This is a genomic window from Rhodococcus qingshengii JCM 15477, assembly GCF_023221595.1.
Taxonomy (GTDB): Bacteria; Actinomycetota; Actinomycetes; order Mycobacteriales; family Mycobacteriaceae; genus Rhodococcus_F; species Rhodococcus_F qingshengii.
Genome location: NZ_CP096563.1, coordinates 3,885,867 through 4,000,263, shown reverse-complemented (window position 1 = coordinate 4,000,263; position 114,397 = coordinate 3,885,867). Strand labels below are relative to the sequence as shown.

Genomic DNA, 114,397 nt, shown 5'->3' with positions numbered 1-114,397 from the left:
CGCGTGCGGGTGTTCGCGTTCATCGACACGACCGACGAGGTCACGCGGTTCTTCGACTCGAACGCAGACCTCGGATCAGCGATGTCACGGATGGTGCGTGAGGCCGAACTGATCACCTACGACGGCCACTCAGACTACGGACACGCCTTCGGAGTGTTCCAGGAGAAGTTCGCGCAGTCGATCACCAGTCGCACGTCGCTACTGGTACTCGGCGACGGTCGCAACAACTACCGCGATCCCAACCTTCAGTCGCTGTCGCAGATGGTGGCAGTAGCCAAGCACGCGCACTGGCTCAACCCCGAGCCGAAGGGGCAATGGGGAACGGGTGACTCCGCGGCGAAGGTCTACAACGAGGTCATCAGCATGCACGAGTGCCGCTCGGCCCAGCAGCTTGCCGACGTCGTGTCCCGTCTGCTGCCGGTCTGACCCGTAAGCTCGACACTCGTGCAGAAGGGACTATCGGTGGAACGTGCTCGACGCCTAGGAGTGATGGGTGGCACCTTCGACCCCATTCACCATGGCCACCTCGTTGCGGCCAGTGAGGTCGCCGACCGGTTCGGACTCGACGAAGTGATCTTCGTCCCCACCGGGCGGCCTTGGCAGAAGCAGGGGAAGGGCGTCAGTCCTGCCGAGGACCGGTACCTCATGACGGTCATCGCCACCGCCTCCAACCCGCGGTTTTCCGTCTCTCGGGTCGACGTCGACCGTGAAAAAGTGACGTACACCGTGGACACGCTGCGAGACCTCCGGGCCTACCACCCTGACGCCGAACTCTTCTTCATCACCGGTGCCGATGCGCTGGCCAGCATCCTTTCCTGGCAAGATTGGGAAGAGTTGTTCGCATTGGCGAAGTTCGTCGGGGTATCGCGACCGGGTTTCGATCTCAATGCAGAGCACCTGGCCGGTCACCTCGACACCATGCCCGCCGACGCGGTCACGTTGATAGAGATTCCGGCACTTGCCATTTCGTCGACCGAATGTCGGCGTCGGGCAAGTGAAGACCGCCCCGTCTGGTACCTGGTGCCGGACGGAGTGGTGCAGTACATCTCGAAGCGGAACCTGTATCGACCTGTCGACGCGGAGCGCCGCGACGGAGCTACAACGATGTCGGAGCCCGCACCGGGGAAGTCGGAAGCCGTCCCGGGCGCCGAATCGAGCTAGCCGAGCACAACAAGTACTTTCTGAAGACGAAACTGGAGAACATCGAGTGAGCGCAAACACCGAAGCCATCGACATGGCACGCATCGCGGCCTTGGCAGCCGACGAGAAGCTGGCCACCGAAGTGGTGGTGCTCGATGTGTCCGAACAGCTGGTCATCACGGACTGCTTCGTCATCGCATCTGCGACGAACGAGCGTCAGGTCAACTCGATTGTCGAGAACATCGAAGACCGTCTCCGCGAAGCGGGACACAAGCCGGTCCGCCGGGAAGGCACCCGCGAGGGCCGCTGGGCACTGCTCGACTACGCCGACATCGTCATCCACGTCCAGCATGACGAGGAGCGCAACTTCTACGCTCTCGATCGTCTGTGGAAGGACTGCCCGACGGTCGAGGTCGAAGGCCTCGGACAGAACCGTCCCGGCCCCGCCGACGCCAACACGGTGTTCGAGACCGACACGGTTTCCGAGCCGGACGCGCAGGATCCCTCGCTGTGACTTCGTCGGCGCCCAGTGCGGCGTCGAACCCTGTCCGCCGGCTCATCCTGCTGCGTCACGGACAGACCGAATACAACGCCGACTCTCGGATGCAGGGGCAACTCGACACCGACCTGTCGGAGTTGGGACGCACGCAGGCCAAGAGTGCAGGTCCGGTGATCGCCGATCGCAGGCCGTTGACGATCGTGTCCTCGGATCTGCGTCGGGCGTACTTCACGGCCGTCGCAGTCGGTGATGCCGCCGGACTTCCGGTCCTCACCGACACGCGTCTGCGCGAGACACACCTGGGGGAATGGCAGGGCCTGACTCATCATGACGTCGACGAGCGCACTCCCGGTGTGCGATCTGCGTGGCGAGCGGATGCCACGTTGGCGCCGCCCGGCGGCGAAAGCCGAATCGACGTCGCGAATCGCAGCCTCCCCGTAGTTCACGAATTGCTCGACACGCACCCGGACTGGGCCGAGCGGCCCGTGGTTCTGGTGGCGCACGGAGGCTTGATCGCGGCACTGACAGCGGCATTGCTCGACCTACCCATCGATCGCTGGGCCGTCCTCGGCGGATTGGGAAACACCAGTTGGGTGCAACTCAGTGGACATGGTGACGTCAAGTCGATCGAGTGGCGACTCGACGTATGGAATGCTTCTGCGAGTGTCGCAAATGACGTCCTCTGAAAGTGCCGACGGGCAGCGCCCCGTCCTCCTCGTACTCGCGGATTCGCTGTCGTATTTCGGCCCCAAAGGCGGCCTCGCGGCAGATCATCCACGCATCTGGCCCAACATCGTGGCCGACGAACTCGGCTGGGACGTCGAGTTGGTCGCCCGTATCGGATGGACGTGTCGCGACGCGTGGTGGGCACTGACTCAGGATCCTCGTGTGTGGGCGGCGGTGCCGCGGGCCGGCGCCGTCGTGTTCGCGGTCGGCGGGATGGACTCGCTGCCGTCCCCATTGCCTACCGCGCTCCGCGAGACCATCCGCTACGTTCGGCCACCCGCGCTTCGACGCGTGGTGCGCGAGGGTTATCAGTGGCTGCAGCCGCGGCTTGCACCTCTGGGCCGCCCGGTCGCACTTCCGCCCAAGCTGAGCGTCGAGTATCTGGAAAGCTCGCGAAATGCGTTGGAGTACATGCGACCCGAACTGCCGATGATCGCGACCCTGCCGTCGGTGCACCGCAGTGATGCCTACGCCAGCGTGCATGCCGGACGACCTGCCGCGGTGTCCGCGATCACCGAGTGGGCTACGGAGAAAGACGTTCCCGTAGTCGACCTTGCAGATGCAGTGCGTGACAACGTCTTTTCCGAGAACGGCAATCCTGACGGCATTCACTGGGGTTGGGACGGTCACCTCGGCGTAGCCCGCGCGATGATCGCTGCGATTCGCGGGGTCGAGGCGCAGAAAGTGGTTTCGCCGGAACTGGTAGCACCGCCGAGCGAAGTCGGGTAGCAGAATGCCGGTCGTCGTCGTCACGGATTCCTCCGCCTGCATCCCGCAGGAGTCGGCCGACGCATGTGGCATTCAGGTTGTTCCGCTCCACGTGCTCCGTGACGGCTGCGACTTGCGAGAGGGCGTCGACGCAATGCCGAGCGACCTGTCGGGAGTGACAACGGCCGGAGCGTCGCCCTCCGAGTTGTCCGAAGCGTATGCACGCGCCCTGGACATGAGCGACGGTGACGGCGTTCTCGCCGTTCACATTTCACGCCAACTGTCGGGAACGTGGGAAGCCGGACGAGTCGCGGCCCAGGAGTTCGGTGGCGCCGTCCGCATCGTCGATTCACAGTCCGCCGGTATGGGTTTGGGATATCCCGTCCTCGAAGCTGCACGCTTGGCCGAGAAGGGCGCTTCACTCGAAGAGGCGTACGGCCGGGCGGTCGACGTAGCGAGCCGTGGGCGCTGCTACATCGTCGTCGACAAACTTGATCAATTGCGTAGGGGGGGACGAATCGGAACCGCGGCCGCACTGCTGGGCACTGCATTGGCGATGAAACCGATTCTGCATCTGGTGGACGGCAAGCTCGTGCTCGGCGAGAAGACACGTACCACCACCAAAGCTCTTGCAAGGTTGGTGGATTCGGCAGTCGAACGCGCCGGTCTCGGTCGTGTGGCGATAGCCGTGCATCACATGCGCGCGCGAGAGCGTGCGGACGGGATAGCCGAACAGTTGGCCGAGCGCATTCCCGATGTAGCGGAATCCGTCGTCACCGACTTCAGTGCGGTTATCGGAGCGCACGTCGGTGTCGGCGCGATCGGTGTTGTGGTGTGCCCGTTGCCGGAGATCGACACGAGCGCCTGATCGCTTCTCCACAATCCGCGAGTTCTCCACAGATATAAATTGTTCGTCGTTGGCGGCGAGGTCTCTCGTTAGCGTCCAGTCATGAGGATCAGCGAGGAGCGCGAGCGGGCGCGTGATCGCCTCGCGGCGATGGACGGCAACTACCGGCGGCGACACGAGGACGTCGACGAATTCGAGGATTCAGGGTCTTTCGAGAGGTCCCCCGAGTGGCTTCGGGACTTCGACGAGGACGACTACGAAGCTCAGCCCGACTCGTCACGGTTCGACCGATTGCCCGAACATTGGCGCGGTACACGTTGGCGCCCGAGTCGGTCGGCGACCTGGGTGTTGGCGATCGTTGCAGTTCTGGCCACGGGAATCGGCTTGTTCGCCGTGTGGTGGGATTCTCCGAGCATGCAGGCGGTCCCACCGTTGCCCTCGCCCCAGAATGTCACGGAGAAGAATGTGACTGCCGGCGATGGTGAATCAGCCAGTCCTGTACCGACCGGCGTCGTGGCAGAGCATCCGCCCGAGGCTGTGGTGGTCAGTGTCGTCGGGCTCGTGCGCACGCCTGGGCTTGTCAATCTTCATTCGGGCTCGCGCATCGCCGACGCGCTTGCTGCGGCAGGTGGCGTGCTCGACGGAGCGGAGACGGTGGGCCTGAATCTGGCTCAGAAACTTGTCGACGGCGATCAGATCGTGGTTGGTGCGGCCGATCAGTCCGGTGGTGTTTCTTCGAGTACCACTGCAGGAGGGACCAGCCCCGCAGCTACGGGGGAATCCGGCGGGGCTGGGCTGGTGAACCTCAATACCGCCACCGAGGCCGAACTGGACGAGCTTCCCGGGGTAGGGCCGGTAACGGCTGCGGCGATCATCTCCTGGCGCACCTCCAACGGAAGATTCACGGACATAGAACAATTGGGGGAAGTCGACGGGATCGGCCCGGCAAGGTTGGCCAAATTGCGAGTGCTGGTGTCGGTGTGAACGAACCGGAAGCCTCGCCGGTCCTCGACGCTCGACTGCTTCTGTCGGCGGTCGCGGTGTGGGGGAGCAGTGCGGTGGGGATCCTGTTCGGCCCGGTCGCCGCGTGGGTACTGGCGGTGGCGTGTGCGGTTCCAGCGGCACTCCTCACTTACGTGGTTGTGCGCCGGACATCAGCGGGGTGGGTACGAATCATGTTGGTTGCATTGCTGTTCGGTGCCGGGTGTAGTGCCGCCGGCGGGTGGCGGGCGTCCGAGGCGGAGAGGCACCCACTGACCCGGGCTTCTCTCGAGGGAGCTTGGGTGAGTGTCGAAGTGGAACCCTCGGAGGATCCGCACGCGGTCTCCGGCGCGGTGGGTCAAGGTCAGGTCGTCTTCAGGGCAACCGTCAATTCGGTGACTGCCCAGAACCGCAGGTACTCCGGAGGCGGCTTGGTCACCATCCGGGCGCCCAGTTCGTCGTGGCTCGAAGTTGTTCCAGGGCAGAGCCTCACGGTTCGTGGCCGGGCGAGTCAGCCATGGCGTAGCGATTCCACGCTCGCCGTGATCACGTCCGAAGGGCCTCCCGTCGCGGTGGGAGAAGTGCCCTGGTATCAGCGATGGGCAAGTGTGGTGCGCATTCGTTTCGCCGCTGCGTGCTCGGCTGCACTCCCGCCGGATCAGGCGGGTCTGCTGCCTGGCCTCGTCGTCGGAGACACGTCGGCGTTGTCGCCGGTGGTGAAGGACAACTTCACCGTTGCCGGACTTTCCCATCTCACCGCGGTGTCCGGCGCCAACATCAGCATTCTGCTCGGGGCCGTTCTGCTGTTGGTCAGAGCCGCGGCGCTCAGTCCACGGGTCGGCGCCGCTTTGGCGGTGGTAGCCCTCGTTGCCTTTGTTGTCGTCGCGAGGCCGTCGCCGAGTGTTCTACGCGCGTCGGTGATGGGCCTGATCGGCCTGCTCAGTCTGGTCACCGGTCGTCGCAAACAGGCACTGCCTGCTCTTGCTGCCGCCGTCATCGTTCTGGTTGTCGTGATGCCCGAGCTGGCCGTCGACTGGGGGTTTGCGCTGTCGACTACTGCCACGGGCGCGCTGGTGATCATTGCTCCGGTGTGGGTGGACGTGCTTCGCCGAAGAGGCTGGCCCCGTTGGTTTTCGGAGATGACAGCTGTCTCGGGTGCTGCGTTTGTCGTGACTGCACCGTTGGTGGGCGCCATGGCGGGAACCTTCAGCGTGGTCACGATTGCCGCGAACATGGCGGTGGCGCCCGTGATCGGAATCATCACGGTGTTCGGTGCGGTGATTGCCTTGTGTGCGCTGATCTGTCCACCGATCGCGGTGTTCGTCGCGCCATTGGTGCGGCCGCCGATGGGGTGGCTGCTGTGCGTGTCCGAGCGGGCGGCGGCGCTTCCCGGAGCGTCGGTGGTAGTGCCGTCAGGACTCATCGGTGCCCTCGTCGTCGTGGGAGTCCTACTGGCCGCGGCCCTGACGCTGTGGAATCGGATTTCGAGATGGGTGCTCGGCGTTCTTGTTCTGGGAGTTGTTCTGGCCCTGATCTTTCAACACGTGTTCGGGGGTGGCCGTATTGCTCCGGGGTGGGCACTGGTGATGTGCGACGTCGGTCAGGGGGACGGTCTTGTGCTCTCGACTGGAGACGGCAGGGTGATCGTCATCGATGTCGGTCCTGATCCCACGTCGATGGATCGTTGTCTGAACATGTTGGACGTCAACGACATCGCGTTGCTGATGATCAGTCATTTTCATGCCGATCACATCGGTGGATTGGAAGCAGTCCTGAGTGGGCGTTCGGTCGCTGCGGTCGGAGTCGGGTCGATGTTGTTGCCGGAGTCAGGTTTTCGGACGGTAAAGGATGCCGCCGAGTCGCACGCCGTTCCGGTTGTCTCGTTGCGGGCAGGTATGGAGTTGACGTTGGGATCGGTGAACGTGGGGGTTCTCGGACCGTTGCTTCCGGCTCCCCGCGATACGGGGGACGGCGCGGACGCCGCGAACGATCAGTCGCTGGTGGTGATGGCGCACACGGGCGCGGGTCGAATTCTGTTGACGGGCGACGCCGAAGTTGCGGGGGAGGAGGCCATCCTCCGATCGGGTACGGATGTGAAGGCCGATGTGTTGAAGCTGCCCCATCACGGTTCTCGGACCACGTCGTCGGCATTTCTGGAAGCGGTGCGTCCGAGGTTGACGATGATCAGCGTCGGCGTCGGCAACAGTTTCGGGCACCCGAATGCGGAGGTTCTCGATGAACTGGCTTCATTGGGCGGGGCGGTGGTTCGGACCGACGTCGACGGCACCGTCGCTGTGTACGGCGGGGGCGGCGGGTCTGTGTCCATCGTGTCGGTTCCTCGTGGGACCATCTTCGGGTGAGTAATCCGTCTGGAGTCGATCCGCTGCATCTTGTTCTCGGGGACGACGAGTTCCTGATCGACCGCACGGTATCGCAGCTCATCAGAGCTGTCCGCGGTGACCGCGGCCAGGGTATTTCGGATCTCCCGGTGACCAAGATGCGTGCGGGCGACACCAATGCTCCCGAGTTGGCCGAGTTGCTCAGCCCTTCTCTTTTTGCCGAAGACCGTGTGATCGTCTTGGAATCGGCTGCAGAAGCAGGCAAAGATGCCGTAGCGCTTGTCCTGGAGGCTGCACGCGAGCCGGCAGAAGGTGTGGTTCTGATCGTCGTGCACTCGGGCGGCGGTCGCGCGAAAGCGTTGGCGCCGGCCCTCGAGAAGCTCGGCGCGACGGTTCACAACTGCGGAAAACTGAACAAGAGTCAGCTTGTCGACTTCGTCCGGGGTGAGTTTCGGACCGCAGACGTCAGGGTTGCGCCAGATGCGATCGCTGCGATGATCGAAAGCGTCGGCTCCAACCTCCGCGAACTAGCGTCGGCCTGCTCGCAATTGGCGGCAGATACGGGCGGCAAGATCGACGTCGATGCGGTCCACAAGTATTACTCGGGCAAGGCCGAGGTTTCCGGATTCGACGTGGCCGACAAAGTCATCGTCGGCGATACCCGGGGTGCGCTCGAGGCGCTCCGATGGGCAGATCAGATCGGAACAGCCCATGTTCTGCTCGCGGACGCCCTCGCTGACGCAGTCCACACCATCGCGAAGGTCGGCCCGTTTGCACGGGGCGGTGACCCGTTCCGGTTGGCGTCGGATCTCGGAATGCCGCCGTGGAAGGTCAAGAAGGCGATCAAGGAGGTCGGCGGCTGGGATCCCACGTCGATCGGCGCTGCGATGCAGATCGTCGCCGCCCTCAATGCCGACGTGAAGGGTGCCGCAGTCGACTCGTCCTTCGCCCTGGAGATGGCAGTGCGGAAAGTGTGCGCGTTGCGGAAGAACTGAGTACAACGTGGCCTACTGCGCGTCCGGCCAGAAGTAGTCCGACGACAGTGGCGGCCGTGGCCTCACCCGCCCGGTAGTCGAGGCGTTTCACGCAGGCTTGCTCCAACTGAGTATGCGGAATGGCCTGAGGCCGTGTCGTTGGTTCACCTGTTCTGATGTCGGTCACCCGTAGTGAGTCGTGCGACACCGGATTCACCACACTGCCGCAGACAATGGTTTCTTGGCCGATGCTGTCCACCGGCACCTTCACGGTGGTGAGTAGCGCTCGTCCAACGGCGAGAAACGCCAGAATCGCAACGAGTGAACACATCACGCCGAAGAAGATCCGGAATTCGCTACGTTGCCTGCGCTTACACCATCCGTAGCTTGCGGCACCTCCGACGACTGCAACCGTCAATGATTCCCACCAACGAGGGATTCCCAGGGCGGCCACTACGCCGAAAGCGACGACCGCCCAGAAGACAGTCGTGAACAACCAGCTGCGAGGGCGCTTCCCGTGCCCGTTGATCGCCATCATCAGATGGTTGCAGCCCGCTCCACATATTCGCTGCAAGACATGGATGGCGGGTCTTCGCACTGACCCGATTGAATACGCAAAATAGCCGCCTGGTCTTTCGACCTGGCGGCTATCGAGACGAACCAGTGTGACGGCGAACCGTCACAGTGGAAACGTCAGAGCTTGTTGGCAGCCTGCGAGAGTGCAGACTTCTTGTTGGCAGCCTGGTTGGCGTGAATGACGCCCTTGCTGGCTGCCTTGTCGAGCTTGCGGCTGGTGGAGACGAGGAGCTCGTTGGCCTTGTCCTTGTCACCGGCTGCCGCAGCCTCGCGGAATGAACGGATCGCGGTACGCAGCGAGGACTTCACCGACTGGTTACGGAGTCGGGCCGCCTCGTTGGTACGGATTCGCTTCACCTGGGACTTGATGTTGGCCACGCGTAAAATCCTTGTCGTCTTTAGCTGGTTACGGTCGAGAAAGCTGTGGGCGCACTGATGCACCGACTGGCAAGATTACCAGCCGAGGGCCCAAGAACCCAAACCGTCGCACGTTGCGTCTGTCGAGAAGGGTACACCGAGCGCCCGATTTCTCGCCGCGCTGCCGAATAGCCCCACTTGTAGCAGCATGTTGCCCTATGACGCCGCCGCCTTCGAAAAGTTCGAGTAAAACAGGTTCGACCACCACCCGAGCGCGTCCTGCCGCAGTGTTCGACGGATATTCAGACATCGGTCGCTACGAGTTGGCTTTCGACGAGATGTTCGAGCCCGACGGCTCGGTGCGTGGTCCGTACAAGGGTGTGTACAAAGCCCTGGCGCCGACGAGCAGCGCCGACCTCGCCGCGCGTGCCGACGCACTCGGACGCGCATTCATCGACCAGGGTGTGACGTTTTCGCTGTCCGGGCAGGAACGACCCTTCCCGTTGGATCTGGTGCCACGCGTCATCGCCGCCCAGGAGTGGTCGCGGCTGGAAAAGGGCATCAAACAGCGGGTGAAGGCGCTCGAGTTGTTTCTCGCGGACATCTACGGCGAGCAGCGAATCCTGCGCGATCACGTGTTGCCGCGCCGCCTGGTCACCTCGTGTGAGCACTTCCACCGTGAAGCGGCCGGCATCGTGCCGCCCAACGGTGTGCGAATTCACGTCGCGGGTATCGACCTGGTCCGAGACGAGGCGGGAGAGTTCCGAGTTCTCGAGGACAATCTGCGATCTCCGTCCGGTGTCTCCTATGTGATGGAAAACCGTCGCACCATGACTCGGGTGTTCCCGGATCTGTTCATGTCCCACAAGGTGCGGGCGGTCGGTGATTACGCAACACACCTGCTGAGGGCGCTGCGTGCGGGTGCTGCACTCAACGAAGCGGACCCGACAGTGGTTGTTCTCACACCGGGTATCGCCAATTCCGCCTATTTCGAGCATTCGTTGCTCGCTCGTCAGATGGGTGTGGAACTCGTCGAAGGTCGCGACCTGTTCTGCCGCGACAACATGGTGTACATGCGCACTACGGAAGGCGAGCGCCAGGTCGACGTCATCTATCGCCGCATCGACGACGAGTATCTCGACCCGATGCACTTCCGTCCGGATTCGATTCTCGGCGTCGCAGGCCTACTGAATGCGGCGCGGGCGGGCAACGTGGTGATCTCGAGCGCCGTCGGCAACGGAGTCGGTGACGACAAACTCGTCTATACCTACGTTCCGCAGATCATCGACTACTACCTCGGTGAGAAGCCGCTCTTGCAGAACGTCGACACGTTCCGCTGTTGGTTGGACGAGGAGTGCGAGCAAGTCCTCGACCGCGTCGCCGAACTGGTCATCAAGCCGGTGGAAGGTTCCGGCGGCTACGGAATCGTCTTCGGACCCGACGCGAGCCCCAAGGAACTGGCCGCGATCACCCGCAAGATCAAGGCAGACCCGCGCGGGTGGATTGCGCAGCCACTCGTGCAGTTGTCCACGGTGCCGACCAAGATCGACGATGTTCTCTCGCCGCGCCACGTGGACTTGCGGCCCTTTGCCGTCAACGACGGTGAGGACGTGTGGGTGTTGCCCGGCGGCCTGACCCGGGTGGCACTTCCGGAAGGTTCGCTGGTGGTCAACTCCAGCCAGGGCGGCGGAAGCAAGGACACGTGGGTGCTTGCGAGTCGCACCTCTGACGAAGACCCAGAGTTGTCAGGCGAGGAACTGGTGTCCGAGCCCCCGGAATCCGCGGAGCCGGTGCAGGGTCCCGAACTGAGCACCTCGCAGCAACAACAGCAGCAGCAACAGTGAACACCTCGGAAGTGCCCAGCTACCAAGAACTATCAGTGAACGGAGCGTGGTGACCGATGCTTGCTCGCAACGCAGAGTCCCTCTACTGGATCGGCCGCTACGTCGAGCGCGCCGACGACACTGCTCGGATCCTCGACGTCGCCGTCCATCAATTGCTCGACGACGCCACCGTCGACCCGGACCGAACGTCGCGTCTGCTCCTGCGTGTCCTCGGCATCGAGGCGCCGGAGGGCAAGCTCGACGTGCGCTCGCTCACCGATCTGGTTGCGTTCAGCCGCAACCAGGTTGGTTCGATCGTGGACTCGCTGGCAAGTGCTCGTGAGAATGCTCGCGGGGCGCGTGAGGTCACGTCGAGTGAGATGTGGGAGTGCCTGAACACCACGTACAACGGACTGGCCGAGCGTGAACGTGCCTCACGCAGGCTGGGGCCACACGAGTTCTTCCGCTATGTGGAGGAACGCGCAGCGATGTTCGCGGGCCTGGCGGATTCCACGCTCAGTCGCGACGACGGCTATCGGTTCCTTCTGCTGGGCAGGTCGATCGAACGTGTCGACATGATCGTGCGGATGCTTCTGGCGCGCGCCGGTGACCGCCCGTCGTCGCCGGCATGGGTCAGCGTTCTTCGCTCGGCGGGCGCACATGACACGTATCTGCGTACGTATCGCGGAGCACTCGACGCCAATCGCGTCGTCGAGTTCATCTTGTTGGACAGGCTCTTTCCGCGCTCGGTGTTCCACTCGATCAGGCAGGCCGAGAAGTGCCTGCAGGAGCTCGACCCGCAGCCGGGCAGTCGCGTCGGAATCCGGGCGGAGGCGCCGCGGCTTCTGGGCCGCGCACGCAGCGAACTCGAGTTCCTGCCGCAGGGCGTGTTGCTCGAAGATCTGCAAGGACGGTTGCTCGGTTGGCAGGAGACCTGTCGCGAACTGGGTGAGGCGATTGCATTGCAGTACTTCCACGCTGCGCCGTGGGTCGCGTGGACGGATGCCGGCGCCGCGTATGCGGAGTCGACGGTGGAGGGAGAGCTGTGAGCTGGCGAATGAGGGTCGTGCACACCACGGGATATGCGTACGACGCCCCGGTGACGTCGTCGTACAACGAAGCGCGATTGACACCTCGCGGCGACACCAGGCAGACGGTGATACTCACGCGCGTCGAAACCCAGCCGGCAACGCGTTCCTACCGATACACCGATTACTGGGGCACCGCGGTGACCGCCTTCGACTTGCACGCCCCGCATACGGAACTCGAAGTGACCGGACTGTCGGTGGTGGAGACCGAACCGTTCGTTCAGCCCGAGGAAACCGTCGACTGGGATGAATTGTCGGGAAACGCGATTAAAGATCGATTCAACGAACAACTGAGTTTCACGAGATATGTTCCGCGTGATCGTAAGCTGGCGACAATTGCCAAGGAATTGCGCAAAGATAAATCACCTGAAGATGCAGTAGTGGCTGCGTCGCAATGGGTTTACGGCGAAATGTCATATGTTCCCGGTACGACCGGAGTGCATACGTCGGCGGTGGAGGCCTGGTCGGCCAGGAAAGGTGTCTGCCAGGACTATGCGCATCTGACCTTGGTGTTGCTTCGAACGATGGGAATACCGTGTCGATACGTTTCCGGCTATCTCCACCCGAAACGTGATGCGGCAGTCGGGGACACGGTGGTCGGGGAATCGCACGCGTGGATCGAAGCGTGGACCGGCGCGTGGTGGGGATACGACCCGACCAATGCGATAGCTGTGAATGAACAGCATGTCTCGGTCGGAATAGGAAGGGACTATTCGGATGTGCCGCCTTTGAAGGGAATCTTTTCCGGTGGACGCTCCACAGATCTCGAAGTTGTTGTGGAGATCACCAGGCTTGCGTAAAGTCCGGCAAATCTAGGCGCGTGAGCATTACTACCGTTCGATGAGAAGAAGGTGGGAATATGTCTCCAACTGCACAGGAATTGACTGAGATCGAACCGATCTCGGATGTGAAGAAGTATGCGGCCGAAGCGGTGGGAACATTTGTGCTCGTGTTCTCCGCAGTCGGAACTGCCGTCTTTGCAGGTGCGAAAGTCGGCAATCTCGGAGTTGCCTTCGCATTCGGCCTGACCCTGCTGTTCCTCGTATATGCGATCGGACCGATTTCCGGTTGCCACGTCAACCCAGCCGTGACTCTCGGCCAATTCGTGATCGGGCGAATCTCAGCCGTCAATGCGGCGATTTACGTTGTCGCGCAAGTGATCGGCGGCTTGGTCGCAGGCGTCGTGATCTACACGGTGGCCAACAGTCTCCCGGCTTACAACCGTGCTGCTGACGGTTTGGGCGCAAACGGTTGGGGCGCACACAGTCCGTCTGCCGAGAAGAATCTTCTCGGAAACGTGGTTTCCGACGGCTACGGCATCGGTGCCGCCATGATCATCGAGATCCTGCTGACAGCACTGCTGGTATTCGTCGTTCTCGCGTCGACCGACCAGATCTCCGACGTGCCGCTCGCCGGGGTGTCCATCGGCTTCACCCTGGCCGTCATTCACCTGATCTCGATCCCGATCGACAACACCTCCGTCAACCCCGCTCGAAGCCTCGCTGTCGCACCGTTCCAGGACGGTGCACTCGGTCAGGTGTGGTTGTTCATCGTGTTCCCGCTCATCGGCGGTGCGCTCGGTGCACTCATCTATCGAGCACTCTTCGGACGGTTCAACCGTATGGACAGCTGATCGACACTGTTTCCATCGTCCGGGTCGGCTTCAGCTCCAGCTGAAGTCGGCCCGAAGTTTTGCCGCGACCGCGTCGAACTTCTTGTGATCCATGACGGCGCCCTCGCGCCGGATCCCGCTCTCGGGAACGTCGAGCACCCGGTCGAGCCGGACCCAGCTGGGCCTTCCCTCGCCGTCCCATGGACCCGAACCGATTGCGAGCCAATCGTGCTCACCCTCGCGTTTACTCTGCGAAGACAACATCAGGCCGAGCAGCGTGTCGCCGTCGCGGCCGACAACCAGCACCGGGCGGTCTTTGCCCTGGGTCGGATCCTCCTCGTAGGCAACCCAGGTCCAGACGATTTCGCCCGGATCGGCCTTGCCGTCGAGGTCGGGGGAGTACTCGACCTTGCGGGCGCGATGTGCGGTCGGAGACGTTCGCGCGGCGATCGGGCGGCCGGACGGACCCGGCTTCGAGGCAGACGACTGGGACGTGGACGACTGCAACTGGCGCAGCAACGCGGGCCCCTTCTCCACCGCGAGGGCGCCGAGGGTTCTGCCGATCTGCTTCCACATGCTTGCCATAGCGTTCGAGCATAATCACCCGCCCGTGGGAACCCCTGGTACGGCGGCGCCGAGACTTGGATATCCTGAGGGTTGACAGTGGCCCGGATCCGGGCCGGTGCCGGTCCGACTAAGGGGTCTCCCATCAGCAGCTTCGCCGACAAGACGTTCACGGATCCTGCGCAGATCCGGAACTTCTGCATCATCGCGCACATCGACCACGGTAAGTCGACGCTGGCAGATCGCATGCTTCAGCTCACCGGTGTGGTCGAAGAGCGGGCGATGCGTGCGCAGTACCTGGACCGCATGGACATCGAGCGTGAACGCGGCATCACCATCAAGGCTCAGAACGTTCGTCTGCCCTGGACCGTCGACGGCGAAGAGTTCGTCCTCCACCTCATCGACACTCCCGGCCACGTCGACTTCACGTACGAGGTCTCCCGTGCGCTCGAAGCATGCGAGGGCGCAATTCTGCTGGTCGATGCTGCTCAGGGCATCGAAGCTCAGACGCTGGCGAACCTCTACCTGGCGATGGAGAAGGATCTCAAGATCATTCCCGTCCTCAACAAGATCGACCTCCCGGCCGCGGATCCCGACCGCTATGCCGAAGAGATCGCGCACATCACGGGCTGCGAGCCCGGTGATGTCCTGCGCGTCTCGGGTAAGACCGGTATGGGCGTCAAGGAACTGCTCGACGAGGTGATCAAGCAGGTACCTGCGCCTGTCGGCGATGCTGACGGTCCCGCCCGCGCGATGATCTTCGACTCCGTCTACGACGCCTACCGCGGCGTGGTCACTTACGTGCGTGTGGTCGACGGTCGGATCCGTCCCCGCGAGAAGATCACGATGATGTCCACGGGCACTACACACGAACTGCTCGAGGTCGGCATCATTTCCCCCGAGCCGAAGGCCAGTATCGGTCTGGGCGTCGGCGAGGTGGGCTACCTCATCACCGGTGTGAAGGATGTCCGTCAGTCGCGCGTCGGTGACACCGTCACCACCACCCGCAACGGCGCGACCGAACCGCTGGTCGGCTACCGCGATCCCAAGCCGATGGTCTACTCGGGCCTCTACCCGATGGACGGCTCGGACTACCCCGTGCTGCGCGATGCCCTCGACAAGCTCCGTCTCAACGACGCGGCCCTGGCGTATGAACCCGAGACGTCGGTTGCCCTCGGATTCGGCTTCCGCTGCGGCTTCCTCGGCCTGCTCCACATGGAGATCACCCGCGACCGCCTCGAGCGTGAGTTCGGCCTCGAACTGATTTCCACCGCGCCCAACGTCGTCTACCGCGTCGTGATGGAGGACGGGGCCGAGGTCATCGTCACCAACCCGTCGTACTGGCCGGAAGGCAAGGTTCGCGAGGTCTACGAGCCCGTCGCCAAGTGCACCGTCATCGCCCCGAGTGAATACGTCGGCGCCATCATGGAGCTGTGCCAGTCCCGTCGCGGTGAGCTCGGCGGCATGGACTACCTCTCCGAGACTCGCGTCGAACTCCGCTACGAACTGCCTATGGGCGAGATCATGTTCGACTTCTTCGACGCCCTCAAGTCCCGCACCAAGGGTTATGCCAGCCTCGATTACGAGGAGGCAGGTGAGCAGCAGGCCGACCTGGTGAAGGTCGACATCCTGCTGCAGGGCGAGGCCGTCGACGCGTTCTCCTCGATCGTGCACCGTTCCAACGCCGGCGCTTACGGCGGACGCATGACGTCGAAGCTTCGTGAGCTGATTCCTCGCCAGCAGTTCGAGGTTCCGATCCAGGCCGCGATCGGCGCGAAGATCATCTCGCGCGAGAACATTCGCGCAATCCGCAAGGACGTTCTTGCCAAGTGCTACGGCGGCGACATCAGCCGTAAGCGCAAGCTGCTCGAGAAGCAGAAGGAAGGCAAGAAGCGCATGAAGACCATCGGTCGCGTCGAGGTGCCGCAGGAAGCATTCGTGGCGGCCCTGACGTCGGAATCGGTCGGCGAGAAGCCCAAGAAGTAGGAGCGCATGGTCACCACCTGGTTGTCCCGAGAGTTCGGAGTCGAAATCCCGGTTCTCGGGGCGCCCATGGGTGGTCGCGCGGGCGGCGCGCTCGCCGGAGCTGTATCGGCGGCCGGCGGGTTGGGTCTGCTTGGCGCGGCCCGGTACAACACACCGGAGTGGATCGAGGCCGAAGCCGAGGTGGCCCGCTCGATCGGCGGAAAGTTCGGCGTCGGCCTGATGACGTGGTCGCTGCCCGAGAACGAGTTGATGCTCGACGCCGCGATTGCCGTCGAGCCGACCATGATCACCTTGTCGTTCGGTGATCCCGCCTCGTATGTCGGACGAATCCACGATGCGGGCATTCCCGTTGTGTCACAGATCAATACGCTCGAAGACCTTCGCATTGTCGAGGCCGCGGGTGTCGACGGCGTGATCGCGCAAGGCGGTGAGGCAGGCGGTCACACGGGCCGAATCGGAACCTTGCCGCTGCTGCAGGAGATCCTCGAAACGACATCACTTCCAGTACTGGCGGCCGGCGGAATCGGGACCGGCCGCGGTTTGGCCGCAGTCCTGGCAGCCGGCGGGGAAGGCGTGATGATCGGAACGGCGCTGCTCGCCAGCCCGGAGACGGTCGGGCCGGACTATGCCCGCGACCGCGTCGTCGAAGCCGGAAGTGCCGACACGATTTACACCTCGGTGTTCGACCGAGCGCGCAGTCAACCGTGGCCGCAGCGGTGGGGTGGCCGCGCGGTGGCCAACGAGTTCACTGCCGCCTGGCACGGAGTCGACGCCGATGAGGAAATGCTGGCAAAGGCGTACGACCCGTCGGATCCCCACAGCGGAGTCGTCTACGCCGGAGAAGCTGTCGGACTCGTACACGGAACCCATCCGGCCGGCGACGTGGTTCGACGCATCGGCGCCGATGCGGAGCGTCTGCTCTCTCGTTTCGCCTGAAAGCAAGGTCGGACACAGCCGGATCCCATATGAGAAGGTAAGCCTCTGCTAACTAGTGGAGGAGTATTTTCGTGCGTGCGATGAAGTTTTCGGCGGTGGCTCTCTTGGGAGCGCTGGTCGTAGGTATCAGCGGATGTTCGTCCTCGGACGCCGACGAGATCGCGGGCGGTCGGGTCACCACGATCGACCACAAGTTCGGCGCCACCACGATCACCGGGACGCCGACGCGCATCGTCGCGGCCGACACCCAGTGGCTCGACGCTCTGCTCGAACTCGGAATCCAGCCGGTGGGGTACCTGGCTGCCGGCCCGATGGGCGACGAGCGTGGTCTGTTCCCGTGGGAGAGTGGCGTGGACGCGTCGGCGAAGGAACTCGATCGCTCGGCGATCCAGCAGTTCGGTGTCCCGCTCAAAGCTGAAGAAATTGCAGCCTTGGATCCCGATCTGATTCTCGGCGGGTTCTCCGTCGCCGATCAGGACGATTTCGACCAGTTGAGCAAGATCGCTCCGACAATTGCCGGTCTGTCCGACGTCCAGGTCGATCCGTGGCAGGACCAGGTGGAGATTCTCGGCCGGGTTCTCGACAAGGAGTCGCGAGCCGACGAGATCGTCGAGGCGACAAACGGGCAGATCGATGCGCTCGCACAGCGGTTGCCGGGGCTGAAGGGTAAGACCGCTCTTTTGTCGCAGTACGTCTTCCCGACGTCGCAGTTGGTGATCGTCGCTGATCCCAAGGACGGTGCTTCGGGACTGTTCACGCGTCTGGGAATGTCGTTGCCGCCCAAGCTGGTCGACGAGGCCGGTGTGACCGGTGGCCGGCTGATACTCAGCCCGGAACGGGTCGACGCTCTCAGCGCCGACGTCGTGGTGCTGCTGCCCAACGGCGGGTCGCTCGACGACATGATGAAGCTGCCGGGGTTTGCCGACCTGCCTGCAGTCAAGGGTGGCGGATTGGCCATCGTCGACTATCCGACTGTTGCCGGCCTGAACACTCCGTCGTCGCTGTCGCTGAAGTACTCGCTCGAATCGATCACGCCGCAGCTCGAAGCGGTGGCCGGCTAGACCTGCTGTGCGCCTTTATTAACCGCGGGCGGTTAATAAAGGCGCACAGCAGGGGGTCTAGGTCGCGTTGTGCGCGGGCTGGAAAGCTCCGGCTTCGGCAGCTTCCTCGGCGCGGATCACGTGGACCACGGCGTTGATCAGCGCCAGGTGTGTGAACGCCTGCGGGAAGTTACCCAGATGGCGACCGGTGTGCGCGTCGATCTCCTCCGCGTACAGCTTGAGCGGGCTCGCGAACCCGAGCAGACGCTCGCAGAGATGCTTTGCCCGATCCAGTTCGCCGATCTCGACGAGGGCGGAGACGAGCCAGAAGGAGCAGATGGTGAACGTGCCCTCTTCTCCGCTCAATCCGTCGTCGGTGGTGTCGACGCGATAGCGCAGGACCAACCCCTCTTCGGTGAGCTCGTCGGCGATCGCCAGCACCGTCGCCCGGATGCGCGGATCGTCGGCCGGCAGGAAGCGCAGCAGCGGTGCCAACAAGAGCGACGCGTCGAGTGAATCGTGGCCGTACCGCTGCGTCAGAACTCCGCGCGAGTCGACACCGTGCGCGAGGATGTCGGCCTTGATCTCGTCCGCGATGGCTGTCCATTGCTGTGCAAAGCTCTTCTCGCCCTGCATCTCTGCCAGCTTGGCGCCGCGATCGAGAGCGACCCAGCACATGATCTTCGACGACGTGAAGTGCTGCGGTTCACCGCGCACCTCCCAGATCCCGCGGTCGGGCTGGCGCCAATGCTTGATCGCTTCCTCGACCTGCTTCTTGAGCAGCGGCCACAACGCCTCGGGGACGCGCTCGCGGGTACGGATGTGGAGGTACACCGAGTCGAGCATGGTGCCCCAGATGTCGTGCTGCTGTTGATCGAACGCCCCGTTGCCGATACGCACCGGACGGGCGCCGTCGTAGCCGGACAGATGGTTGAGTTCGGATTCCTCGAGCGTGCGCTCGCCGCCGATGCCGTACATCACCTGCAAAGGATGCGGCTGACCGTTGTCCGAACTCGACACGTCGTAGATGAAGTTGAAGAAGTCGTTGGCCTCACGGTCCAACCCGAGCGTGTAGAGGCCCCACAGCGCGAAGGTGGAATCGCGAACCCACGCGTAGCGATAGTCCCAGTTGCGTTCTCCGCCTGGTGTTTCCGGTAGCGAGGTCGTCGAAGCCGCGAGTAGGGCTCCGGTCGGTGCGTAGGTGAGCCCCTTGAGTGTGAGCGCACTGCGCTGTAGGTATCCGCGCCACGGGTGATCGGGGAACTTGCCGATCGTCACCCACTCACGCCAGGACTTGGACGTCTGCCACATCTTGTCGGCGGCCTCGTCGAACGTCTGCGGCGCGGGAAGATCCGACCACGAGAGCGCGACGTACACGTTGTCGCCTTCGACCAGTCGCGTCCGCGCTCGTGCTTCACGACCTTCCAGACCCAGTCGTAGGTCGGTGGTCAAGCGCAGAGTGGGATGGTCTCCGGGCTTGGCGGAGCGACACGTTGCCGTTGCTTCCTCGTAGACCTTTCCGGTGTACTCCCAATTCGCCGTGCCACGGTGATAGTCGAACGCGGGCTCACAGCTCATCTCGAGTTCGACGGTGCCGCTGACGCATTTGACCGTACGGAGAAGGGTGTGTTCGGCATCCCAGTCGGTCGGTGTGCGCTTGTGCGTGTTCGATCGCTTGTCGACGTTGTGCCAGGGACCGAGAACCAGGGCGTCGCGGACGACGAGCCAGCCGGTCTCGGTCTGCCAGGTGGTCTCGAGAATGAGTCCACCCGGCAGATAGCGCCGAGCGGCCGGCACGTTCTGGCCGTAGGGGCCGATACGGAAATGGCCTGCGCTGCGGTCGAGGATGGCACCGAACACGCTGGGGGAGTCCGGGCGGGGAACGCACATCCACTCGACAGATCCGTTACGGGCAATCAGGCACGAGGTTTCGCAATCGGAAAGAAACGCATAGTCGTCGATCGGGGGAAAGTTGCTTCGATGGTGACCCGTGGAGGCGGGAGGAATCGTCTGCACCACTTCGTCGTCAGCACTCATTCGGCCATCATCCGGCCAGAATCGGCACACGTCCAATCCACACGCTGTCGGGACCGTATCGTCCGAAGGATAGGGTGTTGGCGTGGATCGGATTGCGGATTGGTGGGACAGCTTCGAGCTGTGGATGGCGGGGCTCCCGTTCATCCCGCAGGTCGCGTTGGTCCTGATCGTCGTCGTTCCGCTGTGCCGCCTGGTGGCCATCGGTCTGGATCGCGTGTTGGCCGCCGTTCTCGCTCTGCCGCTCTTCGGCTGGTTGCGTAGGAATTCTCGAGAAGTAGAGGAAAGCTGATGCCCCGCTCACGGGTCACTCTCGCCCTGATAGCCCTGATTCTCCTCGTGATCGTCGCGTGGCTTCTCACCCGTTAGTTCTCCCGATTAGAGCGGGCGCCGGTGCTCTGCTAAAGTCCACCGCGTGTCCGAAGCAACAGCTCCCGTAATCCGCCACCAGTTGGCGTTGATTGCTGTCGGCATGCTCGACGTCGCTGACGTCGCCTGTTGTTGATTTCCTGAGTTCGACCTCTCCGGTGGTGCTGCGCACCCCACTCGAACTTCTCTGCGCGTAACTCGCGCCCCCGATTCAGGGCTCATCGCCCGTCGGCTCTCCATGTCTGAACATCCCGATGGAATCAGCCCCAGAGGTCTCGGACTTGTCGTTTGACCAACCCTCGTTTGTCAGTCCTTTCAGGAAGGTATCTGCAATGAAACGCCGTTCCCGCACACTTCTCACTGCTATCGCGACCATGGGGGCCGTGGTACTCACAGCGTGCAGTGGTGGCTCGAGCGACACCGTGGGTGGTGACAGCGCCGCCAGCGACGGTAGCGCCGGCACGATCAACCTGTTCGCCTACGCCGTGCCGAAGCCTGGCTTCGACAAGCTCACCGCAGCCTTCCAGGCGACCGACGAGGGCAAGAACGTCAACTTCAATCCTTCCTACGGCGCCTCGGGCGACCAGTCGCGCAAGGTGAAGGACGGTGCCGAGGCAGACTTCGTCAACTTCTCCGTCGAGCCCGACATCACCCGTCTGGTCGATGCCGGTCTGGTAGATCAGAACTGGAACCAGGACGCCTACAACGGAATTCCGTTCGGATCGGTAGTCACCATCGTGACGCGTCCGGGCAACCCGAAGGGCATCAAGGACTGGGACGACCTGCTTCAGCCCGGCCTCGAGGTCGTCACGCCGAACCCGTTCAGCTCCGGCTCGGCCAAGTGGAACCTCTTGGCGCCGTACGCCGCCAAGAGCGACGGTGGCAAGAACCCGCAGGCGGGTCTCGACTACGTCACCGCCTTGGTCAACGACCACGTCAAGATCCAGCCCAAGTCGGGACGCGAGGCTTCGGAAGCCTTCCTGCAGGGTAGCGGTGACGTTCTGATCAGTTACGAGAACGAGGCACTGTTCATCGAAGGCAACGGCGACCCGGTCGAGCACGTCACCCCGCCCACGACCTTCAAGATCGAGAACCCCGTTGCCGTGATCTCGAACAGCAAGGTCCTCGACAAGGCGACCGCGTTCAAGGACTACCTGTACACGACCGAGGGTCAGACGCTCTGGGCCGAAGCAGGATTCCGTCCCGTGGATCCCGCCGTCGCTGCCAAGTTCACCGACAAGTTCCCCGAGCCGACCAAGCTGTGGACCATTGCAGACCTCGGCGGCTGGAAGGCCGTGGACAGTGCTCTGTTCACCAAGGACACCGGTTCGATCGCAGTGATCTACGACAACGCGACCAAGTAAGACTGACGTGACTGACACTATTGACCCCACCCCCGTGGCTCGTCGGCGAAAACTCGCGCGGGTCACGGGGAGTGTGGGGCCGCTCGGAATCGGAGTGGCCACCCTGTGGCTCTCCGTCATCGTTCTGCTTCCGCTCGCCGCGTTGACCGCCACCGCGTTCGACGAGGGGATCTCCGGATTCTGGGACGCCGTCACCGCACCCGTCGCCTTGGCGTCGTTGCGCGTGACGTTGTTGGTCTCGGTGATCGTGGCATTGATCAACGTCGTGATGGGCACGATCATCGCGTGGGTGCTGGTCCGGGACGACTTCCCGGGCAAGCGCATCGTCAACTCGATGATCGATCTGCCGTTCGCGCTACCGACCATCGTGGCATCGATCGTGCTGCTGTCCCTCTACGGCCCGCAGTCACCGATCGACATCCATCTCAATGCAACTCAGCCCGGACTGATCGTGGCATTGGCCTTCGTGACCTTGCCGTTCGTCGTCCGTTCCGTGCAGCCGGTGCTGATGGAGGTCGACCGCGAAGTCGAGGAAGCCGCTGCGTCGTTGGGAGCTTCCAACTGGACGATCTTTCGCTCGGTTGTTCTCCCGACGTTGGCGCCTGCCGTCATCTCCGGTGCGGGCCTCGCGTTCGCCAGAGCGATCGGTGAATACGGCTCGGTCGTTCTGATCGGCGGCAACATCCCACGCGTGACACAGATGACGTCGCAGTACATTCAGCAGCAGATCGAGATCGATCGTCCGACCAACGCCGCTGCCGTCTCGGTAGCGTTGCTGGCCATCGCATTCGTGACGCTGTTCGTCCTGCGAATCTTCGCCTCGCGGGGACAGCGACGTGAGGAGAGTTCCCGATGAACGTGTCCAGAGGATCGAAGATCGGTCTGCGGACCATCGCTCTCGTCTACCTGTTCGTGTTGCTGGTCGTGCCGATCGGTGTGATCCTGACGCGAACGTTCGAGAACGGAATCGGCCCGTTTCTCGAATCGATCACGACACCGGCAGCGATTTCCGCGCTGAATCTTTCGCTGATCATCGTGGCGATCGTGGTTCCGATCAACGTGGTGTTCGGTGTCGTCACGGCTCTGGCACTCGTGCGTGGGCGTTTCCCGGGCCGCGGAGTTCTGCAGTCGGTGGTCGACCTGCCCTTCGCGGTCTCGCCCGTCGTCGTCGGTGTGTCGTTGATTCTCCTGTGGGGTGCCAACGGTTGGTTCGGCGGCATCGAATCGTTGGGGTTCAAAGTCATCTTCGGGTTGCCAGGCATGGTGATCGCGACGATTTTCGTGACGCTGCCCTTCGTCGTCCGGGAAGTCGAACCCGTACTTCACGAGATCGGCGACGAGCAGGAACAAGCAGCCGCGACGCTCGGTGCCTCGGGCTGGCAGACGTTCTGGCGGATCACCTTGCCCGCGATCCGTTGGGGCCTGACGTACGGAATCGTGTTGACGGTGGCGCGTTCGCTCGGTGAATTCGGCGCAGTCATCATGGTCTCTTCCGGCTTCCCGGGGGTATCCCAGACACTGACATTGCTGGTGCACTCGCGATACATCGACGACCACAACACCTTTGGTGCGTATTCGGCGGCAACGCTGCTGATGGGCATCGCCATCATTGTCCTGTTGCTGATGACGCTGCTGGACCGTAAGAGGAGCACCACATGATCACAGTGACCGGGGCCCGCAAGAACTACGGTGATTTCGCGGCGCTCGACGACGTGACGGTCAACATTCCCTCGGGTTCGTTGACGGCATTGCTCGGGCCCAGTGGCTCGGGAAAGTCGACGTTGCTGCGTTCGATCGCAGGGCTCGAAGAACTCGATTCGGGAACCATCACCATCGCAGGCAAGGACGTCACCGGCGTCTCGCCGCAGAAGCGTGACATCGGTTTCGTGTTCCAGCACTACGCGGCGTTCAAGCACATGACCGTGCGGGACAACGTGGCGTTCGGGCTCAAGATCCGCAAGCGCCCGAAGCCGGAGATCGAGAAGAAGGTCAACGAACTACTGGGGATCGTCGGTCTCGACGGGTTTCAGCATCGGTACCCCGCGCAGCTCTCCGGCGGTCAGCGTCAGCGCATGGCGTTGGCGCGCGCTCTGGCTGTGGATCCACAGGTGCTCCTGCTCGACGAGCCCTTCGGCGCGCTCGACGCGAAGGTGCGTGCCGACCTGCGCACGTGGTTGCGTCGCCTGCACGACGAGGTGCACGTCACCACCGTCCTGGTCACCCACGACCAGGAAGAGGCTCTCGACGTCGCCGACCGCATCGCGGTGCTGAACAAGGGGCGGATCGAGCAGATCGGTGAACCTGCCGACCTGTACGACCGCCCGTCCAACGACTTCGTGATGTCCTTCCTCGGATCCGTCGCGAAGCTCAACGGGCAGTTGGTCCGTCCGCACGACATCCGCCTCGGCCGCGATCCGAGCATGGCTCTCGCGCAGGAATCCGGAACGGCCGAGTCGCTCGGCGTCACACGCGCAACAGTCGAGCGCGTCGTGTACCTCGGCTTCGAGGTTCGAGTGGACCTGCGCAACGAGGCAACCGGCGAGCTCTTCTCGGCTCAGGTCACGCGCGGTGACAGTGCAGCGCTGCACCTCGAGGCGGGGGAGACGGTGTACGCGCGTGCTACCCGGGTGCCGGATCTGCCGGAGACCCCGGTGTCGACGCCGGTGCAGGAGCCGGTCACGGTGAGCGTGGTCGGCCAGGTATGACCCGCTCGCCCTGTTCGACCTGTTGTACCCCCACTCCTGTTTGAGCGAACGGCACTTTCGGACTCCTGATGGCGCCGAAAGTGCCGTTCGCTCAGAGGTGGGGGTCGGGCAACAGCGAGACGAGTTCAGCCCTCTCGGCAGACGAGGACCGGGCACTGGGCGTGGTGGATGAGGCTCTGACTGGTCGATCCGACTATCGACGCCATGAACGGGCTGCGGCCGTGGCTACCGACGACTACGAGTTGCGCTTCCGCCGAGTGCTCGAGCAGTGCCTTCATCGGTCCGCTGCGCTGGACACTGCGGGTGACTTCGACATCGGGGTACTTCTCCGTCCAGCCGGCGAGGCACTCGGACAGCAGTGCATGCTCATGCTGTTCGTACGGTCCCCAGTCGACGAAGCGCCTGGCTTCGGAATACCCGCCCAGCGAGGCGTGCTCGTTCCACGTGTGGACCGCAACCAAAGGTGCGCCGAGGAACGCGGCAAATTCGAAGGCATGCGCGACGGCGAGTTCGCTGAGCTTGCTCCCGTCGACGCCGACGACGATGGGCCTGGTGTCGGCCATCGCGTGATCACCCGTACCGCGGAATACGGCCACGGGACAGTGCGCGCGGTTGACCACCCGAATGGTGTCGGATCCGAGAAACACGGACTGCATTTCGCTGGTGCCGGCCTGACCCAGTGCAACGATGCGAGCCGACTTCGAGAGTTCGACGAGTGTGGTTGCGGGAGTACCGGTCACGAGGCCACGTTCGACGGTGACGTCGGTGTGATCATCGCGGATGGCGTCCTCAGCCTCGTCGAGCAGTTTTGCACCCTCGACGCGAAGGTGGTGGTCGAACATCTCTTCGTCGGTGACGTTGGTACCGCCACCGGACTCGGGTTGTCCTGGCAGCACGTGGGTCAGGCGAAGTGGTTCGTCGAATCTCTTTGCAGCCGAAGCTGCCCACCTCGCGGCGTTGACCGCGCTTGCCGAGCCGTCGATACCGGCCACGATTCCGTGTCGAACAGATGCACTGGTCATGGAAGTCTCCTCGCGTCGCCTCCTTACCAGTGTGTCCCTGCTCACCCCCGGTTCGCTACAAACCGGTCAGCTCCCGTGGTGCGAGAACGTCGGTGGGCACTGCCGCGCGAGATCGACGCGGGCGCAACGACAACAGAGCGGTGATGAATCCGTTACCGGGCAGTGTCAGTTCCACGTTCTTCAACACGGTTCGGCGCATCAACGCGAGCAGGGCCGCGACGCCGGTGACGGCCATCCACATAGGCAGCGGGTACAGCGTCAGGCGTTCACCAAGGCCGAAGGTCAGGGTTCGTCCGAGAAGCAGTACGGCGCCGACGATTCCGGTGGCCGCGCACAGCCCTGACCACACTGCGATCCATTTGCTGTGCTTCCAGAATTGAATTGCCATGAGGACGAGAACGGCATGACGTGCGACGAAGCCGGGAAGTACGGCGGTCCAATGAACGAAGGTCCCGTCGTTCGCCGGGAAGAGGCCGGTGGCCGCGGTGCTCAATGCAACGACGACGGCAAGACCGAGAATCCACTTCTTCGCACGACCGTCCGGAATGTACTTGTGCAGCAAGGCCGCACCGAGGATGGTGAGCGCACCGAGGATCATGAAGGCCGCGTTCATCACGTCGTGCATCGGCGAACATGAATCCACGCTGCATGTCGTCACGCCCAGCGAACTGATGGAGTCGCGCGCGAAGCTGTACGGCGTCTTCCATGCTCCGGCTGTGAAGATTTCGACAAGCAGGTAGAGCACCGACAGGACCCATGCGATGCCGGCTGTGCCGAGGCGAAGATTGTGAGTGATGGTGTTCCCTCTCGCGGCGCTCTGAGGGGATTGCACCCAAAGATCTGTTTCGCAGGCGAAGGAGGTACCTTCGCGAGCTGGACAGATCCAACACTACGGTAACAATCTGATAACGGCCTGTGAAACCGGATCAGGCGGAGCGGACCAGACGGCCGGGTAGTGCATCAGCGACTTGTCGGTAACGGTCGATCATCGTTTCGATCAGTAGAGAGTGCCCACCGATCGTGTCGGCGAAACGCGCGCGCGGACATGCAGTTGCTGCGGCAGCGCTGAGTCGATCGGTCAGTAGGCCGGGAGCCAAGAACCACGGTGCGACGACAACACGTTCGGCGCCGTCCTGTTCGAGTGCGGAGATCGCCTGGGCAACTGTCGGTTCCGCGGATGTCGCGAAACAGATTCGAACGCCCGACCAGTTGGTTCCGCCGAGGAGAGTGGACGCCAATTCTGCGGTCGCGGCATTGGCGCGCGCATCGGACGAGCCGACTGCCGCAAGAGCGACACCGACCGACGGATCGTCCGGCCGGGCACCCACTTCGAGAATTCGCTCGCGTACTGCCTCGATCAGCCGAGCATCGCGACCCAGTACGTCTGCTTGGAACACGGTCAACTGGGGGTGGCGTGTCGCGGCAGCGGCCAAGAGTCCGGGCAGATCTACCCGGGCGTGGAAGGCATTGCCCAGCAGCATCGGAACAACAACGGCGTGAGTGTGGCCGTCGTGTGCAACTCCGTCCAGGACCTGATCGATGGACGGTGCATTGAGGTCGAGGAACGCCAGCCGGACATCGAGGTCTGGCCGGACTTCACGAAGAGCTGCCACAGCAGCCGCGATCACCCGAGCAGAACGGGGGTCACGGCTGCCGTGCGCAACAGCGATGAGCGGAACCATCGACTTAGACGCGGTCGCCCAATTCGACAGCGGAAATGACGTCGCCCACCAGGCCGGCTGCGAGAGTGTTTCCACCAGCGGGATCGATCAGCAGGAAGCTGCCGGTGTGGCGGTTGACGGCGTAGTCGTCAGCCACGATCGGCTCGGCCACCCGGATGGAGATCTTGCCGATCTCGTTGAGCTCGAGAGTGTCCGGGCCCTGATCCGTGGTGAGGTCCTGCTCGTTGAAGCGTTCCACCAAGCTGCCCACGATGGCCTGCGTCGTTCGCGTGCCGTGCTTGAGCAGCAGACGTGCACCGGGGCGCAGCGACTTCTCGGCCAGCCAGCAGACAGTGGCGTCGAATTCGCCGATCGGCTCGGGTGCGTCGGACGGCGATGCGATGGTGTCGCCGCGAGAGACGTCGACGTCGTCGGCCAGGATCAGCGTGACGCTGCGTCCGGCGTGGGCGACGTCCAGTTCGCCGTCGGCCGTGTCGATACGTGTGACGGTGGTGCGCGTACCCGAGGGCAGGATCACCACTTCGTCGCCGGGCACGACGGAACCGGCAGCGACCTGACCGGCGTAGCCGCGGTAGTCGAGGAACTCTGCGGTGCGGGGGCGGATCACGTACTGCACCGGGAAACGCAGACCGACGCGATGTGGCTCGGCGTCGACCGGAATCGACTCGAGGTGCTCGATCAGCGTGGGGCCGGTGTAGTACGGGGTCTTGTCGGAGCGGATGGCGACGTTGTCACCGTGCAGTGCCGACACCGGGATCTCGACGACGTCTTCGCTTGCCCAGCCAAGTGAGCTGGTGAGTTCGTTGAACTCGGCGGAGATCGAGGTGAAGACCTCTTCGGGGTTCTCGACGAGGTCGATCTTGTTCACGGCGAGAACGAGCTTCGGGACACCGAGCAACGCGAGAACCGCTGCGTGCCTGCGAGTCTGCGCGATGACGCCCTTGCGAGCATCGACCAGCAGGATCACGAGCTGAGCCGTCGAGGCACCGGAGACCGTGTTGCGGGTGTACTGCACGTGGCCCGGTGTATCGGCGAGCACGAAGGTGCGCTTGGGGGTCGCGAAGTAGCGGTACGCCACGTCGATGGTGATGCCCTGCTCACGCTCGGCGCGCAGTCCGTCCACCAGGAGCGAGAGGTCAGGGGTGTCGAGACCGCGGTCCACCGACGCACGGGTCACGGCGTCGATCTGGTCGGCGAGAACGGATTTCGTGTCGTACAACAGGCGGCCCACGAGGGTGGACTTTCCGTCGTCGACGCTGCCGGCAGTTGCCAGTCTGAGCAGATCGCTCATCAGAAGTAGCCCTCTCGCTTGCGGTCTTCCATGGCCGCTTCGGAAACTCGGTCGTCGCCACGGGTCGCGCCGCGCTCGGTCAAACGTGATGCCGCAACCTCGGCGAGGATCGCTTCGTTGTCAGCCGCATCGGAGAGAACAGCACCGGTGGTCGAACCGTCGCCGACGGTGCGGTAACGCACCGAAAGGGTCTGCAGCTCTTCGCCGTCAGCCGGCCCACCCCAGACTCCGGGGGTCATCCACATGCCGTCGCGCTGGTACACCGGACGCTGGTGGGCGTAGTAGATGCTGGCGAGTTCGACATTGTCGCGAGCGATGTAACGCCAGATGTCCAGTTCGGTGAAGTTGCTGAGCGGGAAGACGCGCACCTGCTCGCCGGGGGAGTGGCGACCGTTGTAGAGGTTCCACAGCTCCGGGCGCTGCTTCTTGGGATCCCACTGGCCGAAAGCGTTGCGCAGTGAGAAGATCCGCTCCTTGGCACGTGCCCGCTCCTCGTCGCGGCGAGCGCCACCGAAGACGGCGTCGAAGCGATTCTCCGAGATCGCGTCCAGCAACGGCACGGTCTGCAGAGGATTGCGGATACCGTCGGGACGCTCGGTGAGGCGACCGTCCGCGATGTACTCCTCGACGCTGGCCACGTGCAGGCGCAGGTTGTACTTGGCCACCACGTGGTCGCGGAAGTCGAGGACTTCCTGCAGGTTGTGGCCGGTGTCGACATGCAGCAGGGTGAACGGCAACGGCGCAGGCCAGAAGGCCTTGATCGCCAGATGCAGCAGCACCGTGGAATCCTTACCGCCCGAGAAGAGAATGACCGGGCGTTCGAATTCGCCGGCTACCTCTCGGAAGATGTGGATCGCTTCGGACTCGAGGGCGTCGAGAGTATCGAACTGTGTGCCGTCGAGCTGAGGCCGTGAAGGTGTCAAGTCAACTGTCATGATGCGTGCAACCCGCATTCTGTCTTGGAGGCACCGGCCCAACGACCGCTACGCGGATCGCTGCCGGGGGCTGGCTTGCTGGTGCAGGGTGCGCAGCCGATGGACGGATATCCCTCGTCGACAAGGGGATTGACGAGGATGGAATTGGTGTCGATGTAGTTCTGCATCTCCTCGTCCGACCAGGGAGCGATCGGGTTGATCTTCACGAGTCCGAAGGCTTCGTCGAAGGAGATCAGGGGAGCGTTGGCGCGGGTGGGCGCTTCGACGCGGCGGATGCCGGTCACCCACGCGCTGTACCCGGACAGTGTCTGCTTGAGCGGCGCGACTTTGCGTAGTGCGCAGCAGCGGTTGGGATCACGGGCGAACAGATCCTTGCCCTCGGCGACATCCTGCTCGGCGACGCTTGCCAGCGCACGAGCGTTGATGACGTTGACGCCGTACACCTGCTCGACCGCGTCACGCGTGCCGATGGTTTCGGGGAAGTGATAGCCGGTGTCGAGGAAGAGTACGTCGACGCCCGGATGCACCTGTGCGGCAAGGTGAACCAGCACTCCATCCTGCATGTTCGACGCAACAATGTACGAGTCGCCGAACGTGTCCTCGGTCCACTGCAACAGTTCCTGCGCGCTGGCTCCGTCGAGTTCTACGGCACCGCGCTCGGCGATGGACCGAAGCTCGTCGGCAGTTGCTCGCGAAATGTCCACTGTCATCGCAAATCTCCTTCGTCTGCGCGCACTGCCCATTCGGCGAACCGTTCACCTTCGTTGCGGTTCTTGACGAACTGACGTACGACGCGGTCGATGTAGTCACCCATCTCGACGCTGGTGACCTTGTGCTGGCGCAGCTTGCGTCCGAAGGCGCTGTCGAATCCGAGGCTGCCTCCCAGATGAACCTGGAAACCCTCGACTTGATTCCCCTCACCGTCGTCGACGAGTTGGCCCTTGAAGCCGATGTCGGCGATCTGCGAGCGAGCGCAGGAGTTGGGGCAACCGTTGATGTTGATGGTGATCGGCACGTCGAGCTGGCTGTTGATGTCGGCAAGACGCTGTTCGAGTTCGGGCACGAGCACCTGCGAACGCTTGCGGGTCTCGGCGAACGAGAGCTTGCAGAACTCGATGCCGGAGCAGGCCATCAGGTTCTTGCGCCAGTGCGACGGACGGGCGGGAAGACCCAGCGCGTCGAGATCGGCGATGAGCGGCTCGAGCGTCTCGTCGGCGACGTCGAGGATGATCAGCTTCTGGTACGGAGTGAAGCGGATCCGGTCGCTGCCGGCCTTCTCGGCGGCGTCGGCGACCTGAGCCAGGATGTCTCCCGAGACGCGGCCGGCGATCGGAGCGAAACCGACTGCGTTGTGGCCGTTGCGGGTCTTCTGGATACCGACGTGATCGATCGGGCGCTTGGGCTTCTCGGGCGCGGGGCCGTCGATGAGCGGACGCTTCAGGTACTCGGTCTCGAGAACCTCGCGGAACTTCTCGATACCCCAGTCCTTGACGAGGAACTTGAGCCTGGCCTTCGCGCGCAGACGGCGGTAGCCGTAGTCACGGAAGATCGAGACGACGCCCTCCCAGACATCGGGGACCTCGTCGAGCGGAATCCAGGCGCCGACGCGCTGCGCCAGCATCGGGTTGGTGGACAGTCCGCCGCCGACCCAGAGGTCGAGGCCCGGGCCGTGCTCGGGGTGGTTCACGCCGATGAAGGCGATGTCGTTGATCTCGTGAACAACATCCTGCTGGCCGGAGATGGCGGTCTTGAACTTGCGCGGCAGGTTGGAGTACTTGGGGTCGCCGATGTAGCGGCGCACGATCTCGTCGATCGCCGGGGTGGGATCGAGGACCTCGTCGAGCGATTCGCCGGCCAGGGGAGAACCGAGGACGACGCGAGGGCAGTCACCGCACGCTTCGGTGGTCTTGAGCCCGACGGCTTCGAGGCGCTTCCAGATCTCCGGGACGTTCTCGACTTCGATCCAGTGGAACTGAACGTTCTCACGGTCCGACAGGTCGGCGGTGTTCCGGCCGAATTCCTTCGAGATACCGGCGATGGTGCGCAGCTGCTCGACGTTCAGAGCGCCGGCGTCGCAACGCACGCGCATCATGAAGTACTTGGCCTCGAGCAGGTCGATGTTCTCGTCGCCGGTGAAGGTGCCGTCGTAGCCTTCTTCGCGCTGGGTGTAGAGACCCCACCAGCGGAAGCGGCCGCGAAGGTCGCCCTTGTCGATGCTGTCGAAGCCCTGCTTGGAGTAGATGTTCTCGATGCGGGCCCGAACGTTGAGCGGGTTGTCGTCCTTCTTGGCCTGCTCGTTGGCGTTGAGAGGCTCGCGGTAACCGAGGGCCCACTGACCTTCGGCGCGACGCTTGGCGGGACGCGCAGCGCGTGCAGGCCGGGCTTCGGCAGCTGCTGCCGAATCGGCGGGTGTGGCGGCGTCGGTGGTCGACGTCATCGATGAACTCCTGGATCTGGGCGGTTGATCGGCACGCGGCACGCACTATCGATGAACTGTGGCGGTGTCTGATCGGGACGCACCGGTCCGTGTCGGAAATCGAGGGGGCTGTCCTCGGTCTCGGAAAGCTCGCGGCCGGCAGGTGTGCTCACGAAAACGAACAGCTGGAGAAGCTGCGTCCCTGAAAAGGCATGTCTCTGCAGAGAGTGTTTCGGTGAAGCAGATGGAGATGAGCGGGAAAGGCTGGAAGATCAGTGAAAGATCAACAGCTACACAGGTGCAGACACGACGAGCTGCACACACGCTTGAAGTCGACATGGCGACGCGCCACAAGTCGCACTCCGAGTCCGGTCATGCGGACCATTGTGCCACGTCAACTCGATAATTCCGACTCGGGCGCATATTTCCACGAAAAACGGGGGAAATATCGAGTTCAAGCCGTACGCCGACCTGCATCGCAGGCTGAATAGGTGCGCGTTCCGGATGCTGGGACACTGGAGGCGTGAATGTCACCAGCACGACTCCCACTCGACAGAGCGAGGCGACGCCCTTCGCCTTGCCCGCGCGATCGCTCGAGGGTGTCGGGAAACGGCCGTTCGGGATCTACATCCACGTCCCGTTCTGTGCCACCAGGTGTGGGTACTGCGATTTCAACACCTACACGGCCGGAGAGCTCGGAACTTCCGCCTCGCCGCAATCGTGGTTGGAAGGTCTGCGGCGCGAACTCGATCTCGCGGCCGAGATGACGGGCGCCCCGGCGGCGGAGACCGTGTTCGTGGGCGGTGGAACGCCGTCGCTGCTCGGTGGTGACGGATTGTCCGACGTGCTGTCGGCGGTGCGGAGCAGCTTCGGCCTGGCGTCCGGCGCCGAAGTGACCACGGAATCGAACCCCGAATCGACGTCGCCGGAGTTCTTCGGTGCTCTCCGCAGCGCTGGATTCACCCGGATTTCCCTCGGCATGCAGTCGGCCGCCCAGCACGTTCTGAAGATCCTCGACCGCACGCACACTCCCGGCCGCGCCGTCGCTGCCGCGAAAGAGGCTCGCGCAGCTGGTTTTTCGCACGTGAATCTCGATTTGATCTATGGAACCCCGGGGGAGCGCGATCAAGACCTGGACGCCTCACTCGATGCGGTCCTTTCCGCCGATGTCGATCACGTCTCGGCCTATGCGTTGATCGTCGAGGACGGCACCGCCATGGCTCGCAAGGTCAGGCGCGGCGAGCTGCCCGCCCCGGACGACGACGTGCTGGCCTCGCGGTACGAACGAATCGATTCACGCCTGTCCGAGGCAGGCTTGCGGTGGTACGAGGTCTCCAACTGGGCAAAGGCGGAAACCGCGGACTCCGGTGACACCCGGTGTCGTCACAACCTCGGCTACTGGGACGGCGGTGACTGGTGGGGTGCCGGTCCGGGCGCGCACAGCCACGTCGGCGGAGTGCGGTGGTGGAACGTCAAGCACCCGGCGCGGTACGCGGAACAGTTGGCGCTCGGCGAACTTCCCGTCGGCGGCAGCGAAGAACTGACCGCCGAGGACGAACACATGGAGCGAGTCATGCTGACCGCACGGTTGCGTACGGGACTTCCGTTGTCGGAACTGTCTGCATCCGAACGTCTTTCGGCCGAACAGGTGGTAGTCGACGGGTTGGCCGTGATCGAGAACGATCACGTGGTTCTCACCGACCGTGGTCGCCTGCTCGCCGATGCGGTGATTCGCACGATCCTGACCTGACGCGCAACCATCCTTCGCCGCGTAATGTGGCCGTGGTGGCCATCATTCATCGTGCGCAGCTGAATCCGTCCAAGAACGACCTGCTCCGAGCGTGGGTGCCCAAGCAGCCGTGGCTCGGGTCGGTCGACTGTTCGACGCTCGAACGCGTCGACGCCTATCGTTTCGACGACCCGGACGGTGAGGTCGGAATCGAGACGCACCTGATGCGCTCTGCCGACGGTCGAATTCTTCAGGTCCCGCTCACTTATCGAGGTGCTCCGCTGGACGGGGCGGAGACCGCACTGATCGCAACCATGGATCATTCGGTACTCGGCGAACGGTGGGTGTACGACGCATGCTGTGATCCGGTCTACGTGAGCGCGGTGGCGACCGCGATTCTGACCGGTGGGGCCGGAGTCGAAATGGTCTTCGCGGACACCGCCGATCACATCCCCGTGACGGCTCACGTAGTAGGCAGCGGTACGGCCCGCGCTTCCGTACCGGCAGTCGAATCCGTGACCTGCTCGACAGTCGGCACCGACACGATCATCCGCGCGGGAAGCCTGGAACTGACTGTGGCGAGAGTGATCGACGCAGATCGAGTCTCGGACCCGGAGACGCTCACCGGAACCTGGCCGGGGCAAACGACACCTGCGTTGCTCGTGACTATCGCCTGAGCGTCAGCGGACGCCCTCGATGACACCGGGCGTCAGCGGACGCCCTCGATGACACCGGGCATCGCGTCGAAGTCGAAGACACGCGCGTGCAGCACGACGCGGTTTCGCAGGGCCGAACGAACCGCTCGGTGCAGACCGTCCTCGAGGTAGAGCGTGCCGCGCCACTGCACTGCGTGCGGGAACAGATCGCCGTAGAAGGTCGAGTCCTCCGACAGCAGGCGATCGAGTTCGAGGACCTTCGTGGTGGTCACGATCTCGTCGAGTCGAACCTGACGTGGAGGGAACTTCGACCAGTCGCGTAGAGACAGTCCGTGATCGGGATACGGTTTGCCGTCCATCACGCCTTTGAAGATCATGTGCCGCCTTGTCCATGGTTGTGCGATCGACCTTTCGCCGATCTCACTCCACAGTAAGGGCAACAGCCGTCTCTGGCGCTCGGGCGATTAGACTGCCAGTGGAAACCGATGTGTAAATGTCGGCGTTCGTTCTTTTCAGGAAACGGAGGTGGCAACGATGTCGAGTACCGACGACAGGCGTTTCGAGGTCTTACGTGCAATCGTGGCCGATTACGTCTCCACCCAGGACCCGGTGGGATCCAAGGCACTGGTCGAGCGTCACAACCTCGGAGTGTCGAGCGCCACTGTGCGCAACGACATGGCATTCCTCGAGGCCGAGGGCTACATCGCCCAACCGCACACCAGTTCCGGCCGCGTCCCCACCGACAAGGGATACCGCGAATTCGTCGATCGCATCGCCGACGTCAAGCCCATGTCCGGGCCCGAGCGTCGAGCGATCCTCGAGTTCTTGGAGTCGGGTGTCGACCTCGACGACGTTCTGCGTCGTGGTGTGCGACTGCTCGCGCAACTGACCCGTCAGGTCGCGGTTGTCCAGTACCCGTCGCTGTCCGCGTCGTCGGTTCGCCACCTCGAGGTGGTCGCTTTGACGCCGGCGCGCCTGCTTCTCGTTCTCATCACCGATTCCGGCCGCGTCGATCAGCGAATCGTCGAACTCGGAGACGTCCTCGAAGACGAAGACCTTTCCCGGTTGCGCACGCTTCTCGGCGGAGCACTGGAAGGAAAGCGCCTGGCCGCCGCGTCGATTGCCGTGGCGGAACTGGCCGACGAGTCTCCGGCCGACCTTCGCGACGCCGTGATCCGCTCGGCAACGGTTCTGGTCGAGACCCTGGTCGAGCATCCGGAAGATCGCCTCGTTCTGGGCGGAACCTCGAATCTCACGCGCAACGCCGCCGATTTCTCCGGTCTGGCCGGCTTCCCCGGTTCGCTGCGCGCAGTGCTCGAAGCACTGGAAGAGCAGGTAGTGGTCCTCAAACTGCTCGCTGCGACGCAGAACTCCGGCACGGTCACCGTTCAGATCGGTGAAGAGACGCAGGTCGAACAGATGCGCGGAACCTCCGTGATTTCGACTGGCTACGGCGCGGCCGGTACCGTTTTCGGTGGTGTCGGTGTGCTCGGACCCACTCGGATGGACTATCCGGGAACAATTGCATCGGTTGCCGCCGTTGCCAGATACATCGGCGAAGTTCTCTCCGAGCGATGACGGACGTCGACATTCGTCGGCACGCCTCCTCGCGAGGACTGAGGAAAACCTAGAAGTAAGAGAAGGACGAGAGACTCAACGTGGCACGGGATTACTACGGATTGCTCGGCGTCGACAAGAACGCGACAGACCAGGAGCTCAAGCGCGCTTACCGCAAGCTGGCACGCGAACTGCACCCGGACGTCAACCCTGACGAGGCGGCGCAGGCCAAGTTCAAGGAGATCTCGACGGCCTACGAGGTCCTGACCGACCCGGAGAAGCGTCGCATCGTCGATCTCGGCGGAGACCCGCTCGAGTCCGGTGGTGGCGGCGGTGGTGGCTTCGGCGGCGGATTCGGTGGCGGCGGCCTCGGCGACGTCTTCGAAGCATTCTTCGGCGGCGGTGGCGGCGCAGGTCGTGGGCCGCGCGGTCGCGTTCAGCCCGGAGCCGACTCGTTGCTTCGCACCAAGCTGACCCTCGCAGAATGTGCGACGGGAGTCAGCAAGCACGTGACCGTCGAGACGGCCATTCTGTGCGACAGCTGCACCGGAGCCGGAACCAACGGCGACTCCAAGCCTGTCCGCTGTGAGACCTGCAACGGTGCCGGCGAAGTTCAGTCCATCCAGCGCTCGTTCCTCGGTCAGGTCATGACCTCGCGTCCCTGCCCGACGTGCCGCGGTGCCGGTGAGACCATCCCGGATCCCTGCCACAAGTGTGGCGGCGACGGCCGAGTTCGGGCCAAGCGTGACATCACCGTGAAGGTTCCCGCGGGCGTCGCCGGTGGCATGCGCATCCGTTTGACCGCGCAGGGTGAAGTGGGCCCGGGCGGCGGACACCCCGGCGACCTCTACGTCGAGATCGTCGAGCAGCAGCACGACGTCTTCGTTCGAGACGGTGAAGACCTGCACTGCACGATCCGCGTTCCGATGGTCGACGCAGCGCTCGGTACGACTGTCACCGTCGACACCATCATCGACGGCCCCAAGGAAATCACCATCGAGCCAGGCACCCAGCCCGGACACGTTGCTGTTCTTCGCGGTCATGGCATGCCGAAACTGCGGTCGGGAGTGCGCGGCGACGTGCACGCTCACCTCGAGGTGGTCATCCCGAGCCGTCTCGATCACAAGCAGTCCAAGCTGCTCAAGGAATTCAAGCTGCTCCGCGATCGTGACGAGGCCGAGGTTGTCTCGACGGCCTCGCAGAACAGCGGTGGATTGTTCTCGCGTCTTCGCGAAGCATTCAGCGGCCGCTGACGGTGGCCGCAACGGTCTTCTTTCTCGACCCGGTTCCCGGCGTCGGTGAAATCGCAGTTCTGGACGGACAGGAGGGTCGCCACGCGGCCACTGTCCGCCGGATCGGCGTCGGTGAGCGATTGGTGTTGGCCGACGGCCGAGGCCGGGTAGCCGACGCCGAGGTGACGAGCGTCGGCAAGGACCGCCTGGAACTGTTGGTCAGTGACGTTCAGGTTCTCGAGCAGCCCAAGCCGTTGGTGACCCTCGTTCAGGCACTTCCCAAGGCCGAGCGTTCCGAGTTGGCCGTCGAACTGGCGACCGAGGCGGGGATCGACGCGGTGATCCCGTGGCAGTCCTTGCGTTGTGTCGCCAAGTGGGAGGGCCCCAAGCTCGCCAAGGGCGTCGCACGCTGGCGAAGTGCGGCAGTGTCTGCGGCAAAGCAGTCCAGACGCGCGTTCGTCCCGGAAATTGCGGAACTGCACAAGACGCCGGCGGTGATCGCGTTGGTTCGTGACGCCGTTGCCCGTGGCGCTGTGGTTGCGGTGCTTCACGAATCGGCGACGACGCCGTTGGCCGGTTTGCCGCTGGCGAGCGCGGACGAGGTATTTCTGGTTGTCGGTCCCGAAGGTGGGCTGGACGATTCGGAGATCAGCGCGTTGTCGGAGGCCGGGGCCACTCCGGTGCTTCTCGGCCCGACGGTCCTGCGCACGTCGACCGCCGGGGCTGTTGCTCTGGGCGCGATCGGAGTGCTGACCGATCGCTGGGGACCACGGCCACTGCACTGATCTTGTTGTGATCCCGAGCTGAATCGGATCCGGCGCTCAGCGAAGTGTCAGATTTGCGCACTATCGTAAAGACGTCGGGGGTCGCCTTCGGCGTGAGTTGGTTCGGGGATTTCAGGAGGCCAGATGTTGTCACGTGCGCATATGCGAATCGTTGGAGCGGTGTGTGCCGCGGCGGCGTTGATGCTCGTCGCGGGGTGCACGGTCTCCACCGGAGACAACACGGGTTCCTCCAGCAGCGCCGTCACCACTACTCCGACCAGCGAGGCGCTCGTCACCGTCACACCGGCGGACGGCGGAACTCCGGTGAGTCCACTCGACCCCATCGAGGTCCAGGTCGCGAAGGGAACACTGACGACCGTCGCGCTGACCAATCCCGAGGGTAAGGAAGTCGCCGGTATCACCACGCCGGACAAGACGTCCTGGAAACCGAGCGAACCACTCGGATACGGCAAGACTTACAAGCTGGTCGTCGACGCCGTCGACGCGAACGGTGTTGCCACGACCAAGAACACGACGCTGACCACCGTCGCGCCGAGTAACCAGACCCGGGCGTATATCAACACCACCGGTGGCGCCTCGATATCGGACGGTGGCACGTACGGTGTCGGCACCGTCGTCGCCGTTCATTTCGACGAGTTGATCGGTGACAAGGCCGCGGCCGAGAAGTCTCTGCTGGTCACAACCAATCCGCCCGTACAGGGATCGTGGTACTGGGTCGACGGTCAGAACGTTCACTGGCGACCGCAGAACTACTACGCACCAGGCACGACGGTCTCGGTGAACGCGAACATCTACGGCAAGCAGCTCGGCAACGGACTGTACGGCCAGCAGGACGACACCGTGTCCTTCAAGATCGGCGACTCCCACGTCTCGGTCGCCGACGACAACACCAAGATGGTGACCGTCTACGAAAACGGTCAGGTGATCAAGGAAATGCCGACCTCGATGGGAATGGGCGGCACCGAGACGATCGGCGGCACGACGCTCTCGTTCTGGACCCAGCCCGGCACGTACACCGTGATGGACAAGGCAAATCCCGTCATCATGGATTCGTCGACCTACGGTCTGCCGATCAACTCGCGCCTCGGCTACAAGGAATCCATCAACTGGGCCACCCGCATCAGCACGGACGGTATCTATCTTCACGAGTTGGAGAGCACCGTCTGGGCGCAGGGAAACACCGACACCTCGCACGGTTGCCTCAATCTCAGTGCGGCCAATGCCAAATGGTTCTTCGATTTCTCGCAGCCGGGAGATGTCGTCGAGATCAAGAACACCGGCGGCGCTCCGCTGGAGGTGTGGCAGAACGGCGACTGGACCCTTTCCTGGGCAGACTGGGCCGCAGGCAGCGCCCTCGCCTGAGATAGATTTCCTCGGTGCCTCGATTCAAGATTCCGTACGGCCGACACGAGCAGCAGTTCGGGCATCTCTACGTTCCCGACGGAGTCGCTGACGGCCCGATCCCGGTCGTCATGCAGATCCACGGCGGCTTCTGGAGCGGGCAGTACGGATTGACTCTGGGCACCGCATTTGCCGTCGAACTCGCGCGGCACGGCGTCGCGGTGTGGAACATCGAATACCGCCGTCTCGGGGCGGGCGGTGGTTGGCCGGAGATGTCCGCCGACGTGAAAACGGCGTACGACGAAATCCCCGGACTGGTTGCCGGGAAGTCCTCGGCCGAATTGGATCTGAATCAGATTCGCTTGCTCGGGCATTCGGCCGGAGGACATCTTGCAGTGTGGCTGGCGGGGGAGAAGGACACGTTCACCCGGCCTGAACGGGTCATCGCACAGGCGGCCGCACTCGATCTGGCGTCGGCAGGCGAGCGTGGACGACGGATCAGCTTCATCGAGGATCTGTTCGGCGTTCCGTTCGACGCGGACCCGGATCTGTATCGCAGTGCGTCGCCGCAGCATCGATTGCCGATCGGCGTCCCCGTTGTGTGCGTCACGGGTGCGGAGGATCTGCAGGTGCCGGCCAAGGTGAGCTCCCGGTACGCGAAAGCCGCGGAAGCGGCTGGTGATCCCGTGGCACTGCGTGTGATCGAGGGCGAAGGACACGACGCATTTCTCTCACCCTCGACCGAGTCGTGGCGGGTCTCCCGTGAGTTGGTTCTCGCCGAAGACCCGCTGGCTCCGAGCACGTCAGACTGACGCGGGGTCTACTTCCACAGGGGCCTTCTTGCCCGGCAGGATGAACGCCACGACAACTGCCCCCACGAACAGTGCAAGACCGCCCGCCCAACTGGCCGCCGAAATCGCGTCGGCGTAGGCACTGCCTGCGGCGTCGAGCAACGGCCCTGCCTGAGCTGCAGCCAACGGGTTGCCTGCCATCTCTTCGGCGACCAACGAAGCGCCGCCGACGGATTCGCCCGACACCTCCATCGCGTACGCGGCCTGTTGTGCAAGTTCGCCCGTCAACTGCGGAACCTGCATTCCATCGATGAATCCGGCAATCGAATCCTTGTAGCTCGCAGCGAGGATCGAGCCGAGGATCGCGATACCCAGCGAGCCGCCGAGTTCGATGGCGGTGTCGTTGAGGCCACCCGCAGCACCGAGATCGTCCTCGGAGAAGTTGTCCATGATGGCGTCGGTGGCCGGCGGTTCGCTGAGACCGATGCCCAGGCCGAGCAGGATCAGTGGGACTGCGAACATCCAGTAGCCCGAATCGCCGTCGACCTGCGTGAGAATCAGAACGCCGATCGCGGCGACCACCATGCCGCCGACGATGGACGCCCGGACGCCGATCAGCGGAGTGATCCGCCCACTGACAACGGCGCCGATCGAAACGGCAATTGCCAAGGGCAGCAAACGAACACCGGTTTCGAGTGCGCCGTAGCCGAGGATGAACTGGAACTGCTGTGAGATGAAGTAGATGGCGCCGAAGGCGGCCAGGAACAGCAGAAGTACGGCGAGCGTCGCGCCGCCGACCATGCGCTGGCCGAGCTTACGGACGTCGAGCAGTGGCTGCGGGTGACGCAGTTCCCAGACGACGAACGAGACGAGGCCGATCGCAGCGAGTACGGCGGCACCGATGGGTCCGCCGGTCCACCCGAAGTGGAATCCGTTGATGATCGAGTACACGAGCGAGCCAATGGTGACCACCGAGAGTGCGCCGCCGATCCAGTCGATCCGGCCCAGGTGCTCGGCCTTGCTCGGCGGCACCAGAATTACGGCGGCGACGGCAGCGACTGCGGCGATCGGGACGTTGATCAGGAAAGTGATGCTCCAGGAATGACTGTCGAGAATCCATCCGGCCAACAGCGGACCGAGTGCAATCGCGAGACCCGACGTCGCCGCCCACGCCGCGATGGCGCGTGATCGCTCCGCTTTGGGAAAGGTAGCGACCAGAAGCGAAAGCGTCGCGGGCATGATGATCGCGGCGCCGACGCCCATGATCATTCGTGCCGCGATGACGGCGTTGGTGGTGTCCGCGATGCTGCCGAAGACGGCGCCGCCGGCGAACACGGCGAGTCCGGCGAGAAGTGCGCCGCGGCGACTGTACTTGTCACCGATCACGCCGAACAGCAGCATCAATGCGGCGTAGGGGACGGTGTAGCCGTCGATGACCCATTGAAGTTGCGTGCTGGTGAGGCCGAGGTCTCTGGTCATGTCCGGCGCCGCGACGATCAGCGCGGTATTCGCCATCACGACGATCAGCAGACTCAGGCACAACACCCCGAGCGCGGCCCACCGCCGTGAGTACGGCTGGTCCATCTCCGAGACAGGTTTGCTCATGAGTGTCGTCATGACGCGACTCCGTTCCTGATGATCGAAGACACTCCTCGATCTATTTGCACACTGATGTGTAAGTTAATAACTTGCACACCGATGTGCAACTATGATTGACCTAGATCACAGTTGGGCAGTCGAAAGAGGTGGAACGCGCGTTGACGCATTCGGGCACAGTCGTTTCGGGAACTGCCGAATCGGGCGGACGGCAGCGTCGTAGTCAGGCCGCGGCCAATCGCAATCGCATCATCGAGGCGGCGATCACGGCGTTCGCTGCTGATCCGGATGCGAGCATGGACGACGTCGCAAAGGCCGCCGGTGTGGTCAGGCGAACCGTGTACGCGCATTTCGACAGCCGAGAGGCGCTGATCAACGGCATCGTGGACGAGGCGTCGACCGATCTCGTAGCTGCGCTGAGCCAAGCCGGCGAGCCGCCCGAGCGCCCGGATCTGGCGACTGCCGTACTGGCATTGCTGTCATGGCCGGTCGGTGATCGCTTCCGGATGCTGCTCAGCTTTGCTCGCAAAGAGTTGGGGGAGCAGCGGATTCTCGATCTGATGGAGCCCGCGCGCGCCGTGAGTATCAGCGTCGTCGAGCGCGGTCAGCGTGACGGAACCTTCTCGAAATACCTGCCGGCCGAGACTCTGGTAGCGATGACCGAGGCGATCACGATCACTTTGTTCGATCAGGCCAACAGTGGGCTCATCACGGACTCGGGCGAATCCTTTGCCGCCGTGTGCCTGGTCATCGCGGGTATCAGTCCGGACAGAAGCTCCGAGATCGTCGCCGAAGCGTCGGAGTGGATCCGCGAATCGCTGCCGTCCGGTCGCCGCGAGGATTAGGCCGGGACGATTAACAAGTGGGCCGTGTCCGACTCTGGCGCTAGACTTCGAAGTATCGAGGCTCACGAGTCGAGTGGGCTGATCGGACCAGAAAGCAGGCCATATTCACCACGTGAGTGAACACAGTGAACTCGACGGGAACCGTGTAACCACCATCACCGAGCGCGCTCTGCCCGCAGAGCGCACCGTCCGTTCGAGTATGGATCTGGCGCCGGAGACCGTGCGTCAAATCCTGGGGGCGACGGACGAGAATCTCACCGCGATCGAACGTGAGCTTCGTGCCGACATTCATGTACGTGGCGGAACCATCTCCTTGTCGGGGACGGCTGCAGACGTGGCGCTGGCAGAACGTGTGTTCAGTGAATTGGCGTCGCTGGCCGGTCGGGGGCAGCCCATTGCTCCGGACGCTGTTCGACGAACCATCGGCATGCTCACCAACGAGGTCGGCGAGTCTCCGGCCGAGGTGCTCTCCCTCGACATTCTTTCGCGTCGGGGCAAGACGATTCGGCCGAAGACCCTCAACCAGAAACGCTACGTCGACGCCATCGACGAGAACACCATCGTGTTCGGAGTCGGCCCGGCCGGTACCGGCAAGACCTACCTCGCCATGGCCAAGGCCGTTCAGGCGTTGCAGGCGAAGCAGGTCTCTCGGATCATCTTGACCAGGCCGGCAGTCGAGGCCGGGGAGCGACTGGGCTTTCTGCCCGGCACGCTGCACGAGAAGATCGATCCGTATCTCCGCCCGCTGCACGACGCATTGCACGACATGATGGATCCCGAGGCGATTCCGAAGTTGATGCAGGCCGGAGTCATCGAGGTCGCTCCGCTCGCCTACATGCGTGGCCGGACGCTCAACGACGCCTTCATCATCTTGGACGAAGCGCAGAACACCACGGCCGAGCAGATGAAGATGTTCCTGACCCGCCTCGGGTTCGGTTCCAAGATCGTGGTCACCGGAGACGTGACCCAGGTCGATCTGCCGGGCGGGGCCCGTTCGGGTCTGCGCGCGGCATCCGAAATCCTCACCGGGATCGACGATATTCATTTCGCCACTCTCGACAGCAGCGACGTCGTACGTCATCGGCTGGTCTCTCACATCGTCGACGCTTACGAGCGTCACGAATCGGATCGGTCCGGCGAGTTGGCGGTCGGAAACCGGGCGCAGCGCCGCGCTGCACATGCTCATTCACCGCGACGGTAGGCTGAGCGACGCATCAACCCCTACTTTTCCCAGGAAAGAGCGTCGCACATGAGCATCGAGGTCTCGAACGAATCGGGCATGGACATCTCCGAACCGGAGTTGATCAGCGTTGCCCGTTTCGTGATCGCTCGGATGGATGTCCATCCGGCGGCCGAGCTGTCGATGGTTCTCGTCGACTCCGCGACGATGGCGGATCTGCACGTTCGCTGGATGGACCTGCCGGGTCCGACCGACGTCATGTCGTTCCCGATGGACGAACTCGAGCCGGGTGGCCGTCCCGATTCCCCCGAGCCGGGGCCGTCGATGCTCGGCGACATCGTGCTGTGTCCGTCTTTTGCCGCGGATCAGGCTGACAAGGCCGGGCATTCACTGGCTCACGAACTTGCCCTCCTGACCGTCCACGGTGTGTTGCACCTTCTCGGCTACGACCATGCGGAGCCGGAAGAGGAGAAGGAGATGTTCGGCTTGCAGAACAGTCTCCTCGAAGAGTGGTACGAAGACCTTCGCCGTATCGACCGCGAAGCAGCACTGGCCGAACGCGATCAGAAGCTGCTCGGTAAGACCGGTTTCGTCGACGGAGTGGACCGATAACAGTTATCCGGGGGTTCTGTAGTGAGTAGCGCCATAGCGCTCTTTGTTCTGGCGATTGCTCTTGTCCCGGTCGGTGGTGTGTTCGCGGCCGTCGACTCGGCGCTCAACACCATTTCGTCGGCGCGGATCGACGAGATGGCAAAGGAAGAGCGAGCCGGCGCCGCGCGAGTGCAACGCATCCTGACCGATCGTCCGCGATACGTGAATCTGATGGTCCTGCTTCGCATTTTGTGCGAGATCACGGCCACCGTCGTACTCGTGGGCGGCCTGATCGACGTCCTCTCGCTGGGCTGGGCACTGACCGTCACCGCGGTGATCATGGTTCTCGTCTCGTACGTGGTCATCGGCGTCGGACCGAGAACGCTTGGGCGCCAACATGCGTACTCCATCGCGATGGCCGCGTCGCTGCCACTGCTGTGGATCGGGGTTCTGCTCGGGCCGATCAGTCGCGTCCTGATCCTCGTGGGTAACGCATTGACCCCGGGTAAGGGCTTCCGCAACGGCCCGTTCGCGTCGGAAATCGAGTTGCGTGAACTCGTGGACATGGCGCAGGAACGCGGCGTCGTGGCCGACGAAGAACGCCGAATGATCCAGTCCGTCTTCGAACTGGGAGACACGTCGGCGCGCGAGGTGATGGTGCCGCGCACCGACATGGTGTGGATCGAGAACGACAAGAATGCCGGGCAGGCAACGTCGTTGGCCGTCCGCAGTGGTCACTCGCGCCTGCCGGTCATCGGGGAGAACGTCGACGACGTGCTCGGTGTCGTCTACCTCAAGGATCTGGTCAAGCAGACCTACCACCTGCCCGACGGCGGCCGGAACGTCAACGTCTGCGACGTCATGCGGCCCGCCGTCTTCGTTCCCGACTCGAAGCCGCTCGACAGCTTGCTGGCCGAGATGCAGCGCGACCGCAACCACATGGCGATACTCGTCGACGAGTACGGCGGAATCGCCGGGCTCGTCACGATCGAGGACGTCATCGAAGAGATCGTCGGTGAGATCGCCGACGAGTACGACGAGGACGAGACGCCGCCCATCGAGGATCTCGGAGACGGAATGTTCCGCGTATCCGCGAGACTTCCCATCGAAGACCTCGGTGAATTGTTCGATCTCGAACTCGAACTCGACGAGGTGGAGACCGTCGGCGGGCTGATCGGATACGTACTCGGCCGAGTGCCACTTCCCGGTTCCGAAGTGGAGTACGACGGTTTGATCCTGCGCGGCGAGGGAACCAATACGGGCCGAGGCCGGGTACGCATCAGCACGGTGTTCGTGCAGCGCATCCCGCCGTCCGAAGACGAAGAGACAGAAGACACCGATGACTGAGCGAGAGTTCAGCGAGGAGCAGCTATGAGCAAGAACGAATTCCGGTCAGGCTTCGTGTGTTTCGTGGGTCGACCCAATACGGGCAAGTCCACGCTGACCAACGCGTTGGTCGGCAGCAAGATCGCGATCACGTCCTCGCGCCCGCAGACGACGCGCCACACGATTCGCGGCATCGTTCACCGCGAGCATGCGCAGCTGATCCTGGTCGACACCCCTGGACTGCACAAGCCCCGCACTTTGCTCGGGCAGCGCCTCAATGACCTGGTTCGCGACACGTACTCCGAGGTCGACGTCATCTGCCTGTGCATCCCGGCCGACGAGGCCATCGGGCCCGGAGACCGCTGGATCGTGCAGCAGGTCCGTCAGATGGCGCCCAAGACCAAGCTTGTCGGCATCGTGACCAAGATCGACAAGGTCAGCCGCGACGCCGTCGGAAAGCAGTTGCTCGCGCTGTCCACCCTGCTCGGCCCCGAATCCGAGGTCGTTCCGGTGTCCGCGAAGTCGGGTGAACAGGTCGAGATCCTGGTCGACGTCCTCGCCGGTCTGATGGACGAGGGCCCGGCCTTCTACCCGGACGGCGAATTGACGGACGAGCCCGAAGAGGTGCTCATGGCCGAACTGATCCGTGAGGCTGCGCTCGAGGGGCTCGGCGAAGAATTGCCGCACTCTCTGGCTGTGGTGATCGAGGAGGTCATCCCGCGTGAGGGTCGCACCGAGAAGCAGGGCGAGATGCTCGACGTGCATGCGTTGCTCTACGTCGAGCGGCCCAGTCAGAAGGGCATCGTCATCGGTAAGGGCGGGGCGCGTCTGCGGGAAGTCGGTACCAGTGCGCGCCTGCAGATCGAGAAGCTGCTCGGTGTGCGGATCTTCCTGGAGCTGCACGTCAAGGTCGCCAAGGACTGGCAGCGCGACCCGAAGCAGCTCGGCCGGCTGGGCTTCTAGGGCCGGAGGACCCTGAGGATCGCCGCGCCGATGTCCTGCTCGTCGACGCCGGTGGCCAGGCGTCGGAGTTGGAGCCCGGTGATGACGGCGACGAGCGTCGATGCAATCGACTCCGGATCAGGTACACCGAGTGCCGTCAGAATCGTGACGGTCAAATCGTCGTAGGCGGCGAAGCATTCGACGGCGACTTCGTGGAGTTCGTGGTCGCGCCCGGCGGCGATGTACATCTCGAACGGCGCGATCCGCTCGGCCGAGAACGAAAGATCTCGCGTCACCTTTTCGGCTATTGCCGCGGCGTCCTCGACGCTCAGACCTTTGTCGCGGTACTCCTCGGCCAAGGCGCGCAGGCGCGTCGTCTCGTCGGTCACGAAACGAGACAGAGCAGCGCGGAGCATGTCCGACTGGCTGGCGAAGTGATACGTGATCGATCCGAGTGAGACGCCGGCCTGCGCGGCGATGCGCCGGTTGCTCACACCCGGGATGCCGTCGGTACCGACGACGTGCAGAACGGCGTCGAGTATTCGCTCGCGGACGTCCCGGTTACTCATCGGGTCACCACCACGGCTCGGGTCGGATCTGATCCCAACGCAGGACCGATTCCAATTGTGAAGCGAGGGAGACCAACAGAGGTTCGGTGTTCTCGTTGCCCATCAACTGCGCACCGATGGGAAGGCCGGTGTTGCTGAATCCGGCCGGCACGTTGACCGAGGGCCAGCCGAGGACGTTCCACGGCCACGCGTAGGGGCAGGCGCCGGTCATGACCTTGTCGGTGTCCCAGCCACCGATGCCGTCGATCGCGGTCGCCATGATCGGTGGAGTTGCCGTCGTGGGTGCCAGGACGACGTCGTAGGTGTCGAAGATCGCTCCGATCCGCTTTCGCATCCGCGGCTCGGCCGCGCGGGCCGCGCGCAGAGGTGCGCCGCGAAGTAGCTTGCCGTTCTGGGCATTTCCGCGTGTTCTGGCATCGACCAGTTTCGGGTCGGGAACGCGTCCGAGCCAGTCGTGGACCCCGACGAGTGAGCGGGGCAGAAAGTTCAGGCCGAAGATCAGGCCGTATGCGGGATCGTCGACGACGACGTGGTGTCCGAGCTCCCGCAGCGTGTCGGCGATCGAATGCACGGCCAGGCGCACTTCCGGGTCCAGCTTCACGGGAGTGGCGGTGAACGGATTGCGAAGGGAAAGCGCGATTTTCAGTTTTCCGGGGTCGCGTCCCACCGCGTCGCTGACGGTGACCGGTGTCGGCTTGTGGAGGTCGCCGTCATGGTTGCCGGCAGCGCCGTCGAGCAGCAGTGCCGCGTCGGCGACGGTGCGAGCGAGCGGGCCGTTGACCGTCAGGCCGTAGAACGCTTCGGCGTCGGGCCAGGTTGAGATGCGCCCGCGCTGCGGTTTGATTCCGACGAGGTTGGTCCAGGCCGCAGGGATTCGGATGGAACCGGCACCGTCGGAACCGATTCCGGCGCTGACCAATCCGGCGGCGACGGCCGCGGCGGTGCCGCCCGACGATCCGCCTGGAGTGTGGTGACGCGACCACGGATTGCGCGTGTAACCGAAGGCTGAACCGCTCGTAAGGGGCCACTGGCCCAATTCCGGGCTGTTGGTCTTGCCCACGATCACTGCGCCGGCGTCGCGGAGGCGTCGAACCATCTCCGAGTCCTCGGTCTTGGCCGGGAAATCGCCAGGGCAACCGAAGGCGGTGGGTTCGCCGGTGATGTCGACGTCGTCCTTCACTGCGATCGGCACACCGAGCAGCGGCAGACGCTCGCCGCGTGCGAGACGTCTGTCGGCCTCGGCAGCTTCCTCGAGTGCCTTCTCGCGCCGCACGATCTTGAACGCATTGAGGTGAGGCTGAGTGGCCTCGATCCGGCTCAGCGTTGCCTCCGTGGCCGCGACGGACGAGGTGGCGCCCGAGGCCAGACTCGCAACCTGGTCGACAAGACCGGGGGCGAGATCGTGGTCGGTTCGAGAAGTCATCAGGTTCCCTTCGCAAAACTGTTCGTTCGAACGAACAGTAACTTGTTTCAGTATTAGTGAACTTCGGTTTCGCGTCAAGATCGCGTCAAGACGCCAGGTCAGTGCGTAAGCGGATCGTCAGAGACGCGGAATCGGCCTTTCCGGAGGTCGAAGCTGAGAGAGCGCATCCGGTCGAGGGCGACCGCGCGTCATGGCTGCGATGCACAGCAGCACGGCAAAAGATTTCGAAGAGGGAAGCTCATGGCCGATCTGGCCTACGTTGCTCTGATTCTCGGCGGTTTTCTCGTGTGCGCGCTGGTACTGCGCGCCCTACAGGCGAGCGCTCCCAAATGACGGTTGCCGGTGTGGTCAGCGTGGTTCTGATCGCCGTCGCCGCGGCATTGGTCATTTACCTGCTCGTTGCACTCGTAGATCCTGAGAGGTTCTGATGTCGCCCGCTCTTGCAGCCGGCCTGCAGATCGCTTTTGTCCTCGTCGTTCTGGCAATCGCCTACGTTCCGGTGGGCGACTACATGGCGCGTGTTTACTCGTCGACGCGAGATCTTCGGGTCGAGAGTGTGATCTACCGCGTCGGTCGGATCGACTCCAGGGCCGAGCAGACGTGGTACGGCTACGCCGCAAGCGTTCTCGGATTCTCGCTGGCCAGCGCATTGTTCCTGTACTTCCTGCAACGGATTCAGGGAGTACTGCCGCTGAGTGACGGTCTGTCCGGGGTCAGTCCCGCCGTAGCGTTCAACACCGCGATTTCGTTTGTGGCGAACACCAACTGGCAGTCGTACACGCCGGAAACGACGATGAGCAACTTCGTTCAGCCCGTCGGTCTGGCGGTGCAGAACTTCGTCTCGGCAGCGGTCGGCATGGCGGTGGCCATCGCATTGGTTCGCGGCTTCATTCGGGTGGCCAGGGGCGGCGAGATCGGCAACTTCTGGGTCGATCTGACGCGTGGTTCTCTGCGCATCCTCCTCCCGTTCTCATTCGTGATCGCCCTGATCCTGTTGAGCCAGGGAGTGATCCAGTCGTTCCACAGCGGTTTCGCCTCCACCGGCCTCGACGGCAATGCGGTCACCAATGCACTGGCCCCCGTCGCGTCCCAGGAAGCGATCAAGGAACTCGGCACCAACGGTGGCGGGATCTTGGCTGCCAACTCGGCGCACCCGTTCGAGAACCCCACCCCGTTGAGCAATGTCGTCGAGATCCTGGCGATCCTGTTGATTCCGGTCTGCCTCACCCGAACGTTCGGAACTCTCGTCGGGGATCGTAGGCAAGGCCTCACCCTGCTGGCAGTGATGGGAATCCTGTGGAGCGGGCTGCTCGCAGTCACGCTCGCTGCCGAATCCGGCGCACGCGGTGTTGCCGCCACAGCAGCTGGTTCGATGATGGAGGGCAAGGAAGTTCGCTTCGGAATCCCCGGATCGGCGTTGTTCGCGGTGGCGACCACGGGAACGTCGACGGGCGCGGTGAACTCGGCCCACGACAGCATGTCCCCCCTCGGCGGCGGCGCGGTCCTGCTCAACATGTTGCTCGGCGAAATTGCGCCAGGTGGAGTCGGAACCGGCCTCTACGGGATTCTTGTGCTGGCTTTGATCGCAGTGTTCGTCGGCGGACTGCTGGTCGGTCGCACGCCCGAATATCTCGGCAAGAAGTTGGGTCGACGCGAGATCACCCTTGCGGCGCTGTCGATTCTGGTCATGCCCGCGCTGGTCTTGATCGGTACCGCCATCACCGTCATCCTCGGTTCGACCACCGGTTATCAAGGCAATGGGGGAGATCCGGGTACGCCGGGATCGATCCACGGGTTCAGTGAGGTGCTTTACGCCTTCGCCTCCGCCTCGAACAACAACGGCAGCGCCTTCGGCGGTCTGACGGTCACCAGCGACTGGTTCCAGTCGTCTCTCGGAATCTGCATGCTTCTCGGCCGATTCCTGCCGATCATCTTCGTTCTCGCTTTGGCCGGTGCTCTTGCCTCGCAGAAGAAGGTGGCGCCGACGGCCGGCACCCTCCCGACGTCCGGACCGATGTTCACCGGTTTGTTGACCGGCACCGTCGTTCTTGTTGCTGCACTTACATTCTTCCCGGCCCTCGCGCTGGGCCCGCTAGCGGAGGCTCTTCAATGACCGTGCGTATCAGTGAGAAACCCGTGGTAGCGCAAGACGCTGCCGACAAGGTTGATCCAGGGCAGTCCCGTCAAGTACACGCAGGCGTTTTCAACCCGCGGCAGATGATCACCGCGTTGCCGGGGGCCGTGCGCAAACTCGACCCACGCCACCTCGCCCGCAACCCGGTCATGTTCGTGGTGTTCGTCGGTTCCGTCATCACCACTGTCATGGCGATCGCCGATCCCTCGGTGTTCTCCTGGGTGATCACCCTGTGGCTCTGGTTCACGGTGATCTTCGCGAACCTCGCCGAATCCGTGGCCGAAGGGCGCGGCAAGGCGCAGGCGGCGAGCCTGCGAAAGGTGAAGCAGGACACCACAGCACATCGGATCACGATGAGCGGTGCGATCGAATCGGTTTCCGGCACCGAACTGGTGGTCGGCGATCGGGTGATAGTGGTTGCCGGCGAGGTCATCCCCGGCGACGGCGACGTGGTCGAAGGTATTGCCTCCGTAGACGAATCGGCGATCACCGGTGAATCCGCGCCGGTGGTCCGTGAATCCGGTGGTGACCGGTGCGCCGTCACCGGTGGTACGACGGTTCTCTCGGACCGCATCGTCGTGGAAATCACCGCAGCACCGGGCAGTTCGTTCGTGGACCGGATGATCGCGCTCGTCGAGGGTGCTTCACGTCAGAAGACACCCAACGAGATTGCGCTCAACATCCTGCTCGCGTCGTTGACCGTCATCTTCCTCCTCGCCGTCGTAGCCATCGGCCCGATGGGCTTGTACGCGGGGCACGAGCAGGATCCGATCAAGCTGATCGCACTTCTCGTCTGCCTGATCCCGACGACCATCGGAGCGCTGCTCTCGGCGATCGGTATCGCGGGCATGGACCGCCTCGTCCAGCGCAACGTTCTCGCGATGTCGGGGCGCGCGGTGGAAGCTGCGGGCGACATCGACACCCTGTTGATGGACAAGACCGGAACCATCACTTTCGGTAACCGCCGGGCCACCGCACTCCATCCGGCGCCCGGTGTATCCGCCGACGATCTTGCTGCGGCAGCTCGCTTGTCGAGCCTGGCCGACGGAACTCCCGAGGGACGGAGCATCGTCGAGCTGTGCGCAGCGGATTTCGGTCTCGCTGCCGAGCCGACGTTGGACGAAGAACGCGCCGAGTTCGTTCCGTTCACGGCACAAACCCGGATGAGCGGACTCGACCACTCCGGACGCCAAATCCGAAAGGGTGCAGCAGATGCGGTGATGAACTGGGTCGTCAGTGGCGGTGGACACGCGGAGAGCGCGGTGACCGACACCGTGAACGACATCGCCCAAGCGGGCGGAACGCCGCTGGTAGTTGCCGTCAAGCATGGTGAGAGTACCTCGATCCTCGGCGTGATCGCGTTGTCCGACGTCGTCAAGCCGGGAATGGCTGACAGGTTCGCCGAACTCCGGGCGATGGGTATTCGCACGATCATGATCACCGGCGACAATCCGTTGACCGCGAAGGCGATTGCCGACGAGGCGGGCGTCGACGACTTCATGGCGGAGGCCACCCCGGAAGACAAACTGGCCCTGATCCGGAAGGAACAGGAAGGCGGACGTCTCGTCGCGATGACCGGTGACGGGACCAATGATGCTCCCGCCCTTGCCCAGGCCGATGTCGGGGTCGCGATGAACACGGGAACCTCGGCAGCCAAAGAGGCCGGGAACATGGTCGATCTCGACTCCGATCCCACCAAGCTGATCGAGGTGGTGGAAATCGGCAAGCAATTGCTGATCACCCGCGGCGCGTTGACCACATTCTCGTTGGCGAACGACCTGGCGAAGTATTTCGCAATCCTGCCGGCCTTGTTCAGCGGCATCTACCCGCAGCTGGACGCGTTGAACATCATGCGTCTCGCCACCCCCGAATCGGCGATCGTCTCGGCCGTGATCTTCAACGCCTTGGTGATCATCGGTTTGATTCCGTTGGCACTCAAGGGTGTTCGATACCGACCGTCGACGGCATCGCAGTTGCTCGGACGTAACTTGCTCGTCTACGGTCTCGGCGGTGTGATCACACCGTTCGTCGGTATCTGGTTGATCGATCTCGTCGTACGTTTGATTCCTGGAATTGGGTGACCTGACATGCGTTTCACTATCGGTTTTGCCAAACAGGTGTGGGCGGGTTTGCTCGTATTGCTCGCGCTCACCGTCGTTCTCGGTGTGGTCTATCCCGCCGCGGTGTGGGGTGTCAGCCGGATCAGCTCCGGATCTGCCGAAGGCTCACCGGTCACCGATGCCGCCGGTTGCGTGGTCGGCAGTGCCTGGGTGGGTGTCGATCCGCAGGTCGCCGAAGGGCAGCAGGACCCGTTCTTCCACAATCGTGTTGTCGGATCCGTTTCGGACGAGGATCCGTTTGCCACCGGTGATCCCGCTGCGGCACTGCCGTCCAACCAGGGGCCGAGCAGCGAGATTCTGGCCGGATTCGTCATCGAGCGCCGGGCAGCCATCGCGGCACGTGAGGGTGTCGACCCGGCATCGGTTCCCGTCGACGCAGTCACCGGTTCGGGCTCGGGTATCGATCCCCACATCAGTCCGGCGTACGCCGAACTGCAGGTCGCGAGGGTGGCGGCCAACAACGGCATCTCGGAAGACCAGGTGCGGGACTTGGTGGCCGAGCACACCGACGGTCGGCAACTCGGATTTCTCGGAGCCGAGCGAGTCAACGTACTGGAATTGAACCTGGCACTCGGATTGACGGCACCTACGTGTGCTGCACCGACGACTGGTGGATGATTGTCACGTGAGTTCTTCGGAGAAGGTCGGTCAATCTTTCGGTAGGGCACGCAAACGTGGTGAATTGCGTATCTACCTCGGCGCTGCGCCTGGCGTCGGAAAGACCTTCGCGATGCTCGGTGAGGCTCATCGGCGTCGAGATCGTGGCTGTGACGTGGTCGCGGCCGTCGTGGAGACACACGGCCGCGCCCGCACCGCGGCGCAGATCGGAGACCTCGAAATAGTGCCGCCCAAGCTGGTGGATTATCGCGGAACACGGATGCCGGAACTGGACGTCGAGGCCGTGTTGGCTCGGCGTCCGGCCCTTGTCCTGGTGGACGAGTTGGCACATACCAACACGCCAGGGAGCAAGAATCACAAGCGCTGGCAGGACGTACAGGAACTGCTCGAAGCCGGGATCGACGTTCTGTCCACGGTCAACGTGCAACACCTCGAAAGCCTCAACGACGTTGTCGCGCACATCACCGGCGTGGTTCAGCAGGAGACGGTTCCGGACGCGGTAGTACGTAGTGCGGCGCAGGTCGAGCTGGTCGACATCACCCCGGAGGCGCTGCGCCGCAGACTTTCTCACGGAAACGTGTATTCACCGGAACGGGTCGATGCGGCCTTGGGCAATTACTTCAGACGCGGAAACCTCACGGCGCTACGCGAACTGGCACTGCTGTGGGTGGCCGATCAGGTGGACGCCGCACTGGCGAAATACCGGGCCGAGAACAAGATCACCGATACCTGGGAGGCGCGCGAGCGTGTCGTCGTTGCCGTGACCGGGGGACCGGAGTCGGAAACCCTGGTACGACGCGCATCTCGAATCGCGTCGAAGTCGAGCGCCGAGCTGATGGTGGTCCACGTCGTACGCGGTGACGGACTCACCGGTGTCTCGGCCCCCGAGATGGGCAAGGTGCGCGCGTTGGCTGTCGGAGTCGGCGCCACGCTTCACACTGTTGTCGGTGACGACGTACCGTCGACGCTCCTCGAGTTCGCGCGTGAGGAGAACGCCACACAGTTGGTGCTGGGAACGTCGCGGCGTTCCCGCCTGGCTCGCATCCTCGACGAGGGGATCGGCGCTGCGGTGGTTCAGCAGTCCGGTGGTATCGACGTTCACATGGTCACGCACGAGGAAGCGACGGCGCGACGACGCATTTCGGTGCTGGGGCGCTCGGAGCGCCGGGTCCTGTCGTGGATTGCGGCGATCGTCGTGCCTTCGCTCGCGGCCGCGATCATGGGTCTCGTCGACCGAATCTCCGGGGTCAACGGCGAGAACGCGCTGTTCTTCGTCGTGGTCGTTCTGGTTGCCCTCCTCGGCGGCGTCGGCCCGGCGATATTGTCGGCACTGATCTCGGGACTGCTGCTCAATTACTTCTTCACCGATCCGCGGTACAGCTTCACCATCGCCGAACCTGACAACTTCATCACTACTGTCGTGCTGTTGATCGTGGCTGTGGCAGTTGCCGTTCTGGTCGACGCCGCAGCAAAGCGCGCCCGCGAGGCGAAGCGCGCATCCGAGGAAGCCGAACTGCTCACACTGTTCGCGGGATCAGTTCTCCGCGGAGCGGATCTGTCGACACTTCTGGCGAAGGCACTCGAAATCTATCGCCAGCGAGGGGTTTCCGTCATTCATCACGACGACGGAGTCATCGCTGCCGTCGGTACGCAGCCGCCGACCACGGACGACGAAGCGGATACGGTCTGTGAGGTCAACGACGGGGAATACGCGCTGTTGTTGGCTGGGCCCGACCTGAGTGCGCGGGACCGACGAGTGCTGACGGTGGTCGCTCACCAAGCAGTTGGGATGATCCGCCAGGAGAAACTGACAGTCGAGGCGAGCAAGGCTGCCGCGCTCACCGAGGCTGATCAACTGCGTCGAGCCTTGCTGTCAGCGGTAAGCCATGACCTGCGAACGCCTCTCGCCGGAGTGAAGGCGGCGGTGTCCAGTCTGCGCAGCGACGACATCGAGTTCTCGCCCGAAGACACCGCTGAATTGTTGGCAACCATCGAGGAGTCGGCGGATCAGTTGACGGCACTGGTCGGGAACTTGCTCGACTCGTCCCGCCTTGCCGCCGGGGTGGTGAAACCCACGCTCCGGCCGGTGTATCTGGACGAGGTGGTTCACCGCGCGTTGCTGGGCCTCGGCATCGGTGGACGCTCGGATTCGCGGGCTCGAAGTGTAGTCGTCGACGTGGGTACCGTTGCAGTGCAAGCAGATCAAGGTCTGCTCGAGCGGGTGATTGCGAACATCGTCGACAACGCTCTGCGCTACGGGGGAGAAACCCCGGTGCGCGTCGGGGCGGCGCAACTCGGTGATCGTGTGGTGATCAGTGTTGCCGATACGGGCCCAGGTGTTCCGCGAGGTGAGGCCGAAACGATGTTCCAGCCGTTCCAACGGATGGGAGATCGCGACAACACCGGCGGAGTGGGCCTCGGACTTTCCGTGGTGCGCGGATTTGTCGATGCGATGGGCGGAACGGTCAGCGCCACAGACACACCCGGTGGGGGATTGACGATGATCGTGGAATTGGCTGCGGCCGGTACGAATGGGAATGGATCATGAGTCGAATCCTGGTAGTGGACGACGAACCGCAGATTCTGCGAGCTCTGCGTATCAATCTTTCGGTGCGCGGGTACGAGGTGGTGACCGCGTCGACGGGCGCCGGTGCCTTGCGGGCTGCTGCCGAGCGTCCACCGGACGTCGTGGTACTCGATCTCGGACTGCCCGACATGGACGGCACCGAAGTGCTTGCCGGCCTGCGTGGCTGGTGCACGGCGCCGGTCATCGTGCTGTCGGCGCGCACGGATTCCGCGGACAAGGTCGAGGCTCTCGACGCCGGTGCGGACGACTACGTCACCAAGCCCTTCGGGATGGACGAGTTTCTGGCCCGCGTGCGCGCTGCGGCGAGGCGGGGAACCTCCGCGGCGGACACTTCGGAACCGTCGGTCGAGACCGCGTCCTTCACGGTGGACTTGGCTGCGAAAACAGTGAGTCGGCGCGGTGAACAGGTGCACCTGACTCCGACCGAGTGGGGCATGCTCGAGATGCTTGTGCGCAACCGCGGAAAGCTGGTCGGGCAGAAGGAGTTGCTTCGGGAAGTGTGGGGACCGGCGTACGACACCGAGACCCACTATCTACGTGTCTACCTGGCTCAACTTCGTCGGAAGCTCGAGGATGACCCGGCGAACCCCAAGCATCTGATCACCGAGGCAGGAATGGGTTATCGATTCGTGGTGTGAGAAGCCAGGTCAGAGCACAACTACCAATTTGCCACGTGCCGTACCGGCTTCCATCTTGGCATGTGCTCGCGCGATGTCCTCGAACGCGAACACCTCGTCGATCGGTACCACCGCCTCGCCTGACGCCACAGCGGAGAGGAAGTCTTGCAGTACGCCGGCAGGCAGGTCGGACGCGTCCCCACCGTACGAGGTCAATCGCACTCCGCGTGGAATGTAGTCGATCGGATAAAAGTCTTTGACTGTCCACTCGTTGGACAGCATTCCCGTGAAACACACGGTGCCGTGAACGCGGGTCGCGCGCAACGTGTCGGGAAGTGTTGGTGTTCCGACCAATTCGAGGGCCAGATCAACACCGCCCGGGAGGATGTCTCGAACCTGGCCGGCCACAGCACCGTCGTCGACGATAACGTGGTCAACCCCGATCGCGGTCAATTCGACGCTTTGTTCGCATCTCGGGTGGTCGCAAGGACAGTGAGTCCCCACTGCTTCGCCAGGACTGCGGTTGCCATGCCGACCGAGGAGGTTCCTCCCCGGATCAACAGGGATTGACCGGATTTCGCGTCCAGTCCTACCGTCAGCGAGCCGTAGGACGTCTGCAGCATCTCGGGAACAGCTCCCACTGTCGACCAGTCCAGTTCGCTCGAGAAGGGAACGACCTGACTGACGGGAACGCACGTGTACTCGGCATAACCGCCGTCGAACGTCCTCCCCATCCCACCCATCATGGCGGCGACTTGCCGGCCTTCGGTGAGCTCCCCGCCGGGGCAGTTCACCACTTCGCCGACGGCCTCGATGCCCAGCACCCTCGGGAATGTCACGCCTTCGGCGAGGCCGAGGCGGGTGTGAAGTTCGGATCGATTGAGGCCGAAAGCCTTCACCCGGACCAGTACCCAGCCCGCAATCGGCACGGGTATCGGAATCACTCTGATAGTCAATGCTTCTGGCGGGCCGGGGGCGTCGAGCACGATTGCGCGCATTGTGTCGGTCATGCTTTTTCCTTCGTGGTCGGTGTCAGGTTTCGATTGGCTTCACGCAGCGTGGCCAGTGTGGCGCCGAATCGATCGAGAGCGTCGGGCGTCAGCACGGAACCGAGACGGCGCTCCAATTCGCCGTCGAACGTTGCCTTCGCCCGCCGCAACAGCTCATTGCCCTCGGGAGTCAACTCGATGAGTGAGGATCGTTTGTCGGTGGGATTGGATTTTCGACGGCAGTGTCCAGCCGCTTCGATTCGATCCACCAGCTTGCTCGTGCCACCGACGGTGATCGCGAGGGCCTCGGCGATGTCGAAGACCCGACAGGAGCCGAGCCTGTCGATGATCTGCATCGGCTCGAATCGACTCAGTGGCAGGTCGTGCTCGATTCGGAGTCGCTGGTCGACGGCCGTCCACAGTTCGGTTTCGAAGCGGACGAGGTTGTCGAAGTGCCTGCTCAGGGCTGATCTGGTCAAGAGCAGACTCCGAACCGATATGCATTCCGTGGAATCATTTTCTCACCGTACGCCCGATTCGTGATTAATTCCATGGAATCTATTTGCGGCCTTTCATTGTGTCGGTGGCGCATGGGAACATATGTTCGTGTCGCATGAATCGCTGGATCAAGAAACGCCAGGTAATCACCCTGGCGGTGCTCGTTCCGGCGGTAATCATTCTGGCGGTAGTCGGTCCACAGGTGACGCAACAATCCTGCATGCGGACCTCGATTCGTTCTACGCATCAGTCGAGCAACGCGACGACCCGACTCTGGCCGGCAGGCCGGTCATCGTCGGTGGTGGGGTGGTCTTGGCGGCAAGCTACGAGGCCAAGGCGTTCGGGGTTCGCACAGCCATGAGCGGTGGTCAGGCCCGATCACTGTGTCCTCAGGCGATAGTTGTCCCTCCGCGAATGTCGGCGTACTCGCAGGCGAGCAAAGACGTGTTCGACGTCTTTCACGACACGTCGCCGCTGGTCGAAGGAATCTCCATAGACGAGGCCTTTCTCGAGGTCGGCGGGCTCGCCAAGATCGTGGGAAACCCGCTGCAGATCGGAGCCAACCTCAGACGCGATGTGGCCGAGCAGGTCGGACTACCGATCACGGTCGGAATCGCACGCACCAAGTTCCTGGCCAAGGTCGCCAGTGCATTCGCGAAACCCGACGGATTGCTGCGAGTGCCGCCGGAGGGCGAGACCGAGTTCCTGCATCCCTTGCCGGTCGAGAAGCTGTGGGGCGTCGGCAAGATCACGGCCCAGAAGCTGCGAAACTTCGACATCGTGACGGTGGGTGACATCGCTCGGCACGACGAATCCTCGATCGTCTCGATTCTCGGGGGCGGCGCCGGTCGCCATCTCTACGCACTCTCACACAATCGAGATCCGCGCCCCGTCCGCGCCTATCGTGGCCGCAGTTCGATGGGTGCTCAGCATGCGCTGGGTCGCGGATCCCATCCCCGCGCAGAACTCGATGCGTCGTTGATGTCCCTTGTCGACCGTGTCAGTCGACGCATGCGTTCGGCGCAGCGGACGGGGCGCACGGTCACGCTCCGGCTCCGCTTCGCGGATTTCACGCGGGCAACTCGATCTCACACGCTGCGCCGGTCCACCGCCGACACAGCGGAATTGCTGAGCGTCTCGATGGTGCTGCTGGACGAAGCGATACCGATGATCGCGGACAAGGGCATCACGTTGATCGGTGTCGCTGTCTCCAACCTGGATCGGGACGGCGCCGAACAACTCGAATTGCCCTTCGACGGTCCAGGATTCGCGGGTCCGGACACTGCCGCCCTCGACTCGGCAATGGACAGTGTCCGGAAGAAGTTCGGCTCCGCGGCCCTCACGAGGGGAGTGCTCCTGGGACGCGATCCGGATCTGTCGGTGCCGCTACTGCCGGACTAGGTGAGGTTTTCTCGCAGAGTCGCTCCCTCGTATTCGCGACGGAACAACCCACGCGCCTGCAGCACTGGAATCACGTGATCGACAAAATCTTCCAGGCCCTGCGGATAGGTCGGCGGCATCAGATTGAAACCGTCGGCACCGCGGCCGTTCAACCAGGATCCCATCTCGTCGGCAATCGACTCCGGTGTTCCGATCATCGTTGCGTGACCACCACCCGCAGCGAGCGTCCCGAGGAGTTCCCGCACAGTCGGTGCGTCCTTCTCGACGATCCGCAAAATAGTGGCGTAGCGGCCCTGCGGCCCGGTGAACGCTTCGAGTGGAGGCAACGGGGGCACGGGCCCGTCGAGATCCCAGTTCTCGCAATCCTGTCCGGTGAACAACGAGAGTTGGCGTATCGACTGTTCGGTGGGCAGCAGGAGATCGAGTTCGGCCTTCTTCGCCCTGGCCTCGGCGACGGTGCTGCCGACGTAGGTGACCAGTCCCGGCATCACGGCGACCGAACTCGGATCCCGGCCGGCTCGCTCGATTCTCGATTTCACGTCCGCGTAGTAGGCCTGTGCGCTGGGTAAGTCGTAGGCAACCGAATAGATTGCCTCGGCGCGACGCGCCGCCAGATCGCGACCCTGCTCGGACGCCCCGGCCTGAAACAAAACCGGTCTGCCCTGCGGGGATCGAGGAACCGTCAACGGGCCGTCGACACGAAAATGCTTGCCGTCGTGATCGATGCGAGAAATCTTGCCTGCGTCGGCAAAACGTCCCGCCCGGTCGAGGATCAGCGCGTCTTCCGACCACGAATCCCACAATGCGAGGGCCACTTCGACAAATTCGTCGGCTCGTTCATATCGGGAGGCGTGATCGGGCATCGCCTCGAGTCCGTGGTTGCGCGCCTCCTGGTCGAACATCGAGGTCACGACGTTCCAGCCGGCCCGTCCGCCGCTGATGTGGTCGAGCGAGGCCAACAGTCGTGCCGCGTGGAATGGCGTGTAGAAAGTGGTGGAAATGGTGGTCACCAGGCCGATGTCCGCTGTCGCTCGTGCCATGGCAGTCAATGCGGTGATCGGCTCGAGAAACCACGACGCACCCGACTCGGGTTCGCGAACACTGTGACCGTCAGCGAAGAAGACGGCGTCCAGCTTGCCGCGTTCGGCGATCTGGGCGAGCGACTCGTAATACGTGATGTCGCCGAGACTTTCGACCGGTGAGTCGCGATGACGCCATGCCGCACTGTGATGTCCGCACCCGAGCAGGAACGCACCTATCCGCAGCTGTGCGCCCATCAGTTCTTGACGAGTCCGCCGTCGACAACCAGGTTCTGACCGGTCACGGCCCGTGACCATGGTGAGGCGAAAAAGAGTGCAGCGTCGGCAAATTCGTCCGGCGTGGTGACTCGGCGCAGGGGAGTGCTTGCCGCGATCATGTCGAAGACGGCTTCCGGTGTTGCGGCGCTCGCATCGGTGGTGCGGAGCAAGCCGCCCGAGACCATGTTGACTGTGATCCCGTCCGGACCGAGGTCGGCGGACAGCGTCCGTGTCAGTGCCAACAGTGCGGCCTTGGCAGCGGTGTAGTCGTGGTACGGAACTACCGGATTCTGGACCAGATTGGTTCCGACAGTGATGATTCGGCCGAAGCCGAGTTCGCGCATGCCTGGTAGCGCTGCCTGGGTGGTATTGAGTGTTCCGGCAACAGCTCCGCGTAGTTGAGAGTCGAAGTCGGCCCAGGTGATCGTGTCCGCGTTCGGCCGTGCATCGCCGTTGAACGAGAAGTCGACCAGTGCATTGTCGACCACGGTCGAGATCGGTGCGTCGAATCTCTCGCGTGCAGCGGAGAACAACTGGTCGACGGAACTGCGGTCCGTCACGTCCGCCTGGACTGCGAAGGTGCGATCCTCACCCAGTTCGGCGACCAGGGCCTCGGCGGCATCGCGGCTCTTGTTGTAGTTCACGATTACGCGGGCGCCCGAGCGGGAGAATGCTCGGCTCAGTGCGGCGCCGAGCCCGCGGGCGCCACCGGTGATCAGAACGATCTGCTCGTCCAGGCTGAGTGCGCGCTGAAATTGCTGTTCGGTCATGTCGACATCCCTCCGCCAGTGCTAACTGGTCAGGTTCATCGGGTCTGATCTCAGCCGACTTTTTCGGCACCCCGTGTCACCGTCCATCAGACCACGTGAGGTGAATCGTCCTGAACGCCGGGTGCGTTGTAACGGCCGGCGCGATGAGTTTTCGATCGCTCGGGAGTCGTAATTGCAAGCGAAGTGGCAACCGGCCGCTCGCCTTCGCCCCAGGAGATTCCGATGACCACCCAGCCCGTCCACAACGAAACTGTTTCCGGTAACGCCACGACGACGACACCTTCGGCCACGGCTCGCAAGCTCGGATACGTCCTGAGTGGGCTGTTCGTCGTTTTCATGCTCTTCGACGGCATCATTCACATTCTCAACCTTCAGACAGTCAAGGATGCGTCGGCTGAACTTGGGTTGCCGGACTCGCTGGCATTGACGGCTGGGGTGGTGCAACTGATCTGCCTTGCGCTGTACGTGATTCCGCAAACGTCGATACTCGGCGCGATTCTGCTCACCGGTTACCTGGGGGGAGCGGTGTTGACCAACCTTCGAGCTGAACAGCCTCTGCTGAGCACGACCCTGTTTGCCGTCTACACCGGAATCGTCATGTGGGCGGGACTGTATCTCCGGGACGAGAAGGTTCGCGAGATCATCCCGCTGCGTCGGGCCTGAAATAGGCCCCCGAGGGGGTTGCGTGGGACGCGGTGTCCCATTATGTTTGACCTCATTCAAGTCCGTCGACTGCAATCGACGGACTGGCCGTGAGGAGACACCGATGGCTCGGTCAGCGTCGATCGAAGTGGAAAAGCCGTACCACCAGGTACTGCAGACTTTGTCCGAGGGCTCAGTTGCCCGCAGTTTCGATCCCTATCTCGACATCGACTGGGATTCACCAGAGTTCGCGATCGATCCGCATGATCCGAGATGGGTGCTCTCGTCCGTGTCGGACCCCCTCGGGGCGACGCAGTGGTACCAGGATCAGTCGTTGGAGCGTCGAATCGCCATGGGAATGTGGCGTCAGGCGAACGTGACCAAGGTGGGTTCGGCCTTCGAGAGCATCTTGATCCGGGGAATGCTGCAATACATCATGGCGCTACCCAACCAGTCGCCTGAGTTCCGGTACTGCCTGCACGAGATGACCGAAGAGTGCAATCACATCCAGATGTTCCAGGAACTCGTCAATCGCATGGACATCGACGTGCCGGGTATGCGTCCGATGTTCCGGCGACTGTCGCCGATCATCGGAGTGCTGGGAGCAAAGTTCCCGGTCATCTTCTTCATCGGCATTCTGGCTGGTGAAGAACCGATCGACCACTTCCAGAAGGATCTCATCCGTGAGGGTAAGGACACGCCGCCGGCGATGCTCCGCACCATGGAGATCCACATCGCCGAAGAAGCGAGACACATCTCGTTTGCTCACGAGTTCCTGCGCAATCACGTCCCCAGACTCAGTCGTACGAGTCGAGCCATCACATCGGTCGCCTTCCCCGGCGCGATGCGTTGGCTTGCGGGTGAAATCATGTCACCGCCAAAGGAATTCGCCGAAGAATTCGGAATCCCGGACGAGGTGATGAAGAGCGCCTTCTGGGGGAGCCCGCATTCACGCCGCATCCTGGGTAACTACTTCGGCGAAATGCGAGCCCTGGCAGACGAACTCGGATTGATGAATCCGGTGTCGAAGCGTGCGTGGCGAAAGCTGCGCATCGACGGCGACTACGCCCGCTACCGCGGCGAGCCGAAGCGTTCCGACAAGACCCGGATCTAGTCCAGCCGCGAAGTTCCTCCGTCGGAGGACACCAGCTCGGCTATGAGCGTGGACAATTCGACATGGGGATCGATCTGTAGTCCGCTCGAGCGGGCAACGCCGTCGAACATGTACCAGGTGTATTTCGCGAGGTCGGCGACGATCTCTTCGCGGCTCGGTTTCGGATCGGTGCTTCGGACCCAGTGGGTGAGCGTGCCCTCGACCATTGTCACCACTGCGAACGGTAGTGAATCGAAGGGTGAGGAGTCGATCCCCACGGATCGACCGACTTCGGTGATAGTGGTGCGGGCGGAGTCGGCGATTGTGGCCTTCAGACTGCTGATCGCGTCGATGCTCTCGTCGTCGTAGTCGGTGGGGCCGGTACCCATGAACTCGTGAATCCGCGGATGCTCGGTGATCCACTCGGCGACGGCGCTGATGGTTCGGGTCAGGATCTGGTCGAGAGTGCCTACCGAAATGCTCATCGAAGCATCCAGGGCCGCCGCAAATTGGCCGAGCACGAACGCTCGCACTCGTCGATCGAGGTGGTCTCGGCCGCTGAATTGGCGGTACACCACCGACTTGGCGAGGCCGGCACGATCGGCGATCTGCTGGACGGACACCTCGGCACCTGCCGCACGCTCTTCGATCAGTTCGACCGCCGAGGTGAGTATCCGTTTCTGACGCTCGGAGTTGTGTCGCTCCCACCGCGCTTCGCGACCGGTCAACTCTGCAGTGACAGGTTGCACAATTGCGTCGCTCGGCATCGCGCCAGTCTATCCGGACGGACCTGCCGTGTTTCCGACTTGTCATCGGGCGCGGCATCGGGATCGGTCGTCGGTACAACGTGGGACACTGGTCGAGTGAGGTTGTATCGAGACACGGCGGTGGTGCTGCGCCTGCACAAACTGGGCGAAGCCGACCACATCGTCACGTTGCTCACCCGTCAGTTCGGGTTGGTACGTGCCGTGGCCAAAGGTGTCCGCCGAACCACCTCCAAATTCGGTGCCAGACTCGAACCGTTTGCTCACATCGACGTGCAACTACTTCCGGGCAAGAATCTCGACATCATCACTCAGGTGCAGACGGTCGACGCATTCGCCACCGACATCGTCGACGACTACAGCCGGTACACCACGGCCTGCGCCGTACTCGAAACTGCCGAGCGGTTGGCCGGCGAGGAACGCGCGCCGGCCCCGCAGCTTCAGCGATTGACGGTGGGAGCACTGCGTGCGATCGCCGAGCAGGCACGACCGGTCGAGTTCGTGCTCGACGCGTTCTTGTTGAGAGCCATGGGCTATGCGGGTTGGGCGCCTGCCCTCGAAGAGTGCGCCCGCTGCAGTGCTCCTGGACCGCACCGGGCCTTTCATGTCGCCGCAGGCGGAGCCGTGTGTACCTATTGCCGCCCGGCGGGTGCTGCGACGCCGTCGCCCGGAGTGCTCGACTTGATGGAAGCCCTGCTCCGAGGGGAGTGGGAGGGTACCGATTCGGCGCCCGCGACGCTGCGGACGCAAGCCAGCGGACTGGTCGCGGCACACCTGCAGTGGCATCTCGAGCGCCAATTGCGGACGTTGCCGCTGATCGAGCGTTCGAGGCCGCATGCAGCCGTCGAGGTCGACTTGCCCGTGAGGCAGGATGGAACACGTGATTCGACGACGCGAACCGCGAACTCCGCTTGATTCTGCTGCTGACCGGGTGATCCGACCACCGGACCCACATCCGTCCGGGGCGACCCCGCCGATCCTGCAGACCGAACTGATCCCGCGCCACGTCGCTTTGGTGATGGACGGCAACGGACGATGGGCGCAGGAGCGCGGTCTGCCCCGAACCGCCGGGCACGAACGCGGCGAAGCTGTCCTGATGGACACCGTCTGCGGGTGCATCGAGATGGGTGTCGAGTGGCTCTCCGCTTACGCCTTCTCCACCGAGAACTGGAAGCGCAGTCCCGACGAGGTTCGATTCCTGATGGGCTTCAACCGTGATGTCATCCGCCGTCGACGCGACGAGATGAACGAAATGGGTGTGCGTGTTCGCTGGGCCGGTCGTAAGCCACGCCTGTGGGCCAGCGTGATCAAGGAACTCGAGATCGCCGAAGAACTGACCAAGAACAACACCGTCATGAACTTGACCATGTGTGTGAACTACGGCGGCCGGGCCGAAATTGCCGATGCGGTAAAGGAAATCGCGAAGCGTGTCGCGGCCGGTGAGATCAATCCGGACAAGATCACCGAGGCGACGGTTGCCAAGTACCTCGACGAACCCGACATGCCCGACGTCGATCTCTTCCTGCGTCCGTCGGGGGAACAGCGGACGTCCAATTTCTTGATCTGGCAATCCGCCTACGCCGAAATGGTGTACCAGGAGAAGCTGTTTCCCGATTTCGACCGCCGCGACCTTTGGGCCGCCTGCGTCGAGTACGCCTCACGTGACCGTAGATTCGGTGGCGTCAAATGACAGGGGAGAACATGACCGACACCACCGACGAAGCAGCCCGCCTACAAGAACGCGCGGCCGCCTCGCTGGCGCATTTCGTGACGGTCGATGTGGCTGCCGACGGATCACTGGGTTTCCAGTACTCCGGCGCGCTGTGTTCCATCCAGGCGATGAATCTGTCCGAGGGTCTGGACGTGCTGTCCATGACGTGTGTTCTCGCATGGGACCGACCGGTGAGCGCGGCACTGCATCGCAAGGTGGCCGAGCGGAATCGCACCATCCAATTCGGCTCCATCGCGGTGTTCGGCCACGGCAGTCTGGCGGACGTCATCCTGCGTTACACGTTCCCTGCCGCCGGACTGGACGACGAGGCACTGACCACGATGTTGCTACTGGCGCTCACCGGTGCCGATACCGCCCGGCAGGGTTTGATTCCCTGACGCTCTCAGGCGGCGGCGCAGTCGCGGCAGGTGCCGAAGATCTCGACGGTGTGACTCACTTCGGTGAAACCGTTGTCCTCGGCGATGGTCTGTGACCACTGCTCGACCGTCGGGCCCTCGACCTCGACGGTGAATCCGCAGTTGCGGCACACCAGGTGATGGTGGTGCCCGGAGGAGCAGCGTCGGTAGACGGACTCACCTGTGTCGGTGCGTAGGACGTCGATGGTTCCGGCGTCGGAGAGTGCCTGCAGCGTGCGGTAGACGGTGGTCAGGCCGATGCCTTCACCTCGCTTGCGCAGTTCGTCGTGCAATTCCTGTGCCGACTTGAATTCGTCGATGTCGTCGAGCAGGGCGGAGATGGCGCTGCGCTGTTTCGTGGAACGAACGCCGACTGTGGCCGGTCCACGTTTCGAGGTCGTACTGCCCGGGGTGTTCATGCGGTGGAATCTCATCCTTCTTCGGCGTGGGCGACAGCGTCGACGACGATGTGTGCAAGGTGATCGTCGACGAGTCGATAGAGAACTTCTCGTCCGTTGCGCTCGCCGCGGACGACGCCCGCTGCTTTGAGTACGCGCAGATGCTGGCTGATGAGTGGCTGAGTGACACCGAGAGCTCCGACGAGTTCGTGAACGCAACGCTCCGACTCGTGCAACTGAAGCACGATCGCGATCCGAACGGGTGCAGCGAGCGCCCGCAGAATTTCGCCGGCTGCCGCCAGGGTTTCCTTGGGCGGCACGGGCGCGGGCGGTGCGGCTTCGAACGGGTCGTGCGTGTGTCCGAGGTCGGAATGATCATGGCTTTTGTGGAGATCGCCGGTATCCGCAATGCTCACAGCGAGGCTCCTTCGAGGGGTAGATCATGATGTCCGGGCATAGCCATCTCACCACATTATTGCAAATCACTTTCATTTTGATATGCACAAGTATGCATGTCAACCTTGGACGGAAGTGCGTGGCAGCCGCCAGATAGGCTGATGGTGCGAAAAGCGCACGAAAATCATGCATCTATTACCCAGATGGAGAGCAATCGAGTGGCACCCAAGTCCAAGATCGAAGCCGTTGTCAATCTCGCCAAGCGGCGAGGCCTGGTCTACCCGTGCGGTGAGATCTACGGCGGTACCAAGTCCGCATGGGACTACGGCCCATTGGGTGTCGAGCTCAAGGAGAACATCAAGCGCCAGTGGTGGCGCAACATGGTCACCAGCCGCGAGGACGTTGTCGGCCTCGACTCGTCGGTGATTCTGCCCCGCGAGGTGTGGGTCGCGTCCGGTCACGTCGGTGTCTTCAACGACCCGCTCGTCGAGTGCCTCAACTGTCACAAGCGTCACCGTCAGGATCACCTGCAGGAGGCGTACGCGGAGAAGAAGAAGCTCGCCAACCCGGACGACGTCTCGATGGATGTCATCGGTTGCCCCGATTGCGGCACCGTCGGCCAGTGGACCGAGCCGCGCGACTTCAACATGATGCTCAAGACGTACCTCGGCCCCGTCGAGAGCGAAGAGGGCATGCACTACCTGCGCCCCGAGACCGCACAGGGCATCTTCGTGAACTTCGCCAACGTGCTGACCACCTCGCGTAAGAAGCCGCCGTTCGGGATCGGTCAGATCGGCAAGAGCTTCCGTAACGAGATCACCCCGGGCAACTTCATCTTCCGCACCCGCGAGTTCGAGCAGATGGAGATGGAATTCTTCGTCAAGCCGGGCGAGGACGAGCAGTGGCATCAGTACTGGATCGACTACCGCCTTGACTGGTACACCGGCCTCGGTATCAACAAGGACAACCTGCGTCTGTACGAGCATGCGCCGGAAAAGCTTTCGCACTACTCGAAGGGCACGACCGACATCGAGTACCGCTTCCACTTCCAGGGCAGCGAATGGGGCGAGCTCGAGGGCATCGCGAACCGTACCGACTTCGATCTCTCGACGCACTCCAAGCATTCGGGCACCGAGCTGAACTACTACGACCAGACGACGGGCGAGCGGTACACGCCGTACGTCATCGAGCCGGCGGCCGGTCTCACGCGTTCGCTGATGGCCTTCCTGGTCGACGCCTACACCGAGGACGAGGCGCCCAACTCCAAGGGCGGCGTCGACAAGCGCACAGTGCTCCGCCTGGATCGCCGACTCGCTCCCGTCAAGGCTGCCGTTCTGCCGCTCTCGCGTAACGCGGACCTGACGCCGAAGGCCAAAGATCTTGCAGCGCAGCTGCGTCAGAATTGGAACGTCGAGTTCGACGACGCCGGCGCCATCGGTCGTCGTTACCGTCGCCAGGACGAGATCGGCACACCGTTCTGCATCACGGTCGACTTCGACACTCTCGAAGACCAGGCTGTGACGGTGCGTGAGCGTGACTCCATGGCGCAGGAACGCGTCGCCCTCGATCAGGTGGAAAGCTACCTGGCCGCACGGCTGATCGGCTCCTGATTCTCGTTCGAAGCTGACGGGCGGTCCTTCTCAATCGAGAAGGACCGCCCGTTTTCTCTTTCCCCGATGGTCCTTCAGGCGCAGGATCGAAGTTATGAGAAAACTCAGCGTGACCAACAGCGTGACTCTCGACGGTGTCATGCAGGCGCCCGGTGGGCCGGACGAGGACCGTCGTGGCGGATTCGAGCACGGTGGGTGGGCAGCACCCTTCAACGATTCCGTCATGGCGCAGAAGATGGGGGAGGGGATGGCGAAGAAATCGGCGTTGCTGTTCGGTCGCAGAACTTACGAAAACTTCGCCTCGTACTGGCCGTTTCAGACCGACAATCCGTTTACCGAGGTGCTCGACAACACGCAGAAGTACGTAGCGTCAAGGACTTTGGGTGAACCGCTGCCGTGGAAGAACTCGACCTTGTTGAAAGGTGATGCCGCCGAAGCGGTCGCCACGCTCAAGGAAAGTGAGGGCCCGGATCTGGTGATTCTGGGCAGCGGCGACTTGATCACGTCCTTGGCCGAGCGACGTCTCGTCGACACCTACACTCTGCTGATACATCCGCTGGTTCTCGGAACCGGGCGCAGATTGTTCCCCGACGGAGCTGCGCTCGCTCAGTTCACCCTCACCGACAGCGTCCCCACGACAACAGGCGTCATCATCGCGACGTATCAGTTGAGCTGAACACAGTTGAGCTGAACACAGTCGAGCTGAGTACATCAGGGAACTCGCCGAAATGCCGGATCTGCCAGCGCTGAGTTCTGACTGCTTGCGCGCTGGTCGGCGTAACCCAGGGTGCATAGACCCGGACAGCGCGCTTACCGCCGGAGAAGTTCGTCGAGACGATGTCGTGTTCGACGAGGGTTTCGACGGGAAAGACGAAGTGCCCCGAATGCTCTTCGTCGTATACCTTCACCACGAACAGCATCACGCGGTCGCTGGCGTCGAATGGGCGGATGGGCCCGGCCTCGGAACGGCGCCACAGTGTGACGAACTGACCGAGCTTGGTCGGCGTCGTCTTGGCGGTTCGATAGACGGTGGGAAGGCCGTTGACGGTCAGCGTGTGAGCGTCGTACTCAGCACCCTCGGACTCGGGAATCGGTGTGGACCAGGTAAATCCGTCGGCGTTCATCGGCACCGATGATGCCACGAACCACCGACAACCTTCGTGACGAACGCTGTCGGTGGTAGTCCCGATTCAGGCCGAAGGCACCTTGTCGAGAAACCCGAGGACAAGCGTCACCCGGCCGTCGTCGTCGCGTTCGAGTACGTCGAATCCGTCGATCAGTGACTCGGCCCCCGACGGGCCGAGAGCCCAACCGAATCGGGCCTGTCGGTGATGCGCGTCCACAGGTCCGACGAGGGTGAAGTGCATGCCCGGAAATTGTTGCTGCACAGCGTTGATCATCGCGTCGATCTGATCGTGTCCGGTGACGTCCGCGAGCGGATCGGTGTAGCGACCGCCGGGTGCGAACAATTGCTCGACCCGTGCTTTACGGGCGGTGGTATTGGTTTCGTTCCACATGTCGATGTAGGCGTCGGCGATTGCGTCGAAGTCGCTCATGGTCGCTCCCTTGATCAGTTTCCGGTGGTGAATGTCCGGCGGCCTCGCCGGCTGAGACCACTGTTACTCCGAAACTGCGTCGGGTCGATTACCTCTGAGGTCATGGCCTCGGCTACCTCGGGTCGCTAACTTGAAAGAATGACCTTCGAGACGATGGACGTGGGCTCCGAACTCAAGCGGTGGCGGGAGCGGCGAAGGCTCACTCAGTTGGGACTCTCGGCGGCGGCAGGAGTGTCGACCAGGCATCTGAGCTTCATCGAAACCGGCCGCTCCAAGCCGAGCCGGGACATGATTCTTCACCTGTCCGAATGTCTGGATGTTCCTCTACGACAACAGAACACGCTTCTGCTGGCAAGTGGCCACGCGCCGGAGTACTCGCAGAAGTCGTTGGCAGAAGCGCCGATGTCAGCGGTGAGTGAGGCCATCGATCGCATCATCGACGCGCATGACCCGTATCCGGCCGTGGTGGTCGATCAGCAGTGGGAGATGGTCGCCGGGAACCAGGCCGTGGGAATTTTGACCGCGGGCGCCGCTGATTTCCTCCTGGAACCACCGGTGAACGTATTGCGTCTGAGCTTGCATCCCGAGGGCATGGCGCCGCGGATCGTGAACCTCGCGCAGTGGCGGGCCCACCTGCTCACAAGGCTGGCTCGGGAAGTGGAGGTCAGTGCGGATGCGCAGCTGTCGTCGATGCTCGACGAGCTGCGCGCCTATCCCAGCGGCGGAGACTGGCACGACGACCGCCCGAATTCCCTGCTGGTTCCGTTGCGTGTACGCGTCGGCGATACCGAACTGGCGATGTTCAGCACCACCACCGTGTTCGGTACGCCGCGCGACGTCACGCTCGCAGAGATTGCGATCGAATCGTTCTACCCGTCGGACACGCAGACGGCCGACTACTTTCGATCGGCCGCCGAGGTCACAGGGACTTCTTGCCGAACTTGAGCTTCCACGGCACCAGAGCAGACTCCAACTGAACCGAGAGACTCATCTTGGAGACGCCTTCGGTGCGCTCCTCGAAGCGGATGGGCGTTTCGGCGATCTTCATGCCGCGCTGAACAACTCGGTAGTTCATCTCGACCTGGAACGCGTAGCCGTTGCTCTGCACCGATTCGACGTCGATGTCGCGCAAGGTCTTTGCATGCCACGCCTTGAAGCCGGCGGTCGCATCCTTGACGTGCAGTCGCAGAATGGCGTTGACGTAGAAGTTCGCCCAGGCGGACAAAGCCTTGCGGTGCCACGGCCAGTCGCCGGCGACTGCGCCGCCTTCGACATAGCGGGAGCCGAGAACGACTGCCGCATCGGTAGTGGTGAGGATCTCGATCATGGCGGGGATCGCTTCGGACGGGTGCGAGAGATCAGCGTCCATCTGAATGACGATGTCTGCGTTCTCCGCCAGAGCCCGGCTCATGCCCGCGACGTAAGCACGGCCGAGTCCGTCCTTGACCGTGCGGTGAAGCACTCCGACCGGGATGGGACCGTCGATACCCAACTTGTCCGCAACCTCACCCGTTCCGTCGGGGGAGTTGTCATCCACCACGAGGACGTGCAGGTTCGGGATCTTCAACGCGGCGAGGCGATCGACGAGCTTTGGCAGGTTCTCACGCTCGTTGTATGTAGGTACAACGACGGTTATCTGCGGGGCGACGCTTTCCATAACACCTTCGTATGATCTGTGATCCCGACTTGCCGGATGAAGCGTACGACGAGTGCGGTCGTGAACAAAGTAGGGATTTTACTACCTCGACGGGATCCGTCAGAACCGGCCGCCGCCGCCTCGACTGGTTCGGCCGCCGCCCCCGCCGCCGAAACCACCGCCGCCGCCACCGCGACCGGAGCGTCCGCTGCTGCTCGGTCCGCCGTACGAACGGGGCCCTCCGCCACCTCGCAGAATGCTGTTGATCAGGATGCCGCCGAGGATCGCTCCTGTCGCATCGCCACCGCCGCCACGGGGTCGTTGGTTTGCTTCCCAGGTGTTGACGTCGTTCTGCGCGGCGCGAAGTGAGTGCGTCGCCAAGGTGGTCGCGGCCTGGGCGTGTTGCAGCGCCTTCGACGGATCCGAGGCCTGCAATTGCTGGGCCGCCTGCAGGTGCCGCTGAGCCTCGGCGTAGCGAGTGCGCGCCTCCGCTCCGATCGCGCCGCGCCTGGTTCCGAGGAAGTCGCCTGCAGCGGTCACCTGAGCCTGTGCGGCCAGAATGTCCTGGGCGAGGCGCTGCTGTGCACGTTCGAGCTGCTGCTTCTGCTCCTGAGCGTCGGCAAGAAGCGCGTCGAGTTGGGCGTCGGCCGCGACGATCTGGTTGAAGGCTGTCAGCGGATCGCTGTCCTTCGACGTCTGAGCATTCGCCAACGCTGCCTGGGCCGCGGCCTTCGCGTCCGCCAACTTCTGCCCGCCCTGCGCCAGGTAAGCGTCTGCAGCGGTGATGCCCTGCTGGACGTCGTCCATCGCGGACGGAAGTGTCGCGATGGCGTTTCGGATGTCGTCGGCGGCGTGATCGACGCCGTCGAGTAGCTTGCGTGCCTGATCGAGGGCGGCTTCGGCCGTGCGAATCGCAGTGACGGCAGCGCCTTGCTTACCGGCCGGCAGTGCCGTCGCGTCTCGTCCTTCCTCGATCGACTTCTCGGCGAGCGTCAGGCGCTCACTCGCCATCGTGACGTTGTTCACGACCGATGCCAGCGTCGGCGCGGGGAATTGATCCTTCAATTTGGTCAGAATCGCCTCGGATTCGGGCAAGCGCACGCTGAGAGAAACAACACTCTGCGTCAACGCATCGAGGCGGGCGGGGGCGTTGATGAGAAGGTCGCGTAGTCCGTCGAATTCCTCGACGCGAGCTTCGAGTTCTTGGTCGGCTCGACCGCACGAGGAAATGATGTCGATCAGCATCTGTCGGCGTTGATCGGGAGTTTCCGGGATGGCGTCGTCGAGTCGCTGCCTGATCGCGAAGGCTTCGGCGAGGGTGGCCTTGGCCTTGTCGAATGCTGCCGAGAAGGGTGCGACGGCGGAATCTCCGAACTCGCTGCGGGCCAGATCGAGCTCCTCCTGGCTGCCGGCGATCGCGTTGTCCGTCTCGACGAGGATCTCCTTCGCGCGTTCGTCGAGCGTCGGCAGCGGGAGTGCGTTGAGGCTGGCGATGTCGTCGGGGGAGATGTTCTTCGCGGCTTCGACGCTTGCCTTGTTCTTGTCGTTCTTGCGCTTACGTGAGTACAGGACCACACCGCCCGTCCCGACCACCACAGCGCCGCCCGCGATGAGGAGTGTTCCGACTCCCATTCCGCCGCTCGTGTTGTTCGCGTCGCCGAGTGCGCCGGCTGCGGCAATTGCCGCGCCGGTCCAATCATCCTCGGCAAGAGCCGGTTCCACCGCGTCGGTATTGATCGATTCGATGTCGGAATCCGTGATGTTGCTCAGCTCAGCGGGCACATCGAGGTAGTAAGCACGCTCTGCCGTGGCAACTGCAAGCAGGACGGACTTCGTGCTCAGCGTCGACTTCGTGGCTGTCTGCTGTGCCCACGCCTGGCCACCCAGGTTGTTGAAATCGGGGACGAACGCGACCCACAGATCGATCTGGTGGTCCTCGCCGAGTTGATCGATCGCGGCTTGTATGTCGCTGCGTTGCCCGGAATCGAGGACCCCGGAGGTGTCGGTGATGTGATTCGGCAACACCATCGGGGCGTCTGCCGAGGCGAGCGCAGGACTGAAGACGAGCGCCAGCAGAGCGAAAATCGCAGCGACGGCGGCGGCGCTTCCCCGACGCCGAACGGGTCGGGTGATTGTCCGACTCTGCTCTACCGAGGACAACTGCGAGAAGTGTGGTGCGAGGGCCATGACGCAAATCTATCCGTTGTGGCGCGTCGGCATCGGAGGTGATCGCCGCGAACTGGCAGAATTGCGGGAGTGAAACCTGCTTTCGGTAACCGCCCCCACGACCCATCACCCTCACGGGCGGGCGGCTTCGGGGCAGGATTGGCTCGCTGGACGCGCCGACTGATCGCCGGTGCCGTGTTGATGGCCGTGGTTCTGGTCGGGGGTACTGCGTTCCGGGTGTGGCAGGTGGCGCGCATCGACGACACGCGGCCGGCCGACGCGATAGTCGTTCTGGGCGCGGCTCAGTATTCCGGCACTCCGTCATCCGTCTTCGAGGCCCGACTCGAGCAGGCGTACAAGCTGTACAAGCGCGGAGTGGCTCCGCAGATCATCACTGTCGGCGGTAAACAAGAAGGCGACGAGTACACCGAAGCGGCGTCGGGAAAGATGTATCTGACCGATCGCGGAATTCCTTCGAGTGCGATCACCGCGGTGGAGACCGGTTCGGACACACTGCTCAGCATCGACGCAGTCAGTGCCGAGATGTCCTCGCAGGGAATCAATTCCGCTGTCCTGGTCAGTGACCCGTGGCACTCCTTGCGAACGCGGACGATGGCCCGCGACACAGGACTCCAGGCGTGGACCGCACCTACTCGTCAGGGCCCGGCTGTCTTCACCCGCGAATCCCAGTTGCACGGAATCGCTCGCGAAACCGGCGCGCTGCTCTGGTATCAGCTCACGCACTTCTCGGCAGACTTCCCCTACACGGCAGGGCAATAGAGACCATGACAGCTCACACCACCTACGGAGGCGGCACCTACTCCGAACACGACCTCGAACGTCGTGTCGTCGAGGCGCCGAAGCGAGCGGGGTTGCCGGGTTCGCAGATCGCAGCGGCGCAGCATCGTTCGGACTTCTCGCGAGATCGGGCGCGTGTCCAACACTCCGCGGCTTTGCGGCGCTTGGCCGACAAGACCCAGGTTGTCGGCCCGCGCGACGGTGACACACCTCGCACGCGGTTGACGCACTCGATGGAGGTCGCACAGATCGGGCGAGGGATCGCCGACGGACTCGGTTGCGATCCGGACCTGGTGGACCTCGCCGGTCTCGCGCACGACATCGGGCACCCACCGTACGGTCACAACGGCGAGAAGGCCCTCGACGAAGTCGCCAAGGACTGCGGAGGTTTCGAGGGCAATGCGCAGAATCTGCGGATCTTGACCAGCCTCGAACCCAAGATCCTGCGCCCCGACGGTCTGAGCGCAGGCCTCAATCTCACCAGGGCGTCGCTCGACGCAGCCATCAAGTATCCCTGGACACGCCCTGAGCCCGGCGCGAAGTTCGGGGCATACGACGACGACGCAGAGGTGCTCGCCTGGGTTCGCGAGGGAGCGCCCGAGCGACGGCAATGCCTGGAAGCTCAGGTCATGGACTGGGCCGACGACATCGCCTATTCCGTGCACGACGTGGAGGACGGGGTGATCGCAGGCCGCATCGACCTTCGCTCGCTTGCCGATCCGTCCGAGCAGCGCGCACTGGCAGAGCTCGGGGCCTCCGAGTTTCGCGGATTGGTAGTCGACGATCTGATCGAAGCCGCCCAACGGCTGTCCGAACTCCCCGTCGTACGCGGGGTCGGAAGTTTCGACGGAACGCTAGGGAGTTCCGTCGCATTGAAGAATCTGACGAGTGAATTGGTGGGACGCTTCGCCACCGCGGCGATCGCCAGCACCCGGCTGACACACGGTGACCGACCCCTCTCGCGCTATCAAGCCGACCTCGACATACCCGAGGCCGTCGCATCCGAGGTGGCGTTGCTCAAGACCGTGGCGCTGTACTACGTGATGTCCGACGCCGGACACAAGGCGCGCCAGGATCGGCAGCGTGATCGTGTTCATCGCGTCGCGGAATGGCTGCTGGCAACTGCGCCGGCCGGGCTCGATCCGATCCTGCTGCCCGCGTGGGAACGCGCCGCGGACGACGGTGCCCGGGTCCGGGTGGTGGTGGATCAGATCGCGTCGTACACGGAGAGTCGGCTGGAACGGGTGGACAAAGCGAGCCTGGGCGCGCAGGCCAGCTGGGGCTGAGCCACTTACGCCCTCAGCAAGTCATCCGCGTCGACGGGTCGGTAGTGGTATCGAGCCACTTGCCGTAAGCGTCGCCACCTGCTGCGCGAACGTCCTTGCAGATCTTCGACTCGGTGTTCCCGGATTCGCGATACACCGTGTAGATCGCCGTCCCCGAATCGGAGACTTGACGCAGTGACGGGCAGGACTGGTCTGTGCGTAGGTATTTCGAGCCGGGGAACGCGTCGAGGTAGTTCTGGATCTCGCTGGCGTACGTTGCCGGATCGGTGGCATTGGCCAACACCACGATTCCGGTTCCTTTGCACGAAGGGACGGTGATCGGCTTGCTCACCCCGAGATCGCCGTTCTTCGTGGCGGAGTTCGGCGCCCGCGTGGTCGTGGTTGCCTGCTGTCCGGCGGTGGGTAGCGGCTCGAGCATCGGCGTTCTGACCGGATCCTGAATGGGTGCCAGTGCCGACGTGGCGGTGGAAGCTGCTGCAGCGGTTGGTGATTCGGGGCCCGAATTCCCCAGCGTCACCCAGGCCGCTGTGCCTCCTGCGGCCAGAACGAGTGCAATTCCAGCCGCACCGATCGCGATCGGTGCTCGGTTTCGCTTGGTCTTTGTCACGATGTGCGTGTAGTTCCCGTGAGCGGGATTCGCCGTGGTGTAGGTGGGCTGCCCGACGATCGTGGGTTGCAATCCGCCGGCGGCACCGGGGGTGTGGGTCGTAGAGAGGGCCTGCCGCGCTTGGAGTGCGAGCGCTCCCGTAGTCGGATAGCGGTGTGCGGGATCCTTTGCCATGCCGCGAGCCACGACGGCGTCAAGGCCTTGCGGGAGCGACGGAACCGCCAGTGTGGGGCGCGGCGGCGGAGCGTTCAGGTGCGAATTGACGAGATGGCCGATGCTTGTGGTGTTGAAAGGCGTTGTTCCGGTGAGGGACTGGTAGAGAACACAAGCCAGGGAATAGACATCCGCTGCGGCCGTCGGCGTTTCGATTCCGAACCGCTCCGGCGCCATGTATGCATACGAACCGACTGCGCTTCCCTCGGTGGTGATCTTCGTGTCCGTCTGTGAGTATGCGATTCCGAAGTCGACGAGGTAGGCGAAGCCGTTGTTCGTGAGAATGATGTTGTCTGCTTTGACGTCACGATGGATGAGCCCGCGGGCATGGGCGGCGTCCAACGCCGACGCGATTTGCGAGACGATGTCGACGGCTCGTACAGGCGTGAGTCGGCCGAATTCGGTCAACTGGGCTCGCAACGTATGACCTTCGACCAATCGCATGTCGATGAAGAGAACTCCGTCGATCTCGCCCCAGTCGTGCACCGGGATCACGTGCGGTTCGTTCAGGGCGGCGGTGGTGCGAGATTCTCGGCGGAAACGAGCTTGGAATGACGGGTCGGCCGCAAGCTCTCGATGGAGCAACTTGAGTGCGACCAGGCGATCCTTCGAGGTGTCGTACGCCTCGTACACTTCACCCATTCCGCCTCGGCCGAGGAGGCTACGCAACTCGTACACGCCGAATCAGGTTCCTGATCGCCCTTCGTGCGCGCTCGAGGCGTTTTCAGTCATCGTCGGTCCCATCGCTGCGGTGCAGAGTCGGCCATCAACATATCGTTGTCAGGAGGTGCCGGGCGACCGCCTAGACTGATGTACGTGGCGGGCCGAATTTCTGACAGAGACATCGCGGCCATTCGCGAACGCACTCGCATCGAGGACATCGTCGGTGAATACGTTTCACTCAAGCGTGCCGGTGGCGATTCGATCAAAGGTCTGTGTCCCTTTCACGACGAGAAGTCGCCGTCGTTCCATGTGCGACCCAACCACGGCCTCTACCACTGCTTCGGCTGCGGTGAGGGTGGTGACGTGTACTCGTTCCTGCAGAAGATGGATCACATCAGCTTCGTAGAGGCCGTCGAGCAGTTGGCGGATCGACTCAGCTACACGATTTCGTACGAGGGCGGCGGACCGTCCGTTCAGCGCGATCGCGGCACCCGTGCACGCTTGATCGCAGCAAACGCTGCGGCTCAGGAGTTCTACGCCGCTCGTCTGCGCGAACCCGATGCCCAGGCGGCTCGCGACTACCTCACCGAGCGAAACTTCGACGGTGCCGCGGCCTTGCAGTTCGGGTGTGGATACGCGCCAGAAGGTTGGGACACTCTCACAAAACACTTGATGTCCAAGGGCTTCGAGTTCAAGGAACTAGAAGCAGCCGGGCTGTCCAAAGAAGGCCGGCGAGGTCCGATCGACCGGTTCCATCGCCGACTTCTGTGGCCGATCCGCAGCGTCGCCGGTGACGTCATCGGCTTCGGTGCCCGCAAGCTCTTCGACGACGACACCATGCCGGGTAAGTACGTCAACACGCCGGAAACGATTCTCTACAAGAAGTCTCAGGTCTTGTTCGGCTTGGACCTCGCCAAGCGCGACATCGCCAAGGGGCACCAGGCGGTAGTCGTCGAGGGTTACACCGACGTCATGGCGATGCATTTGGCCGGCGTCAAGACCGCCGTCGCTTCGTGCGGGACCGCCTTCGGTGAGGAGCACCTTGCGATGCTCCGTCGACTCCTGATGGACGACAGCTACTTTCGCGGTGAAATCATCTACACCTTCGACGGTGATGCCGCGGGGCAGGCCGCTGCGATGAAGGCGTTCGAGGGTGATCAAAAGATGGCCGGGCAGACGTTCGTCGCCGTCGCGCCCGACGGAATGGACCCGTGCGATCTGCGACTGAAGTCTGGTGACGCCGCCGTTCGCGACCTCGTGGCACGGCGCACTCCGATGTTCGAGTTCGTGGTGAAGTCCATCCTCACCGAACACGATCTGGAGACCGCTGAAGGTCGTGTCGAGGCACTGCGTCGTACCGTGCCCGTCGTTGCGCAGATCAAGGAATCAACTCTGCGCGACAGCTACGCGAATCTGTTGTGCGGATGGGTCGGTTGGGACGATCTTCCGTCGGTTCGACGACGCGTGCGTGACGAAGCTCGCAAACGGGCGTCGACGCGTGGATCGTCACCGGCGCCCAAGCGTCGTCAGGTTGTCGACCAACCTGCTGCCGATGCGCTTGCGCTGCCGATCGGAATCTCCAGGCCCCGGCCCAACGATCCCGCGCTCTCGACGCAGCGAGCTGTCCTCAAGGCCGCATTGCAGCACCCTGGCATCGCCGGCAGTGTCTTCGACTCGTTGCCGCCCGAGACGTTCACCCACCCCGCCTACGTTGTCATCAGACAGGCAATGGCTGACGCCGGTGGAACGAGCAAGGGACTCGGCGGCGCCGAGTGGATCGAAGTCGTCACCAAGGGCGTCGAAGACATGACGGTGGCCTCGGTTGTATCTGAGCTGGCCGTCGAACCGATGCCGTGTGACGAAGACACGGTTCCGCGCTACATCAACGGAGTGCTCGCACGACTGCAGGAAGCGTGGGTGGGCGAGCAGGTTGCCGACCTCAAATCCAAGCTTCAGCGCGTTTCACCTGCTGCAGCCCCCGAGGAGTACAACTCACTGTTCGGCGACCTCGTGGCGCTGGAGCAGTATCGCCGACAGCTGCGTGAGCAGGCTGTCGGCGACCAAAGCGTCTGACCTAACGGTTTTTCTTCAACTGGTCGTGGGGGACCAGAATCGTAGTCTCCTCGTTGATCGGCTTCATCGGCTCGAGCTTGGGCTGAGTACTCAGTGAGTCGGCCAGCTTCTGCCGTGACGCGTCCAACACCTTCTTGGTGGCCGGACTGGTGGCCACCGCCTTCGCGGCCCGGCTGATCTGCTCGTATCGTGCGCGGCCCGCTTTGGTTCCCAGGACGTACCCAGCTGCAACACCGATCAACAAACGCATCATTCCTGCTTCCCTCCAGCACCGATCGTCCTGACTCCATCCTGCCTGATGACTCGCTGGGCAGGCGATTTGGTACTTCGGTGAAGGATTCGCTACAGTTTCTCAGGCAACGCCGGAACGGGCGAAGCGAGCAAGACAATCCCCTGTAGCTCAATTGGCAGAGCTTCCGACTGTTAATCGGACGGTTGCTGGTTCGAGTCCAGCCGGGGGAGCAGTGAAGCCCCTCACCTGAGAAATCGGGTGGGGGGCTTTCTTGTTGTGGTCTGACCTTGTTTTTGTCTGACCTAGTGCGCTCGCAGCAGACCCACCGATCGAAGTGCCGATTCGACGTCTGCCGCCTTGTTTGCTTGTTCGCCGCGAATTCCCAGCCGTCGAGCGCTGAGGACGTTCACCGGGTTGTCGTCGACGAAGAAGGTCTGCTGTGGACGCGCATCGAGAAACTCCAGCGCAGCCAGGAAGGCCGCAGGGTCGGGTTTGGTAGCTCCGAGCATGCAGGAGAAAACATGCTCGTCGATTGCCGATGGAGTTACGACACTCTCGATGGCGGCCAAGAGAACAGGTCCGTTGTCGGAGAGTGTGGCGACCACGACCCCCTCGCTTCGAAGCGCGATTGCGAGATCGATGACCGCGCGGTCCGGGATGAAGGCCTTGGCCCAGGCTCGGCGTAGCTCGTCGCGGTCACCAGGAAACCCGAGTCGTCGAAAGCGTTCCAGGATCGCGGTTTCGGAGTGAATGCCGAGATCGCATTCCTGGTCGAACCCGGACGCGAACACGAGGGCATGAATCTCGTCTTCCGTGACGCCGATGGCCGCAGCCAGTTCTGCGGCGCGACGGTCAGGCTCGAATCGACACAGCACACCGCCCAAGTCGAACAACACGAGTTCAGGTGGTCCGCTGTCGTTCGCCATGTCGGAGAGGATAGGCGGCATCAGCACCCGTGAACGCGACGCGAAGATATTGGCGACAGATACACCAAAGCCCGACGCAAGTGTCTGCGTCGGGCTTTCGGTGGAACCGTCGAACTGTTTGACCGGTGCGCCTACTTCGCTGCGCGATCCGACGGCTCGAACAGCCGGATGATGTGGCTGGGGTTGATGTAGTAGACACCATTCGGAGAATTGAGAACGAGAGTGTCTTCGGTGAAATCGGTGACGGTGCCGTTCAGTTTCGCGCCGTCGGACATGATGATCCGGATCGTGGCCTTCGAGTTCTTGAATTCGGTCAGTGCAAGCTTCATGTGGTGATCCTGTTCCGTGGGGTGTGCACTCCCACGGTATCGGCTCATCGCGCCTGTGCCGACCAACCTTGGAAGACTCGACTCGAAAGAGTGCAACGCGTCACCGCCTGCCCGATTGTGATCCGCGTCGGATGTGCCGGTAACATTCGGATTCGCCGCGATGCATCGCATCCGGATGGGGCGGTAGCTCAGTCGGTTAGAGCCGTGGACTCATAATCCATTGGTCGCGGGTTCGAGCCCCGCCCGCCCCACGTTCAGTTGCCGTGAGCCCGCAGGTCAGACCCAATGACTTTTGTCGAAAGTCATGCTGCCGACGATCGCAACGGCGACAAGTGCGCAGAGTGCAATCAACAGGGCAGTTGCCCACAGGTAGTTGGTGCAGTTGCCCACACGTAGTTGGTATTGAATCGCACGCAACGCGCATGCGGGTACTTCTGAGTTGATCCTTCGTGGCTACACAAGTAAATGTCGTACCGCGATCGTCGATCTCGGACGAGGTGAAAGTCTCGGATCCGGATACCCAATCCTCGACAAGTATCGGGAGTGCAGTGCAATTGGGCGCAACCGAGCGAGCGACGTGCCGGACGTGAAGGAAATGTAGGTACCTATCCGGGTATTTCAGCGTGTGTGCTCGACGTACAGAAGTGTCACGCTTTAGACGAGCCTACTGGTGTAGGTACAAGGCAGTCGAGCCGTCCCCCCGCGGCTCGGCTGCACCCAAATGTTGACGCGCTGACCGGCAGCCGACTGTCGGAAACGACTCTACGCAAGGAACGGCAACGATAGTGGGCCCCGCAACTGCGGGGCCCTTTCCCTGTCTGAAAAGCGCTGTCGGACTTGGGTCATCACCATTGAGGACTTCGTGCTCGATCACTGGAAACGAGAGCCAACGAGGGCTGTCTCGCCGTCCTTGTCTGCGTCGGATCCATTTTGCCGAGCTTCGTGAATTGCAGAATCCGCAGTCCGCGAGAGCTCAGTAGTTGCCTCGATCGGGTGCAAAACCGGGCAATCGGAACAAAACACTTGTCGATGCGTTACAACTATTGTTAAAGTGTAACGATGAACTGCAAGTGAACAGCAACTTCAAGGTCTCGCTACCGGAAGCCGATGGGCGCCGGGGGAGATTCGTCTGCTGTCGATGGACGCGACGCCGTTGGGCCGCACGGATAAAGGCTCTGCGAATTGCGCCGGGTCGCACCCCTGATCAACCTGACAGACCAACGTAACGGAGAACATACTGTGACAATCAAGAACTCGATCGGGCCTGGTGTCGAAGCCGATCATGGAAACAGGCTGTTCGGCAACACTATTCGATCAGCTGAAGGTGAGGACCTGGTCCAGCGGCTGAATGCCATGTTCGAGCGAGCGAACAGCGCAGGTCAGGTGGTGAATCAACGAGAACTCTCGACCGTGCTTTCTGTGCGGAGATCCGAGGGGTCGCCGGGCGACCGGTCGATTCCGGCGCCTGACAGGCTGATGCATGCGATCGAGGGACTCTCGTACGAATCCCTTTCCCTGTTGATTTGTGCGGCCGAGCATTTACTGCGTTCGGAAGGGGTACATGTCGACTCGACGCCCTTCACGTGAGGGGCGACGAGACCCGTCGAGGAAATCGAAGTGATCGGTCCGTCGCCGACGAACGAGTATTTTGTCACGAACGGAATGACGTAGTTATGTCGTCGTTTGTAATTCTGTTGTGCGACCGGCGAATCAGGCCTCCGGCGTTGCTCGGTCGCACGATCCCGATTTCGCTGCTTCGAAGGCTTCTTGGGTGCGCTCACGCGCCTCAGCGTCGAATCCTCTTCAGTCGTCGTGCGGTCCGCTCGTGTCATCGCAGACTCGATCGATCGGTGACGCGGAATCGGTCGGAGTAGGTCCCAGTTCTTCGGCCGGTCCGAGTATCGACCGGCAAATCTTGTCGACGGAGTCAGATGCCGATACCGGCACAGAAATACGGATCAACATTCACCTCGGGAAGCCGCATGAAGTGAATTGACTATCGCAGTCTGCTGTTGTGGTGTGAACGTTGCCCAGGCGCTGGCGGAACCCACGAGTTCAGGGACATCGTTCCATCCAGGGCTCTGTAGCCGGGCCAACGCCGCCTCGACCGTCCCGAAAACTTCGAGGTACGCATGTGCGTCGTCGCATGTGAAGGCGAGTTCGTGGGGTTCCGCGTCGCCCACGTCCCCGCCACACGAAGTAAGCATCAGCACGAATGGAGTCGCAATAGCGATCATGATTCGCTTCATCGGCCAATCGAAGCAGACTGACCCCGCCCTGGCGGACTATTCTCGATCCATGCCGATCACCCCGGATACAAAGAACTGGACCTGGGTCCTCGAACGCCCATGCGCCGAGTGCGGGTTTGATTCGTCCGCTGTGGCGTTCGCGGATGTTCCAGATCTTGTGCGTAGCAATGCCGTCTCGTGGGCCGAGGTACTGGAGCGCGAGAATGTGACGGAGCGACCGGACAGCGAAACATGGTCAGCGCTGGAGTATTCCGCCCACGTACGCGACGTGTTCCGGATCTTCAAGGTGCGGTTGGAACAGATGCTCGAATTCGACGATCCGCGATTCGAGAACTGGGATCAGGACGCAACAGCCGAGGCCGAGCGGTACAACGACCAAGATCCGGCAAAGGTGGCATCGGAATTGTCCGACGCCGCGGCGGAGGTCGCGAATGCCTTCGAAACCGTGCCAGAGGGTAGCCGCCAACGACGGGGTCTCCGCAGTGACGGATCGGCGTTCACCGTCGAATCGTTGGCGGCCTACTTCATTCACGATCCGATCCATCACCTGCACGACGTCTCGGTGTAGTCAGAGCCCGCGCACCTCCTCGAGGGTTCTTCTGGCTCCGACGGAGTGCAATGAGTCGAGGGTCTTTCGGAAGCTAGCGACAAATCGGCGATCGTCCACGAGATCGCCGAACACTTGGCGGTACCCGATGAAGGCCAACGGGTCGCTCGACTGTTTCTGGGCGAGCGGCACCAGAGTGTCCGACAGCTGATCGACGACGGTGATGGGATCTCCGTTCTCGTCTGTGCCCTCGGCGTAGCGGGCCCAGCTAGCGACAATTGCGGTGGACAGGTTGATCGACCCACCGGTGTCGAGTTGGTTCCGGATGACGGGCAACAGCCACTTGGGAATTCGATCGGACGACTCGGCACACAGACGTGCAATCGTGTCGCGGATCTGGGGGTTCGAGAATCTTTCGATGAGGGTCTTCTTGTACTGATCGAGGTCGACGCCGGGTACCGGGTCAAGGGTCGGCGTCGCTTCGAGATTCATGTAGTCGAGCAGGAACCCCGACAAGAGTTCGTCCTGGCATGCCTCGTGGACCAGGCGGTATCCGGCAAGGTAGCCGAAGTACGCGATGCCTTGATGGCCGGCATTGAGAAGGCGCAGTTTCATCAGTTCGTACGGGCGAACATCCGGCACGAGATTGACGCCGGCATTCTCCAGAGGTGGCCTGCCTGAGGTGAACTCGTCCTCGAGGAACCACGCGGTGAACGGCTCAGCCGCGACCGGCCACTGATCTTCCACGCCAAACGTCTCGGCGATCTCGGTGGTCACCTCGGCTGTCGTGACGGGTGTGATCCGGTCGACCATGGAGTTGGGGAAGGCGCCGTTCTCGTCGATCCACTCCGCAAGTTCGGGATCCTTCAGGGCGGCGAACGCTCCGACTGCCGTCCTGGCGACCGATCCGTTGCCTTCGATGTTGTCGCAACTCATGATCGTGAACGGGGCGAGGCCCCGGTCGCGACGGAGTGCGAGTGCCGCACAAATCAGACCGAAGGTGGTGTGGGGGAGTGTTCCCGGCTCGAGATCGTGCATTACATCGGGATCGGACGCGTCGAACTCACCCGTAGTGTGCGAGATGTTGTATCCGCCCTCGGTGATGGTGAGAGATACGATTTTCGTCGATTCGGATGCCATCTTTTCGATCACCGCCTCCGGATCCTCCGGAGCGAACAGGTACTCGACGATCGACCCGATGACCCGGGCCTCGAGGGTTCCGTCAGAATGCTTGAGCGCCAGCGTGTAGAGGCAGTCCTGCGCGCGGAGAGCGTCTTTCATCCGCTTGTCCGACGGCATCACTCCCACTCCGCAGATTCCCCAGTCGAAGCCCTCACCGCGTCGCAGGAGATCATCGATGTACATGGCCTGGTGTGCACGGTGAAAGCCTCCGACACCGAAATGCACTATGCCAGTAGTGACTTTGCTCCGGTCGTAGTTCGGCACTTCGAGTGCAGCATCGAAGTCGAACAGGGTCTTCGTATTGAGTTCCATGAAAGTACTAGTCTCCTTCGGCGACGATGACTACGGCTTTGATGCTGCCGAGAATGCGATCGGCCACCAGGGCCTCTTGCGACTGTTCGAGTGAAAAGCGTGCTGTGACCATCGAGTCCAGATCGACGCGCCCGGCAGCGACCAATGCGGCGGCGATCGGCCACGTGTTGGCGTACCGGAACACTCCGGTCAGCATCAGTTCGCGATTCTGAATGATCGGGACCGGCAACGGTATCTCGTCGGCACCCATTCCGACCAGAACGACGGTTCCAGCGGGCCGAACTGCGTGAATCCCGTCGATCACTGCGGCCGTGGCACCCGACGCGTCGATGAATGCGTCGACGGCCAGCGAGCGTACGTCGCTCTCACGTGGATCAACGACGGTTGTTGCGCCGAATTTCAGTGCCACATCACGCCGGGCCGCGTCGATGTCCGAGACGATGACTTCCGTCGCGCCGAATGCCTTGGCCACCTGCGTCGTCACGATTCCTACCGGGCCGGCGCCGGCGATCAACACCCGAGAGCCGGCAGTGATCCCCGCCTTCTGGGCTGAGGCGATCCCTACGGAAAGTGGCTCGAACAGCGCAGCTGCCTCGTAGGACACGGAATCTGCGATGGGATGGGCGAAGTCGGCACCGATCGTGACGTAGTCGGTCAGCGCACCGTCGATCGGCGGCGTCGCGAAGAACTCCATATGAGGGCAGAGGTTGTATCTGCCTGCCTTGGATTCGGGACTTGTCGGATCGGGCTTCTGAGGCTCGATGGAGACACGCTGCCCGATGCGTCTTGGGTCGACGCCGTCACCGACCGCAGCGATGCGTCCCGATGCTTCGTGTCCGAGAACGAGCGGTGAGTTGACTACGTAAGGGCCGATGCGACCTTCGTGAAAGTAGTGCGCGTCCGACCCGCACACGCCCACGGCATGGATGCGAACGAGGACTTCACCCGCCTTCGGGGACGGTCGTGGTCTCTCGACCATCTGCATCTTTCCGGTCTCGACGAGGACATTTGCCCGAATTGTCGCAGGTAGATCGACGGATTCTCCGGAAACTGTTGTGTGGGTCACAACGTAGATGTTAGCTTAATGAGCATAAGAACATCTAGTGAGCATTTGCTCACGATCGAGAAACTTTGAACCTGATGCACAAGGAGACCGTGTGAACCAGTCGGCTCAGCCCACAGGACTCAAGACGTCGAAGTTGCCCGCTTCCGAGGATGTGCGGCTCGCCTTGCGGGCAGCGACCATGTATCACCTCGAAGGTGCCACTCAGGCGGAGATTGCAGCGAAGTTGGGCGTCTCGCGGCCGACAGCCGGGCGACTGTTGGCCAGGGCGCGGACGCAAGGTTTGGTCAGGGTCGAGATTTTGGTACCGCCGGAGCTCGAAGGTTCGGTGAACACGGAGTTGGAATCGAAGCTGGAGAAGCACTTCGGGTTGGCCGAAGTGTTGATCGTCCCCGAAGCGATTTCGGATGCGGACGACCCGGACTTCGACGCACTCGGTCGACGAGCAGCGGAAGTTCTGGTTCGTCGTCTGCAGCCGTCGAGCGTTCTCGGGTTTACCTGGGGTCCGGAAACCGTTGCGGTAGCAGGATCTTTGCCAGACAAGGCCGCGAAGTGCTCGGCTGTGGTACAACTTGACGGCTCCATGACGGTGACCGACTACCAAACCGGTGTCGACTTCACCATCGGCCGATGTGCACAACAGTTGCAGGCCAATCCTATTCGTCTCAACGCTCCGCTGTATGCCGACCCGGCGACTGTGGAGTCGATGCGAAACGACTCGGTGATCTCGAAGGCGCTGCAAGCCGGAACTGATTCCGACATCATGGTTTTCGGAGTTGGTGCCGTCTCGACTGCCACGACTTTGTTTGCCGGTAGCTTCGTCGACTCGACCATGCTGGACGAGTTGGAAAGTCGAGGCGCTGTCGGTGAAATCGGCGGCCGTTTCTACACCGTCGACGGCAATCCAGTGGAGGGGCCACTGCCTGAGCGAACGGTCTCCGTATCGCTCGACGCAGTGAAATCCTGCGATCAGACGATTCTGATTTCGGGGGGAACACACAAACGCCAGGCCGTTCTGGGCGCATTGCGCGGAGGTTTGGCAAACGTACTCGTCACCGACGTCGAGTGCGCCCAGTGGCTGCTCGAAGGCTAGCGATCTCACGAGTTTCGCTGTCCGAGCGCGCGACTGACACGCAAGTGTGAAGGAAGGTAATCCGTGAAAACAGGAAGACGAGTGTGGGGCGCTGCCGCGGCGGCGCTCTGCCTCCTGGTGTCGGGATGTGCGGGCGCTGGTGCGCTCGGTGGTTCCGGCGAACGAACAGTCACCATCGCGATGGTGTCGAACTCGCAGATGCAGGACGCCATCAAGCTGGCGCCAGCTTTCGAAGCCGAGAACCCCGGCATCGACCTCAAATTCGTCAGCCTTTCCGAGAACCAGGCGCGCGCCAAGATCACGGCGTCGACGGCAACCGGCGGCGGTGAGTTCGACGTCGTGATGATCAGCAACTACGAGACACCTCAGTGGGCCGCAAACGGTTGGCTCACGAACCTGTCCGAGTACGCAGACAAGACGCCCGGTTACGACGAGGACGACTTCGTGCCGTCGATCAAGACTTCTCTGTCGTACGAGGACAGTATGTACGCGGTCCCCTTCTACGGGGAGTCGTCGTTCCTGATGTACCGCAAGGATCTGTTCGATCAGGCGGGGATTACAGTTCCCGAAGACCCGACGTGGCAAGAAGTCGCAGGTTGGGCAGCGCAGTTCGACAACCCGGACGCCAAGATGGCGGGAATCTGCTTGCGCGGAAAGCCTGGCTGGGGTGAGGTACTCGCACCGCTGAACACAGTGATCAACACCTTCGGTGGACGCTGGTACGACGAGAATTGGAATGCGCAGCTGACCAGTCCGCAGGTCGAGGATGCGGTTCAGTTCTACGTGGACACGGTCAAGGAGCACGGTCAGCCGGGTCCTGCCACAAGCGGATTCGGAGAATGTGCAACACAATTCGCGCAAGGCAACACGGCGATGTGGTACGACGCGACGTCGGCTGTGTCGGTTCTCGAGGATCCTTCGTCGTCGAAGGTAGTCGGCAACATCGGATATGCGAAGGCCCCGAAGGTCGAGAAGTCCGATCCTGGTTGGCTCTACACGTGGGCGCTCGGAATCCCGGAGTCGGCAAAGAACAAAGATGACGCCTGGAAGTTCATTTCCTGGATGACGAACAAGGACTACATCCAGAAGGTCGGAACCGAACTCGGCTGGTCGAGAGTTCCTCCGGGAAGTCGCCTATCGACCTACGAGATTCCGGAATATCAAGAGGCCGCACAGGCATTCGGTCCGATCACCCTCGAATCGATCAACAATGCAGATCCGAAAAACCCGACAGTGCAACCGGTTCCGTACACCGGCGTCCAGTTCCTCACCATCCCTGAGTTTCAGGACCTGGGCACTCGCGTCAGCCAGCAGATCAGTGCGGCCATCGCGGGTCAGAAGAGCGTGAAAGAAGCACTCGAACAATCCCAGCAGTATGCCGAGGTGGTCGGCAAGACCTATCAGGAGAACCGATGACTACGGTTGCCGAGCCCAGAACTACGGTGGACGACGCGCCACCGGTCCGTGTCGAAAAGAAGATCTCCCGCGCCGAGGGTTGGCGTCGTAGAGGTCCCCTGTTGCCGGCGTTGATCTTCTCGATCGTCGTCACCCAGATTCCGTTTCTGTTCACCCTCTACTACTCGACGCAGTCGTGGAACCTAGTCCGGCCGGGATCGCGGCACTTCAACGGGTTCGACAACTACATAGAGGTTTTCAAGGACAGTCAGTTTCGGGAAGTCGCGGTCAACACGGTCATCATGATCGTGGGAACCGTCATCGTTTCCGTGATCCTCGGACTCGCGCTGGCGCTGCTACTCGACCGCGCATTCCTTGGTCGGGGCATCGTCCGGACACTGCTGATCACGCCGTTTCTCATCACTCCCGTCGCCGGCGCATTGCTGTGGAAGACAACAATGTTCGACCCGGTGTTCGGTATCGTGAACTTTGTCCTCCAGCCTTTCGGCGTCGGCCAGGTCGACTGGGTCAGTAAGTTTCCGCTCGCCGCCGTCATGATCAATCTGATCTGGCAGTGGACGCCCTTCATGATGCTGCTCATTCTGGCCGGTTTGCAGTCCATGCCCCGAGACATTCTCGAAGCCGCACGAGTGGACGGAGCCAAGCCGTTTGCGATGTTCCGCGAACTGACGTTGCCGCACCTGCGCCGCTTCATCGAACTCGGTGCAGTTCTGGGTGCGATCTACCTCGTGAACACCTTTGACGCGGTGTACATGATGACGTCGGGCGGGCCCGGCGTGGCCAGCTCGAACCTGCCGTTCTACATCTACCAGCGCGCGTTCCTCGGCTTCGACGTAGGTCAAGCTGCGGCGATGGGTGTCGTAACAGTGATCGCGACGATCATCGTGTCGACACTTGCGCTCCGATTGATCTTCAAGAGCTTCACCGGCAACGAGGAGGCGGCGTGATGACTGCCGTAGAGACGACAAGCGCGACGGCGGACAAGCCCGTCGTCAAGAAAAAGAAGAGCAGCAAGTTCAGTCCGTGGTCGGTTGTGGCGTGGATCGCCGCTCTCGGGTTTTTCTTCCCGGTCTTCTGGATGGTCCTCACCGCGTTCAAGACCGAGGCAGACGCCTACACGGATCCGCCGAAGCTGTTCTTCACTCCCACCCTCGAACAGTTCCGTGCCGTCCTCGACTCCGGTCTCGGCACGACGCTGGCAAACTCCGCATTTGCGACGGCCATGTCGACGATTCTTGTTCTGCTACTGGGTGTTCCGGCTGCGTTTGCATTGTCGCTTCGCCCGGTAGCCAAGACTCAGGACGTTCTGTTCTTTTTCATCAGTACCAAGATGCTCCCAGTCGTCGCTGCAATCGTGCCGCTGTACGTGATCGTCAACGACATCGGATTGCTCGACAACATCTGGGCGCTGGTCATCTTGTACACATCGATGAATCTGCCGATCGCAGTGTGGATGATGCGTTCGTTCTTTCTCGAAGTCCCCGGCGAACTTCTCGAAGCTGCCAGCATGGACGGCGCGAGTTTGTGGACCTCGGTTCGCGAGGTGATCCTCCCGCTGATCTCGCCCGGAATTGCTGCGACTGCGCTGATCTGCGTGATCTTCTCGTGGAACGAATTCTTCTTCGCCGTCAACCTGACAGCTGTTCAAGCACAGACGATTCCGGTCTTCCTGGTCGGGTTCATCACCGGCGAGGGCCTGTACTGGGCTCGGCTCTCCGCGGCAGCGACCATGGCGGCATTGCCCGTCATCCTGGCCGGTTGGTTCGCCCAGAACAAACTGGTGCGCGGCCTGTCCTTCGGTGCAATCAAATAATTCTCCTCACCCTCTCAGGAGTTCGTCATGGCTGAAATCTCGTACCAGAAAGCGTCTTGCATCTACGAAGGTGCCGGGACCCTCGCTGTAGATTCACTCGATCTCGACATCAACGACAGGGAGTTCATCGTGCTCGTCGGTCCGTCAGGTTCCGGAAAGTCCACGGCCCTGCGCATGTTGGCAGGGCTCGAGGACATCGATTCCGGCGCGATCACCATCAACGGCAAGGACATGACCGATGTCCCGTCCAAGGATCGCGACATCGCAATGGTCTTCCAGAATTACGCGCTGTACCCCAATAAAACCGTCGGCGAAAATATGGGGTTCGCGTTGAAGATGCGCGGTGTGCCCGTCGAGGAGCGTAAGAAGAAAGTGGCCGAAGCGGCCAAACTGCTTGACCTGACTGACTATCTCGACCGCAAACCGGCCAAGCTTTCCGGTGGTCAACGGCAGCGAGTTGCCATGGGCCGAGCTATCGTTCGTGAACCGCAAGTGTTCTGCATGGACGAGCCGCTCTCCAACCTCGACGCAAAGCTACGCGTCCAGACCCGCACGCAGATCGCGGCGTTGCAGCGTCGTCTCGGAACCACCACCGTCTACGTCACGCACGATCAGGTGGAAGCGATGACGATGGGTGATCGCGTGGCAGTGCTCAAGGGCGGCAAGTTGCAACAATTCGCTTCTCCGACCGAACTTTACGATCGGCCGGCCAATGCGTTTGTTGCCGGTTTCATCGGATCTCCAGGTATGAACTTGGTAACGGCGCCGGTCAGTTCGGGTGGGGTGCGTTTCGGTGACGTCGAGGTTCCGCTGGACCGCGAGCAGATGGCGGCAATCGCCGCGGCCGGTCTGGCTTCGGTCACAGTGGGAATTCGGCCCGAGCAATTCCAGGTGGTTGCTGCCGGAGACGGAATCGCAGCTCAGATCGACCTGGTAGAGGAACTGGGCAACGAGTCGTACATCTACGCACACGTGCCTGGTACCGAAGCCGACCCGATCTCGCTCGTTGCACGCACCGGCGGTCGATCGAAGCTGCAGTACGGCCAGACGCTGGGCTTCGAGCGGGTGGACGGCCTCGTTCACCTCTTCGACCCGACTACGGGTGAGCGCGTGGGTAGCTGAATCCCACCATAATCGTGACCTGCTCGGCACCCGAACTCGTTCGTGCCGAGCAGGTCACATCCATCTTCGACCGGTGAGAAGGTTAGGGTCTACCGATGAGTGATACACGCGAACGATCCGTCGTGGTGTGTGGTGAGGGACTGGTTGATCTGGTTCCGGTGGGGGAGAACTTCTCACCCAAGTTGGGCGGTGGACCGTTCAACGTTGCGGTTGCACTGGGTCGACTCGGATCCGACGTGGGATTCGTCTCTCGCTTGTCCACCGACGCCTTCGGAGATCGGATGATCGACTCGCTGGCCGCGTCCAATGTCGACACAACCGGAGTCGAACGTGGGCCCGAGCCGACAACTCTGGCCGTCGTGAACCTTGCAGCGGACGGAGGTGCGCGGTATTCCTTCTACCTCGAGGGAACGGCAGATCGACAGTTCGCGCTGCCGAAACTTCCCTCTGCCCGGGCATTCTCGTTCGGAACGCTGTCGCTGGTGCTCGAGCCCGGGGCCTCGGCCTACGAAGCTTTGCTGCACGAAGCACACGCCCGCGGTCGACTCACCATGGTCGACCCCAACATTCGTCCGGCGGTGATCTCCGACCCGGACGCGTATCGACGACGGTTTCGTTCGTGGTTGCCCGCCATCGATATTCTCAAAGTGAGCGACGACGACGCGAAGTGGTTGGGTTCGGTCGACGGCGCCGAGTGGCTCCACGAAGGCGTCGGCGCCGTCCTGCTCACCCGTGGTGGTGACGGGTTGCGGTTGATCACCGAGCAACTCGATGTTTCGGTGCCGGCGCCCGCAGTCGACGTCGCGGACACGATCGGTGCCGGAGATACCGTACACGGAGCCCTGTTGGCCTACCTTGATCGTCACGACGCACTCGACGTCGCTGTTGTGCGCGGGTTCTCCGAGGCAGATTGGTCGGCCGCGTTGACCTTTGCCGCACGCGCGGCAGCCGTCACCGTGTCACGTCCCGGGGCGGATCCGCCGTGGTCAAGGGAGTTGGGCCGGCCCGTCTAGCACTGGGGACCACCGCCCTACTGCGAGCGCAGTACGTCGAACTGCCTACCTGTGCACGATGTGCGACGGGGTCGTGTATCGGCACAGTGACACGCATGTCGATATTCCTGTACAAACTCTCGCGACTCGCGTTTCGGCGCCGTTGGGCAATGGTGGGCTTCTGGGTCGTCCTGCTGGTGGCGGGCGGAGTAGGCGCAGCAACGCTGTCCGGTCCGACCGTCAATACGTTGTCGATTCCGGGCACCGAATCACAAGCGGCGCAAGATCTTCTGGCTGAAAGATTTCCGCAGTCGTCCACCGACGGAGCCAGTGCTCGCATCGTCTTCGAATCTCCGGCGGGCACGACGCTCACCGATCCGGCGATTCGACAATCCGTCAGTGACTTGGTCTCTGCGCTCGGGAAGGACCCCGAGGTTGCAGCGGTATCGGATCCATATGCCTCCGGCGGAGTGTCGCCGACTGGGACGATCGGATACATGCAGGTCTCCTATACCGCCGACTCGATCGACTTGCCGGACAGCTCGAAAGAACTGCTCGAGTCCGCCGTTCACGACGCTGCGGGTTCGGGACTGGCGATCGATGTCGCCGGCAACGTGCTGATGGAAAGCAGCGCCGAATCGATGGGCGAAGTGATCGGCGTCGCGATCGCCGCTGTGGTCCTGACGGTCACTTTCGGTTCGTTGGTGGCAGCAGGGCTTCCCTTGATCAGCGCGTTGATCGGCATCGGCATCGCGATCTGCACGATCACTATCGCAACTGGTTTCATCGAATTGGGTTCGAGCACAACCGTCCTGGCAATGATGCTGGGGCTCGCCGTGGCGATCGACTATTCGCTCTTCATCGTCTCGCGCTACCGCTCCGAACTACGTGACGGACATGATCCGGAAATTGCTGCGGGCCGCGCAGCGGGGACGGCGGGTTCGGCCGTAGTGTTCGCGGGGTTGACGGTGCTCATCGCATTGGCAGGACTGTTCGTCGTGAACATCCCGTTCCTGACGAGCATGGGTCTGGCTGCGGCGTTTGCAGTTGCTGTTGCAGTGGTGATTTCACTGACCCTGCTGCCCGCCACGCTGGGATTTGCTGGATCGCGCGTTCTGAGCCGATCCGATCGTCGCCTGCTTGCGTCCGGTGGTCAGTTGACGCATCGCAAGACGAAGGAAGGCGCAGGCTCGCGATGGGCCAAGTTCGTGATCCGGCGTCGAGTTCCGGTTTTGCTCGCGTCAGTCCTCGGGCTGGGATTGCTGGCGATCCCCACCTTCGGAATCAACCTGAGTTTGGCGAGCCCACCAGTGCCCGACACAACTGCCGCCAGGGCTACCGACCGACTATCCGAGGGGTTCGGTGCCGGGTTCAGCGGCCCGCTCATGGTGGTCGTCGACGTTGCCGACGCCGCAGATCCGGCAGCGGCATTGAGCGGCGCCCAGGAAAAGCTCGGTGCTCTGCCCGACGTAGCGGCAGTGACGCCGCCAGCACTCAATCAGGCCGGCGATACAGCAGTCATCACGGTGGTTCCCTCGAGCGGCCCCGAAACCGAGGCAACAAAGGCGCTCGTCGCAGATATACGTGAGGTCGCCGGATCACTGACCGACGAGACCGGGGCCACGATGTCGGTCACCGGTCAGACAGCGTTGACGATCGACGTCTCGGACCGCCTGGCTGATGCCCTCGTTCCCTACCTCGCATTGGTCGTCGGCCTCGCCTTCATTCTTTTGATGCTGGTGTTCCGCTCGATCTTGGTACCGCTCAAGGCAACTCTCGGATTTCTGCTCTCGATCGGTGCGACGTTCGGTGTGCTGGTCGCAATCTTCCAGTGGGGTTGGTTCGCAGGCATTCTCGGAATCGAAGGTCAAACCGGATCAGTTGTGGCGATGTTGCCCATCTTCATGATCGGCATCGTCTTCGGGTTGGCGATGGACTACCAGGTGTTCCTGGTGACCAGAATGCGTGAAGCGTTCGTCCACGGTGACGGACCGGATGAAGCAGTCGTGAAGGGCTTCGACCAGGGCGCGCGAGTCGTCACGGCCGCGGCGCTGATCATGATCGCCGTTTTCGCGGGCTTCATCTTCGGCGGCGACGCCTTCATCATGCAGATTGGACTCGGACTCTCGTTCGCGGTTCTGTTCGACGCCTTCGTGATTCGTATGACCGTCGTACCGGCCGTCATGTCCCTGTTGGGCTCGAAGGCATGGTGGTTCCCCTCATGGCTGGACCGGTTGGTCCCGAACGTCGATGTCGAGGGGGAGCAGTTGACTGCGCTGCTCGCAGATTCGAAGGATTCCACTGAGCCCGCGAACGACAAGTTGTCGGTGTGATCCGGATACGGTAGATCGATGACCTCGACTTCGACGTGGGGTCGATGGTGTGCGGAACACCCGCGCACCATCGACCTGGCACTGACCATCCTCGTGCTCCTTGCCACGTGGACGGCGCACCGCATCGCGCTCGACGGCAATGAGACCCGCGAGGTCACGGTTGTGGGAGTTGTCGTGACAGCTATTGCAGCCGCAACCATCGTGTTCCGAAGGCGCTATCCGTTCTCGGCACTCGCGGTGGCAGTGCTTCTCGGCGTTTTGATGATTGCACTGTCAGCGCCGCCGAATGCCGGCACAGGTTCGGCGGCGATGGTGTGCCTCTACTACGTTGCCAGCACGAGTGACCGCCGGAGGACCTTCTTCGCAGCGGCGAGCACAGTCAGCTCGCTGATGCTCGTCACGATCTTCCTGGGAGTGGGGAACAATCTCCTGCAGGAGGCACTGGGGTTGTTGTCGTGGTTGCTGATGGCAAGTTTTGCCGGCGCCGAGGTCCGTTCTCGCCGAGCCTATCTGGAGTCCGTCGAGGCGCGCGCGGTGCAAGCGGAAAGAATGCGCGAGGACGAGGCCCGACACCGCGTCGTCGAAGAAAGGATGCGGATTGCGCGAGACTTGCACGACGTTGTCGCGCACCACATTGCCTTGGTCAACCTGCAAGTCGGGGTCGCGTCGCACTTGATCGGGAAAGACCCGGAGAAGGCGACGACTGCACTACGCGGAGTGGAGGAAACGTCCAAGGCGGCACTCGATGAAATTCGGGCCACGGTCGGAGTTCTCCGTGATGCTCAGGACGGTGATCGCTCGATGAAGCCGGCTCCGGGGCTTTCGGATCTACCGGCACTGGTGGATCAATTCGTCAGTGCGGGAATGGAAATCGAAGTGCGCGCTGTGGGTTCGCTGCGCCCTCTCGGGCCAGCAGTAGACCTCACGGCGTACCGAATTGTCCAGGAAGCACTCGTGAATGCGAGCAAGCATGCGTTGCCAGGGGCCGTCACCGTGTCGTTGTCGTACGAAGCCGAGGTTCTGGTGCTGTCGGTCGAAAACTCCGGAACGGCAGTGCCTTCGACGTCACCGCCCGGGTACGGACTGCTGGGAATGAAGGAGAGGGCACAGGCAATGGGAGGCGAGGTCTCAGCAGGATTCCGCGCCGACGGGGGATTTCGTGTGGACGCCCAACTTCCGCTTGTCTCGGTGTCCAGGGGTTCGGAGCGTGAGGAGTCGTGAGTATTCGGGTGGTAGTGGCAGACGATCAGGCGCTCTTCCGTCAAACGCTTGCGCTGCTGATCGGTTCGGAAGAGGACATGGAGGTGGTCGCCGAGGCGGCAGACGGAGAGCAGGCATTCCAGGCGGCGCTCGAGCATCGACCCGACGTTGTATTGATGGACATTCGAATGCCAGGCACCAGCGGAGTCGAAGCGACCGCCATGATTGCCGATCATCCGGATTTGACCGACGTGCACGTGTTGATTCTTACCACCTTCGAAGTGGATGAGCATGTGGCACAGGCGATCCGGGCGGGAGCCAGCGGCTTCATCGGCAAAGGAATCCGAGCCGAGGATCTACTCGATGCTGTTCGGACGGTCGCAGGTGGGAACTCTTTGCTGTCGCCGATTGCGACCAGCGCGTTGATTTCTCGGTTCCTTTCCACTCCGTCGCGGGCCGACTCGACTTCTGGGATTTTCGGTCAATTGACACCACGCGAACTCGAAGTGGTAACCCTCGTTGCCCTCGGGATGTCCAACGACGAAATCGCCGCGGAATTGGTGATCAGCGCGGTCACGGCAAAAACCCATGTGAATCGAGCGATGACAAAACTGGATGTCCGCGACCGTGCGCAACTGGTGGTTCTCGCATATCAATGCGGTGTGGTGATTCCGGGACGCTCGGTGGATTGACTCGAAAAACTCTTGACTCGAACGGGTGTTCGAGTATTGTTTGGGGGGGGGGATCGGGGGATTCAATGAGTGTCTTGTTGTCGGACGTGGTGTCTGGTTCTGCGGTGGGGTTACGCGGACGGTTGTGGCAGTTGACTGCTGCGGAGTTGCGCGCTGCTGCTGTCGAGGCGAGTGCGGAGATTCTGCGCCTGGAAGCCGTTCGTGTTGCGGTGGTCGACGAACTTTCGTTGCGTTCCGATGATCAGGTGATTGCCAGCCGCGGGGTGGGGTCCTGGTTGGCGGCGAACACGATGTTGCAGGTTCGGGACGGGAAGAAGATCGCCGCGTTGGGTGCGGCTTTGCGGCCGTTTCCTGCGGTGGCGGCTCGGTTCGATTGCGGGGATTGCTCGTTCGATCATGCCGTGTTGATCGTGGCGTTCTGCGAGTCACCGCCGAAGGGGATGCCGGAGGAGGCATTACCGAAGTGTATCGATTTGTTGTTGGCGGCTGCGTCGGGTGTGGAGGCGACGACGACGAAGGTGCGGAACGTGATCGCGACGTTGGAGCGGTTGTTCGAATCGGATGAGATTCCGCCCGCCGAGGATGTCGATCTCAATGAGTTGCGGATCGCGTCGACCTTGAACGGTCGAGTGGTGGTGCGTGGCGATTTCGATGCCCTCACCGGTGAAATGTTGCTCTCGGCGTTGTCGAATTTGACGATGCCGACCCCGGCACCGGATGGGACGCCGGATGCCCGGTCGGCGGCGAAACGCACCGCGGACGGGTTCACCGAACTGATCCGGCGTTACCTGGACTGCGCGAAAACCGGTACCGATGGTGGTCAGCGTCCGCATGTGAACGTGCACATCAATGCTCGGGATCTGGCGGAGCATCGGGACTGCGCCGCAACACCCTCCACTGCTGATGGTGAAGAGTCTCTGTCGGATCTTGATGTCGGGCACATGCCCTGGCTGGGACCGCTGTCGGTGTCGCAGACCAGTCTTCTCGGGTGTGATTGTTTCCTGTCCACGGTTCTGCTCGACGGTCACGGCGCACCGTTGGATGCGGTACCAGGGAAGAGGTTGGTCACCGCCGAACAGCGAGTGGCGTTGATTGCCCGAGACAGGGGCTGTGCGTTCCCGGGTTGCACATGTGTGCCGGCGTGGACTGATGCGCACCATATCCGGCACTGGGCGAACGGTGGCCCGACGGTGATGAACAACCTGGTCCTGCTGTGCCGTTCGCACCACCGGTTGATGCACCGCAAATCCGGGTTCGTCGGGAAATGGGAAATCCGAATAGGAGTCGACAACAAACCCTGGTTCATTCCGCCGCCCTCGATCGACCCGCAGCAGCAACCGAGGCCGGCGAACACCACCTTCAAAACCTGAGGGGTCAAACCTCAGATGCACCAGAACATGCCCAGGCCTGTTTCAGACCCGCTGCTCTGTGTCCGACCGATTGTGGGAGGTGGAGTCGAATGGTTGCGTGCTTTCGGGGCGGCTCTACTTTCGGGTGCCCGTGTGGCCTGTCCCACTCAGTGGGTCATTATTCCGTCGTTGCCGCGCCGGTTGTGCCAGGTCATTTGGACGTCTGACCTGCAGTGCAAAATCTTTCGTTAGAACACGTTCCAATTTCGCAGATTTGTGGCTATGGTCACAGAGATAGATGCGGGTGTGCGAATGAAAGGGTGAAGTGACGTGAAGACCAAGGGTGCAATCCTGTGGGGCCTCAATGAAAAGTGGTCCGTCGAGGAGATCGAGATCGGTGAGCCGGTAGCCGGCGAAGTTCAGATTCGCATGGAAGCGGCCGGAATGTGCCACTCCGATCACCACATCGTCACCGGCGCGACCCCGATGCCGTCGTTCCCCGTCATGGGTGGGCACGAGGGTTCGGGCGTCATCACCAAGCTCGGCCCGGAGGTCAAGGGTCTGGAGGTCGGCGACCACGTCGTTCTGTCCTTCATTCCGGCTTGTGGAACCTGTCCGGCGTGTTCGGCCGGTCATCAGAACCTGTGTGACCTCGGGATGGGCCTCCTCAGCGGCCAGGCCATCAGTGACGGCACTTACCGGATCCAAGCTCGCGGCGAAAACGTGATCCCGATGTGCCTGCTAGGGACGTTCTCGCCCTACATGGTCGTGAACCAGTCGTCAGTGGTGAAGATCGACAAGGACATTCCGTTCGAGGTTGCCGCACTCGTCGGTTGCGGCGTTCCGACCGGTTGGGGATCGGCAACCCACATCGCCGATGTGAAGCCCGGCGAAGACGTTGTGATCATGGGTGTCGGCGGCGTCGGTATCAGTGCGCTACAGGGTGCAGTTGCATCGGGCGCCCGGTACATCTTTGCCATCGACCCCGTGCCGTGGAAGCGTGAGCAGGCTCTGAAGTTCGGCGCAACGCACGCTTTCGAAAGCGCTGCCGCTGCCATTCAGCCGATCATCGACGCTACGTATGGCCGCATGGCACAGAAGACGATCATCACCGTCGGCGAAATGAGGGGTGAGTACGTCGAAGAAGCGATGATTCTGACGGCAAAGGCCGGCCGTTGTGTCGTCACCGCAATGGGGCACCTGACGGACATGGATGTGAAGCTGAACCTGTTCCTGATGGCGATGCTTCAGAAGGACCTTCAGGGCAACATTTTCGGCGGTGGCAACGCTCGCCAGGACGTGCCGAACCTCCTCGCGATGTACAAGGCAGGCAAGCTGAACCTCGACGACATGGTGACTCGGACCTACACGCTCGAAGGCGTGAACGACGGCTACCAGGACATGTTGGATGGCAAGAACATCCGCGGCGTCATCCGCTACACCGAAGCTGACTGGTGATCGGAAGCGCAACTCTTGTGCCAGTAGTCTGATCGGGTGCCCAGTACTCACAGTCTCGACGTAATCCAGCAGTGGCCGGTCGACAATGCGGCAGCGGTCGTCCTCTCCGGGAAGAATCCCGGTGAGGGCGACCGCATTCGTGGTTTCAGTGGCGACCAGGCGCATGTTTTCCCCCTGGCTTCGGTGACAAAACTGTTGTGCGCCTACGCGATTCTCGTGGCAGTGGAGGAGGGGGCGGTCGAGTTGGATGGGCCGGCCGGGCCTGAGGGGTCGACCGTTCGTCATCTCCTCGCACATGCTTCGGGATTGGCATTCGCCGAACGTGTTGTTCAGGCGCCGGTGGCGTCGAAGCGGATCTACTCGAGTGCGGGGTTCGAGGTGCTTGCCGAGTTGGTTTCCCGGGAGACCGAGATCGAATTTGCCGACTATCTGGCCGAGGCGGTGTTCGCGCCGTTGGCGATGACCAGCGCGGCTCTTGTCGGTCCGGCCGGTCACGGTGCGCAGGCATCGGCAGACGACTTGGCCAAGTTCGCGGCTGAACTGCTCTCGCCGACTCTGGTCTCGGCGCAGACGTTCGCAGAGGCGACAACTGTGCAGTTCCCGGGGCTCAACGGAATTCTTCCGGGTTACGGCTCTCAGCGCCCCAACGACTGGGGGCTCGGATTCGAAATTCGGGGCGACAAGCGTCCGCATTGGACGGGTCTCGAGAACTCGGCCGCTACCTTCGGTCATTTCGGCCAGTCCGGGACGTTCCTGTGGGTCGATCCCACGATCGATACTGCGTGCGTCGTGCTTACCGATCGCGATTTCGGTGATTGGGCCAAGCCTTTGTGGACCGAATTGTCGGATGGCGTGGTCGGTGAAGTTTCGCGGTAGAGCACAAATTTCTCTCCTTCCACTGGCGCAACACGGGTAACACAAGGCACACTGTTCAATCGAGCGTGCTGCACGAACTCGACAGAGGTCGTTGGGGAAGACGTCCCTCGTCGAAGCAGGAGGCTCGAGTGCGCGAAATGAATCAATTCGCGGACGTGACGACTGGTGTGGTTTACATCCACTCGTCGCCCGCGGCGCTGTGCCCGCACGTGGATTGGGCTTTGTCCGCCACGTTGGACAGCCCTGCCAAGCTCAGATGGACCTCACAGCCTGCCTACGACGGGCTTCTGCGTGCGACGACCGACTGGACGGGTCCCGTCGGAACCTGTGCCCGCCTGGTCGACTCGCTACGCGCGTGGCCGATGTTGCGGTTCGAGGTCACCGAGGACCCGAGCCACGGCGTCGACGGCGAACGGTACAGCCATGTGCCCGGTCTGGGCCTGTGGCGCGGATCCACCAGTGCGAACGGTGATGTCGTCGTAGGGGAGATGAAACTGCGGTCCATCATGAATTCCGGTGGAGACATCGCCGCGGAGATCGATCGGGCGATAGGTACACCGTGGGACGAGGAACTTGAACCCTTCCGGAGTTCAGGCGAAGGTGCCGAAGTGACATGGCTGCGAAGGCGTGTCAGCTGACCGAGGTCCATCCTGAACCCTGAGTGCTCTCGCGGCTTGAACGACAAAGACTTGAATGACAAAGGTGGGCCCCGCCGTATCGGCGAGGCCCACCTTGCTGTCCAGGGTTGTCAGAGCGGAATGTTCTTGTGCCGCGCGGGGACAGACGGCGCAGACGCGAGCGCAGCAGTGACGATGCTGCGAGTCTTCGCCGGGTCGATTTCCTCGTCGACGACGCCGATTTCGACCGCGCGGTCGACGCCGCCCGCGATTGCCTCGTGCTCGGCAGCGAGTCGGTCGTGCAATGCTTCACGCTCGTCGTCCGGTGCAGCTGCGAGGGCCCGCTTGTGCAGGATGCCGACAGCAGCCTTCGCACCCATCACGGCTACTTCGGAGTTGGGCCAAGCGAATACGGCAGTGGCTCCCAGTGCTCGCGAGTTCATCGCGATGTAGGCGCCGCCGTAGATCTTTCGAGTGACGACGGTGACGCGGGGGACCGTTGCCTCGGCGAAGGCGTGAAGTAACTTCGCTCCGCGTCGGACAACGCCTTCCCACTCCATCGAGACGCCCGGCAAATACCCGGGAACATCGACGACGACCACGAGCGGCACGCCGAATGCGTTGCACAGTCGCACGAATCGAGCGGCCTTCTCTGCACTTTCGGAGTTCAGGCACCCCCCGAGTCGCAGTGGGTTGTTCGCAATGACGCCAACGGTGCGTCCGGCCATCCGGCCGAAACCGGTGACGATGCTCCGAGCGTAATTGCCTTGCAGTTCTTCGAAACTCGACTCGCCTTCGACGTTGTCGAGCATTTCGTGAACGATCGGACGAACGTCGTACGCGCGTTTCGCGGAGGCAGGCATCATGGCGCGCAGATCGCTGTCGCCGAGTTCCGCTGCCCGCTGATCGAATTCGCCCTGCTCGCACATCATCGAGACCAGGCGGCGCGCGCGGTGCAATGCGTCGGCCTCGTCGTGTGCGGCGATGTGCGCGACACCCGACTTCTTGGTGTGTGTGTCCGGACCGCCGAGTGACACCATGTCGACCTGTTCGCCGGTGACACTACGAACTACGTCTGGCCCGGTGACGAACACTCGGCCTTCCGGCGCCATGATCACGACATCGGTGAGGGCTGGACCGTACGCGGCTCCGCCAGCGGCAAAGCCGAGCACGACGGAAATTTGAGGTATGAGACCCGACGCGCGGACCATGGCCTCGAAGACCAGTCCGACGGCGTGGAGCGCCTCGACGCCTTCAGCCAGACGCGCGCCACCGGAGTGCCAGAGGCCCACGATGGGGGACTCTTCCTCGATAGCGGTATCGATGGCTTTGACGAGGTGTTTGCAACCGTCGACGCCCATGGCGCCACCCATGACAGTGGCGTCGGAGCAGTATGCGATGGTGCGGACGCCGTCGATGTTTCCGGACGCGGCGAGCACACCGGACTTGTCACGGGCGTGGAGCGGCACTGTTGTGCCGGGGTCGAACAGATTTTCCAGGCGCGCAAGAGGATCGCGCGGGTCTGTCGATGATTCGGACTTTGTCACGGGGGCCAGGATGGTCATCGCGTCCTCCTTCAGTACGAGCCTTGGGTGGAACGAAAGGTCGGTGTTGTCCGCGGGTGACGTTGTGTTGCAACGACACCCGCGGACAGGTGCAAACCGCGGTTCGGGCTAGGCCCGACCGAAGGCGAGCGCGACATTGTGCCCACCGAAACCGAACGAGTTGTTCAGTGCGAAATCGAAAGAGCCGGTTCGGGGTTCACCCTTGACGACATCGAGATCGATTTCTGGATCCTGGCTGTCAACATTGAGCGTGGGCGGGATGATCCCGTCACGCACTGCCAGAACCGTGAGGACTGATTCGAGGGCGCCGACAGCGCCGATCGAGTGTCCCAGCGCGGATTTCGGGCCGTACACCGCAGCGTGATTGCCGACCGCTGCGTTGATTGCCTTTGCCTCTGCGATGTCACCGATCGGCGTCGCAGTGGCGTGGGCGTTGATGTGCTTGATGTCGGACTTCGTCAGTCCGGCCATCTCGATTGCTCGGGTCATGGCTCGCGCCGCGCCCAGGCCTTCCGGATGCGGTGCCACGATGTGGTACCCGTCCGAAGTGATTCCGGAACCAAGCAGGCGGGCGTGAATCGTTGCCCCGCGTGCCTTTGCGTGCTCCTCGGTTTCGAGGATCATCAAGGCGCCGGCTTCGCCGAAGACAAATCCGTCGCGGTCCTTGTCGAAAGGACGTGAAGCTGCGGCCGGATTGTCGTTGTTGGTGCTCATCGCACGCATCATGGCGAAGCTCGCGATCGGAACGGCGTCGATGAAGCTCTCGACTCCACCAGCCACAACCATGTCCGCGTCACCCATGACAAGCATGCGGTGAGCGTGAGCAATTGCCTCGGAACCTGATGAACATGCCGACACCGGAGTGATGACGCCACCGCGGGCCCCGAGTTCGAGTCCGACCGTTGCGGCCGGTCCGTTGGGCATGACCATCTGCACCGAGAACGGGGACACCTTGCGGTATCCGCCGCCACGGAGCTTGTCGACGGCGTCGATGAGCGTGTCGCCGCCGCCGAGTCCGGTGCCGATGACAACGGCCAGGCGGTCCTGATCGACTTCAGGGCTGCCGGCGTTGCTCCAGACCGTGCGACTCAACGTGAGGGCAAGGCGTTCCACCCAGCTCATCCGTCGAATTTCGACGCGGGACAAGCCCTCGTCCGGTGAAACCTTCAGGTGCCCGCCGATGCGAATGGGAAGGTCGAACTCGTCGATGAACGGGTCATCGAGGATTCCGATGCCGCTTTCGCCGGCGAGTAGCGCCTTCCACGTGCCATCCACATCACCAGCCACCGAGGTCGACGTCGCGAGGCTCGTGACGACGATGTCGGGGAATTTCCCTTTGCGGGTAGAAGCGGAAGTCACGGTCGGCTCACTCTGCGTTCTTGGCTTCGGCGCCTTCGGCTTCGAGCTTCTGGATGTACGCGACGATGTCGCCGACGGTGCGCAGGCCTGCGAGATCCTCGTCGGGGACCTTCACGCCGTACTTGTCTTCGGTCTGAACGGCGATCTCGACCATGGACAGGGAGTCGATATCGAGGTCGTCCACGAAGGACTTGTCGACGGTGACCTCGGAAGGCTCGATACCGGTGACCTCCTCCACGATCTGGCCGAGTTCCGCGATGATTTCTTCCTGAGTGTGGGCCACTGGTGTGGCTCCCTTCTTGATCGATTGAGGTGGGGTGAAACGTCCGGCCGCCGTTCGGGCTGATCGGCCGGGTGGGCGTCCGAGCTAGGTCAGCTCGGACAGTGCGGAGATATCCTCCGGGTTCTTGAGGGCCACCGTCGGTGTGCCACGCATTTCACGCTTGGCAATTCCGACGAGGGTTCCGGCCGGCGGGAGTTCCACGATCGCGCTGACTTCTGCTGTCCGCAACGACGCGGAGCAGAGGTCCCAACGAACGGGGCGGGTTACCTGCGCGGCAAGCTTGGTGAGGGCGTCGGCGCCCGAGGAGACGGGTGCGCCATCCGAGTTGGAAAGCAGCGTGCGCGTCGGATCGGAAGGGGTGATCTTGGCGGCAGCAGCTGCGACGGCGTCCTGCGCCGGCGCCATGAAGCGGGTGTGGAAAGCTCCGGCGACGGGTAGTGCGCGGACTCGGGCCTTTTCGGGTGCGTTTGCTGCGAGTTCTTCGAGCGCGGTGAGCAGTCCGGCCGCCACGATCTGGCCGGCCGCATTGCGGTTGGCTGCTTCCAGCCCGAGTTCTTCGATTCGTGCGAGCACTTCGGCTTCGTCTCCACCGAGAACGGCTGACATGCCCGTGGGCTCGAGCGAACAAGCCTTGGCCATCTCGGCGCCACGGAGGGCGGCAAGCGCGACCGCGTCGTCAGCAGAGATAACACCGGCGACCGCAGCAGCGGCAAGCTCACCCACCGAATGGCCGGCAGCGATGACGTCGGCGCCGAGGAGCCCACGTGATTCGATTTCCTCGTATGCCAGCAGAGCAGCGGCAACGACGAGGGGCTGGGTTACCGAGGTGTCGGTGATTTCTTCGGCGGTCGCGGTCGTGCCGAGTCGGACGAGGTCCAGGCCGGCTGCCTTCGACCACACTTCGAGGCGGTCTTGTGCTCCGGGCAGTGCCAGCCAGGGGCTGAGCATGCCGGGTGTCTGAGAGCCCTGTCCCGGGGCGAGCAACGAAATCACTTATTAAGAGAACACCGCCGCGAGCGACCTGCGAGATGTCGGTCGCGATGAACTCTGGCGAAGTGTTTTGTAGGGTTCCCACAAAATCCCACGTCGCGCTCGGCCATCGAAATTGGACGCTCAGGGGTTACAGGTTTGTTTGTCCGGATGTTAAAGATGTGACTGAAGTAACCGAATTGTTCGATTTGAGATCGATTTGTGTCAATCGGCCCACGGTAGCGGCGATCCGTAGTACATACGCGTCGCGTGGATTCGTTGGATCCCGGCCGGTAACTTCGGCGATTCGCTTCAAGCGGTACCGAACGGTATTTGGATGAACAAACAGAAGACGTGCACAAGTCTCAACCGCACCTCCACAGTCGAGATAACTGTCTAAAGTATCGGTCAAGACTGTGCCGGATTCAGCTAAAGGTGCGACGAGGAAATCGCGAAGAGCCTTCACGGCAGCGGCGTCTCCCAGTAGTGCCCGTTCCGGGAGCAGTTCAGTCGCGAAAACGGGACGAGGTGCGCCGCGCCACCCGGCAACAGCCTTGATTCCCGCCAGAGCTTCGGACGCACTGAAGTGCGCTGCGCTCAACGAGGGTGTCGTCGGGCCGATCACCACCGGCTCGTCGGCGAAACTCATGAGCAGGTCTTGAAGGAATTGGCTGCCTTCCGTCTTGCTACTCAGTTCCCCGCTGACGATCATCACCAGTCGCGGACCCTGCACCACGGCGAGAACAGCGCGCCCGTGCGCGGCGGCAGTCGCGTGGACGGTGCCGGCAACCGAGACCCGCTCGTCCGGCGGGGGAGACCCGACGATGACGGTGGCCGGAGCCGTGGCATCCCAGTTCAAGGTGGCGGCGCGAGAGAGCATGTCCGAGCCGGTGTCTCCCTGCACGACGGCGTCGACGACGAGCGCTTCCAGTCGCGTGTCCAGGGCACCCCGCGACTCGGCAGCGCTTGCGTACACCGTCGCTGCTGCGAAACCGAGTTCACGCCCGTAGCGCAGGACGGCTTCTGTCAGCGCGATCAGCTGCTGATCGTTGCGGGCGAGAGCCGGCAGCCATTTCTCGAAGAACTCCATCGCCACCCGGACCATGTCGACGGTCTGGCGCAGCGTGAGCTGTCGAGCAAGATCCTGAGGGATGACCGGAAACGACTCGTATCCGAAGCTGATCTCCGAGTCGAGTTGCCGCAGCCATTCCAGGAAATTCACCACCGACGTCTGCACCAACAGTTGAACGTCGGCGCGTTGCGAAGCGTCGAGACTGTCGAAGAACGGAAGCTGCTCCTCCATCACGGTCACGGCCTCGGTGGAGAGCCGGCCGGAGAACTGTTTGACGCGGCGGAGCAAGGCTTCTGGAAGTGGATCGCGAACCTGACGACGGCGGGCGAGTACAGCCTGCAACCCGGACGACTGTGGTCGAGTGCGGCGTACGCCCTCTTCGGGTTTCTCGGGATCAGGTTCGGGCATGAGAAAAACCTACGCCCATCGCCGCAGCGGATGTCGAGATGACACCCGCGGCGATGGGCGTAGGTCTGTTTTCGATCGCTGGGACTGTTGCCCTACGACTTAGGCGCTACCGGTGTCCCCGGTCTGCTCGGGAGCAGCATTCACGTCGTCGATGCGGTATCGGCTCGCTGCTTCGACGGCCTTCGACCGCTCGATCGATCCTTCCTTCGCCAAACCGATCAACACGGCAACGACGATGGACTCGGCATCGACGTTGAAGTAGCGACGCGCTGCAGTGCGTGTGTCGGAGAACCCGAACCCGTCCGTACCGAGCGTGGTGTAGTCGCCGGGAACCCACTGACGGATCTGGTCCGAGACCGCCCGCATCCAGTCCGAAGCCGCGACGACAGGGCCTTGGGCCGACGACAACGCCGTGGTGACGAAGGGAACCGGAGCATCCTCGGACGGATTGAGCAGCGCCTGACGTTCGCATTCGACGCCTTCGCGGCGCAGCTCACCCCAGGACGTGACCGACCAGACGTCGGCCGAGACGCCCCATTCGTCGGCGAGCAGCTTCTGCGCGCGCAGCCCCTCGGGCATAGCGACACCGGAGACGAGGATCTGTGCCTTCGGGCCCGATGCTTCGGACGTCTTGTAGAGGTAGATGCCCTTGAGCAAGCCCTCGACGTCGAGACCTTCGGGCTCGGCCGGCTGAACGTACGGCTCGTTGTAGATGGTCAGGTAGTAGAAGATGTTCTCGCCACCGAAACCGTCGACGCCCTCGGTGCCGCCGTACATGCGGCGCAAGCCGTCCTTGACGATGTGCGCCAACTCGTACGAGAACGCGGCGTCGTACGTGACAGCTGCGGGGTTGGTGGATGCCAGGAGCAGCGAGTGTCCGTCGGCGTGCTGGAGACCTTCACCGGTCAGAGTTGTACGACCGGCGGTGGCGCCGAGAACGAATCCCCGAGCCATCTGGTCGGCAGCCGCCCACAGGCCGTCGCCGGTGCGCTGGAAACCGAACATCGAGTAGAAGATGTACAGCGGAATCATCGGTTCACCGTGGGTGGCGTACGACGTGCCGACTGCGGTGAACGATGCCGTCGAACCGGCCTCGTTGATGCCCTCGTGCAGGATCTGGCCGATCGGGCTCTCCTTGTAGGCGAGCATGAGTTCGGCGTCGACGGACGTGTAGAGCTGACCGTTGCGGTTGTAGATCTTCAGCGACGGGAACCACGAGTCCATGCCGAACGTGCGAGCCTCGTCCGGGATGATCGGCACGATTCGCTTGCCGATCTCCTTGTCGCGCAACAGTTCCTTGAGGATGCGCACGATCGCCATGGTGGTGGCGACTTCCTGCTTGCCCGAACCCTTGCGGATGACGTCGTACGTCTTGTCCTCGGGGAGCTTGAGCGGCGCCGCATCGGTGTTACGGGAAGGCAGGAACCCGCCGAGTGCTTTACGACGGTCGAGCATGTACTTGATCTCGGGAGCGTCCGCGCCCGGGTGGTAGTACGGAGGCAGGTACGGATCCTTCTCGAGCTCGGCATCCGAGATCGGGATGTGCTGCATGTCGCGGAACGCCTTGAGATCGTCCAGCGTCAGCTTCTTCATCTGGTGCGTGGCGTTGCGGCCCTCGAAGTGCTTACCGAGGGTGTAGCCCTTGATGGTGTGCGCCAGGATGACCGTCGGCTGGCCCTTGTGTGCCATGGCCGCTGCGTAGGCGGCGTGGACCTTGCGGTAGTCGTGGCCACCGCGCTTGAGGTTCCAGATTTCCTGGTCTGTGAGGTCCTTGACCAGTTCCTTGGTGCGGGGGTCACGTCCGAAGAAGTGATCGCGTACGAACGCGCCGTCGTTGGCCTTGTACGTCTGGTAGTCACCGTCCGGCGTCACGTTCATCAGGTTGACCAGTGCGCCGTCGCGATCGGCGTGCAGCAGCGCATCCCACTCGCGACCCCAGACGACCTTGATGACGTTCCAGCCGGCACCGCGGAAGAACGATTCCAGTTCCTGGATGATCTTTCCGTTGCCGCGGACCGGGCCGTCGAGGCGTTGGAGGTTGCAGTTCACCACGAACGTGAGGTTGTCGAGGCCTTCGGTTGCCGCGACGTGAGCGAGGCCGCGTGACTCGGGCTCGTCCATTTCGCCGTCGCCGAGGAACGCCCACACGTGCTGATCGGTGGTGTCCTTGATGCCGCGGTCGTTGAGGTAGTGGTTGAACCGGGCCTGGTAGATGGCGTTCATCGGACCGAGGCCCATCGAGACCGTCGGGAACTCCCAGAAGTCGGGAAGCAGCCGCGGGTGCGGGTAGGACGGCAGTGCGCCGCCGAAGTCGGCGTGGGACTTCTCCTGGCGGAATCCGTCGAGCTGTTCCGCGGGGATGCGGCCCTCGAGGAAGGCGCGTGCGTAGATGCCGGGGGAGGCGTGACCCTGGATGAAGATGTGGTCGCCACCGCCCGGGTGGTCCTTGCCGCGGAAGAAGTGGTTGAAGCCGACCTCGTACAACGCTGCCGAGGATGCGTAGGTGGAGATGTGACCGCCGACGCCGACGCCCGGTCGCTGAGCGCGGTGGACCATGATCGCGGCGTTCCAACGGATCCAGGCGCGATAGCGGCGCTCGACCTCTTCGTCACCGGGGAACCACGGCTCGTTTTCGGTCGGAATCGTGTTGACGTAGTCGGTCGAAGTGAGCGCGGGGAGTGCGACGTGCTTCTCGCCGGCGCGTTCGAGCATGCGGAGCATGAGGTAGCGGGCACGCGTGGGTCCGGATCGATCCAGAAGTCCGTCGAATGATTCGAGCCATTCGGTGGTCTCGTCCGGATCGATGTCCGGCAGGTACGACGCAACACCTTCGCGAATGACGCGAACGCGACCGTCGGTTCCCCCCGGCGTATTCGACGCGGGCGAACCCGACTCGCCGGCGGCGCCGGAATCGGCGTTCTGCCCGGACGCGGGACCCTGGATCAGGTCAGACAACGTGTGCTCCTCATTGGTTTGGGGACGCGTGGTGGGGCGTCCTTACATAGGTGATCGAGGCCTTGTTAGGTCCGACGCACTTCCATCGTGAATATGGCGCGTACCTCATCTTTCACCATCCCGGTCGGTCCGGCACACCTCGCCTCTGGTTACTCTCGGGTAGCGTTTTTCGGCGTGACGCAGGGGTGTGATGGTTCCCCGTAGTCACAGGCTTGGGGGATCGATCGGAACGTATGAAGGGGTGGGAAAAAATAAACAAAGAAATCAATTACGGCAGGGTCGGGGCGTGGGTCTCGGTCGGATCGATCGCAGTGGGACTGTCGGTGATCGTGGGATGTTCGGCGGCGGTGACCGGATCGGCAGTACCCAATGAAGCGCACGTGGCTGCATACCAATCCGAGGTGAGTATTTCGATGGCCGCCGCATCCTCGTCGAAAGCGGCGGCAGATGCGGCAGAGGCGGCGTTCGCGATCTGTGAGGAAGCGGTCTCCCGATCGAAAAACGACGTGGTCGCGTTCAATGCCTACGTCGACGCCGGAAATCATGGTGAGACCGACCTGAGAGCCGAAGCAAGCGCTGCTGCTTCCTCGGCAAGGGAGACGGCCTCGTGGTTCGACTCGGTCTCGAGTGAACTTCCGACGCAACTTTCCGGACTGTTCGCCGAATTGGCCGCGAACCTACGTTCATCTGCTGTCGTGATCGAGAGTGATCATTCGGCCGATGAAATCAATTCGATCAGCGATACGAGCAATTCGATTCGCAAGTCGATCTTCGATGAATGTGGATCCCTGTGACCTGCGGTAATCCGCAGGCGTAAGGTTCGCCGTGTGTCAGAAGACGATCTTTGGTGAAAGTTTTCGGCGTGGTCGGCTTGCGCTAACGCCTCAGACCATGTTCGCTTTCCCTAATTGATCGTCAAACGGTAGGTGTGCGGGGTCGCCACACACCATCAACAAAAGGAGGACCCCACCGTGGTCGCCGCGGCGGATGCCCAGAACTACGCTCAGAAACTCGGGATTACCACTGACATGGTGGTGCAGGAACTGGGCTGGGATGAGGATACCGACGACGGCATTCGTGCCGCGGTTGAGGAAACCATCGGCGGGGAAATGCTCGACGAGGATTCCGACGAGGTCATCGACGTCGTGCTGCTGTGGTGGCGCGACGAGGACGGTGACCTGGTGGACGCCCTCATGGATGCCATCGGGCCCCTCGCCGACGAAGGCTTCGTGTGGGTTCTCACTCCCAAGACCGGTCTCGATGGACACGTCGAGCCCAGCGAGATCGCCGAATCGGCGCCGACTGCCGGCCTGACGCAGACATCGGCAGCCAACCTCGGTGACTGGTCGGGAAGTCGACTGGTTCAGCCGAAGGCTCGTCCGGCCAACAAGCGCTGACCCGGTCCTTTCCGCACTTTCCCAAGGAATCGCACATGCCTCTCGAAGTTGGTGCCCAGGCACCGGATTTCACCTTGAAGGACCAGAACAACCAGGAAGTTTCGCTCGCAGATTTCCGCGGTAAGAAGAACGTTCTGCTGGTCTTCTATCCGTTGGCCTTCACCGGGACTTGTCAGGGGGAACTCTGCAAGGTCCGTGACGAGCTTCCGAAGTTCGAGAACGACGACACCGCCATTCTCGCGCTTTCTGTCGGTGCTTCGCCGACTCACAAGATCTGGTCGGCCGAGCAGGGATACACATTTCCCTTGCTGTCGGACTTCTGGCCGCACGGTGAGGTCGCTCAGAAGTACGAGGTGTTCAACGACAAGTTGGGCTTCGCGAATCGTGGCACCTTTGTCATCGACAAAGACGGAATCATTCGTTTTGCCGAGATGAACGGCCCCGGAGAAGCTCGTGACCACGGACTTTGGGCAAATGCGCTTGCCGCGCTAGAGTCTTAGAGCACTCCCGGTGAGGGTCTCACCGGGAGTTCGGGCGTGTAGCTCAGTGGTAGAGCTCTGGTTTTACACACCAGCGGTCGGGGGTTCGAAACCCTCCGCGCCCACCGAAGAATTCAAGCCCCGATCTGCGTCGACGCAGATCGGGGTTTTTTCATTTTCGGCAACGAATTGTCCGCAATACGCCATTCTGGACGCATGTCCAGTTCTGTGATCGAAGTAGCCGTCGACCCGACGCGCGTGCATCCCACCCGTCCGCACATACACATCGCCGAGATGCCCAGTCTCAGTGTTGCGTTGTTCCCGGGGCAGACGATCCGGGTTCGTTCCCAAAGCGACGCACTGGCGACCGGGATTGCCCGTGTCTGGGAAATCAACCGAATGCACCGCTTGATCTACCTGACGATCGACTGGGACGGGTAGAGATCGGCTCGTGCAGACACGTGACGGTTGGCCAGAGAACGAGCGTCGCTGCTACAACTACGCTCGTGCAGATTTCGGTTCGTTCGTCCCAGTCTCGATTCAATGCGCGAGCTGCCGGGCTTCTCCTCGGCTTCGTCGCGGATCGGGTCTTCGCCGATCCGGGGCGGTTCCATCCGGTTGCCGGCTTCGGAACCGCGGCTATCGCGCTGCAGAAGATGTCCTACCGGGACTCGCGCGCGGCCGGAACACTTCATGTTGCCGTGCTCTTGGCCGGCACCGCAGGACTTGGGCTCGCAGCCGAAAAAGTGTCGCGCCGGGCCGGTTGGGTGGCCGTCACGGGTACGACAGCGATGGCTACCTGGGCTGTGCTCGGCGGGACGTCGCTTGCACGCACCGGCATCGACATGGCCGCTCGATTGGAGGCGTCACAGGTCGATCGCGACCTGACGAAAGCGCGCGAGCTTCTCCCTTCACTGTGTGGACGCGATCCATCGGTACTGAGCGAGGAGGGCCTCACGCGTGCAGCGCTGGAGTCGGTCGCCGAAAACACCTCGGATGCAAGCGTCGGTGCAATGTTCTGGGGTGCAATTGCGGGCGTGCCGGGTCTGTTCGTCTACCGCGCCGCCAACACCCTCGACGCGATGATCGGCTACCGCTCCGAGAAATACCGCAGATTCGGGTGGGCTGCGGCGAGGTTCGACGACCTGGTCAACATCGTCCCCGCTCGGCTGACAGGTGCGCTGACGGCTGCGTGTGCACCGGTGGTAGGCGGCTCGGTTCAGGAATCACTGGCAGCGTGGAAACGCGACGCAGCGGCTCATCCAAGCCCCAATGCGGGCGTCGCGGAAGCGTCGGCGGCAGGGGCGTTGGGCATTTCGTTGGGTGGTCGGACCGAGTACGCGCACGGGGTGGAGATGCGTCCCGTCCTCGGCCGCGGGACTGTGCCGACGCCGAACGATCTGCGCCGCGCGTCGAGGCTTTCGTCGGCGGTGCAGATCAGTGCAGTTGTGGTGTCAGCGGGTATTTCAGCGGGTATTGCCGTATCGATCGGCAAGTTTGGCTTCCTGCGCCGTCAGCGGCACTGATTCCGGCTCCGGCTTCTTGCGACGGCTGAAGGTACGAGTCGGTTCGGCGGGGGGTGCGGCAGGCGCGGATACCGGCGCTTCCGGGGTCGTCTCGGTAGCGGCGTCGTCCGCTGCGAAGCCGTCGACAGCTGCTTGAGCTGCCTTCTCCTTGCGACGTTCGCGCCACTCCGCGCGAATGAAGTAGGCCAGTCCGAGCGGCGCCATGATGCCGAACGCCAGCCATTGGAACCCGTACGAGAGATAGGGGCCTGCATCGAGTTGGGGGAGAGGGATCGTCCCCAGGCCGCCGGGCTGGTCGGGTTCGAGTTGGATGTACGCGTCGATCAGGTCCGTTCCGATGAACTCGCCGATAGGTTGTGCGTCGATCGAGTAGACCTGTTTCGCGCCGTCCTCGAACATCGGAACTCGGCCGGGCGCGGTGCCTTCCGACAGACGCACGCGACCGTTGAGAGTGACCGGATCGGTCGGCGGCGCGGCGATGGGCGGTGCCTCGGCGCCGTTGATCGGCCGAACGTATCCGCGATTGACGAGGATCGTGCGGCCGTCGTCGAGAAGGAAAGGCGTCAGGATCTCGTACGACGGTGCGCCCTCGATGGACTGCAGTCGAACGAGGATGTCGGCGTCGGGCAGATAGGTGCCTGCCGCGGTGATGTTTCGCCATTCGCCGTCCGGTGCGATCGTCGAATCGGCGATGACGTCACCGATCGGCACGGTCTCCGCGTTGATCGAGTTCGAGATCAGATCATTGCGGTGCTCGGTCTTCGTGTTCTTGCCGAGTTGCCATGGGGCGAGCACGGTGAAGCACAGGTAGGCGAAGAGCCCGACCACAGCTGCCAGTACCAACCAACCGGGCCGCAACAGGAATTTCAGTCTTCGCACACGTCCACGGTATCCGTTGCCCGAACGGGAGTGAATTTTGCTCCGGGTTCAGGCTCGCTCGCGGATC

General features: G+C 62.7%; 112 protein-coding genes, 3 tRNA genes and 1 riboswitch (2 of these 116 only partly in view). Of the genes, 75 read left to right on the top strand and 40 right to left on the bottom strand.

Features of this window, described 5'->3' with window-relative positions:
• The 9 genes from M0639_RS18205 to holA form a co-directional block, all read left to right on the top strand.
• Positions 1-426: the end of a vWA domain-containing protein gene (locus M0639_RS18205; protein WP_003944477.1), read on the top strand. It extends 1,038 nt beyond the left edge of the window; only the last 426 of its 1,464 coding nucleotides appear in the window; its start codon lies beyond the left edge, outside the window; its stop codon occupies positions 424-426.
• An 18-nt stretch (positions 427-444) separates the two neighbouring features.
• Positions 445-1,161, top strand: a complete 717-nt coding sequence (gene nadD / locus M0639_RS18200; protein WP_003944462.1) for a nicotinate-nucleotide adenylyltransferase — start codon at positions 445-447, stop codon at positions 1,159-1,161.
• Positions 1,162-1,207: 46 nt separating this feature from the next.
• Positions 1,208-1,654: a ribosome silencing factor gene (gene rsfS / locus M0639_RS18195; RefSeq protein ID WP_064074807.1), complete on the top strand. Its 447-nt coding sequence runs from the start codon at positions 1,208-1,210 to the stop codon at positions 1,652-1,654.
• Entirely contained in the window at positions 1,651-2,325 is a 675-nt protein-coding gene (locus M0639_RS18190) for a histidine phosphatase family protein (protein WP_058039398.1), read from the top strand. Before rsfS ends, M0639_RS18190 begins: the two co-directional genes overlap by 4 nt.
• Positions 2,312-3,094, top strand: a complete 783-nt coding sequence (gene octT / locus M0639_RS18185; RefSeq protein ID WP_042924057.1) for a diglucosylglycerate octanoyltransferase — start codon at positions 2,312-2,314, stop codon at positions 3,092-3,094. The genes M0639_RS18190 and octT overlap by 14 nt, the downstream gene beginning before the upstream one ends.
• A gap of 4 nt (positions 3,095-3,098) precedes the next feature.
• Positions 3,099-3,941 carry a DegV family protein gene (locus M0639_RS18180; RefSeq protein WP_058039399.1) on the top strand — a complete coding sequence of 281 codons (843 nt, stop codon included), beginning with the start codon at positions 3,099-3,101 and terminating at the stop codon, positions 3,939-3,941.
• Positions 3,942-4,022: 81 nt separating this feature from the next.
• On the top strand, positions 4,023-4,904 hold the full coding sequence (locus M0639_RS18175; protein WP_064074806.1) for a ComEA family DNA-binding protein: 882 nt from the start codon (positions 4,023-4,025) through the stop codon (positions 4,902-4,904).
• On the top strand, positions 4,901-7,261 hold the full coding sequence (locus M0639_RS18170; RefSeq protein ID WP_064074805.1) for a ComEC/Rec2 family competence protein: 2,361 nt from the start codon (positions 4,901-4,903) through the stop codon (positions 7,259-7,261). The genes M0639_RS18175 and M0639_RS18170 overlap by 4 nt, the downstream gene beginning before the upstream one ends.
• Positions 7,258-8,235: a DNA polymerase III subunit delta gene (gene holA / locus M0639_RS18165; RefSeq protein ID WP_003944476.1), complete on the top strand. Its 978-nt coding sequence runs from the start codon at positions 7,258-7,260 to the stop codon at positions 8,233-8,235. The genes M0639_RS18170 and holA overlap by 4 nt, the downstream gene beginning before the upstream one ends.
• A gap of 672 nt (positions 8,236-8,907) precedes the next feature.
• Here holA and rpsT read toward each other — a convergent pair.
• Positions 8,908-9,168, bottom strand: coding sequence for a 30S ribosomal protein S20 (gene rpsT, locus M0639_RS18160; RefSeq protein WP_003944567.1), 261 nt, complete (start codon positions 9,166-9,168; stop codon positions 8,908-8,910).
• 197 nt (positions 9,169-9,365) lie between these two features.
• On the opposite strand from rpsT, the gene M0639_RS18155 reads away from it, so the two are divergent.
• From M0639_RS18155 to M0639_RS18140, 4 genes are read left to right on the top strand one after another with little or no spacing between them, the layout of a single operon-like run.
• Positions 9,366-10,991, top strand: coding sequence for a circularly permuted type 2 ATP-grasp protein (locus tag M0639_RS18155; protein WP_003944471.1), 1,626 nt, complete (start codon positions 9,366-9,368; stop codon positions 10,989-10,991).
• Between the two features lie 56 nt (positions 10,992-11,047).
• Positions 11,048-12,019, top strand: coding sequence for an alpha-E domain-containing protein (locus M0639_RS18150; protein WP_003944483.1), 972 nt, complete (start codon positions 11,048-11,050; stop codon positions 12,017-12,019).
• An 8-nt stretch (positions 12,020-12,027) separates the two neighbouring features.
• Positions 12,028-12,858, top strand: a complete 831-nt coding sequence (locus tag M0639_RS18145) for a transglutaminase family protein (protein ID WP_007731033.1) — start codon at positions 12,028-12,030, stop codon at positions 12,856-12,858.
• Positions 12,859-12,917: 59 nt separating this feature from the next.
• Positions 12,918-13,691 carry an aquaporin gene (locus M0639_RS18140; RefSeq protein ID WP_003944482.1) on the top strand — a complete coding sequence of 258 codons (774 nt, stop codon included), beginning with the start codon at positions 12,918-12,920 and terminating at the stop codon, positions 13,689-13,691.
• Between the two features lie 30 nt (positions 13,692-13,721).
• Here M0639_RS18140 and M0639_RS18135 read toward each other — a convergent pair whose 3' ends face one another.
• Positions 13,722-14,255 (bottom strand): type II toxin-antitoxin system PemK/MazF family toxin, encoded by a 534-nt coding sequence (locus M0639_RS18135; protein WP_064074804.1) that lies wholly within the window; start codon positions 14,253-14,255, stop codon positions 13,722-13,724.
• 72 nt (positions 14,256-14,327) lie between these two features.
• Here M0639_RS18135 and lepA point away from each other — a divergent pair, with 72 nt between their 5' ends.
• The 3 genes from lepA (at position 14,328) to M0639_RS18120 (ending at position 18,217) form a co-directional block, all read left to right on the top strand.
• The gene (lepA, locus tag M0639_RS18130) at positions 14,328-16,220 is read left to right on the top strand and encodes a translation elongation factor 4 (protein ID WP_003944564.1); all 1,893 of its coding nucleotides are present in this window, start codon (positions 14,328-14,330) and stop codon (positions 16,218-16,220) included.
• Positions 16,221-16,226: 6 nt separating this feature from the next.
• Complete coding sequence (locus M0639_RS18125) at positions 16,227-17,156, top strand: NAD(P)H-dependent flavin oxidoreductase (RefSeq protein WP_208721920.1); 930 nt, start codon at positions 16,227-16,229, stop codon at positions 17,154-17,156.
• Between the two features lie 80 nt (positions 17,157-17,236).
• Positions 17,237-18,217, top strand: coding sequence for an ABC transporter substrate-binding protein (locus M0639_RS18120; RefSeq protein ID WP_207624322.1), 981 nt, complete (start codon positions 17,237-17,239; stop codon positions 18,215-18,217).
• A 57-nt stretch (positions 18,218-18,274) separates the two neighbouring features.
• Here M0639_RS18120 and M0639_RS18115 read toward each other — a convergent pair whose 3' ends face one another.
• Positions 18,275-20,233 (bottom strand): glycoside hydrolase family 15 protein, encoded by a 1,959-nt coding sequence (locus M0639_RS18115; RefSeq protein ID WP_003944557.1) that lies wholly within the window; start codon positions 20,231-20,233, stop codon positions 18,275-18,277.
• Positions 20,234-20,315: 82 nt separating this feature from the next.
• Here M0639_RS18115 and M0639_RS18110 point away from each other — a divergent pair, with 82 nt between their 5' ends.
• The 6 genes from M0639_RS18110 to M0639_RS18090 all read left to right on the top strand — a co-directional run bounded on the left by M0639_RS18110 (position 20,316) and on the right by M0639_RS18090 (position 24,668).
• Positions 20,316-20,522, top strand: a complete 207-nt coding sequence (locus tag M0639_RS18110; RefSeq protein ID WP_007731042.1) for a hypothetical protein — start codon at positions 20,316-20,318, stop codon at positions 20,520-20,522.
• 123 nt (positions 20,523-20,645) lie between these two features.
• Positions 20,646-20,735, top strand: coding sequence for an Ms4533A family Cys-rich leader peptide (locus tag M0639_RS35080; RefSeq protein ID WP_309599318.1), 90 nt, complete (start codon positions 20,646-20,648; stop codon positions 20,733-20,735).
• Positions 20,736-20,931: 196 nt separating this feature from the next.
• The gene (locus M0639_RS18105; protein WP_003944569.1) at positions 20,932-21,963 is read left to right on the top strand and encodes a sulfate ABC transporter substrate-binding protein; all 1,032 of its coding nucleotides are present in this window, start codon (positions 20,932-20,934) and stop codon (positions 21,961-21,963) included.
• 7 nt (positions 21,964-21,970) lie between these two features.
• Entirely contained in the window at positions 21,971-22,819 is an 849-nt protein-coding gene (gene cysT, locus M0639_RS18100) for a sulfate ABC transporter permease subunit CysT (protein ID WP_030536617.1), read from the top strand.
• Positions 22,816-23,622, top strand: a complete 807-nt coding sequence (cysW, locus tag M0639_RS18095) for a sulfate ABC transporter permease subunit CysW (RefSeq protein ID WP_003944503.1) — start codon at positions 22,816-22,818, stop codon at positions 23,620-23,622. Before cysT ends, cysW begins: the two co-directional genes overlap by 4 nt.
• Positions 23,619-24,668, top strand: coding sequence for a sulfate/molybdate ABC transporter ATP-binding protein (locus M0639_RS18090; RefSeq protein WP_007731046.1), 1,050 nt, complete (start codon positions 23,619-23,621; stop codon positions 24,666-24,668). The genes cysW and M0639_RS18090 overlap by 4 nt, the downstream gene beginning before the upstream one ends.
• Positions 24,669-24,793: 125 nt before the next feature.
• Here the strand turns inward: M0639_RS18090 and M0639_RS18085 are convergent, their stop codons facing one another.
• From M0639_RS18085 to M0639_RS18055, 7 genes are all read right to left on the bottom strand, one after another.
• Positions 24,794-25,690: a universal stress protein gene (locus tag M0639_RS18085; RefSeq protein ID WP_003944544.1), complete on the bottom strand. Its 897-nt coding sequence runs from the start codon at positions 25,688-25,690 to the stop codon at positions 24,794-24,796.
• A 55-nt stretch (positions 25,691-25,745) separates the two neighbouring features.
• Complete coding sequence (locus M0639_RS18080) at positions 25,746-26,522, bottom strand: DUF998 domain-containing protein (protein WP_054801921.1); 777 nt, start codon at positions 26,520-26,522, stop codon at positions 25,746-25,748.
• Positions 26,523-26,616: 94 nt separating this feature from the next.
• On the bottom strand, positions 26,617-27,372 hold the full coding sequence (locus M0639_RS18075; RefSeq protein WP_058039405.1) for a sirohydrochlorin chelatase: 756 nt from the start codon (positions 27,370-27,372) through the stop codon (positions 26,617-26,619).
• 4 nt (positions 27,373-27,376) lie between these two features.
• Positions 27,377-28,663: a sulfate adenylyltransferase subunit 1 gene (locus M0639_RS18070; RefSeq protein WP_064074767.1), complete on the bottom strand. Its 1,287-nt coding sequence runs from the start codon at positions 28,661-28,663 to the stop codon at positions 27,377-27,379.
• Positions 28,663-29,598 (bottom strand): sulfate adenylyltransferase subunit CysD, encoded by a 936-nt coding sequence (gene cysD, locus M0639_RS18065; protein ID WP_007731054.1) that lies wholly within the window; start codon positions 29,596-29,598, stop codon positions 28,663-28,665. Before cysD ends, M0639_RS18070 begins: the two co-directional genes overlap by 1 nt.
• Positions 29,595-30,308, bottom strand: a complete 714-nt coding sequence (locus tag M0639_RS18060) for a phosphoadenylyl-sulfate reductase (protein ID WP_042924073.1) — start codon at positions 30,306-30,308, stop codon at positions 29,595-29,597. Before M0639_RS18060 ends, cysD begins: the two co-directional genes overlap by 4 nt.
• Positions 30,305-32,035 carry a nitrite/sulfite reductase gene (locus M0639_RS18055; RefSeq protein WP_042450188.1) on the bottom strand — a complete coding sequence of 577 codons (1,731 nt, stop codon included), beginning with the start codon at positions 32,033-32,035 and terminating at the stop codon, positions 30,305-30,307. Before M0639_RS18055 ends, M0639_RS18060 begins: the two co-directional genes overlap by 4 nt.
• A gap of 502 nt (positions 32,036-32,537) precedes the next feature.
• Here M0639_RS18055 and hemW point away from each other — a divergent pair.
• Positions 32,538-33,764, top strand: a complete 1,227-nt coding sequence (hemW, locus tag M0639_RS18050; protein WP_064074766.1) for a radical SAM family heme chaperone HemW — start codon at positions 32,538-32,540, stop codon at positions 33,762-33,764.
• Positions 33,765-33,799: 35 nt separating this feature from the next.
• Positions 33,800-34,420 (top strand): CG0192-related protein, encoded by a 621-nt coding sequence (locus M0639_RS18045; protein WP_064074776.1) that lies wholly within the window; start codon positions 33,800-33,802, stop codon positions 34,418-34,420.
• A 32-nt stretch (positions 34,421-34,452) separates the two neighbouring features.
• Here the strand turns inward: M0639_RS18045 and M0639_RS18040 are convergent, their stop codons facing one another.
• Positions 34,453-34,776, bottom strand: coding sequence for a type II toxin-antitoxin system VapB family antitoxin (locus M0639_RS18040; RefSeq protein WP_003944521.1), 324 nt, complete (start codon positions 34,774-34,776; stop codon positions 34,453-34,455).
• A 157-nt stretch (positions 34,777-34,933) separates the two neighbouring features.
• Between M0639_RS18040 and hrcA the strand changes: the two genes are divergently transcribed.
• The 5 genes from hrcA to M0639_RS18015 all read left to right on the top strand — a co-directional run bounded on the left by hrcA (position 34,934) and on the right by M0639_RS18015 (position 40,126).
• Positions 34,934-35,977, top strand: a complete 1,044-nt coding sequence (hrcA, locus tag M0639_RS18035; protein ID WP_003944583.1) for a heat-inducible transcriptional repressor HrcA — start codon at positions 34,934-34,936, stop codon at positions 35,975-35,977.
• Between the two features lie 80 nt (positions 35,978-36,057).
• A complete protein-coding gene (gene dnaJ / locus M0639_RS18030) occupies positions 36,058-37,209 on the top strand; it encodes a molecular chaperone DnaJ (protein WP_003944460.1) in 1,152 nt (383 codons plus the stop codon).
• A 2-nt stretch (positions 37,210-37,211) separates the two neighbouring features.
• Positions 37,212-37,973: a 16S rRNA (uracil(1498)-N(3))-methyltransferase gene (locus M0639_RS18025; RefSeq protein WP_003944495.1), complete on the top strand. Its 762-nt coding sequence runs from the start codon at positions 37,212-37,214 to the stop codon at positions 37,971-37,973.
• 123 nt (positions 37,974-38,096) lie between these two features.
• On the top strand, positions 38,097-39,335 hold the full coding sequence (locus M0639_RS18020; protein ID WP_003944568.1) for a L,D-transpeptidase: 1,239 nt from the start codon (positions 38,097-38,099) through the stop codon (positions 39,333-39,335).
• Between the two features lie 14 nt (positions 39,336-39,349).
• Positions 39,350-40,126 carry an alpha/beta hydrolase family protein gene (locus M0639_RS18015; RefSeq protein WP_042924086.1) on the top strand — a complete coding sequence of 259 codons (777 nt, stop codon included), beginning with the start codon at positions 39,350-39,352 and terminating at the stop codon, positions 40,124-40,126.
• Here M0639_RS18015 and M0639_RS18010 read toward each other — a convergent pair.
• A complete protein-coding gene (locus M0639_RS18010; RefSeq protein WP_054187677.1) occupies positions 40,118-41,722 on the bottom strand; it encodes an MFS transporter in 1,605 nt (534 codons plus the stop codon). The two genes, M0639_RS18015 and M0639_RS18010, sit on opposite strands and share 9 nt — an antisense overlap.
• Positions 41,723-41,850: 128 nt before the next feature.
• Here M0639_RS18010 and M0639_RS18005 point away from each other — a divergent pair, with 128 nt between their 5' ends.
• From M0639_RS18005 to era, 5 genes are all read left to right on the top strand, one after another.
• The gene (locus tag M0639_RS18005) at positions 41,851-42,546 is read left to right on the top strand and encodes a TetR/AcrR family transcriptional regulator (RefSeq protein WP_007731067.1); all 696 of its coding nucleotides are present in this window, start codon (positions 41,851-41,853) and stop codon (positions 42,544-42,546) included.
• A gap of 112 nt (positions 42,547-42,658) precedes the next feature.
• On the top strand, positions 42,659-43,747 hold the full coding sequence (locus M0639_RS18000; RefSeq protein WP_003944580.1) for a PhoH family protein: 1,089 nt from the start codon (positions 42,659-42,661) through the stop codon (positions 43,745-43,747).
• A 48-nt stretch (positions 43,748-43,795) separates the two neighbouring features.
• Positions 43,796-44,338: an rRNA maturation RNase YbeY gene (ybeY, locus tag M0639_RS17995; RefSeq protein ID WP_003944525.1), complete on the top strand. Its 543-nt coding sequence runs from the start codon at positions 43,796-43,798 to the stop codon at positions 44,336-44,338.
• 21 nt (positions 44,339-44,359) lie between these two features.
• A complete protein-coding gene (locus M0639_RS17990) occupies positions 44,360-45,664 on the top strand; it encodes a hemolysin family protein (RefSeq protein WP_003944509.1) in 1,305 nt (434 codons plus the stop codon).
• A gap of 24 nt (positions 45,665-45,688) precedes the next feature.
• The gene (gene era / locus M0639_RS17985) at positions 45,689-46,606 is read left to right on the top strand and encodes a GTPase Era (protein ID WP_003944451.1); all 918 of its coding nucleotides are present in this window, start codon (positions 45,689-45,691) and stop codon (positions 46,604-46,606) included.
• On the opposite strand, the gene M0639_RS17980 is transcribed toward era, so the two are convergent.
• Positions 46,603-47,154: a TetR/AcrR family transcriptional regulator gene (locus M0639_RS17980; protein ID WP_030536607.1), complete on the bottom strand. Its 552-nt coding sequence runs from the start codon at positions 47,152-47,154 to the stop codon at positions 46,603-46,605. The genes era and M0639_RS17980 overlap by 4 nt on opposite strands.
• Positions 47,155-47,158: 4 nt before the next feature.
• Positions 47,159-48,577 carry an amidase gene (locus M0639_RS17975; protein WP_064074765.1) on the bottom strand — a complete coding sequence of 473 codons (1,419 nt, stop codon included), beginning with the start codon at positions 48,575-48,577 and terminating at the stop codon, positions 47,159-47,161.
• 329 nt (positions 48,578-48,906) lie between these two features.
• Between M0639_RS17975 and kdpF the strand changes: the two genes are divergently transcribed.
• From kdpF to M0639_RS17945, 6 genes are read left to right on the top strand one after another with little or no spacing between them, the layout of a single operon-like run.
• Positions 48,907-49,005: a K(+)-transporting ATPase subunit F gene (gene kdpF, locus M0639_RS17970; RefSeq protein ID WP_007731078.1), complete on the top strand. Its 99-nt coding sequence runs from the start codon at positions 48,907-48,909 to the stop codon at positions 49,003-49,005.
• Positions 49,005-50,690: a potassium-transporting ATPase subunit KdpA gene (gene kdpA / locus M0639_RS17965; protein WP_003944472.1), complete on the top strand. Its 1,686-nt coding sequence runs from the start codon at positions 49,005-49,007 to the stop codon at positions 50,688-50,690. Before kdpF ends, kdpA begins: the two co-directional genes overlap by 1 nt.
• The gene (gene kdpB / locus M0639_RS17960; protein ID WP_050654652.1) at positions 50,687-52,792 is read left to right on the top strand and encodes a potassium-transporting ATPase subunit KdpB; all 2,106 of its coding nucleotides are present in this window, start codon (positions 50,687-50,689) and stop codon (positions 52,790-52,792) included. The genes kdpA and kdpB overlap by 4 nt, the downstream gene beginning before the upstream one ends.
• A gap of 6 nt (positions 52,793-52,798) precedes the next feature.
• A complete protein-coding gene (locus M0639_RS17955) occupies positions 52,799-53,449 on the top strand; it encodes a potassium-transporting ATPase subunit C (protein WP_007731080.1) in 651 nt (216 codons plus the stop codon).
• Between the two features lie 7 nt (positions 53,450-53,456).
• A complete protein-coding gene (locus M0639_RS17950) occupies positions 53,457-55,997 on the top strand; it encodes a sensor histidine kinase (RefSeq protein ID WP_058039501.1) in 2,541 nt (846 codons plus the stop codon).
• Positions 55,994-56,674: a response regulator gene (locus tag M0639_RS17945; RefSeq protein ID WP_003944545.1), complete on the top strand. Its 681-nt coding sequence runs from the start codon at positions 55,994-55,996 to the stop codon at positions 56,672-56,674. The genes M0639_RS17950 and M0639_RS17945 overlap by 4 nt, the downstream gene beginning before the upstream one ends.
• A gap of 9 nt (positions 56,675-56,683) precedes the next feature.
• Here the strand turns inward: M0639_RS17945 and M0639_RS17940 are convergent, their stop codons facing one another.
• Genes M0639_RS17940 through M0639_RS17930 form a run of 3 tightly spaced genes read right to left on the bottom strand, consistent with a single transcriptional unit; the run spans position 56,684 to position 58,121 of the window.
• Positions 56,684-57,106, bottom strand: a complete 423-nt coding sequence (locus tag M0639_RS17940) for a zinc-binding dehydrogenase (RefSeq protein WP_231915097.1) — start codon at positions 57,104-57,106, stop codon at positions 56,684-56,686.
• Positions 57,103-57,663, bottom strand: a complete 561-nt coding sequence (locus M0639_RS17935) for an alcohol dehydrogenase catalytic domain-containing protein (RefSeq protein ID WP_231915098.1) — start codon at positions 57,661-57,663, stop codon at positions 57,103-57,105. The genes M0639_RS17940 and M0639_RS17935 overlap by 4 nt, the downstream gene beginning before the upstream one ends.
• The gene (locus M0639_RS17930; RefSeq protein ID WP_007731082.1) at positions 57,660-58,121 is read right to left on the bottom strand and encodes a MarR family winged helix-turn-helix transcriptional regulator; all 462 of its coding nucleotides are present in this window, start codon (positions 58,119-58,121) and stop codon (positions 57,660-57,662) included. The genes M0639_RS17935 and M0639_RS17930 overlap by 4 nt, the downstream gene beginning before the upstream one ends.
• 121 nt (positions 58,122-58,242) lie before the next feature.
• Here M0639_RS17930 and dinB point away from each other — a divergent pair, with 121 nt between their 5' ends.
• Positions 58,243-59,541: a DNA polymerase IV gene (dinB, locus tag M0639_RS17925; RefSeq protein WP_082893225.1), complete on the top strand. Its 1,299-nt coding sequence runs from the start codon at positions 58,243-58,245 to the stop codon at positions 59,539-59,541.
• On the opposite strand, the gene M0639_RS17920 is transcribed toward dinB, so the two are convergent.
• Both M0639_RS17920 and M0639_RS17915 read right to left on the bottom strand, forming a co-directional pair.
• Positions 59,538-60,818: an LLM class flavin-dependent oxidoreductase gene (locus tag M0639_RS17920; RefSeq protein WP_064074764.1), complete on the bottom strand. Its 1,281-nt coding sequence runs from the start codon at positions 60,816-60,818 to the stop codon at positions 59,538-59,540. The genes dinB and M0639_RS17920 overlap by 4 nt on opposite strands.
• The gene (locus M0639_RS17915; RefSeq protein ID WP_064074774.1) at positions 60,818-61,609 is read right to left on the bottom strand and encodes a 3-oxoacyl-ACP reductase; all 792 of its coding nucleotides are present in this window, start codon (positions 61,607-61,609) and stop codon (positions 60,818-60,820) included. Before M0639_RS17915 ends, M0639_RS17920 begins: the two co-directional genes overlap by 1 nt.
• A riboswitch (TPP riboswitch) is annotated at positions 61,600-61,693 on the bottom strand. Its footprint overlaps the gene before it by 10 nt.
• A 138-nt stretch (positions 61,694-61,831) precedes the next feature.
• Here M0639_RS17915 and M0639_RS17910 point away from each other — a divergent pair.
• Positions 61,832-62,272 (top strand): DoxX family protein, encoded by a 441-nt coding sequence (locus M0639_RS17910; RefSeq protein ID WP_064074773.1) that lies wholly within the window; start codon positions 61,832-61,834, stop codon positions 62,270-62,272.
• 103 nt (positions 62,273-62,375) lie between these two features.
• Positions 62,376-63,365, top strand: a complete 990-nt coding sequence (locus M0639_RS17905; RefSeq protein WP_003944493.1) for an AurF N-oxygenase family protein — start codon at positions 62,376-62,378, stop codon at positions 63,363-63,365.
• Here the strand turns inward: M0639_RS17905 and M0639_RS17900 are convergent.
• Positions 63,362-64,111: a TetR/AcrR family transcriptional regulator gene (locus M0639_RS17900; RefSeq protein WP_064074763.1), complete on the bottom strand. Its 750-nt coding sequence runs from the start codon at positions 64,109-64,111 to the stop codon at positions 63,362-63,364. The genes M0639_RS17905 and M0639_RS17900 overlap by 4 nt on opposite strands.
• 96 nt (positions 64,112-64,207) lie before the next feature.
• On the opposite strand from M0639_RS17900, the gene recO reads away from it, so the two are divergent.
• The 3 genes from recO to M0639_RS17885 are packed head-to-tail and all read left to right on the top strand — an operon-like array spanning position 64,208 to position 66,217.
• Positions 64,208-65,023: a DNA repair protein RecO gene (gene recO, locus M0639_RS17895; RefSeq protein WP_029255636.1), complete on the top strand. Its 816-nt coding sequence runs from the start codon at positions 64,208-64,210 to the stop codon at positions 65,021-65,023.
• Complete coding sequence (locus M0639_RS17890; protein ID WP_003944543.1) at positions 64,980-65,798, top strand: isoprenyl transferase; 819 nt, start codon at positions 64,980-64,982, stop codon at positions 65,796-65,798. Before recO ends, M0639_RS17890 begins: the two co-directional genes overlap by 44 nt.
• Positions 65,795-66,217, top strand: coding sequence for a YbjN domain-containing protein (locus M0639_RS17885; RefSeq protein WP_019749000.1), 423 nt, complete (start codon positions 65,795-65,797; stop codon positions 66,215-66,217). Before M0639_RS17890 ends, M0639_RS17885 begins: the two co-directional genes overlap by 4 nt.
• A gap of 5 nt (positions 66,218-66,222) precedes the next feature.
• On the opposite strand, the gene M0639_RS17880 is transcribed toward M0639_RS17885, so the two are convergent.
• Together M0639_RS17880 and M0639_RS17875 are read right to left on the bottom strand one after the other, a co-directional pair.
• A complete protein-coding gene (locus M0639_RS17880) occupies positions 66,223-66,654 on the bottom strand; it encodes a Fur family transcriptional regulator (protein ID WP_003944514.1) in 432 nt (143 codons plus the stop codon).
• An 11-nt stretch (positions 66,655-66,665) separates the two neighbouring features.
• On the bottom strand, positions 66,666-67,049 hold the full coding sequence (locus M0639_RS17875) for an ArsR/SmtB family transcription factor (protein WP_003944457.1): 384 nt from the start codon (positions 67,047-67,049) through the stop codon (positions 66,666-66,668).
• 198 nt (positions 67,050-67,247) lie between these two features.
• Between M0639_RS17875 and M0639_RS17870 the strand changes: the two genes are divergently transcribed.
• The gene (locus M0639_RS17870) at positions 67,248-68,639 is read left to right on the top strand and encodes a glycine--tRNA ligase (protein WP_064074762.1); all 1,392 of its coding nucleotides are present in this window, start codon (positions 67,248-67,250) and stop codon (positions 68,637-68,639) included.
• A 94-nt stretch (positions 68,640-68,733) separates the two neighbouring features.
• On the top strand, positions 68,734-69,315 hold the full coding sequence (locus M0639_RS17865; RefSeq protein ID WP_064074761.1) for a dihydrofolate reductase family protein: 582 nt from the start codon (positions 68,734-68,736) through the stop codon (positions 69,313-69,315).
• Here M0639_RS17865 and M0639_RS17860 read toward each other — a convergent pair.
• Together M0639_RS17860 and M0639_RS17855 are read right to left on the bottom strand one after the other, a co-directional pair.
• Complete coding sequence (locus tag M0639_RS17860) at positions 69,290-69,781, bottom strand: MepB family protein (protein ID WP_054781578.1); 492 nt, start codon at positions 69,779-69,781, stop codon at positions 69,290-69,292. The genes M0639_RS17865 and M0639_RS17860 overlap by 26 nt on opposite strands.
• A 48-nt stretch (positions 69,782-69,829) precedes the next feature.
• Entirely contained in the window at positions 69,830-70,195 is a 366-nt protein-coding gene (locus tag M0639_RS17855) for a nuclear transport factor 2 family protein (RefSeq protein WP_064074760.1), read from the bottom strand.
• Between the two features lie 138 nt (positions 70,196-70,333).
• Between M0639_RS17855 and M0639_RS17850 the strand changes: the two genes are divergently transcribed.
• Positions 70,334-71,140 (top strand): helix-turn-helix domain-containing protein, encoded by an 807-nt coding sequence (locus M0639_RS17850; protein WP_064074759.1) that lies wholly within the window; start codon positions 70,334-70,336, stop codon positions 71,138-71,140.
• Here the strand turns inward: M0639_RS17850 and M0639_RS17845 are convergent.
• Positions 71,115-71,852, bottom strand: coding sequence for a polyprenol monophosphomannose synthase (locus M0639_RS17845; RefSeq protein WP_003944487.1), 738 nt, complete (start codon positions 71,850-71,852; stop codon positions 71,115-71,117). The genes M0639_RS17850 and M0639_RS17845 overlap by 26 nt on opposite strands.
• Positions 71,853-71,951: 99 nt before the next feature.
• On the bottom strand, positions 71,952-74,018 hold the full coding sequence (locus tag M0639_RS17840; RefSeq protein WP_064074758.1) for a TPM domain-containing protein: 2,067 nt from the start codon (positions 74,016-74,018) through the stop codon (positions 71,952-71,954).
• 69 nt (positions 74,019-74,087) lie between these two features.
• On the opposite strand from M0639_RS17840, the gene M0639_RS17835 reads away from it, so the two are divergent.
• Both M0639_RS17835 and M0639_RS17830 read left to right on the top strand, forming a co-directional pair.
• On the top strand, positions 74,088-74,777 hold the full coding sequence (locus M0639_RS17835) for a YdcF family protein (RefSeq protein WP_007731109.1): 690 nt from the start codon (positions 74,088-74,090) through the stop codon (positions 74,775-74,777).
• 5 nt (positions 74,778-74,782) lie between these two features.
• Entirely contained in the window at positions 74,783-76,081 is a 1,299-nt protein-coding gene (locus M0639_RS17830) for a deoxyguanosinetriphosphate triphosphohydrolase (protein WP_003941643.1), read from the top strand.
• Positions 76,082-76,094: 13 nt separating this feature from the next.
• On the opposite strand, the gene M0639_RS17825 is transcribed toward M0639_RS17830, so the two are convergent.
• Positions 76,095-77,579 carry a serine/threonine-protein kinase gene (locus tag M0639_RS17825; protein ID WP_231915099.1) on the bottom strand — a complete coding sequence of 495 codons (1,485 nt, stop codon included), beginning with the start codon at positions 77,577-77,579 and terminating at the stop codon, positions 76,095-76,097.
• A 138-nt stretch (positions 77,580-77,717) separates the two neighbouring features.
• Here M0639_RS17825 and dnaG point away from each other — a divergent pair, with 138 nt between their 5' ends.
• Positions 77,718-79,637: a DNA primase gene (gene dnaG / locus M0639_RS17820; RefSeq protein ID WP_030536590.1), complete on the top strand. Its 1,920-nt coding sequence runs from the start codon at positions 77,718-77,720 to the stop codon at positions 79,635-79,637.
• Position 79,638: 1 nt separating this feature from the next.
• Here the strand turns inward: dnaG and M0639_RS17815 are convergent, their stop codons facing one another.
• Positions 79,639-79,890 carry a hypothetical protein gene (locus tag M0639_RS17815; protein ID WP_003941570.1) on the bottom strand — a complete coding sequence of 84 codons (252 nt, stop codon included), beginning with the start codon at positions 79,888-79,890 and terminating at the stop codon, positions 79,639-79,641.
• Between the two features lie 136 nt (positions 79,891-80,026).
• On the opposite strand from M0639_RS17815, the gene M0639_RS17810 reads away from it, so the two are divergent.
• Positions 80,027-80,099: transfer RNA gene (locus tag M0639_RS17810), tRNA-Asn, on the top strand.
• 72 nt (positions 80,100-80,171) lie between these two features.
• On the opposite strand, the gene M0639_RS17805 is transcribed toward M0639_RS17810, so the two are convergent.
• Together M0639_RS17805 and M0639_RS17800 are read right to left on the bottom strand one after the other, a co-directional pair.
• Positions 80,172-80,795: an HAD family hydrolase gene (locus tag M0639_RS17805; RefSeq protein ID WP_231915100.1), complete on the bottom strand. Its 624-nt coding sequence runs from the start codon at positions 80,793-80,795 to the stop codon at positions 80,172-80,174.
• Between the two features lie 131 nt (positions 80,796-80,926).
• On the bottom strand, positions 80,927-81,124 hold the full coding sequence (locus M0639_RS17800; protein ID WP_003941659.1) for a hypothetical protein: 198 nt from the start codon (positions 81,122-81,124) through the stop codon (positions 80,927-80,929).
• A 177-nt stretch (positions 81,125-81,301) separates the two neighbouring features.
• Between M0639_RS17800 and M0639_RS17795 the strand changes: the two genes are divergently transcribed.
• The 3 genes from M0639_RS17795 to M0639_RS17785 all read left to right on the top strand — a co-directional run bounded on the left by M0639_RS17795 (position 81,302) and on the right by M0639_RS17785 (position 83,941).
• Positions 81,302-81,375, top strand: a tRNA-Ile gene (locus M0639_RS17795).
• Positions 81,376-82,306: 931 nt separating this feature from the next.
• On the top strand, positions 82,307-82,711 hold the full coding sequence (locus M0639_RS17790; protein WP_231915101.1) for a hypothetical protein: 405 nt from the start codon (positions 82,307-82,309) through the stop codon (positions 82,709-82,711).
• A gap of 711 nt (positions 82,712-83,422) precedes the next feature.
• Positions 83,423-83,941: a DinB family protein gene (locus tag M0639_RS17785; RefSeq protein WP_030536585.1), complete on the top strand. Its 519-nt coding sequence runs from the start codon at positions 83,423-83,425 to the stop codon at positions 83,939-83,941.
• Here the strand turns inward: M0639_RS17785 and M0639_RS17780 are convergent, their stop codons facing one another.
• Both M0639_RS17780 and M0639_RS17775 read right to left on the bottom strand, forming a co-directional pair.
• Positions 83,942-85,414 carry a mannitol dehydrogenase family protein gene (locus tag M0639_RS17780; RefSeq protein WP_042450149.1) on the bottom strand — a complete coding sequence of 491 codons (1,473 nt, stop codon included), beginning with the start codon at positions 85,412-85,414 and terminating at the stop codon, positions 83,942-83,944. It abuts the gene before it with no gap.
• A 7-nt stretch (positions 85,415-85,421) separates the two neighbouring features.
• Entirely contained in the window at positions 85,422-86,432 is a 1,011-nt protein-coding gene (locus M0639_RS17775) for an NAD(P)-dependent alcohol dehydrogenase (protein WP_042450271.1), read from the bottom strand.
• 139 nt (positions 86,433-86,571) lie between these two features.
• Here M0639_RS17775 and M0639_RS17770 point away from each other — a divergent pair, with 139 nt between their 5' ends.
• The 13 genes from M0639_RS17770 to M0639_RS17710 all read left to right on the top strand — a co-directional run bounded on the left by M0639_RS17770 (position 86,572) and on the right by M0639_RS17710 (position 101,459).
• A complete protein-coding gene (locus M0639_RS17770) occupies positions 86,572-87,570 on the top strand; it encodes a sugar-binding transcriptional regulator (RefSeq protein WP_054826082.1) in 999 nt (332 codons plus the stop codon).
• Between the two features lie 63 nt (positions 87,571-87,633).
• A complete protein-coding gene (locus M0639_RS17765; RefSeq protein ID WP_064074756.1) occupies positions 87,634-88,986 on the top strand; it encodes an ABC transporter substrate-binding protein in 1,353 nt (450 codons plus the stop codon).
• A complete protein-coding gene (locus M0639_RS17760) occupies positions 88,983-89,933 on the top strand; it encodes a carbohydrate ABC transporter permease (RefSeq protein ID WP_019748978.1) in 951 nt (316 codons plus the stop codon). The genes M0639_RS17765 and M0639_RS17760 overlap by 4 nt, the downstream gene beginning before the upstream one ends.
• Positions 89,933-90,799, top strand: coding sequence for a carbohydrate ABC transporter permease (locus M0639_RS17755; RefSeq protein ID WP_003941600.1), 867 nt, complete (start codon positions 89,933-89,935; stop codon positions 90,797-90,799). Before M0639_RS17760 ends, M0639_RS17755 begins: the two co-directional genes overlap by 1 nt.
• 27 nt (positions 90,800-90,826) lie before the next feature.
• Positions 90,827-91,921: an ABC transporter ATP-binding protein gene (locus M0639_RS17750; RefSeq protein WP_064074755.1), complete on the top strand. Its 1,095-nt coding sequence runs from the start codon at positions 90,827-90,829 to the stop codon at positions 91,919-91,921.
• A 95-nt stretch (positions 91,922-92,016) separates the two neighbouring features.
• Complete coding sequence (locus tag M0639_RS17745) at positions 92,017-92,934, top strand: carbohydrate kinase family protein (protein WP_064074754.1); 918 nt, start codon at positions 92,017-92,019, stop codon at positions 92,932-92,934.
• Between the two features lie 95 nt (positions 92,935-93,029).
• Positions 93,030-95,246, top strand: a complete 2,217-nt coding sequence (locus tag M0639_RS17740) for an MMPL family transporter (RefSeq protein ID WP_064074753.1) — start codon at positions 93,030-93,032, stop codon at positions 95,244-95,246.
• 18 nt (positions 95,247-95,264) lie between these two features.
• Complete coding sequence (locus M0639_RS17735) at positions 95,265-96,467, top strand: sensor histidine kinase (protein ID WP_064074752.1); 1,203 nt, start codon at positions 95,265-95,267, stop codon at positions 96,465-96,467.
• Positions 96,464-97,138, top strand: coding sequence for a response regulator transcription factor (locus M0639_RS17730; RefSeq protein ID WP_042450142.1), 675 nt, complete (start codon positions 96,464-96,466; stop codon positions 97,136-97,138). Before M0639_RS17735 ends, M0639_RS17730 begins: the two co-directional genes overlap by 4 nt.
• A gap of 65 nt (positions 97,139-97,203) precedes the next feature.
• Positions 97,204-98,508, top strand: a complete 1,305-nt coding sequence (locus M0639_RS17725; RefSeq protein ID WP_064074751.1) for an HNH endonuclease signature motif containing protein — start codon at positions 97,204-97,206, stop codon at positions 98,506-98,508.
• A gap of 309 nt (positions 98,509-98,817) precedes the next feature.
• On the top strand, positions 98,818-99,945 hold the full coding sequence (locus M0639_RS17720) for an NDMA-dependent alcohol dehydrogenase (protein ID WP_007735481.1): 1,128 nt from the start codon (positions 98,818-98,820) through the stop codon (positions 99,943-99,945).
• 36 nt (positions 99,946-99,981) lie between these two features.
• The gene (locus M0639_RS17715; RefSeq protein ID WP_007735479.1) at positions 99,982-100,821 is read left to right on the top strand and encodes a serine hydrolase domain-containing protein; all 840 of its coding nucleotides are present in this window, start codon (positions 99,982-99,984) and stop codon (positions 100,819-100,821) included.
• A 128-nt stretch (positions 100,822-100,949) separates the two neighbouring features.
• The gene (locus M0639_RS17710; RefSeq protein WP_042445731.1) at positions 100,950-101,459 is read left to right on the top strand and encodes a DUF3145 domain-containing protein; all 510 of its coding nucleotides are present in this window, start codon (positions 100,950-100,952) and stop codon (positions 101,457-101,459) included.
• A 110-nt stretch (positions 101,460-101,569) separates the two neighbouring features.
• On the opposite strand, the gene M0639_RS17705 is transcribed toward M0639_RS17710, so the two are convergent.
• The 6 genes from M0639_RS17705 to aceE all read right to left on the bottom strand — a co-directional run bounded on the left by M0639_RS17705 (position 101,570) and on the right by aceE (position 110,049).
• A complete protein-coding gene (locus M0639_RS17705) occupies positions 101,570-103,003 on the bottom strand; it encodes an acyl-CoA carboxylase subunit beta (RefSeq protein ID WP_030537570.1) in 1,434 nt (477 codons plus the stop codon).
• 108 nt (positions 103,004-103,111) lie between these two features.
• Positions 103,112-104,362 carry a KasA/KasB family beta-ketoacyl-ACP synthase gene (locus tag M0639_RS17700; RefSeq protein WP_003941591.1) on the bottom strand — a complete coding sequence of 417 codons (1,251 nt, stop codon included), beginning with the start codon at positions 104,360-104,362 and terminating at the stop codon, positions 103,112-103,114.
• Between the two features lie 7 nt (positions 104,363-104,369).
• Complete coding sequence (acpM, locus tag M0639_RS17695) at positions 104,370-104,645, bottom strand: meromycolate extension acyl carrier protein AcpM (RefSeq protein WP_003941649.1); 276 nt, start codon at positions 104,643-104,645, stop codon at positions 104,370-104,372.
• Positions 104,646-104,729: 84 nt separating this feature from the next.
• Positions 104,730-105,638, bottom strand: coding sequence for an ACP S-malonyltransferase (locus M0639_RS17690; protein WP_003941630.1), 909 nt, complete (start codon positions 105,636-105,638; stop codon positions 104,730-104,732).
• Positions 105,639-105,765: 127 nt separating this feature from the next.
• On the bottom strand, positions 105,766-107,094 hold the full coding sequence (locus tag M0639_RS17685; RefSeq protein WP_003941635.1) for a PucR family transcriptional regulator: 1,329 nt from the start codon (positions 107,092-107,094) through the stop codon (positions 105,766-105,768).
• 99 nt (positions 107,095-107,193) lie between these two features.
• Entirely contained in the window at positions 107,194-110,049 is a 2,856-nt protein-coding gene (aceE, locus tag M0639_RS17680) for a pyruvate dehydrogenase (acetyl-transferring), homodimeric type (protein ID WP_042445740.1), read from the bottom strand.
• Between the two features lie 233 nt (positions 110,050-110,282).
• Here aceE and M0639_RS17675 point away from each other — a divergent pair, with 233 nt between their 5' ends.
• From M0639_RS17675 to M0639_RS17650, 6 genes are all read left to right on the top strand, one after another.
• Positions 110,283-110,843, top strand: coding sequence for a hypothetical protein (locus M0639_RS17675; protein WP_231915136.1), 561 nt, complete (start codon positions 110,283-110,285; stop codon positions 110,841-110,843).
• A 177-nt stretch (positions 110,844-111,020) separates the two neighbouring features.
• Positions 111,021-111,446, top strand: coding sequence for a DUF3052 domain-containing protein (locus tag M0639_RS17670; RefSeq protein ID WP_003941575.1), 426 nt, complete (start codon positions 111,021-111,023; stop codon positions 111,444-111,446).
• A gap of 35 nt (positions 111,447-111,481) precedes the next feature.
• Positions 111,482-111,946 carry a peroxiredoxin gene (locus tag M0639_RS17665; RefSeq protein WP_064074750.1) on the top strand — a complete coding sequence of 155 codons (465 nt, stop codon included), beginning with the start codon at positions 111,482-111,484 and terminating at the stop codon, positions 111,944-111,946.
• A gap of 32 nt (positions 111,947-111,978) precedes the next feature.
• Positions 111,979-112,050 (top strand) — tRNA-Val (locus tag M0639_RS17660).
• Between the two features lie 91 nt (positions 112,051-112,141).
• Complete coding sequence (locus tag M0639_RS17655; protein ID WP_003941648.1) at positions 112,142-112,366, top strand: hypothetical protein; 225 nt, start codon at positions 112,142-112,144, stop codon at positions 112,364-112,366.
• A gap of 65 nt (positions 112,367-112,431) precedes the next feature.
• On the top strand, positions 112,432-113,451 hold the full coding sequence (locus M0639_RS17650) for a cobalamin biosynthesis protein (protein WP_064074771.1): 1,020 nt from the start codon (positions 112,432-112,434) through the stop codon (positions 113,449-113,451).
• Here the strand turns inward: M0639_RS17650 and M0639_RS17645 are convergent.
• Together M0639_RS17645 and M0639_RS17640 are read right to left on the bottom strand one after the other, a co-directional pair.
• The gene (locus M0639_RS17645; protein WP_064074749.1) at positions 113,392-114,330 is read right to left on the bottom strand and encodes an SURF1 family cytochrome oxidase biogenesis protein; all 939 of its coding nucleotides are present in this window, start codon (positions 114,328-114,330) and stop codon (positions 113,392-113,394) included. The two genes, M0639_RS17650 and M0639_RS17645, sit on opposite strands and share 60 nt — an antisense overlap.
• 48 nt (positions 114,331-114,378) lie before the next feature.
• Positions 114,379-114,397, bottom strand: the 3' end of a protein-coding gene (locus tag M0639_RS17640; RefSeq protein ID WP_007735468.1) for a low molecular weight protein-tyrosine-phosphatase. Its footprint extends 473 nt past the window's final position; only the last 19 of its 492 coding nucleotides appear in the window; its start codon lies beyond the right edge, outside the window — the gene reads right to left on this strand; the stop codon is at positions 114,379-114,381.

Excerpts from the sequence above, each read along its gene's own strand:
- octT (WP_042924057.1), top strand. The coding sequence starts at position 2,312 with ATGACGTCCTCTGAAAGTGCCGACGGGCAGCGCCCCGTCCTCCTCGTA.
- M0639_RS18180 (WP_058039399.1), top strand. The coding sequence starts at position 3,099 with ATGCCGGTCGTCGTCGTCACGGATTCCTCCGCCTGCATCCCGCAGGAG.
- M0639_RS18175 (WP_064074806.1), top strand. The coding sequence starts at position 4,023 with ATGAGGATCAGCGAGGAGCGCGAGCGGGCGCGTGATCGCCTCGCGGCG.
- M0639_RS18155 (WP_003944471.1), top strand. The coding sequence starts at position 9,366 with ATGACGCCGCCGCCTTCGAAAAGTTCGAGTAAAACAGGTTCGACCACC.
- M0639_RS18150 (WP_003944483.1), top strand. The coding sequence starts at position 11,048 with ATGCTTGCTCGCAACGCAGAGTCCCTCTACTGGATCGGCCGCTACGTC.
- M0639_RS18145 (WP_007731033.1), top strand. The coding sequence starts at position 12,028 with ATGAGGGTCGTGCACACCACGGGATATGCGTACGACGCCCCGGTGACG.
- M0639_RS18140 (WP_003944482.1), top strand. The coding sequence starts at position 12,918 with ATGTCTCCAACTGCACAGGAATTGACTGAGATCGAACCGATCTCGGAT.
- M0639_RS18135 (WP_064074804.1), bottom strand. The coding sequence starts at position 14,255 with ATGGCAAGCATGTGGAAGCAGATCGGCAGAACCCTCGGCGCCCTCGCG.
- M0639_RS18125 (WP_208721920.1), top strand. The coding sequence starts at position 16,227 with ATGGTCACCACCTGGTTGTCCCGAGAGTTCGGAGTCGAAATCCCGGTT.
- M0639_RS18120 (WP_207624322.1), top strand. The coding sequence starts at position 17,237 with ATGAAGTTTTCGGCGGTGGCTCTCTTGGGAGCGCTGGTCGTAGGTATC.
- M0639_RS18115 (WP_003944557.1), bottom strand. The coding sequence starts at position 20,233 with ATGAGTGCTGACGACGAAGTGGTGCAGACGATTCCTCCCGCCTCCACG.
- M0639_RS18105 (WP_003944569.1), top strand. The coding sequence starts at position 20,932 with ATGAAACGCCGTTCCCGCACACTTCTCACTGCTATCGCGACCATGGGG.
- cysW (WP_003944503.1), top strand. The coding sequence starts at position 22,816 with ATGAACGTGTCCAGAGGATCGAAGATCGGTCTGCGGACCATCGCTCTC.
- M0639_RS18090 (WP_007731046.1), top strand. The coding sequence starts at position 23,619 with ATGATCACAGTGACCGGGGCCCGCAAGAACTACGGTGATTTCGCGGCG.
- M0639_RS18085 (WP_003944544.1), bottom strand. The coding sequence starts at position 25,690 with ATGACCAGTGCATCTGTTCGACACGGAATCGTGGCCGGTATCGACGGC.
- M0639_RS18075 (WP_058039405.1), bottom strand. The coding sequence starts at position 27,372 with ATGGTTCCGCTCATCGCTGTTGCGCACGGCAGCCGTGACCCCCGTTCT.
- M0639_RS18070 (WP_064074767.1), bottom strand. The coding sequence starts at position 28,663 with ATGAGCGATCTGCTCAGACTGGCAACTGCCGGCAGCGTCGACGACGGA.
- cysD (WP_007731054.1), bottom strand. The coding sequence starts at position 29,598 with ATGACAGTTGACTTGACACCTTCACGGCCTCAGCTCGACGGCACACAG.
- M0639_RS18060 (WP_042924073.1), bottom strand. The coding sequence starts at position 30,308 with ATGACAGTGGACATTTCGCGAGCAACTGCCGACGAGCTTCGGTCCATC.
- M0639_RS18055 (WP_042450188.1), bottom strand. The coding sequence starts at position 32,035 with ATGACGTCGACCACCGACGCCGCCACACCCGCCGATTCGGCAGCAGCT.
- M0639_RS18040 (WP_003944521.1), bottom strand. The coding sequence starts at position 34,776 with ATGATCTTCAAAGGCGTGATGGACGGCAAACCGTATCCCGATCACGGA.
- hrcA (WP_003944583.1), top strand. The coding sequence starts at position 34,934 with ATGTCGAGTACCGACGACAGGCGTTTCGAGGTCTTACGTGCAATCGTG.
- M0639_RS18020 (WP_003944568.1), top strand. The coding sequence starts at position 38,097 with ATGTTGTCACGTGCGCATATGCGAATCGTTGGAGCGGTGTGTGCCGCG.
- M0639_RS18010 (WP_054187677.1), bottom strand. The coding sequence starts at position 41,722 with ATGACGACACTCATGAGCAAACCTGTCTCGGAGATGGACCAGCCGTAC.
- ybeY (WP_003944525.1), top strand. The coding sequence starts at position 43,796 with ATGAGCATCGAGGTCTCGAACGAATCGGGCATGGACATCTCCGAACCG.
- era (WP_003944451.1), top strand. The coding sequence starts at position 45,689 with ATGAGCAAGAACGAATTCCGGTCAGGCTTCGTGTGTTTCGTGGGTCGA.
- M0639_RS17980 (WP_030536607.1), bottom strand. The coding sequence starts at position 47,154 with ATGAGTAACCGGGACGTCCGCGAGCGAATACTCGACGCCGTTCTGCAC.
- M0639_RS17975 (WP_064074765.1), bottom strand. The coding sequence starts at position 48,577 with ATGACTTCTCGAACCGACCACGATCTCGCCCCCGGTCTTGTCGACCAG.
- kdpF (WP_007731078.1), top strand. The coding sequence starts at position 48,907 with ATGACGGTTGCCGGTGTGGTCAGCGTGGTTCTGATCGCCGTCGCCGCG.
- kdpA (WP_003944472.1), top strand. The coding sequence starts at position 49,005 with ATGTCGCCCGCTCTTGCAGCCGGCCTGCAGATCGCTTTTGTCCTCGTC.
- kdpB (WP_050654652.1), top strand. The coding sequence starts at position 50,687 with ATGACCGTGCGTATCAGTGAGAAACCCGTGGTAGCGCAAGACGCTGCC.
- M0639_RS17955 (WP_007731080.1), top strand. The coding sequence starts at position 52,799 with ATGCGTTTCACTATCGGTTTTGCCAAACAGGTGTGGGCGGGTTTGCTC.
- M0639_RS17945 (WP_003944545.1), top strand. The coding sequence starts at position 55,994 with ATGAGTCGAATCCTGGTAGTGGACGACGAACCGCAGATTCTGCGAGCT.
- M0639_RS17935 (WP_231915098.1), bottom strand. The coding sequence starts at position 57,663 with ATGACCGACACAATGCGCGCAATCGTGCTCGACGCCCCCGGCCCGCCA.
- dinB (WP_082893225.1), top strand. The coding sequence starts at position 58,243 with ATGTTCGTGTCGCATGAATCGCTGGATCAAGAAACGCCAGGTAATCAC.
- M0639_RS17920 (WP_064074764.1), bottom strand. The coding sequence starts at position 60,818 with ATGGGCGCACAGCTGCGGATAGGTGCGTTCCTGCTCGGGTGCGGACAT.
- M0639_RS17915 (WP_064074774.1), bottom strand. The coding sequence starts at position 61,609 with ATGACCGAACAGCAATTTCAGCGCGCACTCAGCCTGGACGAGCAGATC.
- M0639_RS17910 (WP_064074773.1), top strand. The coding sequence starts at position 61,832 with ATGACCACCCAGCCCGTCCACAACGAAACTGTTTCCGGTAACGCCACG.
- M0639_RS17905 (WP_003944493.1), top strand. The coding sequence starts at position 62,376 with ATGGCTCGGTCAGCGTCGATCGAAGTGGAAAAGCCGTACCACCAGGTA.
- M0639_RS17900 (WP_064074763.1), bottom strand. The coding sequence starts at position 64,111 with ATGCCGAGCGACGCAATTGTGCAACCTGTCACTGCAGAGTTGACCGGT.
- M0639_RS17890 (WP_003944543.1), top strand. The coding sequence starts at position 64,980 with ATGGAACACGTGATTCGACGACGCGAACCGCGAACTCCGCTTGATTCT.
- M0639_RS17885 (WP_019749000.1), top strand. The coding sequence starts at position 65,795 with ATGACAGGGGAGAACATGACCGACACCACCGACGAAGCAGCCCGCCTA.
- M0639_RS17880 (WP_003944514.1), bottom strand. The coding sequence starts at position 66,654 with ATGAACACCCCGGGCAGTACGACCTCGAAACGTGGACCGGCCACAGTC.
- M0639_RS17865 (WP_064074761.1), top strand. The coding sequence starts at position 68,734 with ATGAGAAAACTCAGCGTGACCAACAGCGTGACTCTCGACGGTGTCATG.
- M0639_RS17855 (WP_064074760.1), bottom strand. The coding sequence starts at position 70,195 with ATGAGCGACTTCGACGCAATCGCCGACGCCTACATCGACATGTGGAAC.
- M0639_RS17850 (WP_064074759.1), top strand. The coding sequence starts at position 70,334 with ATGACCTTCGAGACGATGGACGTGGGCTCCGAACTCAAGCGGTGGCGG.
- M0639_RS17845 (WP_003944487.1), bottom strand. The coding sequence starts at position 71,852 with ATGGAAAGCGTCGCCCCGCAGATAACCGTCGTTGTACCTACATACAAC.
- M0639_RS17840 (WP_064074758.1), bottom strand. The coding sequence starts at position 74,018 with ATGGCCCTCGCACCACACTTCTCGCAGTTGTCCTCGGTAGAGCAGAGT.
- M0639_RS17830 (WP_003941643.1), top strand. The coding sequence starts at position 74,783 with ATGACAGCTCACACCACCTACGGAGGCGGCACCTACTCCGAACACGAC.
- M0639_RS17815 (WP_003941570.1), bottom strand. The coding sequence starts at position 79,890 with ATGATGCGTTTGTTGATCGGTGTTGCAGCTGGGTACGTCCTGGGAACC.
- M0639_RS17805 (WP_231915100.1), bottom strand. The coding sequence starts at position 80,795 with ATGGCGAACGACAGCGGACCACCTGAACTCGTGTTGTTCGACTTGGGC.
- M0639_RS17800 (WP_003941659.1), bottom strand. The coding sequence starts at position 81,124 with ATGAAGCTTGCACTGACCGAATTCAAGAACTCGAAGGCCACGATCCGG.
- M0639_RS17785 (WP_030536585.1), top strand. The coding sequence starts at position 83,423 with ATGCCGATCACCCCGGATACAAAGAACTGGACCTGGGTCCTCGAACGC.
- M0639_RS17780 (WP_042450149.1), bottom strand. The coding sequence starts at position 85,414 with ATGGAACTCAATACGAAGACCCTGTTCGACTTCGATGCTGCACTCGAA.
- M0639_RS17760 (WP_019748978.1), top strand. The coding sequence starts at position 88,983 with ATGACTACGGTTGCCGAGCCCAGAACTACGGTGGACGACGCGCCACCG.
- M0639_RS17755 (WP_003941600.1), top strand. The coding sequence starts at position 89,933 with ATGACTGCCGTAGAGACGACAAGCGCGACGGCGGACAAGCCCGTCGTC.
- M0639_RS17750 (WP_064074755.1), top strand. The coding sequence starts at position 90,827 with ATGGCTGAAATCTCGTACCAGAAAGCGTCTTGCATCTACGAAGGTGCC.
- M0639_RS17745 (WP_064074754.1), top strand. The coding sequence starts at position 92,017 with ATGAGTGATACACGCGAACGATCCGTCGTGGTGTGTGGTGAGGGACTG.
- M0639_RS17740 (WP_064074753.1), top strand. The coding sequence starts at position 93,030 with ATGTCGATATTCCTGTACAAACTCTCGCGACTCGCGTTTCGGCGCCGT.
- M0639_RS17735 (WP_064074752.1), top strand. The coding sequence starts at position 95,265 with ATGACCTCGACTTCGACGTGGGGTCGATGGTGTGCGGAACACCCGCGC.
- M0639_RS17725 (WP_064074751.1), top strand. The coding sequence starts at position 97,204 with ATGAGTGTCTTGTTGTCGGACGTGGTGTCTGGTTCTGCGGTGGGGTTA.
- M0639_RS17705 (WP_030537570.1), bottom strand. The coding sequence starts at position 103,003 with ATGACCATCCTGGCCCCCGTGACAAAGTCCGAATCATCGACAGACCCG.
- M0639_RS17685 (WP_003941635.1), bottom strand. The coding sequence starts at position 107,094 with ATGCCCGAACCTGATCCCGAGAAACCCGAAGAGGGCGTACGCCGCACT.
- M0639_RS17675 (WP_231915136.1), top strand. The coding sequence starts at position 110,283 with ATGAAGGGGTGGGAAAAAATAAACAAAGAAATCAATTACGGCAGGGTC.
- M0639_RS17665 (WP_064074750.1), top strand. The coding sequence starts at position 111,482 with ATGCCTCTCGAAGTTGGTGCCCAGGCACCGGATTTCACCTTGAAGGAC.
- M0639_RS17655 (WP_003941648.1), top strand. The coding sequence starts at position 112,142 with ATGTCCAGTTCTGTGATCGAAGTAGCCGTCGACCCGACGCGCGTGCAT.